Origin of the sequence: Erythrobacter oryzae (assembly GCF_030271515.1) — a bacterium.
In the GTDB taxonomy this organism is placed as follows: Bacteria; Pseudomonadota; Alphaproteobacteria; order Sphingomonadales; family Sphingomonadaceae; genus Erythrobacter; species Erythrobacter oryzae.
This window is the reverse complement of record NZ_JASCXI010000004.1, coordinates 163,228-274,796: the sequence shown is the minus strand read 5'-3', so window position 1 is coordinate 274,796 and position 111,569 is coordinate 163,228. Positions and strand designations below refer to the sequence as shown.

Here is a 111,569-nt window from a genome sequence, read left to right as displayed (position 1 = left end):
GCCGCGGCGCTTGGCTTCCTCGCCGAGGAAATGGATCACGTCGACCGAACCGGTGATCTCGCCCAGCGCCTGCGCGCGCGGCTTGCCCATTTCGGCAGTGACGACGCGGGCGATCTCGGGCGCGCGCTCGCGCAGCAGATCGGCGGCGCGGCGCAGGATGGCGTGACGCTCGGCCCCCGAGGTCGCGCTCCATGCGGGGAAGGCATCGCCTGCGGCCTTCAATGCCGCGTCGAGCTGGGCGGGGCCGGCCTTGGGGCACTGAGCGATTTCCGCGCCGGTCGCGGGGTTGATCACCGCCATCGTCCCGGCGTCGCCCGTCTCGATCCACTCGCCGTTGATGAGGAACTTGAGGGCGGGGTAGGCGGTCATCGGCGTTTCCTTCGGTCGGGGGCGGGGGCCTTTAGGTGGGGTCGGGAGGGATCAGGACAACCCCCTAGATCGCCACCACGTGCTGTTCGATCGCCCCGAAGATCGAGTGGTTGTGATCGTCGCGCATCTCGATCCGCACGGTGTCGCCCGCCTGCATGAACGGCGTCTTGGGCTGGCCGTCGCGGATGGTTTCGATCATGCGGATTTCGGCGATGCAGGAATAGCCCGCGCCGCCCTCGGCCACGGGCGTGCCGGGGCCGCCGTCGGCGCCCTTGTTCGAGACCGTGCCGGTGCCGATGATCGTCCCCGCCGCCAGATTGCGCGTCTTGGCCGCGTGGGCGACCAGCTGCGCGAGGTTGAAGGTCGCGTCGACCCCGGCGTTCGCCCGGCCGAAGGGCTGGCCGTTCAAGTCCACCATCAACGGCAGGTGGATGAGCGCGTCGGCCCAAGCCGCGCCCAGCTCGTCCGGCGTCACCGCGACCGGCGAGAAGGCGCTGGCGGGCTTGGACTGGAAGAAGCCGAAGCCCTTCTCCAGCTCGGCGGGGATCAGACCGCGCAGGGACACATCATTGACCAGCATCAGCAGGCGGATGTGCCCGGCGGCCTCTTCGGGCGTGCAACCCATCGGCACATCGCCGGTGATGCAGGCGATCTCGCCCTCCATGTCGCAGCCCCATGCGGGGTCGCCCAAGGGAATGTCCTGACGCGGGCGCAGGAAGGAGTCCGAGCCGCCCTGATACATCAGCGGGTCGTGATAGAAGCTCTCGGGCACCTTGGCCCCGCGCGCCTGCCGCACGAGTTCGACATGGTTGATATAGGCGCTACCATCGGCCCACTGGTAGGCGCGCGGCAGGGGGGAGTGGGCCTGCCGCTCGTGGAAGCGTTCGCACGGCACGGTCTCATGCTCGACATCGCGGGCGAGCACTTCGAGCTCGGGCGCGACCCGCTCCCAGTTGTCGAGCGCGGCCTGCATCGTCGGCGCGATGTAGCCCGCCGCGCAGCAGCGGGTGAGGTCCTTGCTGACCACCACCAGCATGCCGTCGCGCGTGCCGTTGTCGAGGGTTGCGAGTTTCATTGAAGTGTCCTCCCGAGACGTGTTCTTATTCGGCGTCGATCTGCCTGTCGGGGTGCGCCGCCTGGAAAGCGGGGAGCGCGAGGCAGGCGGCCTCGATGCGGGTCATGTGGGGGCTCGCCGACAGGTCGTAGGCAAAGCGCCGCGCGTTCGCGAGCTGGGGGATCAGCACGATCTCGAACAGTCCCGGCGCATCGCCGTGGAGGAAATCGCCCGCCCCCAGCTGCACCAGCCGCGCCTCCACGGGGTCGAGCGTGCGCTTCAGCCAGGTGCGATACCAGACGTCGATCTCGTCCTGCGTGTGGCCGAGCGGGTCTTTCAGATATTTGAGCACCGGCAGATTGTTGACCGCGTGGATCTCGGTCGCGATCCCGTAGGCTAGCTCGCGCACGGTGTAGCGCGCCTCGATGTCCTTCGGCAGGAAAGGGGCTTGCGGATAGGCCTCGTCGAGCCATTCGAGCAGCGCCATCGACTGCGCCCGGTCACGCCCGTCGGCATCGAGCATGGGCAGCGATCCGAAGGGATTGCGGGCGGTGAAGCTTTCGGCCTTGTTCGCCCCGGTGCGCAGATCGACCGGGATGTTCTCGAAGGCGAGGCCCTTCAGATTGAGGGCGATGCGCAGGCGGTAGGAAGTCGAAGAGCGGAAGTAGCCGTAGAGTTTCATCGTGCTCATGGGCCTGCCATCGCAGGGTTCAGGCAGAGGGGCAAGGGTGCGCGTTCGGGCACGACCGCGCGATCCCCGCTTGTCCCGAAGTCAGCCTTTCACGCCGGCGTCAGCGCCCGGCTTACCGCGCCCAGCAGCTTGGCCGGGGGGCAGGGCTTGACCAGCGTCGTCGCCTTGGGAAAGCGCATCGCCAGCGCGCGTGTGTCTTCGGGTTCGGAGTGGAGGATCACCGGCACGTTCTCGTCGAGGAGCTTCTGCGCCAGCTCGAGGCTCAGCCCGTCGACCAGCTCGATATCGAGCAGCGCGACATCGGGGCGCTCCTTCTGGCAGGCGAGCATCGCGGAGGAAATGCCGGCATGCGGCCCTTCGACCTCATAGCCCGCTTCCTCGAAGGTATCGCACAGATCGAAGGCGGTTATGAACTCGTCTTCGGCCACCAAGATTCGCAAAGCCATCGGCCCTCTCCCGCGTCAACGAATCCCATTTCGGGGACTGTATCACGGTTTGGACGTCAAACTTCCCGGAATCTCATCCGTTATTGCCGAATCTTGCGGTGAAGCCGGTTTCGTCGCCCGCCGCGAGCAATTTCGCCTGTTCGACCCACTGGTCGCGCTCGATCCGGCCGGAGAAGCGGCCGAGCTTGGCGTCGATCCGCTCGATCTCGTCCGGCGTCCAGGCGGCGATCTGGGCGAAGGTGGTGATGCCGAATTCGCCGAGCAGCGCGGCGAGCTTGGGGCCGAGGCCCTTGATGCGGGTGAGATCGTCGGCCGGGCCCGCAGCGGCCGGGGTGGGGGCGGGCTCGGGGGCGGGACCCGCCTCTTCGTCGGTGCCGAGCGGCGCGGCGGCGGTGGCTTGCGTATTGGCCATCGCCGACAGCTCGCCCTGGATGATCTCGACCCCGCGCGGCGCGTCGATCAGCGCCTGGTTGCGCGCGGCGGGCGCGGCGCCTTCCTCGAGCACGTCGCGGAAGATGCCGGGCGCGCCGTCCTCGTCGGTGATCCGCGCGCGGCGGTTGGTGCGGCTGATGATCCACACCAGCACCACGAGGGCGACCAGCGCGATGACGATCAGCGGGAGATAGGCGGTCAGATCGGCGGACATGGGGGCGGAGGCTCCGGGAAGAATCGCTAACAGTGCGGGGCTTTAGCAGCCTGCGGGCGCTTCGCCCATGCACGAGATCAGGGCAGGTCGGTCGCCGGATCGGGGACGACCTGCTTGCGGAACAGCACCTTGTCCTCCTCGCCGAAACCGCGCCGCCAGACGACGAGCGCATAGGTGGCGAGGATCGCGGGGACGCCGACGACGAGCTCGATCCATTCGGGCGCCCAGGTGAAGGCATAGCCCACCACCACCGCGGGCGCTGCCGCATAGACCAGCGCCCAGCGCCAGTTCGAGACGGCTGCGCCCAGCAGGCGCTTCAGCAGCAGCGCCTTGACGAGGCTCGAGACCGCCAGCGCCACCATCAGCGCGCCCGCCGCACCCGCCGCCTGAAAGCCGCGCCCGAGGCCTGCGTCCTGCGCCAGCCTGATGAAGATGATCGTCAGCACCCCTTGCAAGGCAATGATCGCGACCGAGATCGCCAGATTGCGCTTGCGCGCGATGTAGACCAGCACGCTTTCCGAGACGACCGCCATCGAGGCGACCACTTCGGCCGCCAGCAGGAAGGCGAGCGCGGCGGTGCCCGCGACATAGTCCGGCCCCCACAGGCCCATCACCGCCTCGCCCGGCACGCCCAGCATCAGCGCGATGCCGAGCTGAATCGCGATGATCCAGAACCCCACCTGCCGCACCTGCGCCGCGATCGCTTCCATGTTGCCGGTGCGCAGGTTCTTGGTGATGACGGGCGAGAGGATCGGCTCGAAGCTGGTCTTGAGCTTCTGCGGCAGCGAGGCGATCTGCTGCGCGGCGTAGTAGATGCCGACCGCCTGCGGGGGCGCGAACAGGCCGAGCATGAAGATGTCGAGCAGCCGCGTGCCGCGCTCGATCGCGTCGGCCCCCACCAGCGGGAAGGCGCGCGCGGTCATCGCCGCCATCGCCCGCGGGTGCGGCTGCCACCCGCGCGGCAGGCCATAGCTCCTGAGGAACGGCCACAGGGCGGTGAAGAGCCCGGCATAGATCGAGGCGATGAAGGCGAGCGCCAGCCCTCCCTCGCGCGTGGCGGGGATAAGGAAGAACACACCCGCTCCGATCGAGATCGCCCACGGCTCGACCACCGCCCGCGCGCGCACCGTGGTGGCGATGTCGAAGCGGTAGGCCTGCGCGGCCAGCAGGATCTCGGTGACGGCGAAGGCGGGGATGGTCGCGACCAGCCAGATGTCCCATTCCGAGCTCATGCCGTTGGGGAACATCGGCTCGGGGAAGACCAGCAGCACGCCCGCCGCCACTGCCGACCACGCAAGCGCAAGCAGGATGCCGTCGTAGACGAGGTTGGTTTCCGCTCCCCGATCCTCGCCCGCACCTTCGGACAGGCGCTGCGCCAGCCCGCGCTTCTCGCCCAGCGAGCAGACCAGCGCGAGGATCTCGATCAGCACCATCGCCGAGGCGAAGCGCCCCAGCGCCTCGGCGCCGTAGAGGCGGGTGGCGATGACGAGGAAGGGGATGCGCGCGATCAGGCGGATGACGAAGCCCAAGGTGTTCGTCCGCCCCCCCTTGGCGAGCTGGGCGAGATCGTCGGCGTCGTCGGCAGGGGAGGCGGCGGGGGGCGAGGTCAAGCGCGCTGGTCCCGTTCGGCCTTCAGCGGGCGGGCGAGCAAGGCGGCGACCACGGCGCGGGCGTCCTCGCCCTTGAGGATTGCATCGACCGCCGCGACGATCGGCATGGCGATGCCGCGGCTCGCTGCGAGGTCGGCCAGCACGGGGGCGGTGTGCGCGCCCTCGGCGACGGTGCGGCGGTCGGCCATCAGGTTGGCGGAGGACGCGCCCTCTCCCAGCGCCTTGCCGAGGCTGAAGTTGCGGCTCGAGGTCGAGGAACAGGTCAGCACCAGGTCGCCGAGGCCGCACAATCCGCTGAGTGTCTCGGCGCGCGCTCCCAGCGCCTCGCCGAAGCGCAGCATCTCGGCATAGCCGCGCGCAATCAGCGCCGCCCGCGCGTTCTGGCCAAGGCCGAGGCCGTCGACCACCCCGCAGGCGATGGCGAGCACGTTCTTGACCGCCCCGCCGATCTCCGCGCCGATCACGTCGTCGGAGTAGTACGGGCGAAAAGTCGGGCGGGCGAGGGCGGGGGCGAGCCGCTCCCATTGTTCGAGGCCGCCATCGCAGGCGAGGGTGACAGCGGTCGGCAACCCCGCGGCGACTTCATGCGCGAAGGTGGGGCCGGACAGGACGGCAATCTCGCTGTCTGGCGCGGCCTCGGCGGCGACATCGAACATCATCCGCCCGGTCCCCGCCTCGATCCCCTTGGAGCACAGCACCAGATCGCGCGGGCAGGCGGGGAGGCCCGACAGCACGCGGCCCAGCACCTGCGCCGGGGTGACGACCAGCACGATGTCGAGGCTGGCAAGGTCGGACAGATCACCGGTCGCGCGGATTGTCGGGGCGAGGCTGGCCGAGGGGAGGTAAAGCGGATTGCGATGCTCGGCATTGATCGCGGCGACCACCTCGGGCTCGTAGGCCCACAGGATGACGTCGCGCCCGTCGCTCGCGAGCATCTGCGCGAGCGCGGTGCCCCATGCGCCTGCGCCGATGACGCCGATGGTTTGCTTGTCCGTCATGCCTTATACCCCGCTCCGCGCACAGCCTCGGCTGCCGGATCGAGCGGCCAGCGCGGGCGAGCGACGAAATCGAGCGGGTCGCCTGCGAAGTCCGCACCCTCCTGCGCAAGCCGTTCGAGCCCCGCCCAGGCGATCATTGCGGCGTTATCGGTGCACAGGGCGAGCGGCGGGGCGGTGAAGCGCATCCCGTGCCGGCCCGCGAGCGTTTCGAGCGCGCCGCGCACCGTCTTGTTGGCCGCCACCCCGCCCGCGACCACCAGCGCGGGGAAGGGGCCTGCTGCCTCGAGCGCGCGCTCGAGCCGGTCGATCAGGCACTCGACCGCCGCCTGCTGGAAGCTCGCGGCGATGTCGGCGGGGGCGTGCGCGCCGCTCTCGACCGCGCGCAACACCGCGCTCTTGAGCCCGGCGAAGGAGAAATGCGGCTCGCCCGATCCTTTGAGCGGGCGGGGCAGGGGCACCGCATGGGGATCGCCCTCCAGCGCCAGCCGCTCGACCGCAGGCCCGCCGGGGTAGCCGAGGCGGAGGATCTTGGCGGTCTTGTCGAAGGCCTCGCCCAGTGCATCGTCGATGGTGGTCGCAAGGCGGCGGTATTGCCCGACGCCCTCGACGGCGAGGATCTGGCAATGCCCGCCCGAGACCAGCAGCAGCAGATAGGGGAAGGCGAGTTCGGCATCAGCAAGGCGCGGCGAGAGCGCGTGGCCCTCCAGATGGTTGACCGCCAGCAACGGCTTGCCGCTCGCCATCGCGAGCGCCTTGGCGCTCACCAGCCCGACCATCACCCCGCCGATCAGCCCTGGCCCCGCGGTGGCGGCAATCGCGTCGACCTCGTCGAGGCCGACCCCCGCATCGCCCATCACCTTCGCCAGCATCGGCGCGAGGCGCTCGGCATGGGCGCGGGCGGCGATCTCGGGCACGACCCCGCCATAGGGGGCGTGCTCGGCCTCTTGGCTGGCGATCGCCTGCGCCACGATCGTCCCGTCGCCGCGCACCAGCGCGACCGCGGTCTCGTCGCAGCTCGATTCGATGCCGAGTACCAGGCGCGTGTCCAAGGTGTGTGCTGCTGAACCCATCCGGCTTCCATCTAGTCCTTGTGCGGGCTAGAGCAAGCGCGGCCATGACTGAACCTGAACGAACCGAACCGCGCCTCCGCCTCGGCACCCGCAATTCCCCGCTCGCGATGGCGCAGGCCTTCGAGACCCGCGCGCGCCTGTGCGCCGCCCACGGCTGGGCCGAGGAGGAGGTCGAGCTCGTCCCCGTGCTCGCGAGCGGCGACAAGGTGCTCGACCGCCCGCTCTCGGAGATCGGCGGCAAGGCGCTGTGGACCAAGGAATTGGACCAGTGGCTGGGCGAGGGGCGGATCGACCTCTCGGTGCACTCGGCCAAGGACGTCGAGACGATCCGGCCCGACATCTTCCACTTCCCCGCCTTCCTGCCCCGCGCCGACCGGAGGGACTCGCTGGTGGGCGCAGCCAGCATCGCCGCGATCCCCCACGGCGCGACTGTCGGCACCAGCGCCCCGCGCCGGGCGGCGCAGCTCCTGAACCTGCGGCCCGACTGCAAGGTCGTGACCTTCCGCGGCAATGTCGCCACCCGGCTGCGCAAGCTTGCCGAGGGCGAGGCAGACGTCACCTTCCTTGCCGCGGCGGGTCTCGAGCGGCTCGAGCAGTCCGAGGTGGGCACGCCCCTGTCGTCCGCCCAGTGGATCCCCGCCGCCGCACAAGGCGTGATCGCCATCGAGTGCCGCGCCGACGACGCCGCCACCACGGCGCTCCTCGCCGCCATCGACCACGCCCCCACCCGTGCCGAGCTGGAGGCCGAGCGCGCCTTGCTCGCGGCGCTGGGCGGCACCTGCCACTCGCCCGTCGCGGTGCTTTGCGAAGGCGCGGGCGAGACCCTCGCCATGCGCGCCGCGCTGTTCTCGCCCGACGGGGCCGAGCGGGTCGAGGGCACCGCGACCTTCGCTCCGGGCGACCACGCCGCGGTCGAGGCGCTTGCCGCCGACCTGCTCGCCCGTGCGCCGGAGAGCGTCACCGCTCACTTCCGGGCGGCGGTTTGAGCGTTCACCTCCTCGCCTTGCGCCCCGAGCCGGGGCTGGCCGCGACCCTCGGGAAGGCCCGCGACCTCGGCCTTGCCATCACCGGCCTGCCGCTCTCGGCGATCCGTCCTCTGGCCTGGGACTGCCCCGATCCGGCGGGCGTCGACGGGCTGCTGATCGGCAGCGCCAACGCCATCCTCCACGGCGGCCCCGAGCTTGCCCGCCTCGCCGCCAAGCCCGTCTTCGCCGTCGGCGAGGCGACCGCGGCCGCCGCCCGCGCAGCCGGGTTCACCGTCGCCCTGACCGGCAGCGGCGGCCTGCAAGGCGTGCTCGACGCCATCTCCGCCCCCTGCCACCTGCTGCGTATCGCTGGCGAGGAGCACGTGCCGCTTTCGCCGCCCGCGGGCGTCACCTTCGCCGAGGTGATCGCCTATCGCAGCGAGCCCCTGCCGCTCGACCCTGCCGCGCCGCTGCTGGCCTCGGGCGAAGCGCTGGTCCTGCTCCACTCCGCCGCCACCGCCGCGCATTTCGCTGCCGAGGTGGATCGCCTTGGCCTGCCCCGCGAGACCATCACCCTCGCCGCGCTCGGCCCGCGCATCGCCGCCGCCGCGGGGGAGGGCTGGGCCGCGATCCACACCTCTGCCACCCCCGACGAGCGCACCCTTCTGCAATTGGCATTTGACTTGTGCCGAGAGGCGCGCTCCATTCCCCCCATCCCGCCCCGGCAGCCGTAGCAGCGTGCGCCGGAGCCAGTAGAGCAGGGTCGCAAGAACGGATCGCCATGGCATCGCAGCCAGAACCATCGTTTCACGAACCGCCGCCCGCATCCCGCTCGATGCGCGGTGCGCTGCTGGGCGCCTTCCTCGCCTTCGCGCTCGGCGCGGGGTTGGCGGGCTGGGTGGTGTGGTACAACCTCGCCGGGAGCGGTGCCCAGCGCACCGTCGCCGCCGCCTCGCCTTCGCCCACCGCCGCCGCGCCCACCCCCGCACTCACCGCCAGCGCGACGCCCGCCACCGCTGCCGCCGCCGCCAAGGTCGAGCAGGTTGCCGAGCAGCAGGGCGGCATCGACCAGCGCCTCGCCGCCGCCGAACAGCGCCTCACCCGGCTCGACCTCCAGGCCCAGGCCGCCGCCGGCAATGCCGCGCGCGCCGAGAGCCTGCTGATCGCCTTCGCCACCCGCCGCGCGGTCGAGCGCGGGGCCGAGCTCGGCTACCTCGCCGACCAGCTGCGCATCCGCTTCGGCGACCAGTGGCCCAACGCAGTCAGCACCATCATCGACTTCTCGCGCAACCCGGTGCGGATCGACAGCCTCGTCGCCCGGCTCGAGGGCCTCGGGCCGCAGCTGCAGGAGACCAGCGAGGGCCCCTCGTGGGGCGCCTTCAAGCGCGAGCTCAAGGAGCTCTTCGTGTTCCGCCGCGAGACCACCCCCTCGCCCCAGCCGACCAAGCGCCTCGAACGCGCGCGCTGGGCGCTCGAGCAGGGCCGCTACCAGGCCGCGATCGACGAGGTGCGCGGCATGCCCGGCGCGGCCAAGGGTGCCGCGTGGATCCAGGACGCGGAACGCTACAAGAAGGCGATGGACGCATTGGAAGTGATCGAGACCGCCGCGGTGCTCGACCAGCGCGGGGTGCGCGACGGGGCGGGCAATCCGGTGCGCGGAGTGAGCCCGCTGGTGCTGCCGTAGGGCCGCCCGTCTCCGCGCGTGTTGGAGACACATGAGACACTGTCCAGAACGGGAAAACCTGCCCTCCGCGCAGGCGTGCTTGAACGGGACAGGGAAGGGGCGCGACGCGGGTCATGGGCGCGAGTGTGTCAGCGCCGGGTCGTGTAGGAAAGCACTGATTTACCTACAGTCCCTCCCCGTTGTGTAGCAATGGGGAGGTGGCAGCCCGCAGGGCTGACGGAGGGGTAATCCTCCCGCGCCGCGTATTACCCCTCCGTCACCGCTACGCGGTGCCACCTCCCCATCCCTTCGGGACGGGGAGGGACGTTTTTGCTCGCCTATCGCTGCGCTGCTTGAGGCGGAGGGCGCGTCACCCCCGCAACAACTCCGGCAAGTCCCCCGAAACCCCGCGCGCCTCGTCCATGAAGAACTGCTTGAGCATCGGCGTCCTCTGCACCGCCGCCATGCCGAGCCGCCGCACCGCGCTCGCCGCGGCGCCGGGGACGCCGAACAGCCGGGTCAGGCCGTCGGTCGCCAGCGCCACCATGAAGCTGTCGAGCCCGCGCCAGGTCTCGTAGCGCTTGAGGATTTCCGGATCGCCCGGATCGAGCCCCAGCCGCGCGCCATCGGCCAGCACCTCGACCAGCGCGCCCACATCACGCAGGCCAAGGTTCAAACCCTGCCCCGCGATGGGGTGGATCCCGTGCGCCGAGTCGCCGATCAGCGCGAGGCGCTCGGCGGTGATCTTGGCGGTGTGGTGGAAGCCGAGCGGGTAGCTCGAGCGGTGACCCACCGAAAGCACCTTGCCCAGCACGCCGCCCATCCGCTTCTCGACCTCGGCGAGGAAGGCGCGGTCGCCGAGCTTGGTGACGCCCGCCGCATCGCTCTCCGACACGGTCCACACCAGCGAGCAGCGGTGGGTGCCGTCGGCATCGTCGTTCAGGGGCAGCAGCGCGAAGGGCCCGGCGGGGTAGAAAATCTCCCAAGCGACATTGCCGTGCGGCTTTTCATGGGTGAGCCCGCAGATGATCGCGCGGTGCTTGTAGTCCCACTTGGCGATCGAAATGCCCGCCGCGTCGCGGGTGGGCGACTGGCGGCCCTCGGCGGCGACCATCAACCGCCCCTTGAACTTGCGTCCGTCGGAAAGCACCGCGGCAACGCCATATTCGGAGCGCTGGCGCTCGACCACCGTGGCGAGCGGGGTCCATTCGATCAGCGGCTCCTTCGCCGCCGCCTCGAACAAGGCGAGGCGCAGGCGGCGATTGGGGAACATGCGGCCCAAGGTGCCGTCGCCCTCGCCGGGGACGAAATCGAGGCGGCCGGGCTTCTGCTGGTCGGTCACGGCGATGCTGGCGATGTCGCAGGCGAACTGCTCGAGGCCTTCCGCGATCCCGATATTCTCGAACAGGTGCCAGCTCGCGGTCGAGATCGCGGTGGCGCGGTCGTCGAAGCCTTCGGCGGTGAGCTCGGCCGGATCGGCGCGGTCGATCACGTGGCTGGAGAGGCCCTTCTTCGCCGCCGCCAGCGCCAGCGTCATGCCCACGAGGCCGCCGCCGAGGATGACGAGGTCGCGGGTATTGTCTGATCTTGCTGTCACCTTGGCGGCTCCGATTGCGAATAGGGCCTGCCAAGCCTAGAGGGTTGCCCGTGCACCGCGCAAGAATCTTCCCCACCGTCACCCGACAATTCGCTGCATGGGTGCTTGCGCTTGTCGCAAGCGTGCTGCTTGCCGTGCCAGCGCTGGCGCAAAGGAGCGCGCCGCCGCCGCCCGCTGCGCCCGCGGGGCAGGGCCTGCTGATCGGGTCGGACGAGATCCCGGTGACGCTCCACGCCGAGGGCCGCCCGGTCGAGGGCAAGGAATGGCTGCTAGCGCTGCATTTCACCCCCAGCGCGCCCGAATGGCACGGATACTGGTCGAACCCCGGCGATGCGGGGGCGGGGATGACCCTCGCGCTCGACCTGCCGCCCGACTGGGAGGTGGGCGAGGCGCGCTATCCGGTGCCGCACCGGCTGGTGCTCTCGGGGCTGATGAACCACATCTACGAGGGGCCCTACACGATCCTCGTGCCGGTAATCCCGGGGCCGAGCGTCAAGGGCTTTGCCGGGCCGGTGAAGGGCTCGGTCGATTACCTCGCCTGTTCGGACGTCTGCGTGCCGCAGCACGCCGATCTGACCGCGGTGCCGGGCGGCGATTTTGCCTCATGGCGCGCCGGGATAGCCCCGCCGCTCGACGCGCGGGCGCGCTTCGCGATCACCGGCAAGACCCTGCGCATCGCGATTCCGCTCCCCGAGAGCATGGCGCTCGCCGATCCTTACGTCTTCGTCGGCAACCAGCGGCTGGTTGCCCATGCCGCCCCGCAGACCTTCCGCCGCAAGGGCGACCTGCTGATCGCCGAGATCCCGCTCGACGATTTCGGCACCCGCAAGGCCGAGGCTTTGTCGGGCATCCTCGCCTTTGGCGACAAGGATGCGGGCGGCTTCGTGTTCAAGGCCGATCTGGGCGAAGTGCCGACCGGGGGCGAGCTGGTGGCGGGGCCGAAGAATGCCACCGCGCCGCCGTGGTGGACGCTGGTGCTGGGGGCGCTGCTGGGGGGGCTCCTCCTCAACATCATGCCCTGCGTCTTCCCGATCCTGAGCCTGAAGGCGATCGCGCTCGCCCGCGCCGGCGAAAGCGAGGCCAAGGCGCGCAGCGAGGGCCTCGCCTATACCGCAGGTGTGGTGCTCGCCTGCATTGGTCTTGGCGCGGGCCTGCTGGCCTTGCGTGCGGCGGGCGAGCAGGTCGGCTGGGCGTTCCAGTTGCAGCAGCCGGGCGTGGTCGTGGGCCTGCTGGTGCTCGCCGCCGCGATCACGGCGAATTTCGCGGGGCTGTTCGAACTGCCCGCGATCAGCGTCAGCATGGGCGGCGAGAAGACCGGTGCCTTCGCGACGGGCTTGCTGGCCGCCTTCGTGGCGACGCCGTGCACCGGGCCCTTCATGGCGGCGGCGCTGGGCGCGGCGCTGCTGCTGCCGGTGCCGCAGGCGCTGCTGCTGTTCGCCTTGCTGGGGCTGGGACTGGCGCTGCCGTTCCTCTTGCTCGGCTTTGTGCCGCCCCTGCGGCGGATGCTCCCCAGGCCCGGCGCGTGGATGGAGCGCTTCCGCCGGATCATGGCGATCCCGATGGGCCTCACCGCGCTGGCGCTGGTGTGGCTGACGGTGCAATTGGGCGGGCGCGGCTTCGGCGTGGTGGCGCTGGTGCTGGTGTTCGGCGTGCTCGTGGCGCTGTTCGTGGTCGGCAAGCTCCAGCGCTCGGGCAAGATGGCGTGGCCCGCCTTCGCGCTGGTCGCCGCGCCCTTCCTCGCCTTTGCCCTGATCGCGCTCCCCAATGTCTACGCGGCCAAGGCACAGAAGGCGCACGAGAGCATCCTTGCGGGCCGCGCCTTCAGCGAACAGGCGCTGGCCGAAGCGCGCGCGTCCGGCAAGCCCGTGTTCCTCTATTTCACCGCCGACTGGTGCGTCACCTGCAAGGTCAACGAGGCGAGTTCCATCGAGCGCGAGAGCACCCGCGCGGCGTTCGAGAAGGCGGGCGTGGTCACCATCGTCGGCGACTGGACGCGGCGCGATGCGGCGATCACGCAGTTCCTGACCGGGCAGGGCGCGGCGGGCGTGCCGCTCTACCTGTGGTATGCGCCGGGAGCTAGCGCGCCGCGTCAGCTGCCGCAGGTATTGACCCCGGATCTGCTGGAGCAAGCGGCGGCGGGGCAGCAGTAGGGCTCGCCCGGCACGCATCGACCAGCGCCATCGGCAGCGGGCTGGGGTTGAGCTTCAGGAGCCCTGCGCCCGGCACCGTCACCGTCGCCTCGCGCTCGGGCTTCAGCGCGTCCCACTCTGGCGTGAGCGCCGCAGCCTCGCCCTTCCACACGCGCTGGCCCTTGCGGCTCGCCGCATCGACCGGAAAGCGCCCGATATAGCCGTTGCCGATCAGCGCAAGGATAGCGCTCGCGCCCGGGTCGGCAGGGGCGTGGCGGGTGATCCTCAACCGCGCCTCGGGGCCCTTGGGATCGAGGCATTCGAGCGCCAGCAGCACCGGCTGCCCCGGAATGCCGTAGACGAGGCGCAGGGGATTGCCGGTGCTCGCCCACACCGCCCCCGTCACATCGGGCGAGGCGATCGGCTCGGACGGCCCCTCGGCCGGCGCGATCAGCGAGACCCGGGCAGCGGCGCTGTCGGTCGGCGGCGGCTTGCACCCCGCCAATACCGCCAGCCCCGCGAGCGCTGCAAGCGCGAGCGGCCCCCTCATCGGTCGCGGATGAAGGCGCGGATGTCGGCGGCGAGCTTCGCGCGGTCCTCGTCGCGGACATACATCATGTGCCCGGCGCCGTAATGTTTCCACGTGATCCGGTCCTGCGGAATGCCCGAGCGCTTGAGCGAATATTCCGCCCCGAAGAATGGCGTGGCGAAGTCGTAATAGCCCTGCGCGTTAAACAGCCGCAGCTGGCTGTTCTGCCGCATCGCCTGCCCGATCAGCGGAGCGATGTTGAGATAGGCCCCGCGCCCGCCGCCGCCCAGCGACCAGTCCCAATTGCGCCCCGGCTCGCGACCGATGGCCTGATACTCGCGGTCTGTCCGGTAGCCCAAAGTCTCGCGCGCCCAGCTGTTGATCGCGGCGGTGTAGCCTGCGTCGATGCCGTAGAAGCTCGGATCGTCGTCGGGCGTCTCGCCGGCATTGTCGTAGTCCGTGCCGGTGTAGCGCGCATCGAGTCTGCCGATGGTCAGCCCCCGGTCGCGCAGAAGCTCCTTGTAGAAGCGCTGGTCGGTGACGCGCAGGTTGGCAGACTCGAGATAGGTTTCGCTGAGGCCGGTGAGCCGCGAGAGTTCCTTCCGCACCGCCGCGCGTTCGTCGGCGGGCAGCTCCTCGCCCTTGAGCAGCGCAGTGGCGAAAGGCCCGATGGCGAACTTGCGCGCCTCGGCGACGATCGCCTCGACCGAAGGGGCCTCGACCTTGCCGTGATAATATGCCGCCGCCGCCATGTTGGGCAGGGTGACGATATAGGCCAGCTCGTTCCCCGGCGTCGGCTCGCGGCCCGCGAAGTCGAGGATGGTCGAGATCAGCACCAGCCCATTGAGGCCGACGTCGTTGTAGGTCGAGCCTTCCAGTTCATCCACCACCATCGCGGTGCGGCTTGTGCCGTAGCTCTCCCCGCCGAGGAACTTGGGGCTCGACCAGCGGCCATTGTCGTTGATCCAGCGCCGGATCACCTGCGCCACAGCGCGCGCGTCCTGCCTGAGGCCGTAGTATTTCTTGGGATCGGTGCCGGGCGTCAGATAGCTGAACCCCGTCCCCGGCGGGTCGATGAACACGAGGTCGGCGACATCGAGCAGGCTGTCGGGATTGTCGAGCAGCGGATAGGGCGGCGCGCCGTCGTCCTTCGCGTCCGAAGGGATCGCAACGCGCTTGGGCCCGAAGGCACCCATCTGGAGCCACACCGAGCCCGAGCCCGGCCCGCCGTTGTAGAGGAAGAAGACAGGCCGGTTGGGGTCGGCCGGGGTCTTCACGTATGACGTGGTGACGATCACCGCCTCGGCCTTGCCCGCCTCATCGGTAAGGACCGTGTCGGCGATGGTCGCCTTGTAGGCGATGCGCTGCCCGCCGAAAGTGCCGGCGAGATCGCGGCTGCGCACCTGTGCCTCGGGCGCGGATTTGGTGGCGGCCTCGGGCTTGGGCGCGTCCTGTGCGATGGCGGGGGCGGCGGTGAGGGCGAGGGCGCTGGCGGCGGCCAGCAAGCCAAGGAATCGGGCGTTCATGGGGCAAGGGGAGTGGCAGGCTTGCGACTCCGGTTCAAGCTTTGCACCGGTCAAGCGGCGTGGACATCCCCGGTCCTGCTGCGGGCCGCAGGTGACGGTGAGGCGGGCGCGGCTCTTGCGCCGCGCCCGCCGCATCTCAAGGCTGGACCTCGGCGACCAGCAGGGCTCCGTCGGCGCGGAGCATGAAGATCGGCGCGATCCCGTTGGTGGCGGTGTTTCCCTGATCCATCGCCACGAAGGACCGCGCCGGGCCAACGTCGGTCAGGCCGAAATCGAGGTTGCGCAGTTCGAAGGGCGCGTCGGCCAAGCGATCCCACGTCCACAGATTGCCGCGATCGTCGGCAAAGATCCACACGCCCCGCCAGCCATCCGCCTGAAAGCTCTCGGCCGCCGCGATCCAGCGTCCGGCATTGTTCAGGCCGATCTCCTGCACCGTGCGCGGCGTTGCGCGCCCGCCGGTCACCGTTCCCGAGAAACCGGGGCCATCGACCAGTCCGTCGCGGATCGGCCATTCGTAGTTGGGAAGGCCGGAGACGGGCGGGAAATTGGGCTGGTTCAGTTCGTTGAAGCGCTCGCCCCGGTCCATCACCCAGTCGCGCACTTCGCGGTCGGGCGAGAAAAGCGGCGCGCGCAGGCCCGTGCCGACTGTCACCGGCGTGACCGTGATGCTCGACGGATCAGCGAAAAGGCCCAGCGTCTGCATGCGGATGACATTGCCACGCAGGTCGGCGGGATTCTGCGCCGCGTTGCGATCCCCGGCATCGCCGATCGCCAGCAGCACGTCCGAGCCGAACATCCCGAGCGAGGCGACCACGTCGGCCGAAAGCGTCGCGCTCCACAGCGTGCGGCGCGCCCCGCTGGCGGCGTCAACATAGAGCAGCGAAAGCAGCGTCCCCTCGCGGGCGAGCACGAAAAACGCGCCGCCCCGGAAAGCGAGGTTGTCTGCGGCGATGTCGAGGACCGTGCCCCCGGCCGCTAGCGGCATCTGCGCGCTTGCGATCTGGGCACCGGTCTGGGCCGAAATCCGCTGGATGTTCCCGCTCGCCGAAACCACCAGCAATTCATTGGTGGAAGGCAAGTGGTTGATCCGGGCGTTGGCGGCGTTGCTCAGCGTGGTGAGCGTGCGGACCACCAGCCCCTCGGACGTGTTGGTGACGGTGATCAGGATCGACTGGGTGGCGCTCGCCCCGGTCGCGCTCGAGGCGCGCACGTCGATCTCGTAGACATTGTTGCGATCCGCATCACGCGGGGTTTCGAAGCTCACCGCATTGTTGAGGATCAGCGAGGCGGGGCGTCCCGTGGCGAGGAAAGAGAAAAGCGCCGAGTCCTTGCCCGGCTCGATCGTGTAGGTGATCCCGGAGCCGCGCGACGAACTGGCGCTGATGTCGAGCAACACGCGGGTTTCGCTGGTGCCGCGGCTTTCGGTGATGGAGAGGGTACGCGGACTGGAGAAGGAGACCGTCTCGTTGGTGCCCCCGCTCCCGCCCCCGCCGCCGGAGCTTCCGCCGCCCCCGCAGGAGGTCAGCATGGCGAGTGCGGAAAACGCAATAAAGTATTTGAAACGTAACATTAATCGACCCCTGTTGCTGCAAGGGTCTTCAATCATTCCTGCCTTCGCGACGCAAGTGGAACGTCAAGTCATCCCACAGATATTCAGGGCTTCCCGCCCATCCGCTTGTAGCGCGTCTTGCCGAAACGCGTCTTGCGCGTCCCTGGCTTGCCCTCGTTCGAGCGCCCCACGATCGGCGCGCGTTTCTGGTTGTCGGGCAACCCAAGCTCGTCCGCCTCGAGCCGCCGGATTTCGTCGCGCAGGCGGCCTGCTTCCTCGAACTCCAGATTGGCCGCCGCGTCGCGCATGCGCTTTTCGAGGTCTTCGATGTAGCTGCGCAAGTTGTGCCCGACGAGGTTGTTGCGCTCCTCGTCGCCGGTTTCGACAAGCACGGAATCCTGCGAGGCCGTATGCGCGACGATGTCGTGGATGTTGCGCTTGATGGTCTGCGGGGTGATGCCGTGCTCTTCGTTATAGGCCTGCTGCTTGGCGCGGCGGCGGTCGGTTTCGGCCAGCGCGCGCTCCATCGAGCCGGTGATGCGGTCGGCATAGAGGATCACGCGGCCATCGACATTGCGTGCGGCGCGGCCGATGGTCTGGATGAGGCTGGTCTCGGAGCGCAGGAAGCCCTCCTTGTCCGCATCGAGGATGCACACCAGCCCGCATTCGGGGATGTCCAGCCCCTCGCGCAGCAGGTTGATGCCGACCAGCACGTCATAGACCCCGAGGCGGAGGTCGCGGATCAGCTCGATGCGCTCCAGCGTCTCGACGTCGGAGTGCATGTAGCGCACCCGAACGCCCGCCTCGTGCATGAATTCGGTGAGGTCCTCGGCCATGCGCTTGGTGAGGGTGGTGACGAGGGTGCGGTAGCCCAGTGCTGCGGTCGCCTTGCACTCGGTGATGCAGTCCTGCACCTGGTCCTCGACCGGGCGGATAGTGACGGGCGGGTCGATGAGGCCGGTGGGGCGGATCACCTGTTCGGCGAAGACCCCGCCGGTCTGCTCCATCTCCCAGCCGCCGGGGGTGGCGCTGACCGCGAAGGTCTGCGGGCGCATCGCGTCCCACTCGTTGAAGCGCAAGGGGCGGTTGTCGATGCAGCTCGGCAGGCGGAAGCCGTATTCGGCGAGCGTCAGCTTGCGGCGGTGGTCCCCGCGCGCCATCGCGCCGATCTGCGGCACGGTCTGGTGGCTTTCGTCGACGAACAGGAGTGCGTTTTCGGGGAGGTATTCGAACAGGGTCGGCGGCGGTTCGCCGGGGAGCCGCCCGGTGAGGAAGCGCGAGTAGTTCTCGATGCCTGCGCAGCTGCCGGTCGCCGCGATCATCTCGAGGTCGAAATTGGTGCGCTGTTCAAGGCGCTGGCGTTCGAGCAACTTGCCCTCGGCTTCCAGCTCCTTGAGCCGTTCCTCCAGCTCGAACTTGATCGCGGCCGCCGCCTGCTTCATCGTCGGGCCGGGCGTCACATAGTGCGAATTGGCGTAGACGCGCACCTTCTCCAGCGCCGCGCCCTTGGTGCCGGTGAGGGGGTCGAATTCGCTGATCGCCTCGATCTCGTCGCCGAAGAAGCTCACCCGCCAGGCCATGTCCTCGTAGTGCGAGGGGAAGATTTCCAGAGAGTCCCCGCGCACCCGGAAACACCCGCGGGTGAAGGCAGCATCGTTCCTCTTGTATTGCAGAGCCACCAGCTTGCGGATTAGCTCGCGCTGGTCGACGACCTCGCCCACCTTGATGTCGAAGATCATCGCCGAATAGGTCTCGACCGAGCCGATACCGTAGAGGCACGAGACCGAGGCCACGATAATCACGTCGTCGCGTTCCAAGAGCGCCCGGGTGGCCGAGTGGCGCATCCGGTCGATCGCCTCGTTCACGCTCGACTCTTTCTCGATATAGGTGTCCGAGCGCGGGACGTAGGCCTCAGGCTGGTAGTAGTCGTAGTAGGAGACGAAATACTCGACCGCGTTCTCGGGGAAGAAGCTCTTGAACTCGCCGTATAATTGCGCGGCGAGGATCTTGTTGGGGGCGAGGATCAGCGCAGGCCGCTGAAGGGTCTCGATCACCTTGGCCATGGTGAAGGTCTTGCCGCTGCCCGTGACGCCGAGCAGCACCTGCGTCTTCTCGCCCGCCAGCGCGCTTTCGGTCAGCTCGGCAATCGCGGTCGGCTGGTCGCCGGCCGGTTCGTAGTCCGAGACCAGCTTGAACGGGATGCCGCCCATCGACTTGTCGGGGCGGGCGGGGCGGTGCGGGACGAAATCGGCGCCCGTTTCGGGCTCGTCCAGTCCGCGGCGGATCACGAGTTCGGCCATGCTCCCTGTATGGGGAACAAAGCGGGGACGCGCAAGGCGGGGCGGGCGGGCTTCGGCGCTTTTCGGGGCACGGTTTGGCGCGCGGGCCGTTGTCGCAGGCAGATACCCCAAGGAGATGCCCCGATGACCCCGCGTAGCCTCACCATCTTCGCCGCCGCGATGCTCGCCGCGGGCTGCTCGGGCGAGAAGGAGAGCGAGGCCCCCAAGGGAGCCCCCGCGACCGTCGCCGAGGCCGCCAAGCAGGCCGAGACGCAGGGGCTGAAGCCGCAGCCGGGGCTCTACAAGACCACCATCACTCTGACCGGGCTCGACATCCCCGGCCTGCCCGAGGGCATGGAGGGGCACGGCGCGGGGCTGGTCCGCACGCTGGAAAGCTGCCTCACCGCGGCCGAGGTCGACAAGGGGTTCGAGACGCTGCTCACCAAGGGGCAGGACGGCGCCTGCTCCTTCGAGACCTTCACGCTCAAGGACGGCGCGTTTCAGGGAATGCTGGTGTGCGAGGCGCAAGGGGTAACCACGCGCACCGCGATGGAAGGCAGCGCGAAACCCACCGGCGCCGAGTTCACCGCCGCCACCAGAAAGGATTTCGGCGGGGTCGAGGGGACGATGAACGTCTCCGTCCAGCACGAGCGGACCGGCGACTGCCCGGCGCCGGGCGCGGCGGAAACACCGGCCCAATGAAATGTGTCGGATTTATTACGCGGGTTACAATTAATTGACGGTTCAGCGGCTGTCTGGCTTGTGGCTTTCCATGGCCACGCGCTTCGCCTTTGACCGTCCTCGCTTGCCCGCCCCGCTGGTCGCAGCGGCTGCGGCTGCGGGCGGGCGCGCGCAGCAGGCCTATGCCGCGACCGATTTTGCCCGCCGGGTCGCACTGGCACGCGAAGCCATCCCCGAGGAGCGCGAGAGCGGCAAACCCCGCCTCGTGCGGCTGCTCGGTGAGACTCAGGTGCTGCTCGAGCCCGTGCGCCGCGTGCGCCGCACGCTCGAGATCGCTCCCAGCGCCAACCCGCAAGTGGTGATGCTGCTCCCCGGCTTCGGCGCGCACCCGATGCGGATGCGCTACCTTGCGCGGCAGCTGGAGAGTGCGGGACACATTGCCAAGCGCTGGGGCCTCGGCTTCAACTGGGGGCCGACCGAGGAACGTTTCGATCAGGTCGAACAGCGCCTGCTCGAACTCCACGCGCGCCACGGGCAGAAGGTGGTGCTGATCGGCTGGAGCCTCGGCGGCCTCTATGCGCGCGAGATCGCCAAGCGTCAGCCTGAGAGCGTCGCCAAGGTGATCTCGATGGGCTCGCCCTTCAGCGGCTCCCCCCGCGCCAACAACGTCTGGCGCGCCTACCAGTTCATCACCGGGCACTCGGTCGACGCCCCCCCGATCGCCGCCGAATTGCACGTGAAGCCCCCGGTCGAGACGGTCGCGCTGTGGAGCGCCAACGACGGCGTCATCGCCCCGCGCTGCGCCGCCGGCCGCCCCGGCGAACGCGACCGCGCGGTGGCGCTGCGCTGCACCCACATGGGCTTCACCTATGATCCGCAGGTGATCGCGACGCTGCTGGCGGAGCTGGAGAGCGTCAGGGGGTGAACTTCTATCCGAGCAAGGCTGCCCGAGGCGCGCTTTTCGCCCACGCGATCAGGTCGGTTTGACCAAGCCTTCGACGACCCCGTTAACTGCGGCCGACACCCTGTCATGAACCCCCATCTTCTCGAAGATCCGCCGGGTGTAGGTGTCGACTGACGAAAGACTTACCCCGAGAATCGTGGCGATATCGGTGCTCGATTTGCCCCGTGCGATCCAGGTCAGCACCTCGTTTTCTCGCGGAGAGAGTTCGATGTCGGATCGCTTTTCACCGAAATGGACAACCATGCGGTTATGATGGAACGCGGCAAGGCTTTCCATTTTCTTGAGCATCGCCTTCTCACTCGGATCAATCGTGCTGCCTTTTCCGAATGCAATCACACCATTGACCATGAATGGCCCATACACCGGGATCATGTACTGATCGAAGACACCCATTTCATTTGCGGCAGTCATGATTTCTTCGGTCAAACGCGGCTCTACCGATCGAAATAGCGGCAGCACTTGCGAGAGGATCACGGGCTTGCCCAGGTCAATAATGTAATCATGGCATCGACGCAGAACCTCGGAGTGCTCATCGGGCAATTCGTACCGCGAGAAAGTCTTTCCGGTCTCGAAATGCAGATAGGGCAAGACAGGCTTGAGCGATTGGTGAGACTTCGCGAAATGGTAGGTCATTGAAACGACACCAAGTTCGCGAACCGCCTTCAGAAGGCTGCGGGTAAGGTGGATCGGTCCCTCGTTGGCGGGATGCTGATCGTTGCCCATACTGGTTAGTTCTTTCCCCGATGCCCATGGCGCATGAACAGGGAAAAAACTTCCCCTCGCACAAGTGCCACCCCTCGATCCCCGTCGCAGCCATTAACCCAAACAAGAGCCGCCGTCACGAGGCTACGTGACGTGATTAAACGGTCATTCTCCACTATTCGCTAGCAGGACGGGTTAAAAAGGGGTTTTGCCAGTCGGGAGAATGCCAGTGCAAAAACCAATGTCTCAGTCGCCGTTAAGTATGAATACGTATAAGTCGTTTCGCGCTACGAGCGAGGCGATCGCCGCCGCAATGGGCCAAATCTGCATTCTTAAGCCTGAGGTGACGATTCTGCTGGAGCTTTATGAGGCCGAGCACTCAAGCATCCCGATCAAGACGTCCATCATCGGACTGGCCGCAGGAATTCCGCAAACAACCTCACACCGGTATCTGCGATTCTTGGAGGAGTGCGGGATGGTGTTCCGCTATCCCCATCTCACGGACCAACGCGTTAGCTTCGTTCGGCTCGCCCCAGCATTCGTGGCCAAGTTGGACAGGGTTTTTTTCGGCGACCCATGGCCATCGCTCTCAGATCCGAACCAGAGCTGGAATGTTCCATCGTTGAATACAGCTTGAGCCTCGCGCATCGGCGATTTTGTCGGCAATCTACGTCAAATGCCCCACCCGCTTTCCTTTTGCGAAACGCGGGTTAGAGTGCCGCGACTAAGTCATTCTGCGGGGGTCAATGCAGGCGCGGGGCGGTAATTTCGACGAGATGTTCGACGAGGCAGGCAACACGCGGCCCGCCTATGCCGAATATTGCCGCTGGTTCGCGGAGCAGCCGCCCGAACTGATGCGCCGCAAGAACCGCGAGGCGGATGACACCTTCCGCCGCACCGGCATCACCTTCAACGTCTATGGCGAGAACGAGGCCGAAGAGCGCCTGATCCCTTTCGACATGGTGCCGCGCATCATCACCGCGAGCGAATGGCGCCGTCTCTCGCGCGGGATCGAGCAGCGGGTGCGGGCGCTCAATTCCTTCCTCTACGACCTCTATCACCGGCAGGAGATCGTGCGGGCCGGGCGCCTGCCCGAGCGGCTGCTGCGCGGCAATGACGCGTGGCTCGCCAACATGGTCGGCTTCACCCCGCCGGGCGGGATCTATACCCATATCGTAGGGATCGACCTCGTGCGAACCGGGCCGGACGAGTTCTTCGTGCTCGAGGACAATGCGCGCACCCCCTCGGGCGTGTCCTACATGCTCGAGAACCGCGAGACGATGATGGGGATGTTCCCCGATCTGTTCAGCCGGATCGGGGTGGAGAGCGTGTCGAATTACCCGCGCCGCCTCGCCCGAAGCCTTGCCGCCTGCGTGCCGCCGGCCTTCACCGGGGGCAAGCCGACCGTCGCGGTGCTGACGCCGGGCATCTTCAACTCGGCCTATTTCGAGCACGCCTTCCTCGCCGACCAGATGGGCGCCGAACTGGTCGAAGGCAGCGATCTGCGCGTCACCGAGGGCCGGGTGCAGATGCGCACCACGCGCGGCTACAAGCCGATCGACGTGCTCTATCGCCGGGTCGACGACGAATTCCTCGATCCGCTCACCTTCAATCCCGACAGCGTCTTGGGCGTGCCGGGGATCATGGACGTGTATCGCTCGGGCGGGATCACCATCGCCAATGCGCCGGGGACGGGCGTCGCCGACGACAAGGCAATCTATTCCTTCATGCCCGAGATCGTCGAATTCTACACCGGCGAGCGGCCCTTGCTGCCCAACGTCCAGACGTGGCGGTGCGCGGACAAGGACTCGCTGGCCTACGTGCTCGACAACCTCGCCGAGCTGGTGGTCAAGGAAGTCCACGGCTCGGGCGGCTACGGGATGCTGATCGGGCCCACTTCGAGCAAGCGCGAGATCGCCGCCTTCCGGGAGAAGCTGGTCGCCAAGCCCGAGAATTACATCGCCCAGCCGACGCTCGCGCTGTCGACCTGCCCGATCTACACCGCCAAGGGCCTCGCGCCCCGGCACCTCGATCTCAGGCCCTTCGTGCTGGTCAGCCCTGAAGGCATCGACATCACTCCGGGCGGGCTCACGCGGGTGGCGCTCAAGAAGGGGTCGCTGGTGGTCAATTCCAGTCAGGGAGGCGGCACCAAGGACACCTGGGTGCTGAAGGACTGACATGCTGGGCAGAACCGCAAACGGCCTGTTCTGGATGTTCCGCTATCTCGAGCGGGCCGAGAACACCGCGCGCCTGCTCGAGGCTGCGCTGCGCATGGCGCTGACCCGCGATGTCGTCACCGCCGAGGCCGAATGGCGTTCGGTGATCGCCACCCTCGGCCTCCAGAGCGCCTATCAGGCCGCGCATGACAGCTATGACGGGACCGCGGTCTGGAATTTCGTGCTGCGCGGGCCCTCGAACCCCGGGAATGTCCGCGCCATGTTCGCCGGGGCGCGGTCGAACGCGCGCGAGAGCCGCATCAACATCTCCTCGGACGTGTGGGAAGCGGTCAACGAGAACTGGATGCGCATCGACCGCCTGCTCGCGCGGCCCGTCGGCCAGACCATGGTGGGCGAGGTGCTCGCCGCGATCCGGCGCGCGGGCACGCAGGTCCACGGCGCCTTCGACGGCTCGATCCTGCGCGACGAAGGCTACCACTTCGCCCGCGCGGGCACCTTTATCGAGCGCGCGGATTCGACCGCGCGCATTCTCGACATGAAATACTTCATCCTCCTGCCATCTCTCTCCTATGTCGGCTCGAGCCTCGATACCGGCCAGTGGGAGCAGGTGCTGCGCTCGGTCGCGGGAGCGCGGGTCTATTCCTGGCTCAATGCCGGGCAGATCGAGGCGCGCGGGATCGTAGAATTCGTGGTGCTTGACGACCGCTTCCCGCGGAGCCTCGCCTTCTGCCGCAATGCCCTGCGCGATTGCCTCGGCGCGCTCGCCCGCACCCACGGGGTCGAGGGCAGCGCAGTCGCCCTGATGCGCGAGGCCGACACCAGGATCAGCCATCTCACCGTCGACCAGATCTTCGAGCAGGGGCTGCACGAATTCCTCGTCGATTTCCTCGCCCGCAACAACGCCATCGCCCGCGCGATCGCCGAGGATTACCGGTTCCACGCATGAGCAAATTGAAACTCCAGGTCCGGCACACGACCCATTATGCCTTCAGCGAGCCGGTGGTCCACGCGCTCCAGCGGCTGCGGCTGACCCCCAAGGAGACGCAGGGCCAGCGCATCCTCGAATGGCGGATGACCTTCGCAAACGCCCATGCCGAGCTCCAGTATGACGACCAGCATTTCAACCACGTCACGCTGGTCGGCCTCACCCCCGGCGCGCGCGAGGTGACGGTGACCTGCGAGGGCGTGGTCGAGACCGAGGACAATGCCGGGGTGATCGGTCGCCATTCGGGGCACCTGCCCTTGTGGAGCTTCCTGCGTCAGACCCCGCTCACCCGCCCCGGCGCGCGCCTGCGCGGGCTGCTGCGCGACGTGCCGGCGAGCGATACGAGGAAGCCGCTCGATTTCCTCCACGCGCTCTCCGCGCTGATCCGCGAGCGCATCGCCTACGAGACCGGGCGCACCCATTCGGCCACCACCGCCGAGGAAGCGGTCGGGCATGGGGCGGGGGTGTGCCAGGACCACGCGCATATCTTCATCGGTGCCGCCCGCGCGAGCGGGGTGCCGGCGCGCTATGTCTCGGGCTACCTCCTGATGGACGACCGGATCGAGCAGGAAGCCACCCACGCCTGGGCCGAGGCCCATGTCGAGGGGCTGGGGTGGGTCGGCTTCGATGTGTCGAACGGCATCTCCCCCGATCCGCGCTATGTCCGCGTGGCGACAGGGAGCGACTACCGCGATGCCGCGCCCGTCACCGGCATCAGCATCGGCGCGAGCGATCAGGTGCTCACCGTGGGGGTGGCGGTCGAGGCGCAGCCGGCCCAGAGTCAGAGCCAGTCGCAGAGCCAGTCGAACCAATAGCCCGATAGACCCCGCCGTGCCTTTGCGCTTGGGCCCTTTGCGCTCAGGTCGGCATCGCGCTAGGGCGGTGCGGGCGGCGGAGAGGGAGAGGAAGACTTCATGACCTATTGCGTTGGCATGGTGCTCGACAAGGGCCTCGTCCTGATGAGCGACACGCGCACCAATTCGGGCGTCGACAACATCTCGACCTTCCGCAAGCTGTTCCACTGGAGCGTTCCGGGCGAGCGCATCATCGCGGTGATGACCGCGGGCAACCTCGCCACCACGCAGGCGGTGATCAGCCAGCTCGAGGAGCGCACCAAGGCCCCCTCGGAGCGCGAGAACTGCCTCATCAAGGGGCCGACGATGTTCCAGGTCGCGACCGAGATCGGGCGCCTGCTGCGCAACACCATCGAACAGGCCCAGCGCGACAACGGCCCCGACGGCAAGGGCCGCTTCACCGCCACCATGATCGTCGCCGGGCAGATCGCCGGGATGCAGCCGCGCCTGTTCATGATCTATCCCGAAGGCAATTTCATCGAGGCGAGCTGGGACACGCCCTTCTTCCAGATCGGCGAGACCAAATACGGCCGCCCGATCCTGATCCGCGGCTACGGGAAGGACATGAGCTTCGAGGACGCGGTCAAGCTGATGATGGTTAGCTTCGATTCGACTCTCAAGGCTAACCTCTCGGTCGGCCTGCCGCTCGATCTGCTGGTGATCGGCAAGGATAACTTCAAACCCTTGCATGAACATCGCGTCACCGCCGAAGACGAGTATTTCGACACGATTTCATCGGGTTGGGGTGATGCGCTGCGGTCGGCCTTCCACTCGCTGCCGCCTTACAGCTTCAGCGATGACACCTAGGGGCCAGACCTGATCTGCCTCCGTTACGGAGGTAAATTTCCTCTATAATTCAGATAGATGACGTTTCGGGGAGATGGTAAATCCTCCGGAACGGGGCCGCTCATGCGTGAATCCCATAATGGGTTAGCGCAGACAGGCTCACATGACACGCAAAGCCTCCCTCCACTTCATCGACTCGTGCAGCCGTCAACGCGCCGAATTGGCCCGTGTAGGCTTCGCGCTTGGCCACCACTGCGAGGTCTATGGTGACCTCTCCGAACTCGCGGTCCACCCGCCGAGGGAGGGGATCATCATCGCCCGCGACACGCCCGAGGAAGGCGGGGTGGGGATGATCCTCGACCGGCTCGGTCGGTTGGGGATCTGGCTCCCGCTGATCGCGGTCGACGTCCAGCCCCGCCCGGGCCGCATCGTCGAGGCGATCAAGGCCGGCTCGCTCGATTATCTCGCCCTTCCGCTCGATCCCGAACGTTTCACCCGCTGTCTGCTCCGCATCGAAAAGGAAGCCGAACAGTTCGGCGCCGCCCGCCGCCGCATGATCGAGGCGCGCGACCGTATCTCCACCCTCTCGGCGCGCGAGCGCGAAGTTCTGGACTGGCTGGCCGAAGGCAGCAGCAACAAGGCCATCGCCCGCGAGCTCGATATCAGCCCGCGCACGGTCGAAATCCACCGCGCCAACATGATGACCAAGCTCGGCGCCCGCCACGCGGCCGAGGCGGTGCGGCTGAAACTGGAGGCGAAGCTCGAACCCAGGCTGCGCGCCTGACGTCACGCACCCGCGACTGTCCCGGCCCTTCCCCCCCCTTGAGGGCACCAGCCGCCGGCAGCCTGACGTTCTTACGAGCATTCGTCTTCTTGGCGGCCCCCTTGCCATTCACCCCGGCAAGCGGGGCCGCCTGCTGTTTGGGGCCTGACCCGGTGGCCGTGGGGCCGATGCGCCGCTGGGGCGGCGCGGTGCCTCAGCGGCAGAACTTCGCGCCCGTGCCTTCCAGATGGAAGTGATCCTGATGCGCGGCGTTGTATTCGGGACCCAGCACCGTGCCGAAGCGCTTGCAGGCGCTCTTGTGCACCACCCGCAGGAACTCGCGCGTCGCCGCATCGCCGCCCTGCCAGTCGCGCTTGAGCACGATCCGCCGCCCGTCCGCCAGCACGAAGGCCGACACGTCGATCGCCTCGGCCCGCGCATGGGCCGAGCGCACCTCGGTGCCTGCGACATTGCGGCAATTGTAGGAACCCATTGTCTCGATCCGCGCCACCGGGCTGCCGAGCAGCTGGCGCGCGGCGCGATCGACCCCGAAGCGCGCCCAGTCGCCGAAGGCCTTGGCGACCTGGCACCGCACCGGCCCGAGATTGGCGATGGAGAGCGGCGCGCGGTCCCCGGCCAGCGCCATCAGCTGCACCGTGCCGAGCTGGTTGCACCCCGGCGCGGCATAGGTATCGGGCACGGGATCGAAGCGCGCGCCGGTCTTGCCGAGATCGGCAAGGCAGCCCGCCTCGCTCGCACGCGGCACGTAAGATCGCGGGGCCGAGGCAACCGCAACCGCAGGCCGCGCCGGAGTGCTCGCGGTGGTCCGGGCCGGCCCCTGTCCCGCGCCGGGCGAAGCCACGCCGGGAACGATCGACCCGCAGCCCGCCAGCGCCACCAATGCGCCCGCCAGCAAGCCCGCTCTGGAAAGAAGTGCCAAGTGCTGCATCGCTAGGCACTATTGCGCAGTCATCCTTAATGGTGGCGCAAGAAACTGGGTTAAGAAAACCTTGCCTGGTTACCAGGTATTCCTAACAGGCCGTCACTCAGGGGAGGCGATCCTCCACCTGCTCCCACAGCTCGATCTTCACCCCGTCGGGGTCGAGCAGCCAGGCAAACTTGCCGTAGCCCTCGTCCGCCTCGCCGAGGATGTCGACGCCCTTGGCGCGCAGGCCAGCGACGAAGCCGCCCAGATCGTTGACGCGCAGATTGATCATGAAGCCGCCGGTGCCCGGCTTGATGTAACCATCATCGCCGAAATGGCTGATCAGTGAATAGGGGTGCTGGCACGGCTCGCCCGCCCAGGCAAGCTGCGGGCCGTATTCGCCGTCGATGCCCAGCACCTCGCGATACCACGCGCGGCTCGCGGCCGGGTCCTTCACGATGTAGAAAATGCCGCCGAGCCCGGTGATGCGCGCGCTGCCGTCCGAATGTCCCGTCATGCCCTTTCCTCCCCGCCGGGCATAATGCCTGAAGGTGCGACCGGAGGAAAGGGCGCGAGGCCCGCATCCGTCCGCCGATGGAGGGAGGCAGCGGGCGGAGCGAACCTCGCATCCCCCCGTTCGCCGCGCCGCGCCTTGCGGTTACACGCGCTGCGTCTGCGGAGCAGTGAGGCGGCTCACCACCACGATCGCCGCGAGCGAGGCGAGGAAGCCCGGCACGATCTCGTAAAGCCCCGGCCCGCCGCCGAGGGCTGCGGGCAGGGCCTTGTTCCACCCCAGCGCGATCCACCCCGCGACCACGCCCGCGCCCGTCACCAGCCCCGCAACCGCGCCCGCGCCGGTCATCTTGTCCCATGTCAGCGCCAGCAGGATCAGCGGGCCGAACGCCGCGCCGAACCCCGCCCAGGCATTGGCGACAAGGCCGAGCACCTCGCTCTCGGGATCCGCCGCGATAACCAGCGCTGCCGCCGCGACCAGCGCCACGCACAGCCGCCCGATATTGACCGCCTCGCGCTCCGACGCATTGCGGCGCAGGAACAGGCGGTAGAAATCTTCCGTGAGCGAGGAGGACGACACCAGCAGCTGCGAGGAAATCGTGCTCATGATCGCCGCCAGCAGCGCGGCGTAGAGGAAGCCGGTCACCGCCGGGTGGAACAGGATCTGCGCGAGGATGATGAAAATCGTCTCGGGGTCCTCGACCACCAGCCCGTGGGTATCGGCATAGGCACGCCCCGCAAGCCCCACGGCGACCGCGCCGACCAGCGAGATCACCATCCAGCTCATCCCGATCGCGCGCGCGGTCGGCACGTTTTCGACCCGGTCGATCGCCATGAAGCGCACGATGATATGCGGCTGCCCGAAATAGCCGAGCCCCCAGGTGACCGCGCTGATCACGCCGATCAGGCTCGCCCCGTGGGTGAGGCTGAAGAAGCCCTCGGGCGGGGTCGCGGGGACGGTTCCGGGCGGCGTCGCGAAGAGGATCACCAGCGGCATCACCACCAGCGCGGCCATCATGATCATGCCTTGCACGAAGTCGGTGAGGCTGACCGCGAGGAACCCGCCGATCATGGTGTAGACCAGCACGATCCCCGCCGTGACCAGGATGCCGACCATGTAGTCGGAAAGCCCCGCGACCGGCATCGCGCCCGCGAACGCCGTCTCGAACAGCTTGCCCCCGCCGACCATCCCGGAGGCGGTGTAAACGGTGAAGAAGCCGACGATGATGACGGCGGAGGTGACCCGCAGCAAAGTCCCGGCCTCGGGAAAGCGGTTGGCGAGGAACTGCGGGATGGTCAGCGCATCCCCCAGCCGCTCGGTCTGCTCGCGCAGCCGCGGGGCGACGATGATCCAGTTGAGCCCCGCCCCGATGGTGAGCCCGATGGCGATCCACGCCTCCATCAACCCGCTCGCAAACAGCGCGCCGGGCAGCCCCAGCAAGAGCCAACCCGACATATCCGAAGCCCCCGCCGAAAGCGCGGTCACCGCCGGCCCGAGATTGCGCCCCGCCAGCAGATACCCCGAGGAATCCGCCCGGGTCTTGACCCAGGCATAGACCCCGATGGCGATCATCAGCAGGAAATAGGCGGCAAGGCTGGCGAGGGTGTAGGTGTTCATGAGGGCGTTGGGTAACGGCTGCGCGCGGGGTTGGGAAGCGGGGGGAGGGTGGTTCTACCCGGCAGGAAAGCGCAGCGCCGACGTTGCGCCCTTACTCCGCACCGCCGAGGCGACATACCCGCTTTTCGGTCGGCACCTCGACGCGGCAGGCGTGCGCCCCCTCGACGGCACACAACCAGCCGCCCCCGGTCTGGCGGCATTGTTCCGTGAGTGACCCCAGTTGCGTCGTCCAGTTTTGCCCTTCGAGCCGCTTGGCTAGGCTGCCGCATTGCCGTTGCGCGTCGGCGAGCGCCCAGTCGCGCGCCGCAGCGAGCGCGGCTTCGCGGCTGGCATATCCCTCGCCGACAAGCAGCGGACCAGACACGACCATCGGGGTCGTATCGGGCACCGGCTCGGAGACCATGTCCGGGTTCGCCCGCGCATCGCGCACCGCATCGGCATGGCGTCCGTCGGGATGGGTGTCGAGATAGGCGTCGAACGCCGCGCAATCGGCCTTGGGCGACTGCAAGGCCTCCCACGCGGCCTGTTCCTCGAAATCGAACCAGTGGCCGACCTCATCCCACGGCACGAAATATCCGAAGAGCCCGACGATCGCGCCGAACCCGACGAGGTAGACCCACAGGCGTTCCAGCACCATGCGCCAGCGGGCGGTGGCGGATGGCGGGAAGGTGTTCTGCTGGATCGCGCGGATGGCGGCGGCGATGTCGGAGAGGCACGCCTTGCCAATCAGCTGCGCCATCACGCCCTTGACGAGATAATCGTAGGTCGGCAGCGGCACAGGCGGTTCGGCCCTGGGCTCGAGCCTGACGGCGATAGCGCGCCCGGCGCCCGCTGCCTCGTGCGCCGCGCTTGCCAGCCAGGCGTTGCAGTCCGGCGAACGGGTGATCGCCAGCACCCGGCAAGGCGCATCTGGGATGTCGCCCGCCCCGGCGATCACCAGCTTCACCATCAACCCCGCCGCGCCCAGACCATCGGTCAGCCGCGCGGCGCCGTCGCGGTCAGGCCCGCAGGCGACGATGACGGCATCGAGGCTCATGGTTTCCGGTCACTTCCGGCACGGGCGATCATGGCGATGCCCTTTCGGACAAGCGACTGACCATCTCTCTGGTCATGGTCTCGAGATAGCGAAAGAATGGCACAGACCCCTCATCCACCCCCACGGTCGATAGCTCATTCACGAGATCGGCCACAGGGTATCGTTCCGGAAATTCGGCGGCGAGTGCAATTCTCGACAGGACGTAACCGAAGACCTCACTCTCCGTGTTCTCATCCATATGGTCAGGCAGACGCAGCGCCTGATGCAGTTCGTCATAGACAGCGATGGCTTCTTCCCTGCGCTCCAGATCGAGCAGTGTCTTCGCATACCCTGCGAGCGCAAAATACAGGATCGAGCGCGCGCTTTCGCCGCCCGCAGCAAGTATCGGCTTGCCGAGGGACACGGCCTTGCGCTGGCTTTCCGCCGCTTGCCGATAACGCGACAGCGCAGCGTCCAGATAGTCGGGTCCGACGCCAAGCTCTCCCAGCGACTGGAGCACCTCGGCATGGGTCAGCTTCGCCAACACCGGCGCGCCGGGCATGGCCGAGAGTTCCTCGTGGATCGCAAGCGCCTCGCGAAGCGCTTGCCGCGCGCTGTCCTCCTCACCCGTGTTCAGCCAGAAGTTCGCAGTCTCTGTCAGCGAGCCTGCCAAGTTTACCCGCAGCGGGATCGATTGCGGCAAGGTCTGCGCAAGGCGACGCTCGATATCGAGGGCTTCGATGTATTTTTCCCTGGCCTGGTCAGCTTGTCCCAGCTGCTGGTGCGCTTGTCCTATCCTGCGCAACGTCGATGCCAGATAGGTCTTGCCCTCCACAAAGCCGCCGGGGATGGCGGCAAGGGTGCGTCGGACTTGAAGGACTTCAAGTTCCACTTGAAGGAGCCCGTCCTTGTCGCCCAGATTCTCCAAGAGCAGCGAGATCCGCGATAGATCGATTTCCAGATTCATCAGCTCGCGGACCGAGCCGGGAAACTTCGCGGTCAACTCCCGCGAGATTTCGGCCGCCTCCCGAAACTTCTGAAGACCCTCGGGCAACTTTCCCGCGCCGATCAGTTCCGCTCCGTTCACAACCAGATCATCGTGCCGGACATCAATGTGCATTCCGGGAAGCTCCGAGGGCGCACGCAATTCGGAGGAACCCGTCGGCAGCATCGGCAGGAGGGTGCCGATCCCGGCTCCCGACGGATCGCCGGTCACCAAAGTAAAATCCATGCCGTCCACAGCGGTGGTTCCATCCGTTGCGGACGGGGCGTTTGCGGCATCGGGCGTCGTTCCAGCCGTTTTCAGCTCGTCTTGCCTTGCCGCCTGAAGCCGATCGGCGTCATCCGCAAGGGCCTGTCCCTCGTCACAGCGATACATATTGCACAGTGCGTATGCGAGGCTTCTGAGGTCCAGTGACAGTATACTGTCATTGAACCTGTTCTCGACGCTCCCGGCACGTTTGGCTGCCCGGCGACGTTCGACGACTTCCATTCTGACCATGATTGCATCGGAATAGCGACCCACCGAGTCAAGCAGGCGGCTCTTGTCCGAAAGCACCCAATCGATCTGCGAAGCGTTGTCCGCCAAGGCGAGCGCCTGCTCCAATGCAGCCAGAGCAAGGTCGAAGCGAAGCTCGCCCTCGTAGATGGTGGCAAGGCTCGTCCAGTCGTAGAAATCCGCCTTTCCGGTCGCGATCACCGCCTTCCAGCGCTCGATGACCGTCTCGATCCCGATATCGCCGAATGCGCGGGCCTGCGCGTTCAGCACAGCTTCCGTGCGCAACTCGGCGGCGATCTGGATCGCGCTGCGATCGCGCTCCATGTCGATACGCCGCTGGGTCAGGTCGCGGGCGAGTGCGAGCGAGCGGACGCGGTCGCCGGAGTTGAAGGCTTCGAGGATCGCCAGCCCTTCCGGCGTTTCCGACCAGGTCTCGCCCGCGCTCAGCAGCATTTGCCGCTCGCGCGCGTATTCGTCATCGCGGCGGGCGAGTTCAGCGGTGTAGCGTTCTTTCTCTTCGGCGGCTTCCTGCTTCAGCTTGTCGAGCTCGGCGCCGAGCGTGCGGTTCGTGCCGCCTGCGCTGCGCAGATTGCCTTCGAGCTTGCGGATGCGTTCGTCACGCGCGTCGATGATCTCGCGCAGGCGGATCAGTTCGTTATTGGCCAGCCGCCGTTCCGCCGCGAGGGTTTCGGCGGCGTTCATCGCGAAGGTCTGGGTCTCGTAACTCGCCGCCGCGCCCTTCGCCGAGGCAGCGGAGGCTCCGATCAGTGCCAGAGCGGCGATGATCGCCGCGAATATCCTCCGCATGCCCGCGCCGCCCCCGCGATTCGCCTCACTCTAGAGGGTAACCGGAGCGCGGGGGCAGGCAAGCTGAACTTGAAGGAGCAGGAGGATCAATCCTCCTTCTTGCGCCGCGCCTTCTTCCGCTCATGCGGGCACAGGATCGCCTTCCTCAGGCGGATCGACTGGGGGGTGACTTCGACCATCTCGTCGTCGTCGATATAGGCGATGGCCTGTTCGAGGCTCATGCGGCGCGGGGGGGTGAGGCGGATCGCGTCGTCCTTGCCGCTCGAGCGGATGTTGGTGAGCTGCTTGGCCTTGAGCGGATTGACCTCGAGGTCTTCCGGCTTGGCATTCTCGCCGATCACCATGCCTTCGTAGACCTTCATCTGCGGGCCGATGAACAGGGTGCCGCGTTCCTCCAGCGAGTTCAGCGCATAGGCCACCGCCTCGCCGTCACCGTTCGAGATGAGGACGCCGTTGAGGCGGCCTTCGATCGGGCCCTTGTAGGGGCCATACTTCTCGAACAGGCGGTTCATGATCCCGGTGCCGCGCGTGTCGGACAGGAATTCGCCGTGGTAGCCGATGAGGCCGCGCGAGGGGGCCGAGAAGGTGATGCGGGTCTTGCCCACGCCCGAGGGGCGCATTTCGGAAAGGTCGGCCTTGCGGCGCTGCATCTTCTCGACCACCGTGCCCGAGTGTTCGTCATCGACGTCGATCACGACGGTCTCGTAGGGCTCCATGCGCTTGCCGTCTTCCTCGCGGAACAGGACGCGCGGGCGGCTGATGCCGAGTTCGAAGCCTTCGCGGCGCATGGTCTCGATGAGGACGCCCAATTGGAGTTCGCCGCGCCCGGCGACTTCGAAGCTGTCCTTGTCCTCGGATTCCGTCACGCGGATCGCGACGTTGGTTTCGGCCTCGCGCAGCAGGCGGTCGCGGATCATGCGGCTCGTCACCTTGCTGCCCTCGCGGCCCGCAAGGGGGGAGTCGTTGACCGAGAAGCGCATGGCGAGCGTCGGCGGGTCGATCGGCTGGGCGGCGATGGGCTCGCTCACCGAGGGATCGCAGATAGTGTTGGCGACGGTCGCCTTCTCGAGCCCGGCGAGCGCGATGATGTCGCCCGCGCGCGCGACTTCGACCGGCACGCGCTCGAGCCCGTCAAAGCTCATCAGCTTGGTCGCGCGGCCGGTTTCGATCACCTTGCCGTCCATGTCGATGGCGTGGATCGGATCGTTCACCCGGATCGTTCCCGATTGCACCCGGCCCGTCAGCACGCGGCCCATGAAGTTGTCGCGGTCGAGCAGGGTGGCGAGGAAGCTGAACTTGGCATCCGGGTCGAGGCCGGGGGCGGGGACATGCTCGATGATCTTGGCGAAGAGCGGGGCCAGCGAGCCGCTGCGGGCATCCATGTCCTCGCTCGCATAGCCTTCGCGGCCCGAGGCGTAGAGCACGGGAAAATCGAGCTGCTCGTCATTGGCATCGAGGCTCACGAAGAGGTCGAACACCTCGTCGAGCACTTCCTGCGCGCGGCCATCCGGGCGGTCGATCTTGTTGACGACGACGATGGGCTTGAGGCCCAGCGCGAGCGCCTTGCCGGTGACGAACTTGGTCTGCGGCATCGCGCCTTCCGCGCTGTCGACCAACAGGATCACGCCGTCGACCATGCTGAGGATGCGCTCCACCTCGGCGCCGAAGTCGGCGTGGCCGGGGGTGTCGACGATGTTGATGCGGGTCGTCTCTCCGCCTTGCTCCCACTCGACGCTGGTGCACTTGGCGAGAATGGTGATCCCGCGCTCCTTTTCGAGATCGCCCGAATCCATCGCGCGTTCCTCGACGCGCTGGTTGTCGCGGAAAGTGCCCGATTGGCGGAAGAGCTGGTCGACCAGCGTGGTCTTGCCATGGTCCACGTGCGCGATAATCGCCACGTTGCGAAGAGCTGAAGACATCAGAAACTCGGCTGTGAGAGGGGGCGCCATTGTGCGGCGCAATAAATCTCGCGCGCCACTAGCCGAGACTTGCCATAGGGGCAAGCGATGCGGTTACGAAAATGCCCGGCCTCATGAACCGGCTGTCGGCTGGCGCTCCTGGCGCAAGACTATTCGTCGCGCTGCATCCGCGTTTCGAACCAGGTCCGGTCGCGTGCGAGTGCCTCAGTGGTCACACCTTCGGCCTTGACAGCATCACTGAACTCTCTGTCGCGCGCAAGCTTGTCAAGTTCGTCGGTGTAGCTGATGGCGCTTGCAAGATCGTTGGTGTTCGAGGCTTCGATCTGCTGCTGCTTGATCAGATTTACCTCTAAACGTTCCACCAGGTCAGCGCTCAGCCGAGCGGCAGCGAAACCGTCCTGCCATTCCGGGTCGTGCGCCTTTTCCAACAGTTCCGCCGTCAGCAGCCGCGCCGCGGCCGGGTCGGAGGCATTTGCAAGGTTCCAGGTCAGGCGCAGGTCGGCACCTTGGCCGCGCCCGTTGCAATTCGCCAGCGTGGTTCGTTTGGCCGGACTGTCGGGAAGTTGGCGGAAGCGGACCGCCGCGTCACGGTGGATTTCGAAGATCGGCGGCGTGTCGCCCGCAAGCGAGCAACTCGCTTCATAGTACTTGCGCACCAGTTTGGGCACGACACTTTCGACCGTGCCGCACAGTTGAATCAGGCGACGGGCCTCGGCCATGAGGTTCAGGCGTTCGTTGATGGAGCCCGTGACCGCAGCCCCGCTGACCCGTCGGACGTCGGCGTCAGCACAACTCGTGAACCGGGGTCGCGCGACGGCGAATGCGAGGTTGCCCGATCGCCGGGGACTGATGATGAGCCTGAGGGGAAGATCGAAGCCATTGAAATCGATGGAAATATCCTTGGCAACTGATCCTTCTGCCGTGGACACCGTCGTCGAATGCGTGAAGTCCTGTCGACTGAACGCGTCGCTGCCATCGAACCATACTGCGCGCGCTCCGGGGTCGGGGGTTTCGACGATGATCGTCTTCTTGGCTTCCTGCGCGAAGACAGGCGATACCGCAGCTGCTGTCAGCCCGGTAGCAAACATGATTGCCCTCATCCACCGCATGTCCAGCCCTTTCATTTGCGCATGAGGCGCTCTCATTCGCATGGTCAGCCCTGCACGAGCTTGCGCAAGACACCCTCCTTGTCGGCGAGGCTCACGCCGAGCACCGAGGCCATGAAACTCGCAAACCAGCCGATCATGCCGCCGAAGAAAAAGTTGATCTGCGTCGAAGCGCCAGCATAAGGCGTCTCCTTGAAAAGGTAGAAGTCCATCGCTTTCTCGGTCACGGCGCTGCTGACCTCGACCATCGCCGATGCCGATGCCGCAATGCCAACGAGGCACAGCACCACAATGGCAGAGACCTCGACTATTCGCGTGTAGATTTCGGTCACCTTGCTGATCGCGAAGCTGACGATGGCCATGAAGGTTGCGAAAATGCCGGTAACCACGGCTCCGTTGCGCATCATGAACGCGGCATAGCGCCAAGCGGGGGTCAGTTCCTGGTCTTCGGCGATACCTGTGGGCTGAAGCATGGCCTCGGCAGAGGCGGTGAATGCCAGCAAAAGGGAATAGGCGGTCGCACTTGCGAGCAGGAAAATTGCGACCCACGCCAAGATACGCTTTTGAACGTCCGACATTCTTCACCCCCGCGAATGGTCTAACACACGGCTCCGGTGAGGCAATCCGGTTTTCACGACTGGTATCCGGAGCCTTCGTTTCCGTAGCGTCATTCGGCCAGACCCGGTTGGAGCAGGGCTCTAGAGCGTGAAACTCCAGTCTGTTGCGACTGTGACTCTTGCGCAACAATCCTGTCGCTTGCCCCTCAAAACCGTTAGGCTGGCGCTTGTGACGCGTGCGGTGCTGGCGTATCACGCATGCCACACGACCTCGGGAGAGAGCGCACTGGGACGGTGCGTGCCCGAAAAAGGGCGCCGGGGTCGCGGGATTTTTTGGAGAGGAACTTCCATGCGTTCAACCTTCACCGGCGCTGCCGGCGCATATCGATTCACCCTGCTGGCAGGCGCGGCCTGTGCGCTCGCGATGCCGACCATGGCCTTCGCGCAGGACGCCGAGACCGAGGCTGCCGAGCCCGAGGTCGGCAACGAGATCATCGTCACCGCGTCCAAGCGCGAGCAGACCCTTCAGGAAACTCCGATCGCGGTGTCGGTGACCAGCGGCGAGACCATCGAGCGTGCCCAGATCCGCGACGTGCTCGACCTCCAGACCGTGGTGCCCTCGCTGCGCGTCAGCCAGCTCCAGACCTCCTCGGCCACCACCTTCATCATCCGCGGCTTCGGCAACGGCGACAACAACTTCGGGATCGAGCCCTCGGTCGGCGTGTTCATCGACGGCGTGTTCCGCTCGCGCTCGGCCTCGGCGATTTCCGACCTCAACATGATCCAGCGCGTCGAAGTGCTGAATGGGCCGCAATCGACCCTGTTCGGCAAGAACGCGTCCGCGGGCGTGATCTCGATCGTCACCAAGGAACCGCAGTACGAATTCGGCGGCCAGGTCGAAGCGGTCTACGGCAACTACAACCAGGTGTTCCTCAAGGGCGAAGTGACCGGCCCGATCACCGACAACATCGCCTGGTCGCTCGACGGGACCTACCAGCAGCGCGACGGCTTCGGGCGGATCGTGAACCTCGATTCCGAGATCAACGACCGCGATCGCTGGTCGGTGCGCGGCCAGCTGCTGATCGAGCCCACCGCCGACATCAAGATCCGCCTGATCGGTGACTACGGCAAGATCGACGAAATCTGCTGCCAGACCAGCAACCTCGTGGTCGGCCCGCTGACGGCCGGTGCCGTGGCGGCCGTTGGCGGCCAGTTCCCGAGCGATTTCTTCAGCTTCGACAATTTCCTCAATGTGGTGCCGTTCAACGAGAACGAGAACTACGGGATTTCGGGCCAGGTCGACTGGAGCTTCGGCAACCTTACCCTGACCTCGATCACCGCCTACCGCGAACTGCGCAATGCCTTCATCCAGGACGTGGACTTCACCAGTGCGGACCTGACGGCTGAAGGACGCAACCAGGGCGTCGACACCTTCACGCAGGAACTGCGGCTGACCTCGGACTTCGACGGGCCGATCAACTTCCTGCTCGGCGGTTACTACTTCGACGAGTCGATCTCGCAGGACAGCTTCCTGACCGTAGGCGAAGACCTGCGTGATTTCGCCGCTTTCCAGGCGGGTTCGCCGCTGCTTCCTGCCAACGCGCCGGGCGCGCAGCGTATCGCCGTCGGAAACCAGGTTCTGGCCGGCGCCGAAGCCGGCCTCGGCCTCACGCCCGGCAGCATCTTCGGCGGTGATTTCCTCTCCACCGAGCGCTTCGCGGTGGACAACACCTCGTGGTCGGTGTTCGGGACAGTGGACTTCGAGCCGGTCGATGGGCTCGTCTTTACCGGCGGGTTCAACTACACCGACGACAAGAAAGACTTCCTGATCGATTTCAACGCGCTCGATCCGCTGGCCAACATCAACCTTGTCGACCGCTTCATCACCCTTGCCTCGGGCGGGGCGGTTACCAACCGGGCGCAGTTCCAGGCGCTGCCGGCGGCCAACCAGCAGGCGCTGCTCGGCCTCGCCACGACCGCATGCCCCCCGGGCGTGAGTGTCGGCTGCAACCCGTTCCTCGGGCTGGCGCCGCTGCAGTTCCAGACCCCGTTCCCCGATGTGCCCAACATCGTCGAACCGGGCCGGACCCGCGACGACAAGCTCACCTACCTGCTGCGCGTCGCCTACGAGGTCTCGCCCGAGATCAACGTCTACGCAAGCTACGCGACCGGCTTCAAGGCGAGCTCGATCAACCTCTCGCGTGACAGCCGTCCGCTCGTGAGCGACTACACCCCCGGCCCCGGCGGCGTCCTTGGTGCGACGGCGCGTTCGCCCGGTTCGACCTTTGCGGCGCCCGCATCGCCTATCATCAACGCCGGTCTTGCCACGCCGAACCTGTCGACCGGCACCCGCTTTGCCGGCCCTGAGAACGCCGAAGTCTACGAAGTCGGCATGAAGGCGCAGTGGGACGGCTTCGGCTTCAACCTCGCGCTGTTCGACCAGACCATCAAGGGCTTCCAGAGCTTCGCCTTCACCGGGCTCGGCTTTGCGCTCCAGAATGCCGGTCAGCAGTCGGTGAAGGGCTTCGAGTTCGACGCCACGATCCAGCCCGATCCCTCGCTGGTGTTCACCTTCGCGGCGACCTACCTCGATCCGGTCTTCGACAGCTTCCCGGGCAGCGTGCTCGGCGATCTGTCCGGCCAGCGCGTCGGCGGCATCGCGGAGTGGAGCCTGCGCACCTCGGCGACGCACACGCTCGAAATCGGCGATGACGGCACCACGCTCGTTACCCGCGTCGACTATGCGCACGACAGCAGCACGCCGATCAATAACGGCCTGCCGACCTTCAACCGTGCGCTGGGCAACACCCAGATCTTCGAGCGCGAGGTGAACCTCGTCAACGCGTCGATGACCCTGGCGCTCAGCAACGGGGTCGAGATCGGGGCCTTCGCGCGCAACCTGCTCAACGACCTGTACATCCTCACCAACTTCGACGGTGTGGCACAGGCCGGCACGGTCTCGGGCTATCCGAGCCAGCCGCGCACCTATGGCGGTGTCGTGCGCTTCAAGTTCTAAGTCGCCTCACAACAAGGCAACGGGGAGGGGCCTCGCACTTCGGTGCGGGGCCCCTTTGCTTTGTGAAAGGGGCTCTTGCGGGGCTTGCGCGGGGGCGCGCGGCGGGGGATGAAGCGGCCATGCTGGCAGCGCTCACCCATTCGCTCACCGATCCGATCCTGCGCAGCTTCGACATCCGCGGGCGGGCGCGGCGGGGCGAGTACTGGGGCTTCATCCTGTGGCAGCTCGGCTTTCTTGCGGTCGCGCTCAACCTTGCCTCGCTGCTGCCCGAGGGGGAGCCGCGCGAGAACGTGGTGCTCGCGATCTTCGGGATCTGGGTGCTCGCCTTTGGCCTGCCGACGCTCGCCTTGCAGATCCGACGGGTGCACGATCACGGCACCAGCGGCTGGATGCTGACGGTCATGTTCCTGCCCTATATCGGAGTGGGCTGGATGCTGTGGCTGATGTGCGCCGCAGGCACGGCCGGCCCCAACCGTTATGGCGACGATCCGCGCGCGATCGAATTCGACGAGGCGCTGTTCGAGTAGGGGGTGGGGACAGGGGCTCTTTTCCGTTTGCATCAGGCTTTTACCCTGTGCATCCTGAACCTCGCGGCAAGGGGATGACCGCAAGGGGACTTTCATGATCGATATCGGACGCGTGTTTGCGACCAGCTGGGCGATGTTTCGCCAGCGGTTCTGGCTGCTGCTCGGGATGTTCGCGGTGTTCTTCGCGATCCAGATAGTGGGGTCGTTCGTGCTCGGCATCGTGATGGCGCTGATGGGCGCGGCGGGCGCGGTGGGCATCGGCGCGGGGCTCGACGATCCGGCCGCTCTCACGGGGATGAGCATTGTTTTCTTCCTCGTCATGATCCTGTTCTACGGCGCCTACGCAGTGCTGGCGCTGGTCCAGCAGGCGGCGATGGTGACCATCGCCTCGCCGCTCGAGGAGCCCTCCTTCGGCACGGCGATGGTGCGCGGGTTCAAGAGCGTGCTGCCCTTTATCGTCATCTCGCTGATCCTCGGGGCCGGCTATCTCGCGCTGGGGGCGGCGGTGTTCGCGGTGGCGGGGGTCGCGGGGCTCGGCGGCGGGACGGCCGGGGGCATCGTCGGCATCGTGCTGATTTTGCTGTTCATGCCGGTGATCATCTATCTCGCCTGCCGGTTCTCGGTGCTGATCGGGGTGGTGGCGGTCGACCAGGTCTTCAATCCGATCGCCGCGATCCGGCGCAGCTGGGCGGTGACCGAGGGGCGGGTGCTCGGCATCTTCCTTGCGACCCTCGTCTTCGTGGTGCTGTCGCTGGTGATCATCGGCCTGCCCTTCCTGCTGATCTTCGGCAGCCTGCTGGGAAGCGACGGCGATCCGGGCGCGGCTGCGGTCGGGGCAATCCTGCTCGGCTTTCTGGTCTTCGTTCCGCTGATGGTGCTCTATGCGATGTTCGCGGCGGCCTATGGCGCGGCGCTGCACAGCGAGCTGACCGGCGGCGGCGCGGAGCGGCTGGAAGAGGTCTTCGCCTAGAGCTCGCGCAGCGCGCGCGCCGGTTTCGCCCGCAGCAGCGGCAGCGAACCGGCGAGCGCGAAGCCCAGCACCAGCGCGGTGCCGAGAGCCAGCACGCCCAGCACCTCGCCCCAGTCGGGCAGCCAGTCGAATTCGAACAACTGGGTGATCACAACCCAGGCGAGCCCCCCGCCGAGCCCCAGCGCGACCAGCGCGAGGAGGCCGGCGAGGAGGCCATATTCAGCGAACTGCAACAGCAGGATCTGCCGCCGGCTCGCCCCCAGCACGCGCAACATCACCGTGTCATAGGTGCGCGCCGCGCGCGCGGCGGCAATCGCGCCCATCAGCACCGCGAGCCCCGCCAGCACCGTCACGGCAGCAGCGGCGAGGGTCGCGAGGCTCACCTGTTCGAGCAGCTTCCGCGCCTCGACCAGAATCCCGCCCACCTCGATCACCGAGGAGGAGGGCATTTCCTTGACCAGCGCCCGCAGCAACCGGCCGCGCGCGGCGGGGTCTGCGCCGTCGGGCAGGTCGATCGTGGCCGAGAGGTTGTGGGGTGCGTCGCTGATCGCATTGCGGCTGAATACCAGCGCGAAGTTGAAGCCCATGCTCTCCCAGTCGATCTCGCGGATATTGGCGATGCGCGCGGTGCGCTCGGTCCCGAGAATGCCGATGGTGAGATAGTCGCCGACCTTGAGGCCCACCGCCTTGGCGAAATCGGCGTCGATCGAGACCAGCGGCTCGCCCTTGTGGAACGGGCTCCACCATTGGCCTTCGATGAGGCGGTTGCCCTGCGGGATGGTGTCGGCATAGGTGAGCCCGCGCTCGCCGCGCAGGGCCCAGGCGCCCTCGGGGATTTCCTTCAGATCGGCGACGCGGATCAGCTTGTCCTTGGGGCCATAGGCGAGCACCGCGCCGCGCATCGTCGGCACGGTGCGGATGCCGGCCTTGGGGAATTCCTGCTGTATCAACTTGAAGAAGCGCGGCTCCTTGGCCGGGGGCACGTCGAGGACGAAGTAATCGGGCGCCTCCATCGGCACGCGCCGCGCGATGTTGCCGTCGATCGCGCTCTGGACGGCGGCGAGCAGGACGAAGGCGGCAAGGCCGAAGCCCAGTGCGGTGACGAGCGCTCCGGTGGGCGCGCCCGGGCGGTGGATGTTGGCGATGGCGCTCCGCAAGAGCGGGTTCTTCGGGCGCGGCAGACGGCGGGCGAGGGTCTGGATCAGCCACCCGATCCCCGCCAGCAGCGCTAGCGCGCCGCCCGCGCCGAGCAGAAACCCGCCCGAGAGCATCGGCTGCGCGGTGGTGAGCAGCGCCAGCGCGCAGACGCCGGCAATGCCGATGGCCGTCGCGATCAGCGCGCGCTTGTCACGCGCCAGCGGCACGATGCCGGAGCGCATAAGCGCCATCGCCGGGAAGGTGCGGGCGCGCAGCAAGGGCGCGGCGGCGAAGGCGAAGGCGACCAGCAGGCCGTAACTCGCGGCAAGCAGCAGCGCGGGGGGCGAAATGATGAAACCGCTCTCGACCGGCAGCAGGCCTTGCAAGGCGCTCGCCAGCAGCGGGGTGACGAGCACCCCCGCCGCAAGCCCCGCAAGGCTCCCTGCGAGCGCCGCCACGCCGATCTGCATCGCATAGATGCGCACGATATCCGCCGAGGTCGCGCCCAGCACCTTGAGGGTCGCGATGCTCGCGCGGCGCTGGTCGAGATAGGACGACACGCCCCCCGCAATCCCGATCCCAGCGATCACCAGCGCGGCAAGGCCCACCAGCGTCAGGAAATCGCTCATCTGCCGCACGAAGCGATCCGCGCCGGGCGAGGCACGGTCGCGGGTGCGGATGTCGAAGCCGGCGGTGGGGAACTGCTTGGTGAGCGTCTCCTCCACCGCGGAAGGATCGCGCGCGGGGTTGGCAAAAGCGATGCGGTGCTTGCTCTGGTAGAGCGCGCCGGGGGCGAGCAATCCGGCCTCGGCAGGCACGCCTTCGGCCACGATGATCGTCGGGCCGAGCTGGAAGCCTTCGGAGAGGCGGTCGGGCTCGTCCGCAATCACGCCCGCCGCGCGCAGGGTGACGGTGCCGACCTTGAAATTTTCGCCGACGCGGATGCCGAGCCGTTCGAGCGCCGTCGCTGCGACCCATGCGTCCTTGCCCACAGGCGCGCCGACCGTGCGGCCATCGGCGAGGAGCAGCTTGCCGAACATCGGCCACTTGGCATCGACCGCCTTCAATTCGATCGGCGCGGCGGCTTCGGGCGTGCTCGCCATCGCCTGCATCCGGTAGCCGCTCGAAATGGTGCCATAGGCGGCGAGCGCCTTCACTTCCTCGGGCCGCAGGCCGCGCTGCCAGACCTCGACCTCGAGATCGCCGCCGAGCAGTTCCTGCCCGGATGAGGCCAGCTCATTCTCGATCGCCGCCGTCAGCGTGCCAATCGCGGCAAGCGCGGCGGTGCCGAGGAAGATGCACACCAAGAGCAGGCGCAGGCCCCGGAAGCGCGCGTTGAGATCGCGCCGGGCGATGCGCCATGCGGTGCCGAGCGGCAGGCTCATGCCGCAGCCGTGTCCGAGACGATCACCCCGTCCGCCATGGTCAGCACCCGCTCGCAGCGCGCCGCGAGGCTCGCATCGTGGGTGATGATCAGCAGCGTCGCCCCGGTCTCGGCGCGGCGGGCCAGCAAGAGCTTGATGATCTCCTCGCCGGTCGCGGCGTCGAGGTTGCCGGTGGGCTCGTCCGCGAAGATCAGGCCGGGGCGCGGGGCGGTGGCGCGGGCGATGGCGACGCGCTGCTGCTCGCCGCCCGAAAGCTGGGTGGGGTAGTGCCCGGTGCGATGGCCGAGGCCGACCGCCTCAAGCTCGGCGAGCGCGCGGGGGCTCGCATCGACCATGCCCGCAAGCTCCATCGGGGTCGCGACATTCTCTGCCGCGGTCATGGTGGGGAGCAGGTGGAAGGCCTGAAGCACGATCCCGATCCGGCCCCGGCGCGCGGCGGCCAGCCCGTCCTCGTCGAGCGCCGCGAAATCCGCGCCCGCGACCATCAGGCTCCCCCCGCTCGCGCGCTCGAGGCCCGAGAGCACCGCCATCAGCGAGCTCTTGCCCGACCCCGAAGGCCCGAGCAGCGCCACGACCTGACCCTGTGGCACATCGAGATCGATCCCGCGCAGGATCGTCACCGGCGCATCGCTGCTGCCGAGGGTGAGGGTCAGGTTGCGGGCGCTGATTGCGAGAGAGGGACTTGTCACGCGGTTCCGATGGCATAGGTGAGGGGAGGCAACAAGCTACAGGTATGGAAGGCTCGCGGATGCACAAGCGCACTTGGTCGAAAATCGCCCTCGCAGGCGCCGCGTCGCTAGCGCTCGCGGCGTGCAGCGATTCCGCCGACGAGGCCGCGAACGCGCCCGAGGTGGCCGAGGACGGGAGCCCCGCGCTCCCCGCAATCCCCGTGATGGGGCCCGAGCGCAAGGTGATCGCTTTCGGCGACAGCCTGTTTGCCGGCTACGGCCTCGACCCGCGCGATTCCTACCCCGAGAAGCTGGAAAACGCCCTGCGCGCCAAGGGGATCAACGCCGATGTGATCAACGCGGGCGTCTCGGGCGATACCACCGCGGCGGGGCTCCAGCGGCTCGAATTCACCCTCGCCGCGCAGGAGACGCCTCCCGCGCTGTTCATCCTCGAGCTCGGCGGCAACGACCTGCTGCGCGGGCTGAAGCCGGAGGAGACGAAGGAGAACCTCGGCAAGATGCTGGCGATCCTGAAGAAGGAGAAGGTGCCGGTGCTGCTGATGGGGATGCGCTCGCCGCCCAATCTCGGGCCGGAATATCAGGCGCAGTTCGATGCGATCTATGCCGATCTGGCCAAGGAATATGGCGCGAAGCTGATCCCCTTCTGGCTGGAGAGCATCTATCGCGAGCCGGAGCTGTTCCAGGCGGACCGCATCCACCCGACCGCCGACGGCGTCGAGAAGCTGGTGGCCGCGACGCTCGGACAGGTCGAGGGCGCGCTGCCGCCCGTGGAGAAGTAACCCTCGTCATTGCGAGGAGCCGAAGGCGACGCGGCAACCCATGGACTGCTGTGGCGGCCGGGCGAAGCCGGGCCATGGGTTGGTTGGCCTTTGGCCAGCTGCGCTTCCGCCTTCGGCTCGCAACGACGAGGGCAGGGCTGGTTTTCGGGTTCGCTATATCCGCTCCACCCCGCCGCCCGACACGCGCCACACCGCCGCCTCGGCGCGGATGTCGCCAAAGGGGGCGAGTTCGGTTCCGGTCATCCACACCTGCGCGCGGCCTTCCCTGAGCCGCCTGAACAGCTCGGCGCGGCGGACGGGATCGAGGTGGGCGGCGACCTCGTCGAGCAGCAGCACGCTCGGGCGGCCCGCGGCGGCGAGGATGCCGTGGGCGAGGGAAATGGCGATCAACATCGCCTTCTGTTCGCCAGTCGAGCAGGCGGCGGCGGGGTGGCCGGTGGAGGCCATGCGCACTTCGAGCTCGTCGCGCTGCGGGCCCGAGAGTGCCCGGCCCGCTGCGCGGTCACGGGTCCGGGATTTGGCGAGTTCGGCGCGCAGGGCCGTCTCGTCCGTGGGGCCGCCGGGGCGGTAGGCGAGGGCGGGCCGCGCGAAGGGCTCGGGCGGCAGGGCGGAAAGCTCGTCGGCAAGGCGCAGGACCAGTTCGGCCCGCGCGAGGGTGACGGCGGCGCCGTGATCGGCGGCCTGGGCCTCGACCGCGTCGAGCCAGCGCGGGTCTCCGCCACTGTCGAGCAGCTTGCCGCGTTCGCGCAAGGCGCTCTCCAGTGCATTCACCCGCCGCGCGTGATCGGGCGCGAGGGCCAATGCCATGCGGTCCATGAACCGCCGCCGCGCCCCCGCGCTGTCGGTGAACAGGCCGTCCATCGCCGGGGTGAGCCATGACAGAGCGAGCCACTCGGCAAGGCTCGCCGCGGTCGCGGGGGCGCCGTTGACCCGCACCAACCGCCGCTGCGGCGCACCGTCCTCGGTATAGGTGCCGAGCCGCGCCGAGACCGTGCCCGCCTCGGTCAGGCTCGCGCCGATGGCGAAGGGTAGGGGGGGGCTACCTGGCGACGTGCGCCGCGCGAGATCGCCGAGGTTCGCGCGCCGCAGCCCGCGCCCCGGGCCGAGCAGCGACAGGGCTTCCAGCAAGTTGGTCTTCCCCGCCCCGTTCTCGCCCACCAGCAGGTTGAAATGCGCCGTCTCCGCAAGGCTGGTCGCGGGGTGGTTGCGGAAGTTTTCGAGGCTGATGCGGCTGAGGCCCATGGCAGGCGCGGGGGTAGCGGGAGGGGGGCGGTTTGGCCAGTGTGCCCCGCGGAAAATCGCCGATCCCAATGCTTGGTGAAATTTCCCAAGCTTTCGTTTTGCTTAACGCTGCGTTTGCGGGGCGAAAGGTGGGAAACGGCGGAATTCCGCCATTTTTCGAGTTTGGCACGGCTGATGCATTGTACTTGGCATCCCCGGGACAGCCCGGAAACACTGCAACAGGAGACCAGATATGTACGCCAACGAAGCCTCGAACCGCCTCTTCGCCGCCGCTTTCTCGGTCGTGATCTCGGCAGCCTTCTTCGCCTACGCGATCATCCCCGCCAGCCCCTCGCTGACCGCCTGATCGCCCGCATCACCCTCTCTGACCAAAGGACCAGACCCATGTTCGGCAATGACCACACCGCCCGCTTTGCTTCCGCCGCTTTCGCTGTCATCCTGACGGTTGCCAGCTTCGCCTATGCGATCGTCCCCGCCAGCCCGTCGCTGATGGCCTGATCGACCCACGCTTTCACAGGAGTTCGACTGACATGAACGACATCCGCAATTCGGGCGGCACCCCGCCGAGCCGCAGCTTCCGCCTCGACAAGAACAATGCCAAGCTCGCCGGCGTGTGCTCGGGGATCGGCAATTACTTCGGCGTCGATCCGCTGCTGGTGCGCATCGCCTTCGTGATCGCGCTGCTGCTGGGCTTCGGTGCCCCGGTGCTGATCTACATCGCGATCGCGCTGATCGCAGACTGAGTGCAGCGACTGAAAAGCGGATCCCGGTTTTCGGGCCGCTGCACCTGATCTGACGAAACCGGGAGGGGCCTTGCGGGGCCCCTCTCTCTTTTACATCGCCGAAATACCGCCATCGAGCTTGAGCTCGGCGCCGGTCATGAAGCGGCTCTCGTCGCTTGCGAGATAGAGCACCGCGTTGGCGATGTCGTTGGGCTCGCCGACGAACTTGAGCGGAATCTGCCGCGCCAGCTTCTCCATCAGCACATCCTTGTCGAGCGCGTGCGCCTTCGCGGTGCCGTCCAGAATCGGCGTGTCGACAAAGGTCGGGTGGACCGAGTTGCAGCGGATCTGCATCCCCTTCTTCGCGCAGTGGAGCGCAATCGACTTCGACAGCATCCACACCGCCGCCTTGCTGGCGTTGTAGGCGGGCATGGTGTCGCTCGCGATCAGGCCCGCGATGGACGAGATGTTGATGATCGAGCCCGGCGCATGCTCGCGCATCAGGGGGAGCGCCTTCTGGCAGCCGTGGAAGATCGAATTGACGTTGATGTCGAAGCAGCGCTGCCAGTCGCCGAAATCGCAGGCCTCGATATTGCCCGGAACGCCGATCCCGGCATTGTTGACGAGCACGTTGAGACCGCCGAGTTTCTCGCGCGCGGCATCGACGGCGGCTTCCCACTGGTCGGGCTTGGTCACGTCATGCGCCATGCCGAAGGCCGTGCCTTCGCCGAGCTCGGCATTGATGATCGCGGCGGTTTCCTCCGCGCCCGCACCGTTGATGTCGGTCGCCAGCACCCGCGCGCCTTCTTGCGCCAAGCGAATGCAATGCGCGCGGCCGAGGCCCTGCGCGCCGCCCGTTACCAGGGCCATCTTGCCCGCTACCCGTCCTGCCATATCTCTTATCCCTCTCCCAGAAATCCCGGCGTCAAAAGCATCGCGATCCGCACGTCGACCGCGTGCCCGGCGCGCCGCCACTCGGCCACAAAGCGCGAAAGATCGCGCAAGGCAACCCGGTGGACGATGATGTTCTCGCCTTCCGTCCCGCCGCCTTCGCTCACCCGCTCGAGGCCGGTCGCCTTCAAGAGCGTGAAGCTTTCCGAGACCATGCCGGGGCTTGAGTAGAACTCGCCCAGCACTTCCATCCGCGCGGCGCGGTAGCCGGTTTCTTCCTCGAGCTCGCGCGCGGCGGCAGCGGCGGCGTCCTCGCCCTCGGCCCCGGCATCGTCACCCACGAGGCCCGCCGGAATCTCGAGGCTGAAGCGCCCGAGCGGCACGCGGTACTGGCTGACGAGGATCACGTGGCGGGTGCCGTCGGGGTCATCGTCCAGCGCGATGATCGCGGCGGCGCGGATGCCGCGCGCGCGGCCGACATATTCCCAGCGCCCCCGCGTCTTGGCGGTGATGAACTTGCCTTCCCATTGCACCTGTTCGGGCAGATCGGCGTCGCGGTCTTTGATCACGGGGAGGCTCCGTCGGAAGGGGGTAGCTTGCGCGCCCTTCGACAGACTCAACCCCGCAAGGTCAAGCGCTAAACCTCGATCAGCCGGTCGGGCAGCTCGTTGACGTCTTCTTCGCCCCGCGGGAAATGCTCGGCGAGGATGAAGCCCACGTCACGGATGCCGACCGCGAGCCCCTCGGCGACGCGGCCGTGGCGGATGTGGGCGAGCATGTCGCCCATCGCCTCGCCCCACACCTCGGGCGGGACTTTCGCCGCGATGCTCTCGTCGGCGACGATCTCCGCGCGGCGTTCGCGCATCGAGAGATAGATGAGAACGCCCGTGCGCCCGGTAGTGCGCCGTTCAGCGCCGACCTTGAACTGCCGCAAGGCCTGCCCCCGCACCCGCGCCGCCTTGACCGGGCCGGGCACCAGCAGCCACTTCAGCGGCTGCCATTGCTGCACCAGCCACACCCCGAGGAACTTCACGAGGCCGAGCGCGATCACCATGCTGGCAAGCTCTCCGGACGTCCATTCGTGGCCCCATCCGGCAAACCACGCGTCCCAGCGGTCGAGAAAGGGCTCGGGAAAAGCCGCGAAGACGCTCATCGCAGTGAAGGCCGTGCCCGCCGCCCACAGCAGCGCGACATCGGTGTAGCCGTCCGACGCCTCGGCGAGCACGGTGACGATCTCGCCCGAGGTCGCGCCTTCCGCCTCGGTCACCGCTGCGCTGACGAGCGCGCGTCCGGCATCATCCATCATCGCCATCGCTCACCACCCTCCCGAAGCGCCGCCGCCCCCGGAGGAGCCGCCGCCAAAGCCGCCGAACCCGCCGCCGCCTCCGCCGAAGCCGCCGCCCCCGAAGCCGCCACCGCCGCCGCGACCGCTGTTGTTGATGATCCCCCGCGCGATCGCGCTGCCGACTTCCCACAGGATCACATCGCGCGCCGTGTCGCCAAGGCCCCGGCTGCCCCACGGGCCATTGCCCTTGGAGCGATATTTGCGCCGCCGCCCGAGGCTGGAGAGGATCGGCAGGACGAAGAAGAAGAACATGAAGGCGAGCCAGATCAGCACGCCGAAGGGAAAGCCCCCGTCGCTGCGGCTCTTCTGCGCCGCGGCGGCTTGCGCGGCTTCCTCGATCGCGACAGCATCCTCGGGCGCCTTGGCCAAGTGGGCGAGGATCGCCGCGACCCCATCGGTGACGCCAGCGTCGAAATTGCCCTCCTTGAAGCGCGGCGCAATCACGTCGTTGATGACGCGCCCGGCCATGATCCCGCCGAACCAGCCGTGGAGGCCATAGCCGACCTCGATCCGCATCTTGCGCTCGGCAGGCGCGATCAGCAGCAGCAGGCCCGCATCGCGATCCTTGCCGCCGATCCCCCACTTGTCGGTGTAGAGCGTGGTCGCATAGGTCTCGATCGAAGCGCCCCCGAGGCTCGGCACGGTGGCGACGATGATCGCGCGGCCGGTGTCCTTGTTGTAGGCGCGCAGCTCCCCGTCGAGCTTGGCCTCGGTTTCGGGCGAGAGGATGTTCGCCCCGTCATAGACCGGGCCGTCGGGGCGGGGGGGATAGTCCTGCGCATGGGCTGCCGTGCCGAGCGCGAGCAGCAGCGCGGCAAGCCACAGGGGCAGGAGAGCGAGCAGCCGGTTCATGCGGCGTCCTTCATCATCTGCCGGCAGCGGGCGCTGACCGGCCCGGGGGCGACATTGGCGGTGTCGATCCGGGTGATCAGCGCCTCGACCCCCGCGCTCACACCGTTTTCGAAATCGCCGACTGTGAATTGCGGTTTGATATTCTCACGGATGATCTGCGCAGCCGTCTCGTCGGTGACGACAGTCTCGAGGCCGCATCCGACCGTGATGCGCAGCTTGCGCTCCTTGGGCGCAACCAGCAGCAGCACGCCGCGGCTGGTTCGCGGCGAGCCGATGCCCCAGCCGTTATACATCGCGAGGGCAGTGCTCTCGATCGTCTCGCCCTCCAGGCTTGGCACGGTTGCGACCACGATCGCGGTCTCCTTCTGGTCCGAGTAGCGCCGCAGCCTCGCATCGAGCGCCTGTTCGGCGGCGGGCGACAGGATGTCGGCCGTGTCGACCACCGGCCCGCCCGGCCTTGCAGGCTCTGCCTCCCCGCCGCAAGCGGCCGTCAGCAGCGCAAGACCGAGCAGCGCGGCGCGGGACTTCACCTCACTTCGCCGCCGGGGTTGCCCCGCCGGTGATCGCGCTCATGTCGACCTTGGGGTTGGCCTTGGCCGCCTCGTCTGCCTCGAAATACTGGAGCGCCTCGGCGCCGTGGATGACGTTCGCGCCGATGCTCGAGGGGAAGGTGCGGATCTCGGTGTTGTAGTCGCGCGCGAGGTCGTTGTAGCGCACCCGCTCGGTGTTGATCTGGTTGTTGGCCTCGTCGATCGCCACCATCAGATCGCCAAAGCGGGGCTGGCTGGCGAGCTGCGGGTAGTTCTCGACCACGGTGCGCAGCTGGCCCAGCGCCTGCGTCAGCTGGTTCTGCGCATCGTTGAACTTCTTGAACTCTTCCGGGTTCGAGAGGTCATCGGTGGTGATGTTGATCGCAGTCGCCCGGGCGCGCGCGTCGATCACGCCCTGGAGGATGTCCTTCTCCGAGATCGCGGCGGCCTGCACCACGGCGACGAGGTTGGGGATCTTGTCCGAACGGTTCTGCAATGCGCTCTCGACATTGCCCCACTGCGCCTTGGCGGCTTCCTGCTTGGTCGGCACCGAGTTGATCCCGCAGGCCGCAAGGCTGAGCGCAGCCGCCGCCGCGAGCACGCCGCGCAGCATGGTGGTGAATTTCATCGCGAAGGTCCCTCCTTGTGCGGCGGGCGCGCGGCCTGCCGGAACTCCTGTATTGTGCATATAGCACACCTCGAACCCGGTTCAAGCGGTGGACGGGGCTGCCTGCAAGACTTGGCAGACGGGCGGGCGAGTGCCAGAACATGGTAAACGGCAAAAGACAAAGGGGATCATCATGCTGTCGGAATTCCGGGATTTCATCGCCAAGGGCAATGTCATGGACCTCGCCGTCGGGGTCATTATCGGCGCGGCGTTCGGCAATATCGTCAAGTCGCTGACCGACGAGATCATCATGCCGATCGTCGGCGCGCTGATGGGCAATATCGACTTTTCGGACCGGTATTTCATCCTGTCGGGCGACGTGATCGAGGGTTCTCCGCTCGAAGTCGCGCGCCAGACGGGGGCGAACGTGATCGGCTACGGGGCGTTCTTTTCGGTCATCATCAACTTCCTGATCCTGGCCTTCATCATCTTCATGCTGGTGCGCTACGTGAACAAGGTGACCGCGAAGCTCGCCAAGCCCGAAGAGCCCGCTGCGCCCGCCGGTCCGACCGAGATCGAGCTGCTCGCGGAAATTCGCGACGCGCTGAAGAAGTAAAGCGCTTGTCTCCCCTCCCGCTTGCGGGAGGGGTCGGGGGAGGGCCTGAGCGACCGCTCGCAGGCCCACCCCGCTGTGACTAGGCCCCGGATCAAGTCCGGGGCAAGTCTCGCTCCCCTCCCGCAGGCGGGAGGGGCGGATACACTTCACATTCAGGATTTCAGCGCTATATCGCGAGGTGCCGGTTTCGACCGGCTATGGCGATAAACTGCTGCGTGCAATAGATGCAACGGACCCGGGGGCAGTACCCGGCGGCTCCACCACTTGGGCCGAACCACTGGGTCGACACGCGTGAAGCGTGCCGACCTAGCGGCTCAGCTGATGGGGCCGAACCAGGATCGACGTGTGTTGAAAGACGTAGTTTTTGCCCGGGCTGAGTAACCCGCATAAGGCTCAAAACCAATAAGTGCCAACGACAACGAAGCACTTGCTCTCGCCGCGTAATGTGACGGCCTAACGGCCTGAATTTACCAAGCTAAGAGCACGGTTCGGACCGAACCGGGTAACAGAATCGGAAACCGGGCGCCCGGGGGAGCGTAGCAACAGAATCCCCCACCATTCTCGGAGATTTTTTGCTTACAATTGCAACCATCCGCTGACCTTCTGACGGGTCAGCATCTGCACCAACCCACGCCGGCGCACAGCCGCTTGGCGGCAGGGTCCTCGCAAGCAAAATCTACCGAAAGACTACACTTATGACACATATTGCCATCCGCCCGCTCGCGCGCGGCGATCTGCCCTGCGTTGCCCATCTGGTCGACGCCAATGCCATGTTCCCCTCCGAGATGCTGGCGGACATGACTGCCGGCTATTTCGCGGGCGATCCCTCGCAGCGCTGGATCGTCGCCGGGCGGGGCGGGGCGGTCGAAGGCGTCGCCTACACCGTCCCCGAACCGCTGACCGAGGGAACGTGGAACACGCTGTGCATCTGCGTCGATCCCGCAGCCCACGGGCAGGGCATCGGCGCCGCGCTGATGCGGCATATCGAGGATGAACTGCGCAAGCAGGGCGCGCGCGTGCTGCTGGTCGAGACTTCGGGCACCCCCGCGTTCGAACGCACGCGCGGGTTCTACGACATGCTCGGCTACGAGCGCGAGGCGCGGATCCGCGACTACTACAGCGCGGGCGACGACAAGATCGTCTTCCGCAAGGCGCTGGTCTGAAGGGCGGGGCGGGTCGGCACCAAGGTGCCGGCTCGCCCTATTCGCGCGGCAGGGCCTGCGCGCGCAATTCGCCCACTTCGGCCTCGAGCTTCAGGCAATCGAGGATCTTCGCCCCCGCCAGAAACACCGCGCCGGTGGTGGCGAGGAACAGGAGCTTGCCGCCGAACCCGGGGTATTCATGGAGATAGACCATGCCCCGCGCGCTCGACCCCAGGGCGAGGGCGTAGATGATCAGGAACGCCTCGATGCGCGTCTTGATCACGAACAGCCGTCCCAGCTTGCGAAGCATAGGTATCCTCGACCCTTGCGCGGCCCGGCGGAGTGCTGAGTCGCCTTAACAGTGTCGTAACCTTACGCCCGCTGCGGGGCCCCGTGCAAATGCGTTAACCAAGCTGTGCCAGATCGAGCGCCTCGAGCAGGGCAAGCCTTGCGGCGATCACGCTGTCCGCGAGGGTCTGCGTCCCGATATCGGACGGGTCGATCTGCAAAGGCCAATGCGCGGCGATCACACGCTCCAGCAGATCGGCCTTGGCCTCGTCGAGCAGGAAGCGCGGGTCGACCGTGGCGGGGTCGCACACCACCCTGAGGCGCAGGCAGGCCGGGCCGCCGCCGTTCGCCATCGACTGCTTCACGTCGACCGGGATCACCTGCCGGATCGGGCCGTTGCCGGCGAGCATCTGCTCGACCCAGCCCCACACCGCGGGGCTCTCGCGGCATTCCTCGGGCACGATCAGCGCCATCTCGCCGCTCGGCAGCGTCAGAAGCTGCGCGTTGAACAGATAGGTGCGGATCGCCTCTTCCAGCGACACGGCGGAGGAAGGCACCTCGACCACCTCGAGCGCGGGGAAGGCGGCGCGAATCGCATCATAGGCCCCCTGCTGGTCGGCGAAGGCCTCGGCATGGGTGAACAGCACGCGGCCATTCGCCACTGACACCACATCATTGTGGAACGCCCCTGCCGCGATCGCCTCGGGGTTCTGCTCGATGAACACAGTGCGCGCCGGATCGAGCCCGTGGGTGCGGGCGACGAGGCGGCTGGCCTGCTCGTGCTGGCGCGCGGGGAAGCGGCCTCCCGGCTTGCCGTAGACGAACACCTCGACTCCCGGCGCGCCATGCTCTTCGCACAGCCGCATGTGGTTGGCCGCGCCCTCGTCGCCGAAGGTCGGGGGCACCGCGTCGTGGATTGCGAAGTGCCGCGTGTCGCCGAAAGCGATGCGGAGCTGCGCCTGCGTGTCGGGCCACTCCTGCGCGCGGTGGAGCATGGTGACGAGGTTCGCGGGCGTCAGGTGGCAGCGCCCGTCGGCGGTGTCGGGGGCGGGGGAGACGGTCGCGGCGTTGGCGGTCCACATCGAGGAGGCCGACCACGGCGCGGCGCGCAGCTGCGGCGGCTCGGTGCCGTCCAATGCCAGCGCGCTCTGCAAGGCCCCGTTGGGGCGCGGCAGCGGCAGCAGGAAGCCCTGCACGCCCAATCGCGCGAGGTTGCCGCGCATCTTCGCCACCCCCTGAAGGGCCGCCGCGCGCGGGTAGGACGGATCGCCCGCATGGCTCGCGCTGGCGATGTTCCCGAGGCTCAGCCCCGCATAATTATGCGAGGGGCCGACGATCCCGTCGAAGTTGATTTCGGTGAGAGGTGTGCCGCTTTGCTCCATGGGCGGTTTCCTTAGACGACATGGGCCCCGTGTCCAATGTAGCCGTGGCGCCCATGGATATCCGCACCAGAGCATGCACCGCGATCGCGCGCCGGCTGATGAAGCCGCCCGAAGCGCGGATGGCCGACATCGGCACCTATGCGCAGTGGCGCGATGCCGCGCTTACTTCGAGCTGGCGGCATTTTTCCGACGAGGAGCTGCGCGGGCGCGATGTGCTCGATTTCGGCTGCGGGGCGGGGCAACTGGCGTTCCTGTTCGCCTCCAAGGGCCTCGCGCGCTCGATCACCGGGGTGGATATCGACACCGCCGCGCTGGGCCGCGCCGAGGCCGAACTCGCGGCTCATCCCGAATGGCAGAGCAGCTTGCGCTTCATCGAGGGCGATGTCGCCGGCCTGCCGCTGGCCGATGCCAGCGTCGACCTGATCACCGCCTTCGATTGCATGGAGCACGTGATGGAGCCCGGTGCGATCCTCGCCGATTGGGCGCGGGTGCTGCGGCCGGGCGGGCGGGTGCTGCTCGAATGGTTTCCCTTCAAGGGCCCGTGGGGCCCGCATATGGAAGCGCTGATCCCGGTGCCGTGGAGCCATGTGCTGTTCGGCGAGAAGGCGATGTTCCGCGCGGCGGCCGCGATCTACGACGACCCCGCCTTCGTGCCGCGCCACTGGGATCTCGGCCCTGATGGCGCCAAGAAGCCGAACAAGTGGACGCAGTGGGAGAGCTTTGCCGAGCAGGCCTATGTCAACCAGCTCGACACCGCCACCTTCCGCAAGCTGGCCGAGGCGGCGGGCTTACAGATCGTGCGGTTCGACCGGTCGGGCTTCGGGCGTTCGGGCCCGAAGAAGCTGGTGGGCGACGCGCTGATGGCGGTGCCCGGGCTGGGCGAATATGCCACCAGCTACACGGTGATCGCGCTGGAGAAGCCGCTCTAAAGCGCGATGACAAAAAGTGGGAACCGGTTTTTGTCAGAAATCGCGCGACCACAAAAAACCTAGCGCGCCACGCTCCACACCTTGTCGCCCTCGCAAACGTCGAGCAGGTCGGCGCTGGCGGAGTCGATCGCGATCCCGCCCTCGCCGTCGAGCACCCGCGCGCCGAAGCAGGCGCGGAACGTGCCGAGGTGGCCGGTCGCAAGGATCGCGCGCTCGCCCTCGCTCGCGGTGAGCGAGGTGATTGTCGTCTGGGCCGCGTTCTTCACGCTGGCGACATTGTCGGTCCAGGCGGTCATCGTCGGCCCGCCGTCGAAGATGTCGACATAACCATCGTGGCGGAAGCCTTCGCCCTCGAGCATCCGCATCGCCGCGCGGCCCGTGGGGTGGGGGACGCCGATCACCGAGCGCGCGTCCTCGCTCAGCATGGCGATATAGACCGGGTGCTTGGGCATCAGGTCGGCGATGAACTGGTTGCCGTTGATCGCGTTGAAATAGTCCGCGTCCTGGAAGCTCATCCCGAAGAAGCGGCCCGCGACCCCGTCCCAGAAGGGCGATCCGCCGCGCTCGTCGATGATGCCGCGCAATTCGGCGAGGATGCGGTCGGCAAAGCGCGCGCGGTGCATCGCGACGAAGAGGTAGCGCGAGCGGGCGAGCAGCAGGCCGAAGCCCCCGGCGCGCTCGCCCGGGTGGAGGAACAGGCCGCCGACCTCGCTCGATCCTTCGAGATCGGTGACGAGGCTGAGCAGCTCGGCGCGCACGGTGCGGTCCAATTCCTGCGAATACTGGGTGAGCGTGTTGAGACGGTAGGAATAGAACGGCCAGCGCTGGCCCACCTGCGTCATCAGCTGGCAGGTGCCGCGCACCGCCCCGGTGCGGGTGTTCTCGAGCACCAGCACGAACTGTTCGTCGGCGAGCGTGTCGTCCTCGCGCGCGAAGGCGGTGGCGGCGCGTTCGAGCTTGCCTTTTAGCGCGGCGCGGTCGGGCGGCAGGTTGGTGAAGCCGCCGCCGGTGAGCTTGGCCATTTCGTAGAGCGCTTCGAGATCGGCGGGGCGCGCGGCGCGCAGACGGAAGGTCACTGGAGGGCTCCCTGAGCTAGACGCTCGATGACGCGGGCGCTGAGGGCCGCGCGTTCGGAAAGTGAGGGGACGATGAGATATTCGTCCGGCGAATGGATCGCGCCGCCGCGCACCCCCATGGTGTCGACCACGGGCACCCCGCAGGCGGCGATGTTGTTGCCGTCGCACACCCCGCCGGTGGATTGCCAGCGGATCGTCTGCCCGAGCTCGGCGCCGCATTGGCGGACGAGGTCGAAGAGTTGTTGCGCGCGGGCGTCGACCTTCTTGGGCGGGCGGGTGACGCCGCCGTGGCGATGGGTGGCGACTTGGTGTGCGGTCTCAATGTCGACCAGCAAGTGGCTGAGTGCATGGTCGAAGGCGGCGCCGGCCTCGACCGTCCGGGGGCGGACGTTGAAGCGCAACACGGCATGATCGGGCACGACGTTGTTGGCCGACCCGCCCTCGAGCTTGGCGGGGTTGATGGTGATTTCGGCGGTTTCGAGCGCCTTCAGCCTGAGGATCAGATCAGCCGCCGCGACGATGGCGTTGCGCCCCTCGTGCGGGTTGCGGCCCGCGTGGGCGCTCTTGCCGGTGAAGGTGATCGAATAGTTGCCGGTGCCCCCCCGTTCATGTGCCAGCGTGCCATCGGGGAGGGCGGCGGGCTCGTAGGTGAGGGCTGCGAGCTTGCCCGCCGCCAGCTCTGCGATCAGCGCCGCGCTGGCGAGCGAGCCGGTCTCCTCGTCGGAGTTGATCAGCACATCATAGCCGAGGCTTGAGGCGGCGGCGCTCTCTTCGAAGGCCAGCAGCGCGTGGAGCATCACCGCGATCCCGCCCTTCATGTCAGCAACGCCGGGTCCGTTCAATGTCTCGCCGTCGAGCCATGTCTGGCGCTGGAAGGGGTGATCGACCGGAAACACCGTGTCCATGTGGCCGGTGAGCAGGATCCGCCGGTTCGCCTGCGGGCGCACGCGCACCACCAGATGCTGGCCGTGGGGCTTGGCGAAGGCAGAGCCGTCGGCGGCGATCGCGGTCACCGGGGCCGGGTCGACGAGCTCCACCGTCCCGGGGAGCGCCGCGAAGGCCTCGGCCAGCATCGCCGCCTGCTGCGCCAGCCCAGCGAGATTCGCGGTGCCGGTGTTGACCGCGCTCCACGCCTGCACCTGCGCCAGCATCGCGGCGGTATCGAATGTGCCCGAGGTCCCGTCCATCCCCACCCTCTAGCCGTGCAAGGGCGCGGGGCCAAGGCGTTGCAATCGCCTCTCCCCTTTGCCATAGGCGCTCGCGTCCTCTCCTCCCCGGGTTTGTTCAACCGACGAGGACACCGATGACTGACATGACCCCCCGCGCCGGACTTGCCGTGGACGCCGCCCTCGCGGGCTTCCTCGAGCGCGAGGTGCTTGGCCCCCTCGGCCGCGATGTGGACGCCTTCTGGCAGGGCTTCGCTGCACTCCTCGCCGAGTTCGCCCCACGTAACCGCGCGCTGCTCGCCATGCGCGAGAGCCTTCAGGCGCAGATCGACGCGTGGCATACCGAGCGCGCGGGCAAACCCCACGATACCGCTGCCTACAAAGCGTTCCTCACCGAGATCGGTTACCTCGTCCCCGAGCCCGCTGACTTCCGGATCGGCACGCAGAACGTCGATCCCGAGATCGCGACCATGGCCGGGCCGCAGCTGGTGGTGCCGATCCTCAACGCCCGCTTCCTGCTCAACGCGGCGAATGCGCGCTGGGGGAGCCTCTATGACGCGCTTTACGGCACCGACGCGCTCGATGCGGCCCCCGCCAGGCCCGGCGGCTATGACGAGGCGCGCGGCGCGGCGGTGATCGCGCGCGGGCGGCAGTTCCTCGACGCGACCTTCCCGCTGGCGAGCGGAAGCTGGGTCGACCTTGCGGGCCGCGACACCATCGCGCTGGCCGATTCGGCGCAACAGGTCGGCACCACCGACATGGGCGTTCTGCTGAAGAACAACGGCTTGCACGTCGAAGTTGTCTTCGATTCGAGCACGCCGGTGGGCGCCACCGACACAGCCGGCATCGCCGACATCATCGTCGAGGCCGCGCTCACCACCATTGCCGACTGCGAGGATTCGGTCGCGGCGGTCGATGCCGAGGACAAGCTGCTCGCCTACACCAACTGGCTCGGCATCATTCGCGGCGACCTGTCGGAGAGCTTCGAGAAGGGCGGCCGCACGCTCACCCGCACCCTCGCGGGCGACAAGACCTACACCGACGTGGGCGGCGCCACGCAGACCCTCAAAGGCCGCAGCCTGATGTTCGTGCGCAATGTCGGCCACCTGATGACCAACCCTGCGATCCGCCTGCCCGATGGCAGCGAAGTGCCCGAGGGCATCATGGACGCGGTCTTCACCAGCGCGATCTCCACGCTGGATGTCGAAGGCCACGGCAAGTTCGGCAATTCGCGCTGCGGTTCGATCTACATCGTCAAGCCCAAGATGCACGGGCCCGAGGAATGCGCCTTCACCAACGACCTGTTCGATGCGGTGGAGGACCTGCTCGGCCTGCCGCGCCACACGATCAAGGTCGGGGTGATGGACGAGGAGCGCCGCACCTCGGCCAACCTTGCCGCCTGCATCCACGCGGTGAAGGACCGGATCGTCTTCATCAACACCGGCTTCCTCGACCGCACCGGGGACGAAATCCACACCTCGATGCGCGCAGGCCCCATGCTGCGGAAGGGCGCGATGAAGAGCAGCGCGTGGCTCAAGTCCTACGAGGCGCGCAACGTCGCCATCGGCCTTCGCCACGGCCTTTCGGGCAAGGCGCAGATCGGCAAGGGCATGTGGGCCGCGCCCGACCTGATGGGCCAGATGATGGTCGAGAAGGTCGGCCACTTGAAGGCGGGCGCGAACACCGCATGGGTCCCGTCGCCCACTGCCGCGACGCTCCATGCGCTCCACTACCACCAGATCGACGTGTTCGACGTCCAGAAGCACCTTCCCGAACCTGCGGGCCTCGACGACCTGCTGGCGATCCCGCTGGCGGAAGGTGCGAACTGGTCGGAGGAGGAAATCCGCGAGGAGCTCGACAACAACTGCCAGGGCCTGCTCGGTTACGTGGTGCGCTGGATCGATCAGGGCGTGGGCTGCTCCAAGGTGCCCGACATCAACGACGTGGGCCTGATGGAAGACCGCGCGACGCTGCGCATTTCCTCGCAGCACATCGCCAACTGGCTGCTGCACGGGGTCATCACGCAAGGCCAGGTGCTGGACAGCCTCGTCCGCATGGCCGCCAAGGTCGACGCGCAGAACGCGGGCGATCCGCTCTATGTGCCGCTCACCGGCAACGAGACCGGCGCGGCCTTCAGCGCGGCTAAGGACCTGATCTTCAAGGGGGTGGAGCAGCCGAGCGGCTATACCGAGCCGCTACTCCATGCTTGGAGATTGAAGAAGAAGACGGGCTAAGGGTGCACCTACCCTGCTGCTTAGAACCACGGTAGCTGCTCGGCAAAGCCTGCAACCGGCGAGCAGCGTCTGTCCGGATTAAGTTGGTCGGTTGAATTAAATGGCGAAGGATCGTTTACAAATTTTCCGCGCATGTAGGACCAGTGCGCCGAGCGTCCCGCGCCAAAGACTAGATAGGCATGTCGATTGATCCCGTTAGCATGGCCATCGTTTGCGCGCATGATCAGAGGCGATAGGTCCCAACGGCTTGTGGCAAGCCGCTCACTTTTCTCGCCATCCGCCACAAGGATGCAGTACGGTCGCCCGCCTGCGAATGTCCTTGCGCTCTCGCTTACTGTGGAAGGCCAAACCGTTATAAGCACTAGGCTGACCGAGAGCATGATCGCAACCGTTCGAGCCCACCGGCGATGAATCGTGCCAAGTCGCGAAACCGTGGCAAGTAGGCCGCTTCCCACAACCAGCGCCAGCAAAAGTGCCAGCGTTGCGCTCGCGCCGACCTGATGTGCCAGTACTGGGCCGAGTTCTAGGACTATGGCGCACGCGGTCGTTGCAACGACGCTTGTCCAGGCAGGCGCCCAATTCAATCTGTTCGACGGCTCCCTTCGTCTTCGGGCGAAAGCGGCAACGAGATTACGGAGGACAGCCGCGACGAGCGTTGCGAAGAGACCGAGCGCCGTAAGCCCTCGCCCCAAGAATGACCAATTGTCGCTCGATGGAACGGGACGGGTCATGAGCCACCAAATCGCGCACCAAACCGGCAAAAGGATAGCCACGAGCCAGGGAAACCACTCACGCGGGCACAGCAGCACGAACAGCCAGCTCGTCATGAAAAAGAGCAGAAGCAGCTGGGCAGGCAGCATCGTCTGGATGATTTCGCCGAGTGTCATTGTCACGGCTTCTACACGAAAAGCATTTACTGGCGGTTAAGTGGTTGAATTTTAGCGTTCAATCTAGCTCAGCGCCTTCGCCACCGCGACGAATTCCGCGACGCTGACGGTCTCGGCGCGGCGGGTCTCATCGATGCCGAGGCTGGCGAGGGCTTCCAGAGCGCCCGGCACGCCCTTGAGGCTCTGGCGCAGCATCTTGCGGCGCTGGCCGAAGGCGGCTTCGGTGAGGCGTTCGAGCATCCGCGCGCTGACGCCTTCGGGCATGGCCGCGGGGGTCACGTGGACGATGGCGCTCATCACCTTGGGGGGCGGGGTGAAAGCGCTGCGGTGGACCTTCATCGCGAGCTTGGCCTCGGCGCGCCACTGGGCGAGCACGGCGAGGCGGCCATATGCGTCCTCGCCTGCGGAAGCGACGATGCGGTCGGCGACCTCGCGCTGGAACATGAGGGTGAGGGACTGCCACAGGGGCGGCCATGCCTCGCCGCCGAGCCAGCGCACGAACAGCCCGGTGCCGACGTTGTACGGTAGGTTGGAGAGGACGTGGAAGGGCGCGCCGCCCATCAGCTCCGCGTGGTCGAGCTTGAGCGCGTCGCCCTCGATGACAGTGAGTTGGCCGGGGAAGGCGTCCCCCAACTCGGCGAGCGCGGGGAGGCAGCGGCGGTCCATCTCGATCGCGGTGACCCTCGCGCCCGCTCTGAGGAGGGCGCGGGTGAGGCCGCCGGGGCCGGGACCGACTTCGAGCACCGCCTGGCCGTTGAGGTCACCGGGAAGCGCGGCGATGCGGGCGAGGAGCTGCTCGTCGAGCAGGAAGTTCTGCCCCAGCGCCTTGGAGGCGGCAAGGTTGTGGCGCTGGATGACCTCGCGGATGGGGGGGAGGGTGGTCACGTGTCCACCCCCAACCCCTCCCGCAAGCGGGAGGGGAGCGAGACTTGGCGGCTCTGCCGCCTAGTCGCAGCGGGGTGGGCGGGTGCGTCAGCCACGCTGTTGCGCCATCTCCGCCGCCATGGTGATCGCGGCGGCCATTGCGCCGGGGTCGGCCTTGCCTTGCCCTGCGATGTCGTAGGCGGTGCCGTGGTCGGGCGAGGTGCGGATGATCGGCAGGCCGAGGGTGACGTTGACGCCCTCGTCGAACTCCAATGCCTTGATCGGGATGAGCGCCTGATCGTGGTACATGCACAGCGCCGCGTCATAGGTCTGGCGGGCGCGGGGGGTGAAGAGGGCGTCGCCGGGGACGGGGCCGGTGGCGGCGATCCCCTCGGCCTGGAGGGCGGCGATGGCGGGGGCGATCAGCCGCGCTTCCTCGTCGCCGAACTGGCCGCCTTCGCCCGCGTGGGGGTTCAAGGCGGCGATCGCGAGGCGGGGGCGGGCGATGCCGAAGTCGCGGGCAAGGCCGGCCGCGACAATGCGGGCCTTGTGGATGATGAGGTCGGGGGAGAGCAGCGCGGGCACCTCGGCCAGCGCTACGTGGACGGTGAGCGGGACGGTGCGCAAGCTCGGCCCGGCGAGCATCATCACCGCGTCGCGATAGGGCCGGGCGCAGGCGTCGGCGAGGAACTCGGTCTGGCCGGGGTAGTCCCAGCCGATGCTCGCGAGCGCGCCCTTGGAGACCGGCGCGGTGACCAGCCCGCTGGCAACGCCCGCCAGCGCGCACTTCGCCGCCAGCTGGAGCGAGGTCAGCGCCAGCCGCGCGCCCTCGGGCGAGGGGCGGGCGGGGTGCCACGGGCCGTCGAGGAGCGCGAGCACCGGCAGGCCGACAGCGCTGGCGAAGAGCGCCTCGCCAGGGTCGGCGATGGGGACGATCGGGCAGTCGATCCCGAGGCCCTCGGCGCAGGCCCGCAGGAGCTCCGGCCCGCCGACCACGAAGGCGGGCGGGGCACGGCGCTCGGCCCTGAGGCGGGCCCAGGCGCCGAGGATCACCTCGGGGCCGATGCCCGCCGGGTCACCGAGCGATATGGCGAGGGGTGCAGACGGTGAGGTCAATTGTACTCGATATAGGCGTCGTTGCGCAGGTCGCGCAGCAGGCGCTGGGCCTGCTTGTTGACGCGCTCGTCCTCGATCTGCTTCTGCACCGCGGCGAAGGTCGGCGCGCCTGCATCGACCGGATCGTCGCGCCCGCACAGCATCAGCACGCGCACGCCTTCCTGAATGCCGCCGAAGGGCGGGGTGGCCTGCCCGATCTGGAGCTGGAGCACCACATCGCGCAGCTGCGCGGGCAGGTTGGCGGCCTTGATCTGGTCGTTCGAGATCACCTCGGCCCCGATCTTGGCCGCCCCTGCTTCGACATCGGAGCAGCCGCGCAAGGCGCTCAGATACTTGCCGAATTCATCGACCTTGGCTTCGGCCTGCGCCTGGGTCACGCCGGGGGCGAAGGCGATCGAGATCTGCTTCAGGCTCAGGACCGCCTCGGCCGGGTCGGCCATCAGCACCTGGCGCTTGTTGATGAGATAGACGATCGAGAAGCCGCCGGGGATCTCGATCGGGCCGTTGAGCTGGCCGGGCTGCATGCTGCGCACCGCTGCGGCGAGCTGCGGGGGCAATTGGCCGATGCGCACCCAGCCGAGATCGCCGCCGACGACCTGCGTGCTCGCCTCGGAATATTGCCGCGCATAGGCGACGAAGCTGCCGCCCTGCTGCAGTTGCTGCATGATCGCCTGCGCGTTCTGGAGCACCGCCGCGCGGTTCTCGGTGGTGGCCGAGAGGTAGATCTCGCCCAGCCGGTATTCGTCGGTGCCCTTGGCCTCGTTCATCCGCTTGATGACTTCGTTGACCTCTTCGGCCGAGACATTGACGCGCGGCATGACATTGCGGCGCAGCAGGTTCTCCCACGCCACTTCGCCCTCGATCTGGCGCTTGAGCGAAGCGGGCGAGGAGCCGATCGACGCCAGATAGGCGTCCATCTTCTTGGGATCGCTGCCGAAATTCTGCGCGGCGAGCTGCTGGTAGGTCTCCTCGATCTCCTCGCGCTTGGCGGCGAGCTCGTCAGCCTCGGCGGCCTGGATCTTGAGCGTCTCGTCGATGAGGTTGCGCAGCACCTGAACGCGCAGGCGCAGCATCTCCTCTTCGGGGATGGGCGATTCGGACGCCGCCGTCACCAGCGCGACGCGCTCGTCGATGTCGGTGCCGGTGATGACATAGCCGTTGACGATCGCAGTCGCGGTGCGCTTGTCGGGGTCGGCCTTGCCGAAGGGGGTGATGTCGGCGGGCAGGCCGAAAGGGTTGTCGGCGGTGGGCACGGCGACGGTCTGCGCGCCCGCGGCCATGGGCGCTGCGGCAAGGCCCAGCATTGCCGCTCCCGCAAGCGCGGTTCCGGCCCTGGCAAAGAGCGTCTTCGAAAACAGCTTCACACTCACTCGTTCATTCCCGCCTTGTGGCCAATGCTGCGTGCAAAGTCGCACGCTCGCCGCTGCCGATGCCCCGCACCGGCTGAATGGAAGCTGAGTCCCCCGCGATCCCGCACGGGCGGCCCAGCTTGCCGCGCCGCGCTCCTTAACGCGATTTGCGCGCCCTGCCAATTCTTGCAGGCGTTTGATCGGGGGTCAGCGGAAACCGAGATTCTGCGCCCCCAGTTTAGCGGAATCCAAGATTCCGCAGAGCGAAGAAGATCTGGAACGCGTTGCCGCGCCGCGCGTCGCCCGCGTCGATGAAGTCGCGCCGCCAGGTCGCGCCGAACTCGATGCAGTCGTCCGAATAGGCGACGCCCAGCCGCGTGCGGATCGGCTCGAAACCGTCGGGCTGGAACACCGGGTCCTCGTCGGGGTCGGTGAGGTTGAACACCCCCGAGCCGAACACCGACCACTTGCGCCCGATCGCCACGCGCGCGGCGGCGCGCAGCTCCTCGCGGTCGCGCAGGTCTTCCACCGTGGCGATGTCGCGGTTGAGGCGCAGGTAGCCGACCTCGACATAGGTGCGGCGCGAGCCGATGGTCGCGTCGATCTCGTTGCGGCGGATCGCGAGGTTGTCCTTGTCGAGCCGGAAGCGGTGGGTGAACTGGACGAGGTTGCGGAAGCGCACCTCGGTGCGGCCGACGAAGTCGGTGACGCGTTCGGAGAGGCCCGTGCCTTCGGGGAACAGCCCGTCGCGCGGCGCTTCGAGGCGGAAGGACTGGCCGATGGTGGTCTTCACCCGCCAGCCGGGGCGCTGCAGCTCCCAGTCGACGCCCCAGGTGACGCGGGTGCCGTCCTCCACCCGGTCGTAACCGGGGAAGCGATTGAGGGCGAAGAGGTTCGAATCCTCGAGATCGATCGCGCGCGCGTCCTCGTTGGGGACGGCAAGGTTGCGGATGCGCGGGGAGGCGACGACCTGCAGGCGCGGCTTGAACACCTGCGTGCCGCCGAAGGCCTCGCCGACGAAGGGCCATTCGATGTCGAGCGCGGCGGTGGCGATGCCGCGCGTGGTCCAGCCCTCGGTCCCGCGATAGGCGAGTGTGGTGGTCGCGAGACTGTTGTTGGTGTTGTAGACATCGCCCCGCACCAGCGCGGTGAGGGTCACGACCTGCCCCATCGGGGTGAGCCGCGTCAGATCCCACTGCGCGCCGGCGAAGGCCCGCTGGGTGTCCTGCCCGTCATTGCGCAGCAGCGCGAGGCTGTTCGCCTGCACCATCAGCTTGCCGCCCAGCACGGTGTCGCCGATCTTCTGGCGGTAGTCGATCGCGGGCAGGGCGAGCGGCACCTGGCCCTGATCGGCATTCAGCCGCAGCGTCTGCGTCGCCCAGCCGGCGATCGAGAGGTAGGAGCGGTCGGTGATGCGTTCCAGATTGATAGTCGAGCGCAGCCGGTCGTCGCGGCTGATGTCGTAGCGCCTGAGGAAGGTGCGGTCGCTGGCGACGCGGATCGATCCGGTCAGGCTCCAGTCGGGCGAGAACTGGAAGCGGCCATTTGCATCGAGATAGCCGCGCGGATCGTTCTGGAGGCTCTGCCCGCCGACAAAGTCCGTCGCGCGGTCGGAGAAGGTGGCGTAGCCGCTGACCTGATAGGCACCCTTTTCGGTGAGGTGCCGCCACTTGGCGCTCGCCATCGGGGCGACGTTGGAGAAGACATAGGCGCCCAGCGTCAGATCGGCATTGTCGGCCATGCGCCAGTAATATTCGCCCGACAGCTCGAGCCCGTTGACCTGCGTGATGCGGACATCGGGGACGAGGAAGCCGCTCTCGGCCTTGCCGTCGGTGCGGATCGCGAGGCCGGGCATGGGCAGGATCGGCTGGCCGAACAGCTCGAGCATCGCGCCCTCGAAGCGCACGCGGGCGGCCTTCTGGTCATAGACCACGCGGCGCGCGGTGACGCGCCAGCTGGGGTTCTGCGGGCAGCCCTCGGCATCGGTCACCGCGCAGGCGGTGTAGGCGGCATCGGTGAGCACCGCGACGCCGTTCTCCCCGCGCATCGCCGAGCGCGCCGCCAGCCGCCCGCCCGCGCGCAGGGCAATCAGCAGCTCGCTCATCGCGCCGGTGTCGAATTCCTCGGTGAGCTCGACCTGGTCGGTGAACAGCTGGTTGCCGGCCTCGTCGACAAGGCGGATGTTGCCGGTGGCGATGATCTTGCCGGAGTTGCGATCCCACACGACCTCGTCGGCGCGCACCGAGCGGTCTTCCGAGCGCAGGATCACATCGCCGCGCGCGGTGACGGTGTCGGTCTGGTCGTTATAGGCGAGCTCGCTTGCCTCGAAGTCGATCTGGCGGGGGGCCTCGGTGGCGGCGGGTGCCGGAGCGGCTTCCTGTGCGGCGAGCGGGGCGGCGGCCAGCGCCAGCGCCAGCCCGAGCGCCACGCGCGACGCCGCACGCTGCGCCGGGAAGCGCAGGGCAGGGCGCGCTGGGCAGCGCGGTGCGTCTTGCAAGCCTCCCGACATGGCCTTGCCTATTGCACCGCTCGCGCTTAATCGCAATCGCCATTGCGCCCCCCTTCGCGCGCGGCCTGCCGCAGCCTCGGGGCGCCCTGACATTACCCCCGCTTCCCGTGTCTTTCGGAGTACCCATGCAGATCCATCTCACCGCCGCCCCGCCCGCCGACATCCGCCTCCATGCGCGGGTGGTGAACCAGGGTCAGGCGCTGGCCGGGCTCGATACCGCGCTGGTCGAGGGCGCGGCGGCGAGCCGTTTCTCGGGCCGCGCGGGCCAGCTGTTCGAGGGCTTCGCGAGCGTCGATGGCGGCGTGAAGCGCATCGCCATCGCCGGGCTGGGCGAGACCGGATCGGCCGAGCGCCGCGCCAATTGCGAGCGCGCCGGAGCCGCGCTGACCGCCAAGTATCTCGTCTCGGGCGAGAGCGCCATGGTGCTCGACCTCGGCGGCGCGGGGCTTTCGGCCGAGGATGCCGCCGCCGTGCTGCTCGCGCTGCGCCTGCGCGCGTGGCGTCATGACGCCTATCGCACGCGCCTTCCCGCCGACAAGCGCCCCTCGCTGACCGCGGTCCACGTCGTGAATGCGCCCGAGGGCACCGCCGCCGCGTGGGAGCGCGAGGCGGCGCTCGCCAAGGGGGTGGAGTTCACCCGCGGCCTCGTCACCGAGCCTGCCAACATCATCTACCCCGAAACCTTCGTCGCCGCCTGCCGCGAGGCTTTCGCGGGCACCGGGGTCGAGATCACCGTGCTTGGCGAGGCGGAGATGAAGGCGCTCGGCATGGGCGCGCTGATCGGCGTCGGGCAGGGCTCGGCGCGCGAATCGCAGCTGCTCGCGATCCGCTGGAACGGCGGCGCGGCGGGCGAGAAGCCGACCGTCTTCGTCGGCAAGGGCGTGACCTTCGATACCGGCGGCATCTCGCTGAAGCCGCCGCCGGGGATGGAGGACATGAAGTGGGACATGGGCGGCGCGGGGGCCGTCGCAGGCGCGATGCTGGCGCTCGCGAGCCGAAAGGCCAAGGCCAACGTCATCGGCGTCATGGGCCTCGTCGAGAACATGCCCGATGCCGCCGCGCAGCGCCCGGGCGACGTTGTCACCACCATGAGCGGCCAGACGGTCGAGGTCCTGAACACCGACGCGGAAGGCCGACTGGTGCTGTGCGACGCGCTCCACTGGGCGCAGGAGCAATATAGCCCGGCGCGGATCGTCGACCTCGCCACGCTGACCGGCGCGATGATCATCAGCCTCGGCAACGAATATGGCGGGATGTTCGCCAATGACGACACGCTCGCCGCGCAGCTTTCGGCGGCGGGCCTCACCAGCGGCGACAAGCTGTGGCGGATGCCGCTGGGCCCCAACTACGACAAGCTGATCGATTCGCCGATCGCCGACATCAAGAACGTCGGCCCGCGCGAGGCCGGCTCGATCACCGCCGCGCAGTTCCTCCAGCGCTTCATCAAGGACGGCACCCCCTGGGCGCACCTCGACATCGCCGGGATGGTCTGGTCGCAGAAGCCCGGCCACACCTGGGAGAAGGGCGCGACCGGATATGGCGTGCGCCTGCTCGACCAGTTCGTGCGGGATGTGGTCGAAGGGTAAAGGGAGTTCTCCGCCATCCCCAAGATGCGGAAAAAGAGTGACCTGCCGACCAAGACCTGCCTCGCCTGCGGGTTGCCCTTCGCGTGGCGCAAGAAGTGGGAGCGGGACTGGGACAATGTGAAATATTGTTCCGACCGCTGCCGCAGTGGCAAGGGGGGGACCCGGTGAAGCTCGATTTCTGGCAGGTGACGGACGATCCGGTCGAAAAGGTCGTCGCCCTCATCGCCAAGCGCGTGCTGGGCGAGGGCGAGCGGGTGCTGGTGGTCGCCGCCGATCCTGAACAACGCGCCGCGATCAGCCGCACGCTGTGGGAAGCGGGGCCGGAGAGCTTCATCGCCAACGGCGAGGCCGATGGCCCCGGCGCGGATCGCCAGCCGGTGCTGCTCGCCCCCGAGCCGGTCGCGGCCAACGGCGCGAGCCACGTGATCCTCGCCGACGGCACCTTCCGCGAGACCGAGGGCTTTGCGCGCGTCTTCCTGCTGTTCCCCCCCGAGCTTGCCCCGCAGGCGCGGCAGGCCTGGCGCGCGGTCGACGGGCGCGAGGGGCTGGAGCGCGCCTATTTCGCGCAGGAAGCCGGGCGTTGGGTCAAGAAAGGCTGAGGGCTTGCACCCGCGCCCGCGATAAGGGATGTTCCCGCTCGTGGTGACGAGGGGGACAAGGCAATGAAACTGAGAGCAATCGTTCTGGCTGGCGGCGCGGCGCTGATGCTGGCGGCGTGCGGATCGGAGACCTCGGGCGAGCTCGAGACCGCCGACGGCAAGAACGCCGAATACACCATCGACAAGGAAACCGGCGAGACCAGCATGACCATCGACGGCAAGGATGGCGAGTCCACCTTGCGCGCGGGTGCCAATGTCCCGGTGAGCCTGCCCGAGGGGTTCAGCCTCTATCCCGGATCGAACGTCGTCAACAACGCGGTGGTCAACCAGCCCGACGCGCAGGGCACGATGGTCGCCTTCGAGGTCGATGCGCCCGCCGACAAGGTCGTCGCGCACTACCGCGACGCTGCCAAGGCCGCCGGTTTCGATATCCAGGTCGAGGTCAACACCAACGGCACGCAGCTGGTCGCAGGCGAGCGCAAGAGCGATGGCTCGGGGCTATCGGTCACGGCCACAACCGGCGATGACGGCAAGACCACCGGCCAGATCACCATCGGCACCAAGAAGGGCGGCTGACCGCCCTCAGCTTTCGGCGAGCACGATGTCCCAGCGGTAGCGGTCGGCCTCGGCCTGCTGTTGCGCCATCGCGGTCACCGCATCCGCGCCAAGCTGGTTGTAGAGCACGTCCTGCGAATTGCTCTCGTGATCCTCGGTGAAATACATCTGGGTGATGAGCCGGACCTGCCGGCCCTTGATGTCGAAGTGGATATGCGGCGTGCGATGGCCGATCGGGCTGTCATAGCCCGAGGGCTTGATGGTGCGGATGCGCCACTCGCCGCTTGGCCCGGTCACGAGCTTCGCGAAGCCCTGGAAATTGGGATCGAGCGGGGCGGTCGCGATATCGCCCGGATGGGCATAGCGCCCCGCCGCATTGCACTGCCACAGCTCGAGCGCGGCGCCGCGCACCGGATTGCCCTTGCGGTCGAGCACGCGCCCCGTCACCTCGATCACGCGGCCCAGCGCCCGTCCCTTGCGGCCCTTGATATGGGTCATGTCGAAATCGTCGTCGCCCGGACGGGTGACGGGATAGAACGGCCCGATCGGCCCTCCTTCGGTCAGCGCGGGCGCGGCCGCGCGTGCCATGCCGCCGCCCAGCATCAGGCCTGCGGCTCCCAGCGCCGCCCCGGCAAAGTGACGCCGCGACAATCCGTGTTCGTGATCCATGCTCTTCCCCCCCTCAAGCGCCCTGCGGTCGAGGATACCACGCCGCGCGACCAAGGGGAACTGCGGCACGGCAATCCCGATTGCGCGCACGCTTGCCATTTTGCAGCGCAGCAACTAGGGGGCGCGGCCAAAGATCCCCCACAACGAAAAGACGTTCACAGGAGCATATCATGGCGGTCACCCGCACCTTCTCGATCATCAAGCCCGACGCCACCCGCCGCAACCTCACCGGTGCGGTCACCAAGATGCTCGAGGAAGCCGGCCTGCGCGTCGTCGCCTCCAAGCGCATCCACATGACCCGCGAGCAGGCCGAAGGCTTCTACGCGGTCCACAAGGAGCGTCCCTTCTTCGGCGAACTCGTCGAATTCATGATGAGCGAGCCGGTGGTGGTGCAGGTGCTCGAGGGCGAGGACGCCGTCACCCGCAACCGCGACATCATGGGCGCGACCAACCCCGCCGACGCCGCGCCGGGCACGATCCGCAAGGAACTGGCGCTCTCGATCGGCGAGAACACCGTCCACGGTTCGGACTCGGAAGAAAACGCCGCGATCGAAATCGCCTTCTTCTTCAAGCCGGAAGAAATCGTCGGCTGATCGCCCCGCGCTTTCGCCGCCCGGCATGACCGGCATCCCCGGTGGCCGTTTGTGTCTCTGCCGGCCGCTTGCTTGCCGCAGTTGGGGCGCGGTGGTAACCTGCGGCCTTCAGCACTGTCTGGGGGGACGGCATGGCGGGGTCAGCATCCGACACGATTGCCAGTGGCAAGGGTGAAGGCGATTGGGCGACCAGCGTCGACCGCTGGATTTTCGTGGTCATGGCGGCGCTGTTCTTCGTGACCGCGCTGGCGGGGTTCATCCCCGACTCGGTCAGGAAGATCGACATGGTCGCCGCCAGCGCGCGCCCGGCCTTCCCGCTGATCCTGCATGTCCACGCCCTCTTGATGGGGGCATGGCTCAGCCTGCTGCTGGTGCAGTCCGCGCTGATGGCGAGCGGCAATCGCAGGCTGCACATGACGCTCGGAGCCTCGGCGCTGGTCCTCGCGCCTGCGATCGTGATCACGGGCGCCATTCTGGTGCCGACAATCTACGGCCAGTACTGGGATGCGGCAGCGCTCGCCACCGGTGCCGAGCGTCAGGGTCTGGAGGCCGAGCTCGTCCGCAAGGGCAACATCACATTGCGCAATCTGGTGGCGGCTGTGGTGTTTCCCCTGTGCGTCGTTCTCGCCCTGCGTGCGCGCCTGAGCGATCCCGGCTTCCACAAGCGGATGATCTTCCTTGCGACGGTGGTGCCGCTGCCCGCAGCCATCGCGCGGCTGACATGGCTGCCCTCGACCATGCCCGCCAGCCCGCTCTCGCTCGACCTTTTCACGCTTGTGTGGATCGCGCCGATGTTCGCGTGGGATGTCCTGCGCCACCGCCACATTCACCGCGCCTATGGGGTGTGGCTTGCCTGCTGGGCGCCGCCGACATTGCTCGTCTATGTCCTGTGGGGCAGCGACTGGTGGCTGTCGCGGGTGCCGGCGCTGATGGGCGTCGGCTGACCGGTCAGGCTGCGCCGGAAAACCGCGCCAGCTGCTCGGCATGGGCGTGGTGGTGCCCATCCTCGCTCGCGGCCATGACCTTGCGCATCGCCGCACTCGCTTCGGGAGTGAGCGCGAGGCCGAGATCGGTGTAGATCCCGGCGATGGCGCTCTCCCAGTCGTCGTTCAGCGCATCAAAGCAGGCGCGCGCCGTCGGCCCGTGCCAGCCCTCAAGCGCCTCGGCCATCCGCGCCTCGCGCAGGGCGATCTTGTGCCGCCAGCGGGCCTCGATCCGCTCGAGGCAGCAATCGTCCGACTGCATCGCCATCTGGTTGGCCGCGAGGCTGATCGCGCTCTTGAGCACCGCGTCGTGCTCGCGCTCGGCCAGCACCAGCCGCGCGTCGGGGAACAGGGCGAGGATCGTCGATAGGTCCTCGGCAAAGGCGGGGACTTTCAGCACACGGGGCTTGTCGGCGAGGCCACGGTGCGCGGCGTCGGTCTGGAGGATGCGCCGGAATTCGCGATAGATCGGCAGGGGCGCGCGCGCCTCGCTCCACGCCGAATAGGCCGGGATGTGCCACTGGCTCTCGTAGATCGAATGGTGGAGCGCGGCGGAAATCCACGCCAGCTCCTCCTCCACCGCCGCCGGGGCCATCGGGTGGATCGATTGCAACCACGGGTTGAGCAGGCCGAGCATCGCCAGCTCCATCGCCGCCTTCACCCGGCCCAAGCCGAGGCGCGAGGGCACCGGGTGATAGGCGTCGCAATAGCGCGTGTGCGAGTGCGCCGGATCGGCGGCGAGCAGCGTGTGGATGCGGGTGGTGCCACTGCGCATATGGCCGATGATGATGATCGGCGGGGCGAGGGGCGTTTCGAGCAGCTCGGGCCGTTCCAGCCACAAGGCGCCGAGCGCGAGCCGGTTCTTCACCACCCGCGCCAGCTGCCCCCATGCCAGCGCGCGCCCCAGCGGGTTGAGCGCCGCCTCGCCTTCGACCGAGGCGAGCATCCGCGCCAGCCGCTCGCGGAAGTCGGCGACGTCCTCCTCCGAGCGGCCCCCGTGCTCCGCCGCTTCGGCGCGCGCGCCATAGGGCTTGGCGGCGAGCGCCCACAGTTCGTCGGGGCCGAGCTCCGGCGGAGGCAACCAGCCGCGCTCCCATGCCTTGCCGAGGAAGTCGTTGGCCTTCTCCGCCAGCGGCCCGCGGGCCAGCAGGTGATCGCGGGTGGGGCGGGGCATCAGAACTCGTCCGCAATGTCGATGAGCCGCGTCAGCCGCTTGGGCGCGGCACCGCGCCAGCTGCGCTCCAGCCATGCGCCGACCGCGTCCCAATCGACGCCCGGACGGTTGAGGATGATCCCCACCCACCCGCTCGCGCCGTAATAGGCGGGCTTGAAATAGACCTCGGGCTGATCCTCGACCAGCGCGAGCAGCTCGTCCATCGATCCGGTGCGCACCAGCAGCGCGATATGCGGGGTGCCGTGGTGCTGGTCGGCGAAATAGGCGAAATACTTGCCGGACTTCTCGCCGCCGACGCGGAAGCCGGGACTGCCGTGGCTCTCGCGCTCGTCGGTTTCGGGGAGGGCTAGGGCGAGTGCGCGGACGCGGGCCAGCAGGGCGGCAGGGTCACGCCAGCGGCTGACGTAGTGAGCCACGGCGCGCGGGTAGAGCTGGTGCTCGGCGAGCTTGACGCGGGCGGCGAGGCCTTCGGCAGTGTCGGAGGGCGTGATCGGCACCGCGATCTGCGCGAGCACCTCGCCCGAGTCGAGTTCGGGCGTCACCAGATGGACGCTTGCACCGCCGTGGCTGTCACCCGCTGCGATGGCGCGCTCGTGGGTGCCGGTGCCCTTGTAGAGCGGCAGCAGCGAGGGGTGGATATTGAGCATCCGCCCCGCCCAGCGGCTGGCGAACCCGTCCGAGAGGATGCGCATGTAGCCCGCGAGCACGATGTAATCCGCGCCTGCTTCAAGGACTGCGGCCTCCATCGCGGCGTCATGCGCCTCGCGGGTCAGGCCCTTGTGGGGGAGGGCGAAGGTCGCGATCCCCTCGGCCTGCGCGAGCGCCAGCCCTTCGGCATCGGGATTGTTGGAGGCGACCAGCACCACCTCGTAGGGGCTCTCCGGCATCCGGCTGGCATAGACCAGCGCGGCCATATTGGTGCCCGCGCCGGAGATGAGGACGGCGATCCGGGCTTTCTCAGCCAAGGTGCGTCGCGCTCCAGTCGCTCTTGGCGGACCACGTTTCGACAGAGCCGCGCACGGTGCAACCCTTTGCGCCCGCTTCGATGCGGCCGACCGTGACGACCGTCTCGCCCGCGGCTTCGAGCTTGGCGGTGACCTCGGCAACATTACCTTCGCTGACGGCGAGCACCATGCCGACGCCGCAGTTGAAGGTGCGGGCCATTTCCTCGGGCTCGATATTGCCCTGCGCCTGGAGGAAGGCCATCAGGCGCGGCTGGGGCCACAGGTCGGCATCGACATGGGCGTGGGCGCCGTCCGGAAGGATGCGCGGGATGTTCTCGAGCAGCCCGCCCCCGGTGATGTGGGCGAGGGCATTGACCAGCCCGGCGCGGATCAGCGGCAGCAGGCTTGCGACATAGATGCGCGTGGGGGCGATCAGAGCGTCGATCAGCAGCACGTCCTGATCGAACAGGGCGGGGCGGTTCAGCTTCCAGCCCTTGTCCGCCGCCAGCCTGCGGACCAGCGAATAGCCGTTGGAATGCACCCCGCTCGACGCAAGCCCCAGCAGCACGTCGCTGGGCGCAACCTTGTCGCCGGTGAGCTGCTCGCCGCGCTCCACCGCGCCGACGCAGAAGCCCGCGAGGTCGTAGTCGCCTGCCGCATACATCCCCGGCATCTCCGCCGTCTCGCCGCCGATGAGGGCACAGCCGGCGATCTTGCAGCCCTCCGCAATCCCCGCGATCACCCGCTCGGCGACCCCGTTCTCGAGCTTGCCGGTGGCGAAATAGTCGAGGAAGAACAGCGGCTCGGCGCCCTGCACGATGAGATCGTTGACGCACATCGCGACGAGGTCGATGCCGACCGTGTCGTGCCGGTCATGCTCGATCGCGAGCTTGAGCTTGGTGCCCACGCCATCATTCGCGGCGACCAGCAGGGGGTCTTTATAGCCCGCCGCCTTGGGGTCGAAGAATCCGCCGAACCCGCCCAGCTCGCTCGTCGCACCGGGCCGCGCGGTGGCTTTCGCCAAGGGCGCGATGGCCTTCACCAGCGCATTGCCCGCCGCGATCGAAACGCCCGCGTCGGCATAGGTGTAGCCCGAGCCTTGCGGCTTGCTCTCTTCTGTCCCCGAAGTCATGCCCAGCGCCATAGCGGTTCGCGCTTGGAATTCCACCCGCCTTTGGGCAAAGGGGCAGGGCTTTCCCCATGCGTGCGACGCTTTCCCTTCCCGGCCCGGCAGCGGCACCCTCCCAAGCGCTGCGGCGCTGGCTCGCGGGCGTGCTGCTGATGCTGGCCCTGCTCGGCGGCGGATACGCCGTGATCGCGCAGGTCGCGGGCGAGCGCGGGATCGCACCCACCGCCGCCAGCGCCGACATCGAGGTCAAGGGCATCAGCGTCGACGTGCAGGGCAAGAGCGCCGAGGAGGCGCGCACCAATGGCTGGCGCGAGGCGCAGCGCAAGGCGTGGGAGAAGCTGAAGGGCCCCAAGCTCTCCGACAGCCAGCTCGAAGGCCTCGTCTCGGCAATCGTGATCGAGAAGGAACGCCTCGGCCCCCGGCGCTACATCGCCACATTGGGCGTGGTGTTCGACCGCCAGCGCGCGGGCGCCTATCTCGGCGGGGCGGCGCAGGCCTCGCGTTCGGCGCCATTGCTGCTGATCCCGGTGCAGGAGAGCGGCGGGGCCTATATCACCTACGAACAGAGGAATCCCTGGCAGCGCGCCTGGGCCGAGTTCAACCCGGGCGCGAGCCGGATCGACTACGTCCGCCTCAGCGGCGCGGGGGGCGATTCGCTGCTGGTCAATTTCGGCCAGACCGGGCGGCACAGCCGCGGCTGGTGGCGCTCGACGCTCGACCAGTATGGCGCGACCGACGTGCTGATGGCTTTCGCCCGGCTCGACCACCAGTTCCCCGGCGGGCCGGTCACCGGCACCTTCACCGCGCGCTATGGCCCCGACAGCCGCCCGCTCGACACCTTCACCCTGAAGGCCGACAACCCGGACGGCGTGCCGCAGATGCTGGCGCAGGCGGTCGAGCGGATGGACCAGATTTTCACCGGCGCGCTCGCCTCGGGCAAGCTGCGGCCCGACCCGAGCCTGAGGCTGGGCGCGGGCGGCGCGATTGATCCGGCGATCATGCGCCTGATCGAGATCGGCCGCGCCGCGCAGGCGCGCAAATCCGCCGCGGCGGCAGCAGCGGCGGGCGAAGTGCCGCGGATCGAGGCGCAGCCCGTCACCGGGGTCGAACCCGGCGAGGCCCCGGTGCGCAACATCACCGTCCAGTTCGCGACGCCCGATGCGGGGGCCTATGACGCGGCGCTCGGCGCGGTGCGCACCACCGGCGGGGTGCGCGGGATCGGCGTCACCAGCACCGCGATCGGCGGCACATCGGTGATGAGCGTGAGCTTTGCCGGATCGCTCGACGAACTGGCCGCCGCTCTCGAAGCGCGCGGGTTCAACGTGCGGCGCGGGGCGAACGCGCTCGCCATCAGCCGCTAAAGACAAGCGCCGCGATGGGAGAGCCGTCCCAGATAGCCCTGCCCCTGTCCGCCCGCGGCACCGTGCAGCGGATCGTGGTGGGCGAGGCCAATGCCGCGGTGATCGAGGCCTTGCAGCACCCGGAGCGCTGGCCGTTCCACGTCGCCGTCCTCACCGGCCCGCAACGCTCGGGCAAGAGCCTGCTCGCGCGCTGGGCGGCCGGGCTGCATGGCGAGAGCCTCGAGGTGATCGACGACGCGCAAGCGATGGACGAGACCGCGCTGTTCCACCGCTGGAATGCGGTCCAGCAGGGCGGCACGAGAGAGGGCGGGGCGCTGCTGCTGGTCGCTGCCGCCGGGCCGCAGGGCTGGCAGATCGCGCTCCCCGACCTTGCCTCGCGCATCGGCGGATCCTTGCAGCTGGAAATCGGCGCGCCCGACGACGAGATGGCTGGCGAGCTGATCCTCGCCCATGCCGAGGCGCGCGGGCTCTCCCTGCCCGAGGGCGCGGCGGATTATCTGGTGCCGCGCACCACCCGCAGCTTCGCCGCGATCGAGGCGCTGGTGGCGACAATCGACCGCATCTCCCTTGAACGCCAGAGCCCCGCCACCATGTCTGTGTGGCGCGCCGCGCTCGAGGCCCTGCACGGGCCCGAGCAGCAGCGCCTGCTCTAGGTCAGCGCGCTGCCGATTGCATCGGGCGCGCTTTGGTGGGAAAAGCGAGGGGCGATGTTCGAGCAACTGGTCAATTATCTGGACTCCGTGCGCGCCCGCGATCCCGCGCCGCGCTCGCGCTGGGAGATCCTGCTTTATCCCGGCGTGCTGGCATTGGGCTTCCACCGCATCGCGCACTGGCTGTTCGAGGCGCGGATGTTCTTCCTTGCGCGCTTGGTGAACCATCTCTCGCGGCTGCTGACCGCGATCGACATCCATCCGGGTGCCAAGATCGGGAAGAACTTCTTCATCGACCACGGCTTTACCGTGATCGGCGAGACCGCCGAGATCGGCGATAATGTCACGATTTACCAATGCGTTACGCTCGGCGGCACCAATCCCGCCAACGGCAAGGGCGGCAAGCGCCACCCGACATTGCAGGACAATGTCATCATCGGATCGGGCGCGCAGATCATCGGCCCGATTGTGGTGGGCGAGCGCGCGCGGGTGGGCGCGAATGCGGTCGTCACCGACGATGTGCCCGCCGGGGCGACGATGGTCGGCATCAAGGCCCGCTCGACGCTGGTTCCGGCCGAGGAATGGCTCCGCGAATTCACCCCTTACGGCACGCCTTGCGACGATCCCCCTTGCGACGAGCAGGGCCGCCCGCGCCGCGACTGCGTCGAGAAGCTCGAGGCCGAGGTCGCTTCCATGCGCGAGGAAATGGCGCTGCTCAAAGCGATGCTGGCCGACCGTCAAGATGCGCCCGCGTCCGATCCCCTGACCCACCCGCTCGGCCCCAATGTCGAGCCGGCGGTGCGCCTGCGCAAGCGGGCGACCAAGGACTGACCCCGGGGATGGCCGCACCACAAGCGCCCGGGGGTGTGCCCGGACAGGTGGTTCCCTTCCCCGGCCGCGGCGCGGATCAGGTCGGGTTCGAGCGGCCCGAGCTGATGCGCATTCTCGACCTTTACGGCCGCATGGTCGCCGCCGGAGAATGGCGCGACTACGCGATGGACTTCACCCGCCACGCCGCCACTTTCGCCGCCTTCCGCCGCACCGCCGAACGCCCCCAGGCCCGCCTGGAAAAGCGCCCCGCCTTGCGCGGCAAGCAGGGGATGTGGACGCTGTTCGGCGAGCACGGGCAGGTGCTCAAGCGCGGGCACGACCTCGCCAACGTCCTCGCCCCGATGGAGCGGCGGCTGCTGAAGGCGGTCGAGGAGTAGGCCGCTACTCGAACATCCCGAGGTCGACCGCGCCGCTCAGCTGATTGGCGGTCACCTGCCGCAATATCTTGATCAGAAACCACGCCGCGCCGGCAAACAGCAGCTGGCCGAACAGCGTCAGCGCGAGCACCGCCCAGGTCGGCGTGGTCACCCAGATGCCCGGCAGCGCATCGACGAAGACTGTCAGCAGCACCATCGTTATCACGATCGCCGAGACCACCCAGCAGCTCCACCAGCTCGAGACATCGTCGACCGAGGAGCCGGCGAATTCCTCAGGTTCGCCCGCGCTGCGGTTGGCGAGCTCGCGCATCGCGACGAAGGGTACGAAGAAGTTGGCGACCGGCACGAAGAAGCTGAAGGTCGCCCAGCCGGGGGAGTGATTGAGGCCCCGCATTCCCGCCGCGCGCAGGTTGGCGTGGGCGGTGTAGATCCACAGCAGGACCGGGATGACCGATCCGAGGAAAGTCAGATTGAGAGCGATGCCGATCAGCGCCAGCACTGCGGGCAGCGGGGCGAGTTCGTTGCCGGGATCGCGGAAAACGACCGAGAGCCCGGTCACCACCACACTCAGCAGCGAGAGCGCGAAGACCATCCACGCGCCGATTGTCGCCAGCAGCGCGAAGGTGCGCAGGTTTCCGGTCTGCATGTGCTTGCCCCCTTGGCGGACCCGCGCGACCCATGCGCAGCGCCCCCGCGCATTTCTGCACGGGGGCGCCAGCTTTTCAAGTCTTTTGAGGGGCCTGCGGGGCTTCAGCCGCGCGCCGAGGTCGGCCCGGTGCCGGTGACCTTCTGCATCGCGCGCAGGATGTTGCCCGACTGCTCGCTGCCCGACTGCGGGGCGATGAGGTTGGTGAAGGAGTTGATCTCCTCCCACCGCGCGGCGAAGCCTTCGAGGGTGCGCTCGCCTTCGGGCAGCCACACGGCATCGTTCATCACCGTCCACGAGGAGTGGTAGCCGCCCGCGCCCGCGCCGACGATGGCGTTGGTCGGCGCGTCCTCGCTGACGAGGAACAGCGCGGCGGGGACCACGTTCTCAGGGGCGAAGAGCTTGAAGGCTTCCTCGGGGAAGAGGTCTTCGGTCATGCGGGTGCCCGCGACCGGCGAGAGCGTGTTGACGCGCACGTTGTACTTCGCGCCTTCCAGCGCCAGCGTCTTGGTGAGACCGGCAAGGCCGAGCTTGGCCGCGCCGTAGTTCGCCTGACCGAAATTGCCGAACAGGCCGGTCGAGGAGGCGGTCATCAGGATGCGGCCATAGCCCTGCTCGCGGAAAGTCTCCCAGCAGGCCTTGGTGGCAAACGCGCTGCCGGTGAGGTGGACCTTGACGACGAATTCGAAGTCGGCGGGCTCCATCTTGGCGAAAGTCTTGTCGCGCAGCACGCCGGCGTTGTTGATGAGGACGTGGACGCCGCCCCACTTTTCCTTGGCCTGGGCGACCATCGCTTCCATCTGGTCGAACTCGGTCACCGAGTGGCCGTTGGCGATGGCTTCGCCGCCTGCCGCGAGGATTTCCTCGACCACCTGCTGCGCGGCGTCCGAGGTGCCGGTGCCGTCACGCGAGCCGCCGAGGTCGTTGACGACGACCTTCGCGCCGCGACGGGCGAGTTCGAGCGCATAGGCCTTGCCGAGCCCGCCGCCCGCACCGGTGACGATGGCAACCTTGTCCTTGAAGCTGATGGTCATGGGTGTTCTCTCCTGCCTGTGTGAGAGGGCGGAGCGCTGTTGCGCTTTACGCCCGCGTAAACCGATATGCGGCGCGCTGCGTGGCACTTTCACGCGGCCCATGCAACAGCGGAAAAGGCAGGGGGCTATGCCGTAGGGTCAGGCAGCATGCGCGAGGCCCTCGAGCGCCGGAATCAGCCCCTCGAACGAATCGATCACCGCATCCGCGCCGAGCTCGTGCGGGGGGCGGTCGCAATAGCCATAGGCCGCCGCGATCACCGGCACGCCCGCCGCCTTGGCCGCGCGCACGTCATAGGTCGAATCGCCGAGGAACACGAAGCTGCCGCCGCCCAGCACTTCGCGGGCCTTGAGGACGGGGGCAGGGTGGGGCTTGGCGAGAAACTGGCCGTCGGGCCCCTTGCCCATCGAATCCCCGCCGATGACGGTCTCGAAGGCATCGATCAGGTCGAGCTGGGTCAGCACGCTGCGGGCGAAGGCTTCGAACTTGTTGGTGACCACCGCCATGCGCACGCCCTTGTCGGCCAGCTCCGCCAGCACCTCGCGCACGCCGGGGTAGGGGACGGTGTGAACCGCATTGTTCGCCTCGTAATAGCCGAGCATCGCCTTGTAGAGCCGCTTGAACTCGTCCTCGGGCAGGCCCCCCTGCGCTTCGACCGCACGGGCGAGCATGATCTTCGCGCCCCCGCCGATCAGGTCCTTGCTTGTCTCGACCGACACCTCGGCAAAGCCGCCGAGAACCAGCGCATGGTTCACCGCCGCGCCAAGGTCGCGGAAGGTGTCGAGCAGGGTGCCGTCGAGGTCGAAGCCGATCGCGCCGAAGGGGATGTCCGTCATGGGGATTCGGTGGCGCAAGCTACTTCAATCTGCAAGCATTTGCTGGCAAGCGCGCCTTTCCCTAAGGACAGGCGCATGACCACGACGACGACCCACCCTTTCGCCGCCATCATCCTTGCCGCGGGCAAGGGCACCCGGATGAAGAGCGACACGCACAAGGTGCTGCACGCCATCGCGGGCAAGCCGATGCTGCTGCACCTGCTCGACAGCCTCGCCGAGGCTGACCTCGCGCGCACCGTTGTGGTCGCGGGCGACCGGCACGAGCAGCTCGCCAAGGCGCTGGCGGGACGCGAGGTGACGGTGGCCTTGCAGGAGCCGCAGCTCGGCACCGCCCACGCCGCGCTTCAGGCCAAGGCGGCGCTCGCCGATTTCTCGGGTCTGGTGCTGGTGTGCTTCGGCGATTGCCCGATGGTTCAGGCGGACACCGTGCGCCGCCTGTTCGCCGCGCTCGAGGGCGGGGCGAAGGTCGCGGTGCTCGGCTTCCGCCCGGCCGATCCGCTCGCCTATGGCCGGATCATCGCCGATGCCGACGGGACGGTGAGGAAAATGGTCGAGTTCAAGGACGCCTCGCCCGAAGAGCGTGGGGTGGGCCTGTGCAACTCGGGCCTGATCGTGGCGCACTCGGACGACATGTGGCCGCTGGTCGAAAGCGTCGGCAACGACAATGCCCAAGGCGAATACTACCTCCCCGACGTCGCCACCAATGCCATCGCGCGCGGCGATAGGGTGGTGGTGATCGAGACGGGGGCGGACGAGGTCGCCGGGATCAACAGCCGCGCTGAACTGGCGCAGGCCGAGGCCCGCTGGCAGGCCGCCCGCCGCCTGCGCGCGATGGACGAGGGCGCAACGCTGATCGCGCCCGAGACGGTGTTCTTCGCCCACGACACGCAGCTCGGCCGCGATGTCACGATCGAGCCCAATGTCTTCTTCGGCCCCGGTGTTCGCGTCGCCGACAAGGTGCTGATCCGCGCCAATTCCCATATCGAGGGCGCGTCGCTTGCGAGCGGCGTCAAGGTCGGCCCCTTCGCGCGTCTGCGCCCCGGCGCGGTGCTTGAGGAGGACAGTTTTGTGGGGAACTTCGTCGAGGTGAAGAACGCCGTGCTCCACCAGGGCGCCAAGGCGAGCCACCTCACCTATCTGGGGGACGCCACCATCGGCGCAGGCGCGAATATCGGGGCGGGGACGATCACCTGCAACTACGACGGCTATTTCAAATACAAGACCGTGATCGGCGAGCGCGCCTTCATCGGCTCCAACTCCGCATTGGTCGCGCCCGTCACCATCGGCGCGGACGCGATTGTCGCGGCGGGCTCGACCGTCAGCCGCGATGTCGCCCCGGGCGAACTCCGGATGGTGCGCGCCGAGCAGCTGGTGAAAGACGGTTGGGCCGACCGTTTTCATGATACGATGAAGAAGAAGAAGGCGGCGGAGAAGAAGGGGTAAGGGGATAATGGCAGGTTTCGGAAAGACGCTGCTCGCGCTGGCGGCGGCGGCCGGATTGCTCGGCGTGGCGGCAGCGCAAACGGCGACACCGCCCCAGACCCTCGCCGAGGCGCGGGCGGGCAAGACGCCCAATCTCGGCACCAAGGCGCGCCAGCGGGACAAGCCGGAAACCCCGCCCGTCAGCTGGATGAAGCTCGTCAGCTATCCGGGCCCGCTTGGCCCCATGGCCGCTTATCTCGCCGGTGTGCCCGAGACCGAGGAACGGCGCCCGGCGATTCTCTGGATCAGCGGCGGCAATACGGCGATCGGCGATTTCTGGTCGCCCCAGCCGCGCGCCAATGACCAGTCCGCCGCCGCCTTCCGCGAGGCGGGGATGGTGGTGTTCTATCCGGCGGTTCGCGGCCTGAACGGCAATCCCGGCCAGATCGAAAGCTATTTCGGCGAGCTCGACGATCTGGTCGCCGCGACGCGCTGGCTCAAGGCGCAGCCTTTCGTCGACCCCGACAAGGTCTATCTCGGCGGACACAGCAGCGGCGGGACGATGGCGCTGCTGGCCTCGGAATATGCCTCGGAATGGGCGGGCGTCGTCGCTTTCGGCCCCGTGACCGATCCGCAGTTCTACGGCGAAGGCCTGTGGGGCGTGCAGCCGGTCGCGGCGAAGGATGCGGCGGGCCAGCGCCTACGCGCGCCGATCAACTGGCTGAGTTCGATCACCGCTCCGACGCTGGTGATTGAGGGCCGCCAGGGCAATGCGGGCGAGATTGCCGCCTTCACCAAGGCCAACGGCAACCCCAAGGCGCGCTTCCATGTGGTCGAGGGCTGCTCGCATTTCTCGATCCTGCGCCCCGCCAGCGAGCTGGTTGCCGCCGCGATCAGGGATGCCAGCTTCGCCGATCTCTTGAAGCGCGATGGCTTCGAGCTGATCTGTGGCTGAGGGCGAGGACCTCACCTGCTGGCTGTGCAAGCGTCCGCTGGGCGACATCGTCCAGTGGCATCACCCGGTCCCCAAGGCCAAGAAGGGCAAGGTCAAGGTGCCGATCCACCCGATCTGCCACAAGACGATCCACGCCAACTTCACCAACAACGAACTCGCGCGCATCGGCGAGGATGCCGAGAAGATCCGCGAGAACCCCGCGATCGCCAAATTCGTCTCCTGGATTGCCAACAAACCCGCCGATTTCGACGCGCCGACGCGCTAGTTCGACGAACGCCGGAACGTTGAAGCGCTCTGTAACGTAGATAGGGCAGAACCCTCGCGAAGGAGACTGCCGATGAAAACCGCCCGCTGGATCGCCGCAGGCGCCGGCCTGGCCGCCGTGGGCGCGGCGGCCGCCTATGCCCAGTATCGTCAGACCGAGCAGCCCGACTACACGCTGGTCCGCGCAGACGAGGACTTCGAGCTGCGCGACTACCCCGCGCTGGTGGTCGCCGAGGTCAGCAATGCCGGCACCCGCGAAAGCGCCAGCGGGGCGAGCTTCCGCCGCCTAGCCGCCTATATCTTCGCGAACGACCGGCCCGAGGGCGGCGAGAAGATCGCCATGACCGCGCCGGTGTTGCAGGACGAGCCCCGGCCCGGCCAGTGGCGGATGCGCTTCGTCATGCCGTCGAAATATACCCTCGACACCCTCCCGCCCGCGCCCGACGACATCACTCTCAAGCAGACCCCTGCGCGGCGGATGGCGGCGGTGCGCTTCTCGGGCAACGCCTCCGGCCGCGATCTCGCCCTGATGGAGGCGCGCCTGCGCGAATGGATGCGCGAGGCGCGGCTGATGCCCGCGGGCGAGGCCGAGTTCGCCTTCTACGACGCCCCGATGATCCCCGGCCCGCTGCGCCGCAACGAGGTTCTGATCCCGGTCGCCGCGAATTAGGCGTCCTGCCTGCGCGCCTCTTCGCCGCCGGTGGCGAGGTAATCCGCCTCCCACTGGTCGAACTCGGCGCGGCTCAGCAGATAGCGCTCGCGCGCCTCGTGGAAGCTGATCGCGCGCTCGCGCACGGCCCGCACGACCTCGTCCTTTCTGGCCTTGGACCAGTGGACACGGTGGTGCTTGGGCAGCTGGTTGTAGCTCTTGATCGCATCGGCGATCGAGATATTCCGGTCATAGGCCATCGGTGATGCTCCTCGTCGCTAAGTCATCGCCCCCGATGGCTTGAGTGTTGACGCGGAGCCCTAACCAGACCTTGCCGGAGATGGTTACCAGAGCGTTGATGCAACGCTCCGTGCCCTGCGCAGGACGAACCGAGTGCGCGGTGTCGGGCCTCTTTACAGGCAGCCAAGTTGCCTTCCGGCGTTAACGCGAAAAGGGCGACTCCACCCGGGTGGAGCCGCCCCTCTTTCGGCTTCGAACCGGCGCCTACTTGGCCGGCCGCTCGTCCATCAGGCGCTTCATCAGGTAGATGAACTGGAGCGCCTGGAGCTTGGCGCGCTGGTCGTTGTCGACCCCGCCCGAGTGGCCTCCGGTGGTGTCCTCGAAGTAGTAATAGGGCTGGCCCAGCGCCTTCAGCTTGGCCGCCCCCTTGCGCGCATGCGCCGGGTGGGTGCGGTCGTCGGCGGTGGAGGCCCAGAGGAAGGGCTCGGGGTACTCGACGCCCGCGACGATCTTCTGATAGGGCGAATAGCCCTCGATCCAGGCGCGCTGTTCGGGGATGCGCGGATCACCATATTCGCCGATCCACGAGGCCCCGCGCCCGATCACGTGATAGCGCAGCATGTCGAACAGCGGGATCTGCACGATCGCCGCGCCGAACAGGTCGGGGCGCTGGGTGAAGGCGGTGCCGACCAGCAGGCCGCCCTGCGAGCCGCCCTGGATGCCGAGGTGCTGCGGGCTGGTGAAGCCGCGCGCCACCAGATCCTCGCCCACTGCGATGAAATCGTCCCAGGTGCGCTGCTTGTTCTCGCGGATCGCGGTCTGGTGCCACTGCGGCCCGAACTCCCCGCCGCCGCGCAGGTTGGCGAGCACATAGGCGCCGCCCTTCTCGACCCACAGCTTGCCCGTGGAGCCGAGATAGGCCGGCAGGCGCGGCACCTGGAAGCCGCCGTAGCCGGTCAGGAGGGTAGCGGTCGAGCCGTCGGCCTTCATCCCCTTGGGCTTGACGATGAAGTAGGGGATCTTGGTCCCGTCCTTGCTCGTTGCCTCATATTGCTCGACCGTCGCGCCTGCGGGGTCGAAATAGGACGGCGAGGTCTTGAGCACCACAGGCGCGGTCTTGCCGTCGGTGTAGTAGAGCGTCGTCGGCTCGAGGAAGCCGCTCACCGTGTACATGATCTCGTCGGTATCGTCCGAGGATGCGGCGATGCCGATCGTCGCATTGTCGGGCAGATCGATCTGCGAGCTCGCCCACTTGCCGCCCGTGAAGTTGAACTTCAGCACCTTGCCCACGACATTGTCGAGCAGCGCGACGTAGAGCCCGCCCGCAGTGACGGTGCTGCCCTGCTTGGTCTGGCGGTAGCCCGGGGCCCACACCAGCGCCTTCTTCGCGCCGTTGGGGTTCTTCTTCCACTCCTCGAGATCAGCCGCGACGAGGCTGTCGGCGGGGAAGGTCTGGCCGTCCACCGTCCAGTCGACATCGGGCGAGAACAGCATGTGGCCGTCGACGATACCGACCGGATTGGCCTTGGTGGGAATGTCGAGCTGGAGCCACTGGCCGTCTTTCCAGACATACCACAGCCGCTCGTGGAAGCTGATCCCGCGATAGGCGATGCGGGCGTGGATCACGTCCTTGTTGTCGCGCAGCAGCGCCGCGCCCGAGGAGACGTCCTTGGCATCGCCGCGGAAGATCTCGGGCGCGTCCTCGATCCGCGTGCCGCGCTTCCATTCGCGGGTGGTGAAGGGGTAGTTGCTCTCGGTGAGCGTGCCTTCGCCGAAGTTGCGGCCCACCAGCAGCGTGTTCTCGTCAACCCATTCGACCCCGCCCTGGCTCTTCTCGGCCAGCACGAAGCCGCCTTCGACGAACTGCTTGGTCTTGGTGTCGAACTCGCGCAGGATCGTGGCGTCCTCGCCGCCGTCGGACAGCGCGATCATGCAGCGATTGAGTGCGGGCGGCAGGCAGGTCGAGCCCTGATAGACCCACTCCTTGCCCTCGGCCTTGGCGAGCGCATCGACATCGAGGATGATCTCCCACTCCGGCTTGTCGGTGCGGTAGCTTTCGAGCGTCGTGCGGCGCAGCACGCCCTTGGGGTTCGCCTTGTCCTGCCAGAAATTGTAGAGGCCATCGGGGCGGAAAGACACGAAGGGGATGCGGTCGGTGCTGTCGAAGATCGCCAGCGCTTCGGCCTTCAGCTGCGCATAGCGCGGATCGGCCTCGAAGGCGGCCAGCGTGCGGGCGTTTTCCTTGGCGACCCAGTCCAGCGCCTCGGGGCTGCGCGCCTCCTCGAGGAAGATGTAGGGATCCTGCTCGGGCCCGGGGATGCCGTCATCGGCAAGGGCAATGGTCGATGTGCTCATGGCAAGTGCCATGGCCAGCGATGAAGCGAGTTTCAAGTGGGTCTCTCCCTGTAACGGATGCTGCGGCGGCGCTTTTGGCGGCCGCGCGAAGCACCAGAATTGCAGGGAGTTGGCGCGCATGCAAGCGCGCGCGTGGTCAGGGTTGCTTGCGCTCCCAAGCGAAGATGTAGCGATGGTGCAGCTCTTCCTTCGCCAGCAGGCGATAGTCGCGCGCTATCGCCGCATCGATCTGGTCCTTGGCCGCGAAATTCTGCGGGGTCAGCGGCAGGTCGGCGGTGACAATCACCGGCGGGCGGGTCGCAAGAATGCGCCGCACCTCGTCCTCCTGCCGCATCTCCAGAGCATTCATCTCGAGCGCGTTGTTGAGGTGATCGGGGTAGATCAGCTTGGTCGGCAGGCAGCTGTCGGTGAGACCGTAGAGCGAGGTCGGCCCGTCGAAGACCAGCAGGCACTGGCCCGCCTTTGCGTCGAGGTGCGGGGCGATCGCCTCGGCCAGCCGGAAGGTCGCCGACCGGTTCTCGTGGCTCACCCAGTACTGGTAGGGCACGATCAGCAGGAACACCGCGACCGGCAGCAGCGCGGCGCGGTTGATCTTCTCGCTGGGCTCGCGGTGGAACAGCGGGAGAGCGAGCAGCGCGGTCGCCGGGATCAGCGCGGCGAGGTAGTGGCGGTAGACCGTGGCGGGGAGGTAGGCGGTCGCCACCGCCGCGACCAGCCACAGGATGACGAAGACGTAGTGGCGCGGCAGCCCCTCGGGCCAGATGCGCCGCGCGGCGCGGATGCCGAGCCAGCTCAGCGACAATTGCAGGCCGAGATAGGCGAGCATCAGCGGGTGGACTCGGCCGGTACTCGCGGGCAGGCGGTCGAAGAAGGAGACGAAATTGGCGAACACATATTCGTCCCAATGCCCCGCCGCCCAATAGCCCGCGCTGACGAGCGCGGTCGGCAGCACGCCGAGCACGCCGAATACCGCCGCAAGCGCCGTCAGCTGCCACAGCTTCATGCCCCGCTGCCACTGGCCCCACAGCGCCCAGAGGCCGAAGAACAGGCACAGCGGGATCACGGTGTATTTGATCTGGAGCGCGATGCCGCCGAGCAACATGGCGACAAGCGCACGGCCCACGGCGCGCGGATGCTCGGTCTCGCGCACCAGCACCGCCATCGCGATCATCAGCGGGATGAAGAACACCTCCGAATTGCCCGAATGCGCGTCGTTGATCGTGCACAGCACCACGTAGAGCGCGGCCCCCGCGGCGGCTGTCATCCGGTCGGCCTGCGCGCGGGCGAGGTGGAAGATCATCACCGCGCCCACCAGCGTGAACAATACGCCCGCGACCTGATAGGCTGCGGAGCTCGGGCCCCCGACGGCGTGGAAGGCGGCGAACAGCGCGAACAGCCCCCAGGGCTTGCGGTCCCACAGGTCGACGAAGGGCACCGCGCCGTGGAGCATCTGGTTGCCGATCAGCGAATAGAGCTGCTCGTCCACATCCGCATTGGGATCGCCGATCCAAGCGCCGCGCACGAAAAAGGTGAGCAGCGCGAGCGCCAGCACGATTCCGAGGTCGCTGCGCGCCAGCAGCGAAGGGGCAGCGGCAGGGCGGATATCCGAAGACATGAACATGACCGCCGCCTTGCCACGGACATGGTTAATTTTCCGCGAGGGTCGCGGCAATTTCCGTCGGCGGTCAGCCGAGCGTGCGGGTGAGGTAGCGCACGGTCTTGCCGGGCGCGGGGCTTGCCGAGCCGGCCTCGGCGAAGCCCATCGCTGCGTGGAAGGCGTCGGAACCCGGGTTGGGCGGCTGCGAATTGACCTCGCAGGCGATCAGATCATGCCCCGCCGCGTGGGCGAGATCGAACAGCTGCTCATAGAGCTTGCGCGCCAGCCCGAGGCCGCGCGCTGCCTCGTCGACCACGATCCGGTCGATATAGACGAACCGCGCGAAGCGGTCCCGGAACCACAGGAAGTTGGGGCTGTCGTAATCGGCGCTCTGGTCGAAGGTGATGAGGAGCGCCCTGACGTCCGGCACGTGGAGCGCCGCGAAGGCGCCTGCCACCATATGTTCGAACCGCTCCGGCTCCAGTAAGGAGGTTTCGACCGCGCTGCGGTTGTTCAGCGCCACCAAGCCCTTGCGCAGGGCAGGGTCGCTATCGAGCGCCGCGCGGTCGAGCCGCAGCCCGGTCACGCCTCCCGCTTACGCTTCGACGTGTTCGGCGAGGACCGTCAGGCCCTTCTCGCCCACTTCGGCAAAGCCGCCGCGCACCTGGATGATCTCGGGGGCCGCGCCTTCCTTGGCGAAGACCTGCACCGCGCCGTCGCGGATCGTGCTCATGAAGGGCGCGTGGCCCTCGAGCACGCCGAATTCGCCCTCGGTGCCGGGGACGACCACCATGTAGACCTCTTCCGAGCGGACAAGCTTGGCAGGGGTGACGAGTTCGAAGTGGAGGGGCATTGTCTCTTCCTAACCCCCCTCCCGCTTGCGGGAGGGGCTGGGGGTGGGAATGGGCCGGCGGAGGCCCACCCCGCTGCGACTAGGCCCGGAACAGGTCCGGGCCAAGTCTCGCTCCCCTCCCGCAGGCGGGAGGGGGAAGCGGATTACGCCTCTTCGGCCAGCTTCTTGGCCTTCTCGACCGCCTGATCGATCCCGCCGACCATGTAGAAGGCGCTTTCGGGCAGGTGGTCGTATTCGCCGTCGACCACCGCCTTGAAGCTCTTCACGGTATCTTCGAGCTGCACGAAGACGCCCGGGATGTTGGTGAAGACTTCCGCGACGTGGAAGGGCTGCGAAAGGAACTTCTGGATCTTGCGCGCACGGGCGACGGTCAGCTTGTCCTCTTCCGACAGCTCGTCCATCCCGAGGATCGCGATGATGTCCTGCAGGCTCTTGTACTTCTGCAGCACTTCCTGGACGCGGCGGGCGGTGTCGTAGTGCTCCTGGCCGACGACGCGCGGTTCGAGCACGCGCGAGGTCGAGTCGAGCGGGTCGACCGCGGGGTAGATGCCGAGCTCCGAGATCGCGCGCGACAGGGTGGTGGTCGCGTCAAGGTGCGCGAAGGAGGTCGCAGGCGCCGGGTCGGTCAAGTCGTCCGCGGGCACGTAGATCGCCTGCACCGAGGTGATCGAGCCCTTGGTGGTCGAGGTGATGCGCTCCTGCAGCTTGCCCATGTCGGTCGCGAGGGTCGGCTGGTAGCCCACCGCCGAGGGAATGCGGCCGAGCAGCGCCGACACTTCCGAACCGGCTTGCGTGAAGCGGAAGATGTTGTCGACGAAGAACAGCACGTCCTGGCCTTCGACGTCGCGGAAGTACTCCGCCATGGTCAGACCCGAGAGGGCGACGCGCGCGCGGGCGCCCGGGGGCTCGTTCATCTGGCCGAACACCAGCGCCACCTTGGAGCCTTCCGAGGTCGCATTGCCTTCCGCGTCCTTGGCGATGACGCCCGCGTCGAGGAATTCGTGGTAGAGGTCGTTGCCCTCGCGGGTGCGCTCACCCACGCCGGCGAACACCGACACGCCGCCGTGGCCCTTGGCGATGTTGTTGATGAGTTCCTGGATCAGCACGGTCTTGCCGACGCCCGCGCCGCCGAACAGGCCGATCTTGCCGCCCTTGGCGTAAGGCGCGAGGAGGTCGATCACCTTGATGCCGGTGACAAGGATCGCGGCTTCGGTCGACTGGTCGATGAAGGCCGGGGCCTCGGCGTGGATGGGGGCGGTCGATTCCGCGCCGATCGGGCCGCGCTCGTCGATCGCTTCGCCGACGACGTTCATGATGCGGCCGAGCACCTTGGGGCCGACCGGCACCGAGATCTGCGCGCCGGTGTTCACGACTTCGCTGCCGCGGGTCAGGCCCTCGGTCGCGTCCATCGCGATGGTGCGCACGGTGTTCTCGCCAAGGTGCTGGGCGACTTCGAGCACCAGCGTCTTGTCGCCGTTCTTGGTTTCGAGCGCGGTCAGGATCGCGGGCAGTTCACCGGGGAACTGCACGTCGACGACGGCGCCGATGACCTGCGAAATCGTGCCGTTGGTGGTCTGGTTGAGAGCGGCGGTGGCCATGATTGTTTCCTTGGCTTTCGATTACAGCGCTTCGGCGCCGGCGATAATTTCGATCAGTTCGGTGGTGATCGCGGCCTGGCGGCTGCGGTTGTACTGGATGGTCAGCTTCTGGATCAGCTCGCCCGCGTTGCGCGTGGCGTTGTCCATCGCGGTCATCGAGGCGCCCTGTTCCGAGGCCTCGCGCTCGAGCAGCGCGCCGAACAGCTGGGTACGCACGTAGCGCGGCAGCAGTTCCTCGAGGATTTCTTCCTCGCCCGGCTCATACTGCACCACGGCGTCGGCCACGGGGGCTTCGGCGGGGGCGGGGACGGGGATCAGCTGGGTGACGGTCGGGTCCTGCGCCAGCGCCGACTTGAAGGTCGGGTAGATCAGGTGCGCGACATCGAACTTGCCCGCGTCGAACAGCGCGATCAGCTCGTTGGCGATAGCCTCGGCCTCGGTGAAGCCCGGGGTCTTGACCGTGCTGGTGTCAAACCCGCCGCCGATCAGCGAGGGGAAGTCGCGCTTGAGCGGCGCGCGGCCCTTCTTGCCGACGAGGTAGAATTCGACCTGCTTGCCCTCTGCCAGCAATTCGCGCGCCTTGGCCTTGGCGGCCTTGACGAGGTTCGAGTTGAGACCGCCGCACAGTCCTTTGTCGGTGTTGACCACCACGAGGAGGTTGCGCTGATCGCTCCCGGTGCCCGCCAGCAGCTTGGGCGCGGCAGAGCCCGAGACCTTGCTCGCGAGGCTGGCCATCACAGCGGAAAGCCGCGTGGCATAGGGCCGCCCGGCCTCGGCCGCAGCCTGGGCACGGCGCAGCTTGGCCGCCGCGACCATCTGCTTGGCCTTGGTGATCTTCTGGGTCGACTTGACCGAGTTGATCCGGCCCTTGAGTTCCTTGAGCGATGGCACGTCAGGGCGTCCTTACGCGAACTGCTTGCCGAAGGCTTCAAGCGCGGCCTTGGTCTTGTCCGCGACTTCGCCTTCGAACTTCTTCGAGGTGCGGATCTCGGTCAGCACCGAGGCGTGTTCGCGGCGCATGTAGTCGAGCATCTGCGCTTCGTACTCGTTCACGCGGTTCACCGGGATCCCGTCGAGGAAGCCGTTGGTGCCGGCATAGATCGACACGGTCTGCTCTTCGAACGGCATCGGCGAGAACTGCTTCTGCTTCAGCAGCTCGGTCAGGCGCGCGCCGCGGTTGAGCAGCTTCTGCGTCGCGGCGTCGAGGTCCGAGCCGAACTGCGCGAAGGCCGCCATTTCACGGTACTGCGCGAGGTCGAGCTTCATCGAGCCCGAAACCTTCTTCATCGCCTTGGTCTGCGCGGCACCGCCGACGCGGCTCACGGAGAGACCGACGTTGATTGCCGGACGGATGCCCTGATAGAACAGGCCGGTTTCGAGGAAGATCTGGCCGTCGGTGATCGAGATAACGTTGGTCGGAATATAGGCCGACACGTCGCCTGCCTGCGTTTCGATGATCGGCAGCGCGGTCAGCGAGCCGTGGCCGTTTTCCTCGTTCATCTTCGCCGCGCGCTCAAGCAGGCGGCTGTGGAGGTAGAACACGTCGCCGGGGTAGGCTTCGCGGCCCGGCGGGCGGCGCAGCAGCAGCGACATCTGGCGATAGGCGACGGCCTGCTTCGAAAGGTCGTCATAGACGATCACGGCGTGCATGCCGTTGTCGCGGAAGAACTCGCCCATCGCGCAGCCGGTGTAGGGAGCGAGGTACTGGAGCGGAGCGGGCTCCGAAGCGGTCGCGGCGACGACGATGGAATACTCCATCGCGCCGTTTTCTTCGAGCTGCTTGACGATCTGCGCGACGGTCGAACGCTTCTGGCCGACCGCGACATAGACGCAGTAAAGCTTCTTGCTCTCGTCGTCGCCCTGGTTGGCTTCCTTCTGGTTGATGAAGGTGTCGATCGCGACGGCGGTCTTGCCGGTCTGGCGGTCACCGATGATCAGCTCGCGCTGGCCGCGGCCCACGGGGACGAGCGCGTCGATCGCCTTGAGGCCGGTCTGGACGGGTTCGGAAACGGATTCGCGCGGGATGATCCCCGGCGCCTTCACTTCGACGCGGCTGCGCTTTTCAGCGACGATCGGGCCCTTGCCGTCGATCGGGTTGCCGAGCGCGTCGACCACGCGGCCGAGCAGGCCCTTGCCGACCGGCACGTCGACGATGGTGCCGGTGCGCTTGACGATATCGCCTTCCTTGATCTCGCTGTCCGAGCCAAAGATCACGACGCCGACGTTATCGGCTTCGAGGTTGAGGGCCATGCCCTGCACCCCGTTCGAGAATTCCACCATCTCGCCGGCCTGCACCTTGTCGAGGCCGTGGATGCGGGCGATCCCGTCACCCACCGACAGCACGGTGCCGGTTTCGCTGACTTCGGCCTCGGTGCCGAAATTGGCGATCTGGTCCTTGATGACCTTCGAGATTTCTGCGGCGCGGATTTCCATTGATCTGTCCTTTAAGCCTGCATGGCCTTGGCGAGCGAGTTGAGACGGGTGCGGATCGAGGCATCGATGCGCTGCGATCCGATGGTGACGACGAGGCCGCCGAGGAGGTCGGGGTCGACCGCGGCGGTGAGCATGACGGTGCGGCCTTCGCGCGCGGTCAGCTTGGTCTTGAGGGCGGCGAGTTGGTCGTCGCTCAGCGGGTGGGCGCTGGTGACGGTCGCGGTGACTTCACCGCGCTGGGCGGCGGCAATCGCCTTGAAGGCGCTGACGATCGCAGGCAGCTTGCCCAGACGACGGTTGGCGGCGAGCACGCCGAGGAAATTGGTGGTCAGCGGCGAAAGCTTCAGCTTCTTGGCCACCGCCGCCATCGCCTTGCCCTGCACGTCGCGGGCAAGCTCGGGGTTGGTGGTCAGCGCGGCGAGATCGGCCGAATCGCGCAGGGCAGCGCCCAGCGTCTCGAGATCCTTCTCGACCGCGGTCACCTTGCCATTCTCGGCAGCCAGATCGAACAGGGCCGAGGCATAGCGTCCAGCCAGGCTAGCCTTGATACCGGCGGAAATATCCACGCGCGTGCAATCCTCTTGCGAAGCTTCAAAGGAAGTATGCTTGGGCCCTGATGGTGGGGCACGCACAAGGGCGCCCCGCAAGGTTGGCGCGCGCCTAGCAATTGATTCCGGTTCCTGCAAGCGGGCTGGGGGAGGAATTGTGCAAGTGCGAAGCGGTGCGTCAGTTGCGGCGCCCGTCAGAGGCTCACTTGTCCGCAGGCTCGGGGTCTGGCGGGCAGGGGACACCCTCTTCCGAGCATTGCGCTTCGTAGGCTGCGAGGATCGAGCGGTTGAGGCGGTTCGACCACTCGTTGCGGCGCAGCGAATAGATGCCTTTCAGATAGGCGCGGTCGAAATCGGTCATTTCGGCCGGCGACTGCTTCGGCCCGTCGCGGAACAGGGTCAGCAGCGAGGACGTTGCCATCGCATCGTAATCGATGTTCCGGCGCGGCCAGCCGAGCAGGTAGAGCGAAGCGAAATCGGCCAGCTGGATGGCTTCGACATCGACCAGCTGCTTCATGTCGAGCACCACCACCGATACGTCCTTGGCGCGGAAGATGTTCGAGCGCAGGCGCGAGGCGAAGGGGGTCTGGATAACCGGCAGGCCTTCCCCGAACCCGTTGCCCGCCACGGGAATCGCGCTGCCGTCGAGCACGGTCGGGCCGTCATTGTTGCGCACCGTGATCTGGTTCCAGGCGACCACCGGCTTGCCCGCCTTCAGATCGGCGCGGATCGTGTTGAGGGTCTGGTCGCGGATATCGCGCGGGCCGAGCAGGCCGAAGCGCTTGTTCATCACCTTCTCGAACATCTCGGGCGGCTGTTCGAGGATCAGGACGATGGCGTTGGGCGAGCAGTTTTCCTTGGGCTTGGGCAGTTCGACATAGTCGGCCACGGCGCTGATGCGGGCCTCGATCAGCCGGGCAATCTTGGCGTCGACCCCGACGACCTTGGGACAGACGGCATCGTGAAAGCGCGGCACAACCTCCTGGAAGCGCAGCGGCGTGCCGACGGTGCGGGCCGTTTCGCGCAGTTCCTCGGTCTCGACCCGGCGGTCGGCGCGCACCTCGATCTCGTTCGGGGGCGGCGGGGGCGGCGGGGGCGATCCGGCTTCCTGCGCGGCAAGGGCGCCCGTCGAGGCCAGCACCAATCCTGCCAAGCAGGCCCGCGTTACGGAGCGTCGCATCATCCACCTGTTATCATTGCCCGAAGAGGCAGGTTACGTCGTATCATCGCGGTGAACGCGGCATGAACCGCATCACCAATACCGCCGCGTTTACCCGCCCTTGTCGAGGTCGCACTGCCCGTCGGGCAGAGCGCATTCCTCGCGATAGACCTCCACCACCCGGTCGCCGATCCGGTCGCTCATGGTGTTGCGGCCTTGCACCAGAATGCCCCTGAGATAGGCGCGGTCGAACTCGGTGAGCCCTTCCGGCGCATTTTCCGGGCCGGCCTCGAACATGCGCAGCATCGTCGGCGCGGTGACCCCGGTGAAGTCGAGGTTCCGGCGCGGCAGCCCGATCAGATAGAGCGAGGAGACATCGGCGATCTGGTCGAGGTCGAAACCGCCGAGCTGGTTCTTGTCCAGCACCACCACCGCGATGTTCTTCATGATCCAGGGCGTGTAGAGCGCGCGCCCGGCGGTCTCCCCGCGGAAGTTGAAGCCGGGAGCGGCGCTGATCGAGAAGTCGGGCGTGGCGGAGTCGATCCCGGGCCAGCCGATGCCGATCTGGTTCCACGACACGAGCGGCTTGCCCGCCTTGATATCGTCGCGGACCGAGCGGATCGTCCGGTCATTCCACAGCAGGTTCCCGAACAGGCCCGGGCGCCGGTTGCGCAGGCGATCGAACATTTCCAGCGGCTCTTCGAGCACGATGACAAAGGCGTTGAGGCGGCAGTGTTCCGGCTCGGTGAAGAGCCCGGCGGCCTTGGCGTTGGCGCGGATGCGGTCTTCCAGCACCGCGGCGGTCTTGCGATCGACCCCGGCAACGCGCGGGCAGAAGGGCGAATAGAAGCGCGGCAGGATGCGCGAGCCGCGGTCGGGCGCGGTCAGCTTGCGCAGGCTGTAGAGAATCTCGTCCGGCTCCAGCCAGCGCTCCCCGCGCACTTCGATCCCCGGGATCTCCCAGAATTCGTCAACGGCGGCGGCCTGCGCGGCGAGGGGCTCGGCGGCGGGTGCCTGCGCGGTTTCCTGTGCCGAGGAGACGCCCGGCCACGTGGCTGTCAGCGATGCTGCAAGAACGAAACGAAGCAAGCCTCTCCGCATGGGTCCACCATCCCTGATCGAGTCTAACTCCCTGCAATAACGCCTTTTCTGGATGAACGCCCGATGAATTGTCGGGGCACCTAGGGCTTTTGCGAGCAGGAATAGACAAGCCGCTCATTGGGGCGCTCGGGCAGGCCGGCGATCAGCGTCGATTGCTGCTCGCCCAGAGTCCGCGCCGCATCGCTCACCCCGCAGGCGGGCGGGGTGTAGGCCGCGCGCGCGGCGCGGGCGGCGGCGAGAGCCTCTTGCCCGAGCAGATAGCGGTCGGTGCGCAAGGTGCGGGTCGCCGGGTCATAGGTGTTGACCGCGACCGCCGCGTCATCCTCGGCGGCGAAGACGCGTTGCCATTCGCCCCCTTGCGCAAGGCCATATTGGGTGCGCCGGTTGACGCAGCCGTCTGCCGACCATTCGAAGGCGACGTCATCGGTGCGCGCGGCGGTGACGCGGCTGCGCTCGGGAACGAGGGTGCAGATCAGCGCGCCCTCGGCGGCATCCGAGGTCTTGGCCGGGGTGTCGGGCTTGCCATCGCCGCCCTGCGCCTTCTCGACCGCCGCGGCGACCCGGTCCTCGATCTCCGAGAGACCCGGACGGGTGAACCACAGCAGCAAGGCCACCGCCAGCCCCGCCGCCGACACCGCGCCCGCGATCCGCATCTGCGAGCGCCGCTCTTCCTCGCCGCGCCACACGAAAGCGGCATAGCCCGCGCCGATGCAGGCCAGCAGAGCGATCAGCGCCAGCGCCATGCGGTTCTCGCGCGCTTCGAGCACCTCCATCTGCGCGGTGAGGCGGGCGCTCTCGCGCACCTCGCGCAGGGATTCGCTGCGCTGCTCGAGCGCCGCACGCGCCTGGCTCTGCTCGGCCTCGAGCCGCTGGCGTTCCTCGGCGTTCAATTCCTCGATCGAGCGGCAGGGCAGGGCATTGACCACCGGCTCGACCTTGTTGCTGCGCAGGAAGGGCAGCAATTCGCGCAAGGAGACGGCGAAGTAGAACTCGGCGTCACCGCTCTCGGCATCGGCGCTGAAGGAGTTGACCCCGATCACGCGCCCGCACGGATCGAGCAGCGGCCCGCCCGAATTGCCGCGCGCGATGGGGGCGGTGTGGAGGATCGTGTCGAACTGGCGGCTCGGCCGCTCGCCCGAAAGGAAGCCGCGCGACTTGACCGGCGGCTGGGCGCGGAAGATGTCCGCCATATCAAGCCCTTGGGCCAGATCGACATTCATCGGATAGCCCACCGCCGAAACCTCGCCGAGATTGCCGGTGTCACCCCCCGCCAGCGCCAGCGGCGGCAGGCGCAGGGAGCCCTTCGCGATCTCGAGCAGGGCGAGGTCGTTCTTCGGCGAGACCGCCACCACCCGCGCAAAGGCGCCGCCCGTGCCTTCGGAAGGGACAATCCCGATCCTGAGCGTATCGTCCTGCACCGCCTCGGCCACCACATGGGCATTGGTGACGATCCGCGTCGGCGAGACGGCGAAGCCGGTGCCGTGGCTGACGGGGACGGGCTCGTCCCCCTCCTCGCCGATGATCACCACCCGCACCACGCCGCGCGAGGCCGCATCGACATCGCCCGGATCGGCGGCAAGCGGCCCCGCACGCAGCACGCCGAACAGCGCCGCAAGCGCGCACAGCAGCACCGCGATCAGCCGGAGGCGGGGGAGGGTCCGCAGGCGGGCAGGGTCAATCACCAGAAAATCCTTGAACTGGCAGGAATAGCTGCAATGACGCTCGTGAGAGACATGATCTAGCCAATGGATACGGGGGCAGCAATGATCGGCATGCGTTATGTGACACTGGCCTTGGCGGCCCTGGCGCTTGCGGCGGCGCCCGGCGGGGCGGCGGCCCAGACCAGGGAGGTGCACCGCTTCACCGTCGGCGGCAAGGCCTTCACCGTGCCGGTGCCCAATGGCTACTGCCTGCCATCGGGCCCCACGGTCGAGCTTGCCCAGGGTGTCGCCGCGCTCGATACGATGAACTTCACCCACGCCAATCTCGACCGCTGCGGCACCTTCGGCGAGGATTACGTCCACATCAAGTCGCCGCGCCAGTCGCAATCCGTGCCGATCCCGCGCGCGGATTTCATCGCGCTGATCGCCCGCGAAGTGCAGACCGCGAGCGGCCAGCAGCTGGTCGAGGACGCGATCGAGAAGGCCGGGCGCGACGTGGCGGCAGGCACCGACAACGAAATCCAGCTCGACAACACCGTGCCGCGCTTCTTCGGGCAGGACGACGTGTGCGCCTATATGGCGATGACCGGCGACGTGGTGACCGCAGGGGGCACAGCCAAGATCCGCGGCGTGATCTGCATGACGCTGGTCAACAGCGAGTTCATGAACGTCAACGTCTACGCGCTCGAGGGCAAGGGCATCACCGACGCCCAGCTCAAGGCGCGCGCGCGCACCATCGCCGCCTCGATCGCCGCAGGCTGAGCGCGGCTGCGACATTGAGCGCAAGCCTGCCGGCTGCGGCGCGCCGGTGGATGGTGCACAAGCTCCCCTGACAGACATGGCAAGGGAGCCGCACGATGACCTACCGGATCAGGGGTTTGGACCCCGCACTTTTCGCCGAACACTTCGCGCTCGATGACGCCAGCCTCGCCCGCCGCCGGGCGCGGCGCGAGGTTGCGGGCGAGGGACGCTTCCCCTGCCGCGTGAGCCTCGAGGACGCGCAGCCCGGCGAGGCGCTGCTGCTGACCCACTACGCCAACCACGCGGTCGAAAGCCCTTACCGGAACGCTTTCGCGATCTATGTCCGCGCCGCCGCACGCGAGGCAGCCGACTATCTCGACAGCCTCCCTCCGGTGCTGCGCGGCAGGCCCATCGCGCTGCGGGGCTATACGGGCGAGGGCGACCTCCACAGCGCCGCACTGGCGCTTGCCGATGATGTCGACGCGCAGCTGCGGGCGTTGCTCGATGATCCGGCGGTCGCCTATATCGATGCGCACAATGCCATGCATGGCTGCTTTGCCGCGCGGATCGAGCGGCATTGATCGCGGGAGTGTTTCACGTGAAACATTTGGGGAACATCACGGACGACGACCGCTGGCAGGCGATGCTCGCCAAGGACCGGCGGTTCGACGGGGCCTTCGTCACCGGCGTCCATTCGACCGGCATCTATTGCCGCCCGAGCTGCCCCGCGCGCGCCCCGCATAGAAAGAACGTGCGCTTCTACGCTAGCCCCGCCGACGCCGAGGCAGCGGGCCTCAGGGCGTGCAAGCGCTGCTCGCCGAACACGCAGAGCGCCGAGGAGGCCTGCGTCCTCGCCGCCATCGCCGCGATCCGCGAGCAGGGGGCGCTGACGCTCGACCAGCTCGCCGACCTCACCGGCTACACCCCCACCCACTTCCAGCGCCTGTTCAAGCGCACCGTCGGCCTCTCCCCCGCCGCCTTCGCGCGCGCCTTGCGCGAGGAGCGGGTGAGAGAGGCGCTGGGGCGCGGCCTTGGCGTCACCGAGGCGCTGGCCGAGGCAGGCTTCAGCGGGCCGGAGCAATTCTACACCGAAACGAAAGGCAGACTGGGGATGCGCCCGAGCGACTGGACAAGAGGCGGCGCGGGCCGCGTGATCCACTGGGCGGTGCTGCCGACCTCGCTCGGCCCCATGCTGGTCGCCGCGACCGAGGTGGGGGTGTGCTGCCTTGCCTTCGGGGAGGGCGAGGCGGAGTTGCGCGCGCGCTTCCCGCGGGCCGAACTGCTGCCCGCCGGCGAGGCCTTCCGCGAGCTCTTCGCGAAGGTCGTGGCGGCAGTCGAGCAACCCGGCCCCGGCAGCGCCGCGATTCCGCTCGACGTCCACGGCACCGCCTTCCAGCAGAGGGTCTGGGAAGAACTGCGCCGCATCCCCCACGGCGAGACGCGCTCCTATGGCGAGCTGGCCGCCGCCCTCGGCAACCCGAAAGCCAGCCGCGCGGTCGGCGGCGCGAACGGGGCGAACAATATCGCGGTGCTGATCCCCTGCCACCGCGTGATCGCCAGCGACGGGACGCTGGGCGGCTATGCCTATGGGCTGGAGATCAAGGCGGAGTTGCTAAGGAGGGAGGGCCGGTAGGCCCACCCCCGGCCCCTCCCGCGAGCGGGAGGGGAGCGTCAGCGCTTCCCGTCCCCCTCCCGCTTGCGGGAGGGGTTAGGGGTGGGCCTGCGCCAACCTCAATCCAGCTTCGGCGGCATCCCCGGTTCGCACTTGGCCATCGCGCGCTGGTAGGCCGGGCGCTCGCCGATGCGCGCGAGGTAGGCCTTGAGGTTGGGCAGGTGGTCGATCGCCATCCCGCTCATCGCGCGGCTGGTGGTGAGCTGGAAGCCCATCATGATGTCCGCGGTGGTCAGCTGCGCGCCCCCGAAATAGTCCGCCTCGCCGAGACGCTGCTCGACGATCTTCCAGCCTTTCGCCACGCGGTCGGCGACGAAGGCGGGCAGTTCGGTCGCGCCCATGAACTGTGCCACCAGCGCCATCATGCCGTTGGTCATGAAGGTCGCGTTGGCCCAGTGGTAGTAGAACAGGTGGTCGGCGAAATCGGGGTGATCCGCGCCCGGCACCAGCGGCGTATCGGGCGCATACTTCGCGACGATGTAGTCCATGATCGCCCCGCTCTCGCCCAGCACGAAGTCGCCGTCGGTGATGACCGGGGCAATGCCCATCGGGTGGAGCGCCTTGTATTCGTCGGGCGCGAGGCGGTTGTCGGTGCGGCGGTTGTAGAGCTTGAGGTCGTATTCGATCCCCAGCTCCTCGGCGAGCCAGACGATGCGTTCGGATTGCGACAGGCGCAGGTGGTGGATGGTCAGCATGGCATCGGCTCTCCGTCGATTATTGTGCGACGAGACCTAGCCAAGCCTGCGCGCTCGCGCCATCCCTTGAGACACACAAAACAACGGGGCAACTCCGATCATGGACACTGTAACTGCCGCTCAGCCGCCGCTGTGGAAGCGCATCTGGAACTTCCCGCTGGTGGCGATGCTTGCCGCGATTGCGGTTACGGCTGCCGTTCTGGCGGTGATGAACCTCGTCGGCGGGATGCTGCGCGGCGTGCTCGACCGCGATGTCCGCGGCGCGCTGATGGTGCTGGCGACGATTGCGGCGCTGATCGCGGCGCAGAAGCTGGTGCTGCGGCGGCTGGGGGAGAGGAAGCACGACGACCTACCGCTGGCCGGAGCGGTGCAAGGGCTGGCGCTGGGCACCTTCGGGGCCTTCGTGCTGTTCAGCGTCATCGTGGGGATCGCGGCGCTCGCGGGGGCCTATTTCATCGTCGGCTGGGGCGGGATGAGCAACTGGCTGATGCTGCTGTTCACCGCCGGAATCAGCGCAGGCTTCGTCGAGGAGTTCATCTTCCGCGGCATCTTGCTGCGCTGGATCGAGGAATTCGCCGGGAGCTATGCCGCGCTGTTCATCACCTCGGCGCTGTTCGGCCTGGCGCATATAGGCAACGACAATGCGACATGGTTTTCCTCTTTCACCATCGCGGTCGAGGCGGGGCTGATGCTGGGCGGAGCCTATATGCTCACGCGCAGCTTGTGGGTGCCGATCGGCCTGCATTTCGGCTGGAACATGACGCAGGGGCTGATCTGGGACGTGCCGGTCTCGGGCAACGACGTCGACGGGCTGGTCGACGCGCGGCTGGCAGGCGATCCGCTGATCTCGGGCGGGGCCTTCGGGCTCGAGGCTTCGGTGATCGCGCTGGTGGTGGCGGGCGGGTTCGGGGTGTGGCTGATCTGGCGCGCGGCGCGGCAGGGCGAGGTTATGGCCCCCTGGTGGGCGCGCCGCCGCCTCGCTGCCGAAGCCTAGACTGACCGCGCCCAGCCGGGGCTTGCTGGCACCAGCGCATCGAGGAACCGCTCCGCGCTCTCGAGATATTCGCGCTGCTTGGCCTCGCCCATCTTGTCCCAGGTCGCGTAGATGCGCCCGATGCGGTGGTTGCTTTCGAGCCGGTCGCGGTTGCGGTCCATGAAGTGCCAGTAGAGCGGATTGAAGGGGCAGGCTTTCGGCCCGGTCTTCTCGGCGACCTTGTAGCGGCAGCCCCCGCAGTAATTGCTCATCTTGTTGATGTAGTTGCCGCTCGCCGCATAGGGCTTGGTCGCGAGCCTGCCGCCATCGGCATAGAGCACCATGCCCGCGACATTCGGCAGCTCGACCCATTCGAAGGCGTCGGCATAGACCGCGAGATACCAGTCGCCGACTTGGGCCGGGTCGATCCCCGCGATCAGGCAGAAATTGCCGAGCACCATCAGCCGCTGGATGTGGTGCGCGTGGGCGTCCTCGCGCGTGGTGCGGATGCAATCGGCAAGGCAGCGCATGTCGGTTGCGCCGGTCCAGAAGAACTCGGGCAGCGGCCTATACGCGCCCAATTCATTGGCAGCGGCGAGGCCGGGCATCTGGTGCCAGTAGAACCCGCGCACATATTCGCGCCACCCGATGATCTGGCGGATGAAGCCCTCTACGGAATTGAGCGGAGCCCTGCCTGATTTATAGGCAGCCTCGGCCGCGCGACACAGTTCGAGGGGATCGAGCAGCCCGATATTGATGCTGGTCGAGAGCATCGAGTGGTAGAGGTCGTCTTGCCCCTCCACCATCGCGTCCTGGTAGGGTCCGAACAGGCTGAGGCGGCGCGCGAAGAAGGCCTCGGCGGCTTCCAGAGCCTCGGCGCGGGTGACGGGCCAGCCGAAGGGTTCGAGGTCGCCGAAGTGGTCGGCGAAGCGCGCGCCGACGAGGGCGATGACCTCCTGCGTAATGGCGTCGGGGGCGAACTTGGGGGCGGGGGGCGCCTTCAGGCCTTCCTTGGGCGGCTCGCGGTTTTCGGCGTCGAGGTTCCAGACGCCGCCGACCGGCTTGTCGCCCTCCATCAGCAGCCCGGTCTTGCGCCGCATCTCGCGGTAGAAATACTCCATCGTGAGGTGCTTGCGCCCTTCCGCAAAGGCGCGGAACTCGGCGTGGGTGGCGATGAATCGCGTGTCGGGGAGGATCGAGACGGGGCAGGGGAAGCGGCCTTCCCATTCGAGCATGGCTTCATGCACCCGCCACTCGCCGCTTTCGGTGACGCGGATCTCGGAGGGCGCATGGCGTTCCACCGCGCGCGCTACCTCGCCGGTGAAGCTGCCGGTGTTCTCCGGATCGTCGAGGCGAATGTAATCGACCTGCCAGCCCTCGGCGCGCAGCTCCTCGGCAAAGTGTCGCATTGCCGAAAAAATGAGCACGATCTTCTGCTTGTGGTGCTTCACATAGGTCGCCTCATCCCACACCTCCATCATCAGGATGCGGGTTTCGGCGGGGGAGAGGCCTTCGAGGCTGGAGAGATTGCGCGACAGCTGGTCGCCGAGGATCGGCACGAGAACGGGGCGGGTCATGGGTGGGGATACGCCCCGGATGCGCTTTTGGTTTCGTCAGACGAAGGAGTAGGGGTCGATATCGATCCCCACGCGCACCCCGGGCGCGAATTGCACCCCCCCGATCCAGTCCCGCAGCATCGCTTGCAGATTGGCGCTGCGCCGCGCGTTCACGAGAAAACGGTAACGGTAGCGCCCGCGCAGCAGCGACAGGGGGGCAGGCGCGGGGCCGAGGATCTGGACGTCGGCATGGCGCGGGCGGACATCGCCGAGGCGCTGGGCGGCCTCGCGGGCTTCCTTTTCGTCTTCGCTCGACAGAATGATCGCTGCCCACCTGCCGAAGGGCGGAGCGCCTGCGTCGCGGCGGCCTTGGGTTTCGGCTTCGTAAAAGGCGTCGCGGTCGCCGTTCGCGAGGGCCGCGATCACGGGCGCGTCCGGGTGGCGGGTCTGGATCAGCACCTCGCCCGGCTTGGCCCCGCGTCCCGCGCGCCCGGCGACCTGTGCGATCTGCGAGAAAGTGCGCTCGCCCGCGCGCAGGTCGCCGCCTTCGAGGCCGAGGTCGGCGTCGACCACCCCCACCAGCGTCAGGTCGGGGAAGTGGAAGCCCTTGGTGACGAGCTGTGTGCCGATGATGATGTCGATCGCCTTGCCCTCGGCCTGCGCGATGAACTCGGCTGCCTTGTCAGGCGTATTGAGCGTGTCGGAGGTCGCCACCGCGAGGCGCGCCTCGGGGAACAGGTCGGCGACCTCGGCTGCGATCCGCTCCACCCCCGGCCCGCAGGCGACAAGGCAGTCGCTCTCGCCGCATTCGGGGCAGGCCTCGGGCACGCGCGTCTCGAACCCGCAATGGTGGCAGGCGAGGCGCGACGAGAGGCGGTGCTCGACCAGCCACGCGCTGCACGAGGGGCATTTGAACCGGTGTCCGCAATTGCGGCATAGCGTCAACGGCGCATAGCCGCGGCGGTTGAGGAACAGGAGCGACTGCTCGCCCTTGGCCAGCCGATCGCGCAGCGCCTCGATCAGCGGCCCCGCGAGCCAGCGCTGGCTGCCGGGTTTTTCTTCGGTGAGGTTGACGAGGCGCACTTTCGGCAGGCTCGCGCCGCCGAAGCGCGCGGGGAGGTCGAGCTTGGTGTAGATGCCCTGCGCGGCCATGTGCAGGCTCTCGAGCGCCGGGGTGGCGCTGGCGAGGATCACCGGCAGGCCCTCGAACCGCGCGCGCATCACCGCCACGTCGCGGGCGTTGTAGCGCACCCCGTCATCCTGCTTGAAGCTGATCTCGTGCGCCTCGTCGACGACGATGAGGCCGAGGTTCGCATAGGGCAGGAACAGCGCCGACCGCGCGCCGACCACCACTTGCGCCGTGCCGTCCGCAATCGCGCGCCATGCCCGCCGCCGTTCGGTGGACTTGAGCGAGGAATGCCACAGCACCGGCTTGGCCCCGAACCGCGCCTCGAACCGCGCGAGGAAGTTCTCGGTGAGCGCAATCTCGGGCAGCAGCACCAGCACCTGACGCCCCTGCCGGATCGCCTCGGCGACGGGCTCGAAATAGGTCTCGGTCTTCCCCGATCCCGTCACCCCGTCGATGAGGAAGGGAGCGAATTTCTGCGCACGCACCGCAGCGACCAGTGTGCCCGCGACCGCAGCCTGCGCCTCCGACAGCGCGGGCTGGTGGAAATCGGGATCGGCGGGCGGGTAGGGGCGGTCGATATTGACCACCACCGGCTCGATCACCCCCTGATTGACGAGGCCCCGCAGCACGCCTTCCGAAACCCCCGCGATCCCCGCCAGCTCGCGCATCGTGCCCTGTTCGCCCTCCAGCGCCTCGATCGCGGCGAGGCGCTGCGCGGTCATGCGTTCGGGGAGGCCGCCCGACAGCCGGTATTCGGTCATCGTCGCCGGGCCGCCCAGCGCGCCGCCGCTCGCCAGCGCCATGCGCGCGGTGCTCGCGAGCGGGGCGCAGTAGTAATCGGCGGTCCACTCGATCAGCCGCCTGAGCGCCTGCGGCAAGGGCGGGACGGGCAGCACCTCGAGAATCGGACGCAGCCGCTCGAAGGCGATTTCCTCGCCCGGCAACCGCCCCTCGTCCCACACGATCCCCATCACCTTGCGCGGCCCCAAGGGCGCGACCACCACGCTCCCCGCAGGCGCGGCGACGCCCTCGGGCAGCCGGTAGTCCAGCGGGCCGAGCGCGGCGTTCAAAACAAGCAGGCGAATTCGGTTCATCGCGCAGTTATATGGAGATCGGCATAGGCCAAGGGCAAGCTTGGAGACTGGACCAATGACCGCAATTGTCGCGAACCGTGCCACCACCCGCCGCAGCCTGCTCGCCGGAGCCGCAGGGGCAGGCGCGCTGCTGCTGCTTCCGGGCTGCGCTAGCACCGGGGGCGGGTTCAGCCTCGTGGAAGCGGTGCGCCGCCTGCTGCTGCTCGCCTCCGAGAACGCCTTCGCTCGCCTCACCGCTCCGGGCGGCTTCTGGGACGAGCAGGTCGCGCGGATCGGGCTCACCGACCTCATGGGCACGCGCGGGGACGTGCTGGGGCGGATTCTCACCTCGCAGGCCTTCAAGGACCGGCTCGAGGAGCGTTTCGCCACCTTCGCGATCGATGCGAGCTTCCGCGCCGCGCCGGTGGTGACCCATGCGATCGAGGTGATCGGCTTCGAGAACGCCCTCGCGCTGGTGCGGGGCGGGCCCGATGCGGCGAGCCTCTATCTGCGGCAGGAAGTCGGCACCGCGCTGCTCGATGCGGTGGTGCCGGAGCTGGGCGAGGCGCTGCGCATCAGCCGCGACCCGCTGCTCGGCCAGGCGCTCGGCGCGCTCACCGGGGTGGATGTCGCCGGGGTCGCCGACCGCTTCGGCCGCCGGATCGACGATGCCATCTGGGGCGAAATCGGCCGCGAAGAAGCCGCGATCCGCGCCAACCCCGAAAGCACCCGCGATCCGGTGCTGATTGGCGTGTTCGGGCTCGGCAGCCGGATCTAGAAGCGGTAGTTGAGGGTCAGCTGCGGGATGTGGCTGATCCCGTCGGTGCGTCCCTCGCGCCGCGAATACCACAGGACGTAGCCGGGCTGGACTTCCAGTCCCTTGGCGACATCGACCGCCACGGCGGCGACGAAGCGCACCTGCTCGGTCCCGTCCTGCCGCGCGGCGCTGCGGGCCTGAAAGACCGTGAACCATTCGGCCGATCCGATCAGGTCGACTGTCTTGCTCAGGCGCTCGGTGTATTGCACGCGCTGGCGAAAGCGCAGCTCGGTCCGGTCTGCGCCCGGGAACATGCGCTGTTCGAAACGGGTGCGGAAATCCCAGCCGCCGCTCACGATGCGCAGTTGCTGGTGCGGACGGAACTCGGTCTGGCCATCGGTCTCGAACACCGCCGCCCCGCCGCCGATGCGGATGCCGTCCGCCACTTCCTTTTCGACCGTGACGCGGATCGTCTGCTGGTCGGGCCCGATCTGCGGCTCGCGGATGCGCAGCGAGGCATCGACCGTCAGGAAGAAATCGTCGCCAAGGTCGCTGCGCACGAAGCCCACCAGCCAGAATTGCGTATCTTCATCCGCCGCCGACGCACTCGACGGTTGCCAAGCGCACGCGAGGGCGGCAAGCAGCATCGCAATCCGTGTGGGCGCGCGTTTCATGCGCCTGCCCTAGGGCGGCGGCGGCCCGCTGCCTATCGCAAAAAACCTTGGAGTGACCCCATGAAATTCTTCGTCGACACCGCCGAGATCGAGGCGATCCGCGAGCTTGCCGCCACCGGCCTGCTCGACGGGGTGACCACCAACCCCTCGCTGATCGCCAAGTCGGGCCGCGATTTCAAGGAAGTCACCAAGGAGATCTGCGGCATCGTCGACGGGCCGGTGAGCGCCGAGGTGGTCGCGCTCGACCATGCGACGATGATGAAGGAGGCCGAGGTTCTCCGGAAGATCGCCGACAATGTCTGCATCAAGGTGCCGCTGACGGTTGACGGCCTCAAGACCTGCAAGGCGCTCTCGTCCGAGGGCACGATGGTCAATGTCACGCTGTGCTTCTCGGCCAACCAGGCGCTGCTGGCGGCCAAGGCGGGGGCGAGCTTCATCTCGCCCTTCGTGGGGCGGCATGACGACAACGGCTTTGACGGCATGGACCTGATCGAGGACATTCGCCTGATCTACGACAACTACAACTTCGCCACCGAGATTCTGGTCGCGAGCGTGCGCCACACCACCCACGTGCTTCAGGCCGCCAAGATAGGTGCGGATGTGATGACCGCGCCGCCGGCGGTGATCCACGCCCTCTTCAAGCACGTGCTGACCGACAAGGGGATCGAGGGCTTCATGGCCGACTGGGCCAAGACCGGGCAGTCGATCCTCTGAAGGCCTCGCCTTTTTGCCACTTCCGCGCGCCAGATTAGTTGCTAAAGAAAACGGATAATGGCTGACCAGTCCCCGCTCGATCTGTTCAAGCAGGCGCTCACCGGCGCGTCGCGGGCGATTGCGCGCGATGCGGAGGTCGAGGTCGCGTGGAGCGCGGATGTGCCCGGCAGCGCGGGCAACCGCTTCCGAGTGCCCCTGCCGGGCCGCGACCTGCCCGCCGATCAGGTGCGCGAGGCGCGCGGCTTTGCCGATAGCTTCGCGCTCAAGCTGCGCCACCACGACGCCGCGCTCCACGCAAGATCCGCGCCGCCCGAGCCCATCGCGCGCGCCTGCTACGACGCGATCGAGCAGGTGCGTTACGAGGCGCTGGGCGCGAACCGTTTCGGCGGTATCCGCGCCAATCTCGACGCCGCGACCGAGCTGCGCACCGCGGGCGACAAGATTGTGCGCGCGCAGAATTCCTCCGAAGTCCCCTTGCAGACCGCACTCGCGCTGCTGGTGCGCGAGGCGCTGACCGGCGAGGCCGTGCCGCAAAAGGCGCAGGGCGGGATCGAGCTGGTGCGCGACTTCCTCGAGGAGAAGGTCGGCGGCGATTTTGCCGGGCTGGCCGAGAAGATCGGCGATCAGGAGGCCTTCCAGAAGCTCGCGCTCGACATGCTGCGCGAGCTCGATCTGACCCGCCCGACCGAAGCCCCCGACGAAAGCGACTCCGACGACGCGGATGACGACGACGCCCCGAGCGACGACGATCAGGGCGACGACGACAATCAGGGTGAGGGCGACCCGCAGTCCGCCGAAATGGCCGGCGACATGGCCGAAGGCGAGGGCGAGGGGGAGGAATCCACCGACACCGAAACCGACAGCGACATGGCCGAGGGCGAGCCTAGCGACGACAGCGACGCCGCCAATGCTCCGGTGCGCCCCAACCGCCCGCAGGCCGAGGTGCCCGCCAGCGTCGACTACAAGGCCTTCACCACCCGCTTCGACGAGGAAGTCGCCGCCCCCGACCTGTGCGATTCCGAGGAACTGGATCGCCTGCGCGCCTATCTCGATAGCCAGCTAACCGGCCTGCAGGGCGTGGTGACGCGCCTCGCCAACCGCTTGCAGCGCCGCCTGATGGCGCAGCAGAACCGCAGCTGGGACTTCGATCAGGAAGAGGGCGTGCTCGACGCTGCGCGTCTCGCACGGGTGATTATCTCGCCCGGCACCGCGCTGTCCTACAAGGTCGAGCGCGACGTCGAGTTTAAGGACACGATCGTCACGCTCTTGATCGACAATTCGGGCTCGATGAGGGGCCGTCCGATCTCCATCGCCGCGATCAGCGCCGACATTCTGGCGCGCACGCTCGAGCGCTGCGGGGTCAAGACCGAGATCCTCGGCTTCACCACCCGCGCGTGGAAGGGCGGCCAGAGCCGCGAGGCGTGGCTCGCCGATGGCAAGCCGCAGAACCCCGGGCGCCTCAACGACCTCAGGCACATCATCTACAAGCAGGCCGACGAGCCCTGGCGCCGCGCGCGCCGCAATCTCGGGCTGATGATGCGCGAGGGGCTGCTCAAGGAAAACATCGACGGCGAGGCGCTGATCTGGGCGCACAGCCGCCTGCTCTACCGCCCCGAGGAACGCCGCATCCTGATGGTGATCTCCGACGGCGCGCCGGTGGACGATTCGACCCTGTCGGTGAACTCGGCGGGCTATCTGGAAGCACACCTGCGCGGCGTGATCGAGTGGATCGAGAAGGTTTCGCCCGTCCAGCTGGTCGCCATCGGCATCGGCCACGATGTCACGCGCTATTATCGCCGCGCGGTGACGATCATGGACGTGGAGCAGCTCGGCGGCACGATCATGGAGCAGCTCGCCGAACTGTTCGAGGATGAGAAGGGGCCCAAAAGAAAATGAACGTCACCGAAGCCGTCACCACCCGCCGCTCGATCCGTGCTTTTCTCGACAAGCCGGTCGATCTCGCAACGCTTACCCGCGTGATGGACAAGGCGCGCTGGGCGGCCTCGGGATGCAATTACCAGCCGTGGGAAGCGAGCATCGTCACCGGCCAGCCATTGAAGGACCTGCAGGCCAAGATGATGGCCGAGGGGCCCAAGGCGGCCGAGTATGACTGGGCTGCTCCGGGCACCGAGGAAGCCTACAAGAAGCGGCTCGACGCGGTCTCGGCCGGGATGTTCGGCGCGATGGGGATCGCCCGCGATGACGGCGCGGGGCGCATGGCGGCGATGGGCCGCAATACCACCAGCTTCGATGCGCCCGCGGTGCTGTTCGTCTATTTCCCGCGCCTGATGAAGGAGCCGCAGTGGTCGGATGTGGGGATGTGGCTCCAGACCGTCGCGCTGCTGCTGCGCGAGGAGGGGCTCGACAGCTGCTTCCAGGAATACATGGCGATCTTCGCGCACACGATCCGCGAGTTCCTCGGCCTCGATCACGAGCGCTACATGTTCTTTTGCGGCATGGCGATCGGCTACCGCGACCCCGAGGCGCCGGTGAACAATTTCGCCCGCGAGCGCGTGCCGCTGGAAGAGCATGTGAAGTTTATCGGGTTCGACTGAGAGAATTGACGGACGCACCGCCTCTGGCCAAAGCGCGCCCATGACCGACGCGCCTTTGAAGCTGTTCAACTCGCTCACCCGCTCGCTCGAGGTGTTCGAGCCCGTCCACCCGGGCGAGGCGCGCGTCTATACTTGCGGGCCGACGGTCTACAACTACCCGCATATCGGCAACATGCGCGCCTATGTGTTTGCCGATGTGCTGGGCCGCACGCTGAGCTGGAAGGGGCTTAAGCTCACCCACGTCATCAACATCACCGATGTCGGCCACCTGACCGACGATGCAGATGACGGCGAGGACAAGATGGAGAAGATGGCGGCGGCGCAGGCGCAATCCATCTGGGACATCGCCGAGCACTACAAGCAGGCCTATTGGGCCGATGTGCGCAGCCTTAACATCCGCCAGCCGGCGCAGTGGACGGTCGCGACCGACTACGTCCCGCAGATGATCGAATTCGCCAAGGGCATCGCGGACAAGCACTGCTACGAGCTGGAGAGCGGGCTCTATTTCGACGTCTCGACCGTCGCGGACTACGGCCGGCTGGCGCGCGCGCAGACCGAGGAAGGCGAGGGCCGGATCGAGGCGGTCGAGGGCAAGCGCAACGCCGCCGACTTTGCGATCTGGCGCAAGACGCCTCCCGGTGAGACGCGGCAGATGGAATGGGATTCGCCGTGGGGGCGGGGCGCTCCGGGCTGGCATCTCGAATGCTCGGTGATGAGCGGAGAAGTGCTGGGCTTTCCCTTCGACATCCACACCGGCGGGATCGACCACCGCGAGATCCATCATCCGAACGAAATCGCGCAGAACCAGGCGCATTGCTGCACCAATGGGCTGGACGACCCGAGGAATTCGGGCGCCAAGATCTGGATGCACAACAACTTCCTCGTGGAACGCTCGGGCAAGATGTCGAAGTCCTCGGGCGAGTTCCTGCGGCTGCAATTGCTGATCGACCGGGGCTACCACCCGCTGGCGTACCGGCTGATGTGCTTGC

The 111,569-nt window shown here is 67.6% G+C and carries 109 protein-coding genes and 1 other RNA gene (2 of these 110 only partly in view); 47 read left to right on the top strand and 63 right to left on the bottom strand.

The features are described from left to right. The 8 genes from PFX90_RS13925 to tsaD form a co-directional block, all read right to left on the bottom strand. Positions 1-369, bottom strand: the 5' portion of a protein-coding gene (locus PFX90_RS13925; protein WP_285713165.1) for an NAD-dependent succinate-semialdehyde dehydrogenase. It extends 1,083 nt beyond the left edge of the window; the window shows 369 of its 1,452 coding nt (coding positions 1-369); the start codon lies at positions 367-369; the stop codon falls past the left edge of the window. 64 nt (positions 370-433) lie between these two features. Further along, positions 434-1,444 (bottom strand): fumarylacetoacetate hydrolase family protein, encoded by a 1,011-nt coding sequence (locus tag PFX90_RS13920; protein WP_285713164.1) that lies wholly within the window; start codon positions 1,442-1,444, stop codon positions 434-436. A gap of 25 nt (positions 1,445-1,469) precedes the next feature. After that, positions 1,470-2,105, bottom strand: a complete 636-nt coding sequence (maiA, locus tag PFX90_RS13915; protein WP_285713596.1) for a maleylacetoacetate isomerase — start codon at positions 2,103-2,105, stop codon at positions 1,470-1,472. Between the two features lie 98 nt (positions 2,106-2,203). Next, on the bottom strand, positions 2,204-2,560 hold the full coding sequence (locus PFX90_RS13910; protein WP_285713163.1) for a response regulator: 357 nt from the start codon (positions 2,558-2,560) through the stop codon (positions 2,204-2,206). Positions 2,561-2,633: 73 nt separating this feature from the next. Further along, on the bottom strand, positions 2,634-3,206 hold the full coding sequence (locus PFX90_RS13905; protein WP_285713162.1) for a helix-hairpin-helix domain-containing protein: 573 nt from the start codon (positions 3,204-3,206) through the stop codon (positions 2,634-2,636). A gap of 77 nt (positions 3,207-3,283) precedes the next feature. After that, positions 3,284-4,816, bottom strand: a complete 1,533-nt coding sequence (locus tag PFX90_RS13900) for a lipopolysaccharide biosynthesis protein (protein ID WP_285713161.1) — start codon at positions 4,814-4,816, stop codon at positions 3,284-3,286. Further along, positions 4,813-5,814 carry an NAD(P)H-dependent glycerol-3-phosphate dehydrogenase gene (locus tag PFX90_RS13895; RefSeq protein ID WP_285713160.1) on the bottom strand — a complete coding sequence of 334 codons (1,002 nt, stop codon included), beginning with the start codon at positions 5,812-5,814 and terminating at the stop codon, positions 4,813-4,815. The genes PFX90_RS13900 and PFX90_RS13895 overlap by 4 nt, the downstream gene beginning before the upstream one ends. Beyond that, complete coding sequence (gene tsaD / locus PFX90_RS13890) at positions 5,811-6,884, bottom strand: tRNA (adenosine(37)-N6)-threonylcarbamoyltransferase complex transferase subunit TsaD (RefSeq protein WP_285713158.1); 1,074 nt, start codon at positions 6,882-6,884, stop codon at positions 5,811-5,813. The genes PFX90_RS13895 and tsaD overlap by 4 nt, the downstream gene beginning before the upstream one ends. 44 nt (positions 6,885-6,928) lie before the next feature. Here tsaD and hemC point away from each other — a divergent pair, with 44 nt between their 5' ends. From hemC to PFX90_RS13875, 3 genes are read left to right on the top strand one after another with little or no spacing between them, the layout of a single operon-like run. Next, positions 6,929-7,870: a hydroxymethylbilane synthase gene (gene hemC, locus PFX90_RS13885; protein WP_285713157.1), complete on the top strand. Its 942-nt coding sequence runs from the start codon at positions 6,929-6,931 to the stop codon at positions 7,868-7,870. Beyond that, entirely contained in the window at positions 7,867-8,583 is a 717-nt protein-coding gene (locus PFX90_RS13880; RefSeq protein ID WP_285713155.1) for a uroporphyrinogen-III synthase, read from the top strand. The genes hemC and PFX90_RS13880 overlap by 4 nt, the downstream gene beginning before the upstream one ends. A gap of 47 nt (positions 8,584-8,630) precedes the next feature. After that, positions 8,631-9,533 (top strand): hypothetical protein, encoded by a 903-nt coding sequence (locus tag PFX90_RS13875; RefSeq protein ID WP_285713154.1) that lies wholly within the window; start codon positions 8,631-8,633, stop codon positions 9,531-9,533. A gap of 349 nt (positions 9,534-9,882) precedes the next feature. Here PFX90_RS13875 and PFX90_RS13870 read toward each other — a convergent pair whose 3' ends face one another. Continuing rightward, complete coding sequence (locus tag PFX90_RS13870) at positions 9,883-11,109, bottom strand: UbiH/UbiF/VisC/COQ6 family ubiquinone biosynthesis hydroxylase (protein ID WP_285713153.1); 1,227 nt, start codon at positions 11,107-11,109, stop codon at positions 9,883-9,885. A gap of 50 nt (positions 11,110-11,159) precedes the next feature. On the opposite strand from PFX90_RS13870, the gene PFX90_RS13865 reads away from it, so the two are divergent. Continuing rightward, positions 11,160-13,259, top strand: coding sequence for a protein-disulfide reductase DsbD family protein (locus PFX90_RS13865; RefSeq protein ID WP_285713152.1), 2,100 nt, complete (start codon positions 11,160-11,162; stop codon positions 13,257-13,259). On the opposite strand, the gene PFX90_RS13860 is transcribed toward PFX90_RS13865, so the two are convergent. The 4 genes from PFX90_RS13860 to uvrB form a co-directional block, all read right to left on the bottom strand. Then, a complete protein-coding gene (locus PFX90_RS13860) occupies positions 13,186-13,788 on the bottom strand; it encodes a hypothetical protein (protein WP_285713150.1) in 603 nt (200 codons plus the stop codon). The genes PFX90_RS13865 and PFX90_RS13860 overlap by 74 nt on opposite strands. After that, positions 13,785-15,293: a S10 family peptidase gene (locus PFX90_RS13855; protein ID WP_285713148.1), complete on the bottom strand. Its 1,509-nt coding sequence runs from the start codon at positions 15,291-15,293 to the stop codon at positions 13,785-13,787. The genes PFX90_RS13860 and PFX90_RS13855 overlap by 4 nt, the downstream gene beginning before the upstream one ends. 136 nt (positions 15,294-15,429) lie before the next feature. Next, positions 15,430-16,863, bottom strand: a complete 1,434-nt coding sequence (locus tag PFX90_RS13850) for a PQQ-dependent sugar dehydrogenase family protein (RefSeq protein ID WP_285713146.1) — start codon at positions 16,861-16,863, stop codon at positions 15,430-15,432. Positions 16,864-16,946: 83 nt separating this feature from the next. Next, a complete protein-coding gene (gene uvrB, locus PFX90_RS13845; protein ID WP_285713144.1) occupies positions 16,947-19,142 on the bottom strand; it encodes an excinuclease ABC subunit UvrB in 2,196 nt (731 codons plus the stop codon). Positions 19,143-19,265: 123 nt separating this feature from the next. Here uvrB and PFX90_RS13840 point away from each other — a divergent pair, with 123 nt between their 5' ends. After that, the gene (locus PFX90_RS13840) at positions 19,266-19,823 is read left to right on the top strand and encodes a DUF3617 domain-containing protein (RefSeq protein WP_285713142.1); all 558 of its coding nucleotides are present in this window, start codon (positions 19,266-19,268) and stop codon (positions 19,821-19,823) included. 70 nt (positions 19,824-19,893) lie between these two features. Then, positions 19,894-20,727 (top strand): esterase/lipase family protein, encoded by an 834-nt coding sequence (locus PFX90_RS13835; protein WP_285713140.1) that lies wholly within the window; start codon positions 19,894-19,896, stop codon positions 20,725-20,727. Positions 20,728-20,775: 48 nt separating this feature from the next. Here the strand turns inward: PFX90_RS13835 and PFX90_RS13830 are convergent, their stop codons facing one another. Beyond that, entirely contained in the window at positions 20,776-21,489 is a 714-nt protein-coding gene (locus PFX90_RS13830; protein ID WP_285713138.1) for a helix-turn-helix domain-containing protein, read from the bottom strand. A 292-nt stretch (positions 21,490-21,781) separates the two neighbouring features. Here PFX90_RS13830 and PFX90_RS13825 point away from each other — a divergent pair, with 292 nt between their 5' ends. The 6 genes from PFX90_RS13825 (at position 21,782) to PFX90_RS13800 (ending at position 27,054) form a co-directional block, all read left to right on the top strand. Beyond that, positions 21,782-22,105, top strand: a complete 324-nt coding sequence (locus PFX90_RS13825) for a MarR family winged helix-turn-helix transcriptional regulator (protein WP_285713136.1) — start codon at positions 21,782-21,784, stop codon at positions 22,103-22,105. 109 nt (positions 22,106-22,214) lie between these two features. Then, positions 22,215-23,645, top strand: coding sequence for a circularly permuted type 2 ATP-grasp protein (locus tag PFX90_RS13820; protein ID WP_285713133.1), 1,431 nt, complete (start codon positions 22,215-22,217; stop codon positions 23,643-23,645). A gap of 1 nt (position 23,646) precedes the next feature. Then, positions 23,647-24,591 (top strand): alpha-E domain-containing protein, encoded by a 945-nt coding sequence (locus PFX90_RS13815; protein WP_285713132.1) that lies wholly within the window; start codon positions 23,647-23,649, stop codon positions 24,589-24,591. Between the two features lie 5 nt (positions 24,592-24,596). Next, on the top strand, positions 24,597-25,445 hold the full coding sequence (locus PFX90_RS13810) for a transglutaminase family protein (RefSeq protein ID WP_419180111.1): 849 nt from the start codon (positions 24,597-24,599) through the stop codon (positions 25,443-25,445). Positions 25,446-25,544: 99 nt separating this feature from the next. Then, positions 25,545-26,291 carry a proteasome-type protease gene (locus tag PFX90_RS13805; protein WP_285713129.1) on the top strand — a complete coding sequence of 249 codons (747 nt, stop codon included), beginning with the start codon at positions 25,545-25,547 and terminating at the stop codon, positions 26,289-26,291. A gap of 142 nt (positions 26,292-26,433) precedes the next feature. Next, positions 26,434-27,054, top strand: coding sequence for a response regulator transcription factor (locus tag PFX90_RS13800; RefSeq protein ID WP_285713128.1), 621 nt, complete (start codon positions 26,434-26,436; stop codon positions 27,052-27,054). Positions 27,055-27,247: 193 nt separating this feature from the next. On the opposite strand, the gene PFX90_RS13795 is transcribed toward PFX90_RS13800, so the two are convergent. The 8 genes from PFX90_RS13795 to PFX90_RS13760 all read right to left on the bottom strand — a co-directional run bounded on the left by PFX90_RS13795 (position 27,248) and on the right by PFX90_RS13760 (position 37,012). After that, positions 27,248-27,982, bottom strand: coding sequence for an extensin family protein (locus PFX90_RS13795; protein ID WP_419180103.1), 735 nt, complete (start codon positions 27,980-27,982; stop codon positions 27,248-27,250). Between the two features lie 97 nt (positions 27,983-28,079). Continuing rightward, a complete protein-coding gene (locus PFX90_RS13790; protein WP_285713127.1) occupies positions 28,080-28,475 on the bottom strand; it encodes a VOC family protein in 396 nt (131 codons plus the stop codon). Positions 28,476-28,616: 141 nt separating this feature from the next. Beyond that, the gene (putP, locus tag PFX90_RS13785; RefSeq protein WP_285713126.1) at positions 28,617-30,089 is read right to left on the bottom strand and encodes a sodium/proline symporter PutP; all 1,473 of its coding nucleotides are present in this window, start codon (positions 30,087-30,089) and stop codon (positions 28,617-28,619) included. A gap of 91 nt (positions 30,090-30,180) precedes the next feature. Beyond that, on the bottom strand, positions 30,181-31,125 hold the full coding sequence (locus PFX90_RS13780) for a hypothetical protein (RefSeq protein ID WP_285713125.1): 945 nt from the start codon (positions 31,123-31,125) through the stop codon (positions 30,181-30,183). A 28-nt stretch (positions 31,126-31,153) separates the two neighbouring features. After that, positions 31,154-33,409, bottom strand: a complete 2,256-nt coding sequence (locus PFX90_RS13775) for a hypothetical protein (protein WP_285713124.1) — start codon at positions 33,407-33,409, stop codon at positions 31,154-31,156. An 86-nt stretch (positions 33,410-33,495) separates the two neighbouring features. Further along, positions 33,496-35,328: a translational GTPase TypA gene (gene typA, locus PFX90_RS13770; RefSeq protein ID WP_285713123.1), complete on the bottom strand. Its 1,833-nt coding sequence runs from the start codon at positions 35,326-35,328 to the stop codon at positions 33,496-33,498. Between the two features lie 149 nt (positions 35,329-35,477). After that, entirely contained in the window at positions 35,478-36,452 is a 975-nt protein-coding gene (locus PFX90_RS13765; RefSeq protein WP_285713122.1) for a hypothetical protein, read from the bottom strand. Positions 36,453-36,481: 29 nt separating this feature from the next. Next, on the bottom strand, positions 36,482-37,012 hold the full coding sequence (locus tag PFX90_RS13760; RefSeq protein WP_285713121.1) for a hypothetical protein: 531 nt from the start codon (positions 37,010-37,012) through the stop codon (positions 36,482-36,484). Between the two features lie 328 nt (positions 37,013-37,340). On the opposite strand from PFX90_RS13760, the gene PFX90_RS13755 reads away from it, so the two are divergent. The 3 genes from PFX90_RS13755 (at position 37,341) to PFX90_RS13745 (ending at position 41,504) form a co-directional block, all read left to right on the top strand. Then, on the top strand, positions 37,341-40,007 hold the full coding sequence (locus PFX90_RS13755; RefSeq protein WP_285713120.1) for a TonB-dependent receptor: 2,667 nt from the start codon (positions 37,341-37,343) through the stop codon (positions 40,005-40,007). A 119-nt stretch (positions 40,008-40,126) separates the two neighbouring features. Next, on the top strand, positions 40,127-40,534 hold the full coding sequence (locus PFX90_RS13750) for a DUF805 domain-containing protein (protein WP_285713119.1): 408 nt from the start codon (positions 40,127-40,129) through the stop codon (positions 40,532-40,534). 94 nt (positions 40,535-40,628) lie between these two features. Continuing rightward, positions 40,629-41,504 carry a hypothetical protein gene (locus tag PFX90_RS13745; protein WP_285713118.1) on the top strand — a complete coding sequence of 292 codons (876 nt, stop codon included), beginning with the start codon at positions 40,629-40,631 and terminating at the stop codon, positions 41,502-41,504. On the opposite strand, the gene PFX90_RS13740 is transcribed toward PFX90_RS13745, so the two are convergent. Further along, a complete protein-coding gene (locus PFX90_RS13740) occupies positions 41,501-44,026 on the bottom strand; it encodes an ABC transporter permease (RefSeq protein WP_285713117.1) in 2,526 nt (841 codons plus the stop codon). The two genes, PFX90_RS13745 and PFX90_RS13740, sit on opposite strands and share 4 nt — an antisense overlap. After that, a complete protein-coding gene (locus PFX90_RS13735) occupies positions 44,023-44,715 on the bottom strand; it encodes an ABC transporter ATP-binding protein (RefSeq protein WP_285713116.1) in 693 nt (230 codons plus the stop codon). Before PFX90_RS13735 ends, PFX90_RS13740 begins: the two co-directional genes overlap by 4 nt. Positions 44,716-44,774: 59 nt before the next feature. Here PFX90_RS13735 and PFX90_RS13730 point away from each other — a divergent pair, with 59 nt between their 5' ends. After that, positions 44,775-45,494, top strand: coding sequence for an arylesterase (locus tag PFX90_RS13730; protein ID WP_285713115.1), 720 nt, complete (start codon positions 44,775-44,777; stop codon positions 45,492-45,494). A 153-nt stretch (positions 45,495-45,647) separates the two neighbouring features. On the opposite strand, the gene recF is transcribed toward PFX90_RS13730, so the two are convergent. Next, entirely contained in the window at positions 45,648-46,736 is a 1,089-nt protein-coding gene (recF, locus tag PFX90_RS13725; RefSeq protein WP_285713114.1) for a DNA replication/repair protein RecF, read from the bottom strand. A gap of 232 nt (positions 46,737-46,968) precedes the next feature. Here recF and PFX90_RS13720 point away from each other — a divergent pair, with 232 nt between their 5' ends. From PFX90_RS13720 to PFX90_RS13710, 3 genes are read left to right on the top strand one after another with little or no spacing between them, the layout of a single operon-like run. Continuing rightward, the gene (locus tag PFX90_RS13720) at positions 46,969-47,082 is read left to right on the top strand and encodes an enoyl-CoA hydratase (protein ID WP_285713113.1); all 114 of its coding nucleotides are present in this window, start codon (positions 46,969-46,971) and stop codon (positions 47,080-47,082) included. Between the two features lie 38 nt (positions 47,083-47,120). Continuing rightward, positions 47,121-47,234, top strand: coding sequence for an enoyl-CoA hydratase (locus PFX90_RS13715; RefSeq protein WP_285713112.1), 114 nt, complete (start codon positions 47,121-47,123; stop codon positions 47,232-47,234). A 32-nt stretch (positions 47,235-47,266) separates the two neighbouring features. Further along, positions 47,267-47,479: a PspC domain-containing protein gene (locus PFX90_RS13710; protein ID WP_285713111.1), complete on the top strand. Its 213-nt coding sequence runs from the start codon at positions 47,267-47,269 to the stop codon at positions 47,477-47,479. A 90-nt stretch (positions 47,480-47,569) separates the two neighbouring features. Here the strand turns inward: PFX90_RS13710 and PFX90_RS13705 are convergent, their stop codons facing one another. From PFX90_RS13705 to PFX90_RS13680, 6 genes are all read right to left on the bottom strand, one after another. Then, positions 47,570-48,352, bottom strand: a complete 783-nt coding sequence (locus PFX90_RS13705) for an SDR family oxidoreductase (protein ID WP_285713110.1) — start codon at positions 48,350-48,352, stop codon at positions 47,570-47,572. Positions 48,353-48,357: 5 nt separating this feature from the next. Continuing rightward, positions 48,358-48,915 (bottom strand): NUDIX hydrolase, encoded by a 558-nt coding sequence (locus tag PFX90_RS13700; RefSeq protein WP_419180110.1) that lies wholly within the window; start codon positions 48,913-48,915, stop codon positions 48,358-48,360. A gap of 71 nt (positions 48,916-48,986) precedes the next feature. Beyond that, positions 48,987-49,661, bottom strand: a complete 675-nt coding sequence (locus PFX90_RS13695; protein WP_285713107.1) for a TPM domain-containing protein — start codon at positions 49,659-49,661, stop codon at positions 48,987-48,989. Between the two features lie 3 nt (positions 49,662-49,664). Beyond that, positions 49,665-50,546, bottom strand: coding sequence for a TPM domain-containing protein (locus tag PFX90_RS13690; RefSeq protein ID WP_285713105.1), 882 nt, complete (start codon positions 50,544-50,546; stop codon positions 49,665-49,667). Then, on the bottom strand, positions 50,543-51,076 hold the full coding sequence (locus PFX90_RS13685; RefSeq protein WP_285713104.1) for a TPM domain-containing protein: 534 nt from the start codon (positions 51,074-51,076) through the stop codon (positions 50,543-50,545). Before PFX90_RS13685 ends, PFX90_RS13690 begins: the two co-directional genes overlap by 4 nt. Before the next feature lies 1 nt (position 51,077). Beyond that, the gene (locus PFX90_RS13680; RefSeq protein ID WP_285713103.1) at positions 51,078-51,704 is read right to left on the bottom strand and encodes a LemA family protein; all 627 of its coding nucleotides are present in this window, start codon (positions 51,702-51,704) and stop codon (positions 51,078-51,080) included. A 172-nt stretch (positions 51,705-51,876) separates the two neighbouring features. Between PFX90_RS13680 and mscL the strand changes: the two genes are divergently transcribed. The 3 genes from mscL (at position 51,877) to PFX90_RS13665 (ending at position 53,462) form a co-directional block, all read left to right on the top strand. Continuing rightward, entirely contained in the window at positions 51,877-52,299 is a 423-nt protein-coding gene (gene mscL, locus PFX90_RS13675) for a large conductance mechanosensitive channel protein MscL (protein WP_285713102.1), read from the top strand. A gap of 141 nt (positions 52,300-52,440) precedes the next feature. Beyond that, positions 52,441-52,819: a transfer-messenger RNA gene (ssrA, locus tag PFX90_RS13670) on the top strand. A gap of 175 nt (positions 52,820-52,994) precedes the next feature. Next, complete coding sequence (locus PFX90_RS13665) at positions 52,995-53,462, top strand: GNAT family N-acetyltransferase (RefSeq protein ID WP_285713101.1); 468 nt, start codon at positions 52,995-52,997, stop codon at positions 53,460-53,462. Positions 53,463-53,499: 37 nt separating this feature from the next. Here PFX90_RS13665 and PFX90_RS13660 read toward each other — a convergent pair whose 3' ends face one another. After that, a complete protein-coding gene (locus PFX90_RS13660) occupies positions 53,500-53,751 on the bottom strand; it encodes a hypothetical protein (RefSeq protein ID WP_285713100.1) in 252 nt (83 codons plus the stop codon). A gap of 94 nt (positions 53,752-53,845) precedes the next feature. Continuing rightward, positions 53,846-55,111, bottom strand: a complete 1,266-nt coding sequence (locus tag PFX90_RS13655; RefSeq protein WP_285713098.1) for an N-succinylarginine dihydrolase — start codon at positions 55,109-55,111, stop codon at positions 53,846-53,848. 98 nt (positions 55,112-55,209) lie between these two features. Between PFX90_RS13655 and PFX90_RS13650 the strand changes: the two genes are divergently transcribed. Beyond that, entirely contained in the window at positions 55,210-56,040 is an 831-nt protein-coding gene (locus PFX90_RS13650; protein ID WP_285713096.1) for a class I SAM-dependent methyltransferase, read from the top strand. A 59-nt stretch (positions 56,041-56,099) separates the two neighbouring features. Here the strand turns inward: PFX90_RS13650 and PFX90_RS13645 are convergent, their stop codons facing one another. Beyond that, positions 56,100-57,116, bottom strand: coding sequence for an arginine N-succinyltransferase (locus tag PFX90_RS13645; protein ID WP_285713095.1), 1,017 nt, complete (start codon positions 57,114-57,116; stop codon positions 56,100-56,102). After that, the gene (locus PFX90_RS13640; RefSeq protein ID WP_285713094.1) at positions 57,113-58,303 is read right to left on the bottom strand and encodes a hydrolase; all 1,191 of its coding nucleotides are present in this window, start codon (positions 58,301-58,303) and stop codon (positions 57,113-57,115) included. The genes PFX90_RS13645 and PFX90_RS13640 overlap by 4 nt, the downstream gene beginning before the upstream one ends. 116 nt (positions 58,304-58,419) lie before the next feature. On the opposite strand from PFX90_RS13640, the gene PFX90_RS13635 reads away from it, so the two are divergent. After that, a complete protein-coding gene (locus PFX90_RS13635; RefSeq protein ID WP_285713092.1) occupies positions 58,420-60,516 on the top strand; it encodes a malate synthase G in 2,097 nt (698 codons plus the stop codon). A gap of 20 nt (positions 60,517-60,536) precedes the next feature. Here the strand turns inward: PFX90_RS13635 and PFX90_RS13630 are convergent, their stop codons facing one another. From PFX90_RS13630 to PFX90_RS13610, 5 genes are all read right to left on the bottom strand, one after another. Next, positions 60,537-61,403, bottom strand: coding sequence for a hypothetical protein (locus tag PFX90_RS13630; RefSeq protein ID WP_285713091.1), 867 nt, complete (start codon positions 61,401-61,403; stop codon positions 60,537-60,539). Positions 61,404-61,466: 63 nt separating this feature from the next. Beyond that, positions 61,467-62,288: a 16S rRNA (adenine(1518)-N(6)/adenine(1519)-N(6))-dimethyltransferase RsmA gene (rsmA, locus tag PFX90_RS13625; RefSeq protein ID WP_285713090.1), complete on the bottom strand. Its 822-nt coding sequence runs from the start codon at positions 62,286-62,288 to the stop codon at positions 61,467-61,469. Between the two features lie 87 nt (positions 62,289-62,375). Beyond that, positions 62,376-63,383, bottom strand: a complete 1,008-nt coding sequence (gene pdxA / locus PFX90_RS13620; protein WP_285713089.1) for a 4-hydroxythreonine-4-phosphate dehydrogenase PdxA — start codon at positions 63,381-63,383, stop codon at positions 62,376-62,378. Continuing rightward, on the bottom strand, positions 63,380-64,747 hold the full coding sequence (locus tag PFX90_RS13615; RefSeq protein ID WP_285713088.1) for a peptidylprolyl isomerase: 1,368 nt from the start codon (positions 64,745-64,747) through the stop codon (positions 63,380-63,382). The genes pdxA and PFX90_RS13615 overlap by 4 nt, the downstream gene beginning before the upstream one ends. A gap of 223 nt (positions 64,748-64,970) precedes the next feature. Continuing rightward, positions 64,971-67,241 carry an LPS-assembly protein LptD gene (locus PFX90_RS13610; RefSeq protein ID WP_285713087.1) on the bottom strand — a complete coding sequence of 757 codons (2,271 nt, stop codon included), beginning with the start codon at positions 67,239-67,241 and terminating at the stop codon, positions 64,971-64,973. A gap of 125 nt (positions 67,242-67,366) precedes the next feature. Between PFX90_RS13610 and PFX90_RS13605 the strand changes: the two genes are divergently transcribed. From PFX90_RS13605 to PFX90_RS13590, 4 genes are all read left to right on the top strand, one after another. Next, positions 67,367-68,827 carry a leucyl aminopeptidase gene (locus PFX90_RS13605; RefSeq protein WP_285713086.1) on the top strand — a complete coding sequence of 487 codons (1,461 nt, stop codon included), beginning with the start codon at positions 67,367-67,369 and terminating at the stop codon, positions 68,825-68,827. Positions 68,828-68,851: 24 nt separating this feature from the next. Further along, positions 68,852-68,995 carry a DUF2256 domain-containing protein gene (locus PFX90_RS13600; protein ID WP_419180102.1) on the top strand — a complete coding sequence of 48 codons (144 nt, stop codon included), beginning with the start codon at positions 68,852-68,854 and terminating at the stop codon, positions 68,993-68,995. Beyond that, positions 68,992-69,426, top strand: coding sequence for a DNA polymerase III subunit chi (locus PFX90_RS13595; protein WP_285713085.1), 435 nt, complete (start codon positions 68,992-68,994; stop codon positions 69,424-69,426). Before PFX90_RS13600 ends, PFX90_RS13595 begins: the two co-directional genes overlap by 4 nt. Before the next feature lie 63 nt (positions 69,427-69,489). After that, on the top strand, positions 69,490-70,002 hold the full coding sequence (locus PFX90_RS13590) for a hypothetical protein (RefSeq protein WP_285713084.1): 513 nt from the start codon (positions 69,490-69,492) through the stop codon (positions 70,000-70,002). 6 nt (positions 70,003-70,008) lie between these two features. Here the strand turns inward: PFX90_RS13590 and PFX90_RS13585 are convergent, their stop codons facing one another. Beyond that, positions 70,009-70,650: a dioxygenase family protein gene (locus PFX90_RS13585; RefSeq protein ID WP_285713083.1), complete on the bottom strand. Its 642-nt coding sequence runs from the start codon at positions 70,648-70,650 to the stop codon at positions 70,009-70,011. A 170-nt stretch (positions 70,651-70,820) separates the two neighbouring features. Between PFX90_RS13585 and ndk the strand changes: the two genes are divergently transcribed. Further along, a complete protein-coding gene (gene ndk, locus PFX90_RS13580) occupies positions 70,821-71,243 on the top strand; it encodes a nucleoside-diphosphate kinase (protein ID WP_273984638.1) in 423 nt (140 codons plus the stop codon). Between the two features lie 131 nt (positions 71,244-71,374). Continuing rightward, on the top strand, positions 71,375-72,187 hold the full coding sequence (locus PFX90_RS13575; protein ID WP_285713082.1) for a hypothetical protein: 813 nt from the start codon (positions 71,375-71,377) through the stop codon (positions 72,185-72,187). A gap of 4 nt (positions 72,188-72,191) precedes the next feature. Here the strand turns inward: PFX90_RS13575 and PFX90_RS13570 are convergent, their stop codons facing one another. Genes PFX90_RS13570 through purM form a run of 3 tightly spaced genes read right to left on the bottom strand, consistent with a single transcriptional unit; the run spans position 72,192 to position 75,476 of the window. After that, positions 72,192-73,400, bottom strand: coding sequence for a sulfotransferase family protein (locus PFX90_RS13570; RefSeq protein ID WP_285713081.1), 1,209 nt, complete (start codon positions 73,398-73,400; stop codon positions 72,192-72,194). Continuing rightward, positions 73,400-74,365 (bottom strand): phosphoribosylglycinamide formyltransferase, encoded by a 966-nt coding sequence (purN, locus tag PFX90_RS13565; RefSeq protein WP_285713080.1) that lies wholly within the window; start codon positions 74,363-74,365, stop codon positions 73,400-73,402. The genes PFX90_RS13570 and purN overlap by 1 nt, the downstream gene beginning before the upstream one ends. Then, entirely contained in the window at positions 74,358-75,476 is a 1,119-nt protein-coding gene (gene purM, locus PFX90_RS13560) for a phosphoribosylformylglycinamidine cyclo-ligase (protein ID WP_285713079.1), read from the bottom strand. The genes purN and purM overlap by 8 nt, the downstream gene beginning before the upstream one ends. Positions 75,477-75,544: 68 nt before the next feature. On the opposite strand from purM, the gene PFX90_RS13555 reads away from it, so the two are divergent. The 4 genes from PFX90_RS13555 to PFX90_RS13540 are packed head-to-tail and all read left to right on the top strand — an operon-like array spanning position 75,545 to position 78,692. Continuing rightward, a complete protein-coding gene (locus PFX90_RS13555) occupies positions 75,545-76,834 on the top strand; it encodes a heavy-metal-associated domain-containing protein (RefSeq protein WP_285713078.1) in 1,290 nt (429 codons plus the stop codon). Positions 76,835-76,848: 14 nt separating this feature from the next. Continuing rightward, on the top strand, positions 76,849-77,487 hold the full coding sequence (locus PFX90_RS13550; protein WP_285713077.1) for an HdaA/DnaA family protein: 639 nt from the start codon (positions 76,849-76,851) through the stop codon (positions 77,485-77,487). Positions 77,488-77,541: 54 nt separating this feature from the next. Continuing rightward, the gene (gene epsC, locus PFX90_RS13545) at positions 77,542-78,315 is read left to right on the top strand and encodes a serine O-acetyltransferase EpsC (RefSeq protein WP_285713075.1); all 774 of its coding nucleotides are present in this window, start codon (positions 77,542-77,544) and stop codon (positions 78,313-78,315) included. A gap of 8 nt (positions 78,316-78,323) precedes the next feature. Beyond that, the gene (locus PFX90_RS13540; protein ID WP_285713074.1) at positions 78,324-78,692 is read left to right on the top strand and encodes a DUF2794 domain-containing protein; all 369 of its coding nucleotides are present in this window, start codon (positions 78,324-78,326) and stop codon (positions 78,690-78,692) included. Between the two features lie 4 nt (positions 78,693-78,696). Here PFX90_RS13540 and PFX90_RS13535 read toward each other — a convergent pair whose 3' ends face one another. The 3 genes from PFX90_RS13535 to PFX90_RS13525 all read right to left on the bottom strand — a co-directional run bounded on the left by PFX90_RS13535 (position 78,697) and on the right by PFX90_RS13525 (position 81,206). Next, a complete protein-coding gene (locus PFX90_RS13535) occupies positions 78,697-79,338 on the bottom strand; it encodes a DUF4328 domain-containing protein (protein ID WP_285713073.1) in 642 nt (213 codons plus the stop codon). 104 nt (positions 79,339-79,442) lie between these two features. Beyond that, the gene (locus PFX90_RS13530) at positions 79,443-80,372 is read right to left on the bottom strand and encodes an SDR family NAD(P)-dependent oxidoreductase (RefSeq protein ID WP_086736229.1); all 930 of its coding nucleotides are present in this window, start codon (positions 80,370-80,372) and stop codon (positions 79,443-79,445) included. A 138-nt stretch (positions 80,373-80,510) separates the two neighbouring features. Beyond that, positions 80,511-81,206, bottom strand: a complete 696-nt coding sequence (locus PFX90_RS13525; RefSeq protein ID WP_285713071.1) for an HAD-IA family hydrolase — start codon at positions 81,204-81,206, stop codon at positions 80,511-80,513. 75 nt (positions 81,207-81,281) lie between these two features. On the opposite strand from PFX90_RS13525, the gene glmU reads away from it, so the two are divergent. The 4 genes from glmU to PFX90_RS13505 all read left to right on the top strand — a co-directional run bounded on the left by glmU (position 81,282) and on the right by PFX90_RS13505 (position 84,517). After that, positions 81,282-82,649, top strand: coding sequence for a bifunctional UDP-N-acetylglucosamine diphosphorylase/glucosamine-1-phosphate N-acetyltransferase GlmU (gene glmU / locus PFX90_RS13520; RefSeq protein WP_285713069.1), 1,368 nt, complete (start codon positions 81,282-81,284; stop codon positions 82,647-82,649). A gap of 7 nt (positions 82,650-82,656) precedes the next feature. Beyond that, positions 82,657-83,583, top strand: coding sequence for an alpha/beta hydrolase family protein (locus PFX90_RS13515; protein ID WP_285713068.1), 927 nt, complete (start codon positions 82,657-82,659; stop codon positions 83,581-83,583). Continuing rightward, complete coding sequence (locus PFX90_RS13510; RefSeq protein WP_285713067.1) at positions 83,576-83,848, top strand: HNH endonuclease; 273 nt, start codon at positions 83,576-83,578, stop codon at positions 83,846-83,848. The genes PFX90_RS13515 and PFX90_RS13510 overlap by 8 nt, the downstream gene beginning before the upstream one ends. Before the next feature lie 72 nt (positions 83,849-83,920). Further along, positions 83,921-84,517, top strand: coding sequence for an SOUL family heme-binding protein (locus PFX90_RS13505; protein WP_285713066.1), 597 nt, complete (start codon positions 83,921-83,923; stop codon positions 84,515-84,517). On the opposite strand, the gene PFX90_RS13500 is transcribed toward PFX90_RS13505, so the two are convergent. The 12 genes from PFX90_RS13500 to PFX90_RS13445 all read right to left on the bottom strand — a co-directional run bounded on the left by PFX90_RS13500 (position 84,514) and on the right by PFX90_RS13445 (position 98,062). Next, complete coding sequence (locus PFX90_RS13500; protein ID WP_285713065.1) at positions 84,514-84,756, bottom strand: DUF1153 domain-containing protein; 243 nt, start codon at positions 84,754-84,756, stop codon at positions 84,514-84,516. The two genes, PFX90_RS13505 and PFX90_RS13500, sit on opposite strands and share 4 nt — an antisense overlap. A 244-nt stretch (positions 84,757-85,000) precedes the next feature. After that, complete coding sequence (locus tag PFX90_RS13495; protein WP_285713064.1) at positions 85,001-87,091, bottom strand: prolyl oligopeptidase family serine peptidase; 2,091 nt, start codon at positions 87,089-87,091, stop codon at positions 85,001-85,003. A 136-nt stretch (positions 87,092-87,227) separates the two neighbouring features. After that, a complete protein-coding gene (locus PFX90_RS13490; RefSeq protein ID WP_285713063.1) occupies positions 87,228-88,712 on the bottom strand; it encodes an ArnT family glycosyltransferase in 1,485 nt (494 codons plus the stop codon). Between the two features lie 64 nt (positions 88,713-88,776). Then, positions 88,777-89,274: a GNAT family N-acetyltransferase gene (locus PFX90_RS13485; protein WP_285713062.1), complete on the bottom strand. Its 498-nt coding sequence runs from the start codon at positions 89,272-89,274 to the stop codon at positions 88,777-88,779. A gap of 9 nt (positions 89,275-89,283) precedes the next feature. Further along, positions 89,284-89,541: an ATP synthase F1 subunit epsilon gene (locus PFX90_RS13480; RefSeq protein WP_285713061.1), complete on the bottom strand. Its 258-nt coding sequence runs from the start codon at positions 89,539-89,541 to the stop codon at positions 89,284-89,286. A 143-nt stretch (positions 89,542-89,684) separates the two neighbouring features. Continuing rightward, positions 89,685-91,139, bottom strand: a complete 1,455-nt coding sequence (atpD, locus tag PFX90_RS13475) for a F0F1 ATP synthase subunit beta (RefSeq protein WP_285713059.1) — start codon at positions 91,137-91,139, stop codon at positions 89,685-89,687. Positions 91,140-91,160: 21 nt separating this feature from the next. After that, entirely contained in the window at positions 91,161-92,030 is an 870-nt protein-coding gene (locus tag PFX90_RS13470; RefSeq protein ID WP_285713057.1) for a F0F1 ATP synthase subunit gamma, read from the bottom strand. Between the two features lie 12 nt (positions 92,031-92,042). After that, positions 92,043-93,572, bottom strand: a complete 1,530-nt coding sequence (gene atpA, locus PFX90_RS13465; protein ID WP_285713056.1) for a F0F1 ATP synthase subunit alpha — start codon at positions 93,570-93,572, stop codon at positions 92,043-92,045. Positions 93,573-93,583: 11 nt separating this feature from the next. Then, positions 93,584-94,138: a F0F1 ATP synthase subunit delta gene (locus PFX90_RS13460; RefSeq protein WP_285713054.1), complete on the bottom strand. Its 555-nt coding sequence runs from the start codon at positions 94,136-94,138 to the stop codon at positions 93,584-93,586. A gap of 184 nt (positions 94,139-94,322) precedes the next feature. Continuing rightward, positions 94,323-95,273 carry a hypothetical protein gene (locus PFX90_RS13455; protein ID WP_285713053.1) on the bottom strand — a complete coding sequence of 317 codons (951 nt, stop codon included), beginning with the start codon at positions 95,271-95,273 and terminating at the stop codon, positions 94,323-94,325. 117 nt (positions 95,274-95,390) lie between these two features. After that, positions 95,391-96,368: a hypothetical protein gene (locus PFX90_RS13450; RefSeq protein WP_285713052.1), complete on the bottom strand. Its 978-nt coding sequence runs from the start codon at positions 96,366-96,368 to the stop codon at positions 95,391-95,393. Positions 96,369-96,460: 92 nt separating this feature from the next. Further along, entirely contained in the window at positions 96,461-98,062 is a 1,602-nt protein-coding gene (locus PFX90_RS13445) for a S1 family peptidase (protein ID WP_285713051.1), read from the bottom strand. A gap of 81 nt (positions 98,063-98,143) precedes the next feature. Between PFX90_RS13445 and PFX90_RS13440 the strand changes: the two genes are divergently transcribed. From PFX90_RS13440 to PFX90_RS13430, 3 genes are all read left to right on the top strand, one after another. Beyond that, the gene (locus tag PFX90_RS13440) at positions 98,144-98,803 is read left to right on the top strand and encodes a hypothetical protein (RefSeq protein ID WP_285713049.1); all 660 of its coding nucleotides are present in this window, start codon (positions 98,144-98,146) and stop codon (positions 98,801-98,803) included. A 95-nt stretch (positions 98,804-98,898) separates the two neighbouring features. Beyond that, complete coding sequence (locus PFX90_RS13435; RefSeq protein ID WP_285713048.1) at positions 98,899-99,363, top strand: DUF1203 domain-containing protein; 465 nt, start codon at positions 98,899-98,901, stop codon at positions 99,361-99,363. A gap of 62 nt (positions 99,364-99,425) precedes the next feature. After that, the gene (locus tag PFX90_RS13430; protein ID WP_285713593.1) at positions 99,426-100,415 is read left to right on the top strand and encodes a bifunctional transcriptional activator/DNA repair enzyme AdaA; all 990 of its coding nucleotides are present in this window, start codon (positions 99,426-99,428) and stop codon (positions 100,413-100,415) included. A 98-nt stretch (positions 100,416-100,513) separates the two neighbouring features. Here PFX90_RS13430 and PFX90_RS13425 read toward each other — a convergent pair whose 3' ends face one another. Beyond that, entirely contained in the window at positions 100,514-101,149 is a 636-nt protein-coding gene (locus PFX90_RS13425) for a glutathione S-transferase family protein (RefSeq protein ID WP_285713047.1), read from the bottom strand. Positions 101,150-101,249: 100 nt separating this feature from the next. On the opposite strand from PFX90_RS13425, the gene PFX90_RS13420 reads away from it, so the two are divergent. Further along, positions 101,250-102,143 carry a CPBP family intramembrane glutamic endopeptidase gene (locus PFX90_RS13420; protein WP_285713046.1) on the top strand — a complete coding sequence of 298 codons (894 nt, stop codon included), beginning with the start codon at positions 101,250-101,252 and terminating at the stop codon, positions 102,141-102,143. On the opposite strand, the gene PFX90_RS13415 is transcribed toward PFX90_RS13420, so the two are convergent. Next, the gene (locus PFX90_RS13415; RefSeq protein ID WP_285713045.1) at positions 102,140-103,699 is read right to left on the bottom strand and encodes a cryptochrome/photolyase family protein; all 1,560 of its coding nucleotides are present in this window, start codon (positions 103,697-103,699) and stop codon (positions 102,140-102,142) included. The genes PFX90_RS13420 and PFX90_RS13415 overlap by 4 nt on opposite strands. Positions 103,700-103,735: 36 nt before the next feature. Further along, the gene (locus tag PFX90_RS13410; RefSeq protein ID WP_285713044.1) at positions 103,736-105,901 is read right to left on the bottom strand and encodes a primosomal protein N'; all 2,166 of its coding nucleotides are present in this window, start codon (positions 105,899-105,901) and stop codon (positions 103,736-103,738) included. 55 nt (positions 105,902-105,956) lie between these two features. Here PFX90_RS13410 and PFX90_RS13405 point away from each other — a divergent pair, with 55 nt between their 5' ends. Continuing rightward, positions 105,957-106,658: a DUF4197 domain-containing protein gene (locus PFX90_RS13405; RefSeq protein WP_285713043.1), complete on the top strand. Its 702-nt coding sequence runs from the start codon at positions 105,957-105,959 to the stop codon at positions 106,656-106,658. On the opposite strand, the gene PFX90_RS13400 is transcribed toward PFX90_RS13405, so the two are convergent. Continuing rightward, positions 106,655-107,311, bottom strand: a complete 657-nt coding sequence (locus PFX90_RS13400; RefSeq protein WP_285713042.1) for a DUF2490 domain-containing protein — start codon at positions 107,309-107,311, stop codon at positions 106,655-106,657. The two genes, PFX90_RS13405 and PFX90_RS13400, sit on opposite strands and share 4 nt — an antisense overlap. Before the next feature lie 60 nt (positions 107,312-107,371). Here PFX90_RS13400 and fsa point away from each other — a divergent pair, with 60 nt between their 5' ends. The 4 genes in view from fsa to cysS are tightly spaced (at most 57 nt apart) and all read left to right on the top strand, a layout consistent with a single transcriptional unit that may run on beyond the window. Next, complete coding sequence (gene fsa, locus PFX90_RS13395) at positions 107,372-108,025, top strand: fructose-6-phosphate aldolase (RefSeq protein ID WP_066528512.1); 654 nt, start codon at positions 107,372-107,374, stop codon at positions 108,023-108,025. Between the two features lie 57 nt (positions 108,026-108,082). Continuing rightward, entirely contained in the window at positions 108,083-109,921 is a 1,839-nt protein-coding gene (gene cobT / locus PFX90_RS13390) for a cobaltochelatase subunit CobT (protein ID WP_285713041.1), read from the top strand. Further along, positions 109,918-110,580, top strand: coding sequence for a nitroreductase (locus PFX90_RS13385; RefSeq protein ID WP_285713040.1), 663 nt, complete (start codon positions 109,918-109,920; stop codon positions 110,578-110,580). Before cobT ends, PFX90_RS13385 begins: the two co-directional genes overlap by 4 nt. A gap of 40 nt (positions 110,581-110,620) precedes the next feature. After that, positions 110,621-111,569, top strand: the 5' portion of a protein-coding gene (gene cysS / locus PFX90_RS13380) for a cysteine--tRNA ligase (RefSeq protein ID WP_285713039.1). It continues 569 nt past the right edge of the window; the window shows 949 of its 1,518 coding nt (coding positions 1-949); its start codon is at positions 110,621-110,623; the stop codon falls past the right edge of the window.

Coding starts and splice junctions, on each gene's coding strand:
- PFX90_RS13920 (WP_285713164.1), bottom strand. CDS start 1,444: ATGAAACTCGCAACCCTCGACAACGGCACGCGCGACGGCATGCTGGTG.
- maiA (WP_285713596.1), bottom strand. CDS start 2,105: ATGAAACTCTACGGCTACTTCCGCTCTTCGACTTCCTACCGCCTGCGC.
- PFX90_RS13910 (WP_285713163.1), bottom strand. CDS start 2,560: ATGGCTTTGCGAATCTTGGTGGCCGAAGACGAGTTCATAACCGCCTTC.
- PFX90_RS13905 (WP_285713162.1), bottom strand. CDS start 3,206: ATGTCCGCCGATCTGACCGCCTATCTCCCGCTGATCGTCATCGCGCTG.
- PFX90_RS13895 (WP_285713160.1), bottom strand. CDS start 5,814: ATGACGGACAAGCAAACCATCGGCGTCATCGGCGCAGGCGCATGGGGC.
- tsaD (WP_285713158.1), bottom strand. CDS start 6,884: ATGGGTTCAGCAGCACACACCTTGGACACGCGCCTGGTACTCGGCATC.
- hemC (WP_285713157.1), top strand. CDS start 6,929: ATGACTGAACCTGAACGAACCGAACCGCGCCTCCGCCTCGGCACCCGC.
- PFX90_RS13875 (WP_285713154.1), top strand. CDS start 8,631: ATGGCATCGCAGCCAGAACCATCGTTTCACGAACCGCCGCCCGCATCC.
- PFX90_RS13860 (WP_285713150.1), bottom strand. CDS start 13,788: ATGAGGGGGCCGCTCGCGCTTGCAGCGCTCGCGGGGCTGGCGGTATTG.
- PFX90_RS13855 (WP_285713148.1), bottom strand. CDS start 15,293: ATGAACGCCCGATTCCTTGGCTTGCTGGCCGCCGCCAGCGCCCTCGCC.
- PFX90_RS13850 (WP_285713146.1), bottom strand. CDS start 16,863: ATGTTACGTTTCAAATACTTTATTGCGTTTTCCGCACTCGCCATGCTG.
- uvrB (WP_285713144.1), bottom strand. CDS start 19,142: ATGGCCGAACTCGTGATCCGCCGCGGACTGGACGAGCCCGAAACGGGC.
- PFX90_RS13840 (WP_285713142.1), top strand. CDS start 19,266: ATGACCCCGCGTAGCCTCACCATCTTCGCCGCCGCGATGCTCGCCGCG.
- PFX90_RS13835 (WP_285713140.1), top strand. CDS start 19,894: ATGGCCACGCGCTTCGCCTTTGACCGTCCTCGCTTGCCCGCCCCGCTG.
- PFX90_RS13830 (WP_285713138.1), bottom strand. CDS start 21,489: ATGGGCAACGATCAGCATCCCGCCAACGAGGGACCGATCCACCTTACC.
- PFX90_RS13825 (WP_285713136.1), top strand. CDS start 21,782: ATGGGCCAAATCTGCATTCTTAAGCCTGAGGTGACGATTCTGCTGGAG.
- PFX90_RS13820 (WP_285713133.1), top strand. CDS start 22,215: ATGCAGGCGCGGGGCGGTAATTTCGACGAGATGTTCGACGAGGCAGGC.
- PFX90_RS13815 (WP_285713132.1), top strand. CDS start 23,647: ATGCTGGGCAGAACCGCAAACGGCCTGTTCTGGATGTTCCGCTATCTC.
- PFX90_RS13805 (WP_285713129.1), top strand. CDS start 25,545: ATGACCTATTGCGTTGGCATGGTGCTCGACAAGGGCCTCGTCCTGATG.
- PFX90_RS13800 (WP_285713128.1), top strand. CDS start 26,434: ATGACACGCAAAGCCTCCCTCCACTTCATCGACTCGTGCAGCCGTCAA.
- PFX90_RS13795 (WP_419180103.1), bottom strand. CDS start 27,982: ATGCAGCACTTGGCACTTCTTTCCAGAGCGGGCTTGCTGGCGGGCGCA.
- PFX90_RS13790 (WP_285713127.1), bottom strand. CDS start 28,475: ATGACGGGACATTCGGACGGCAGCGCGCGCATCACCGGGCTCGGCGGC.
- putP (WP_285713126.1), bottom strand. CDS start 30,089: ATGAACACCTACACCCTCGCCAGCCTTGCCGCCTATTTCCTGCTGATG.
- PFX90_RS13780 (WP_285713125.1), bottom strand. CDS start 31,125: ATGAGCCTCGATGCCGTCATCGTCGCCTGCGGGCCTGACCGCGACGGC.
- PFX90_RS13775 (WP_285713124.1), bottom strand. CDS start 33,409: ATGCGGAGGATATTCGCGGCGATCATCGCCGCTCTGGCACTGATCGGA.
- typA (WP_285713123.1), bottom strand. CDS start 35,328: ATGTCTTCAGCTCTTCGCAACGTGGCGATTATCGCGCACGTGGACCAT.
- PFX90_RS13765 (WP_285713122.1), bottom strand. CDS start 36,452: ATGAAAGGGCTGGACATGCGGTGGATGAGGGCAATCATGTTTGCTACC.
- PFX90_RS13760 (WP_285713121.1), bottom strand. CDS start 37,012: ATGTCGGACGTTCAAAAGCGTATCTTGGCGTGGGTCGCAATTTTCCTG.
- PFX90_RS13755 (WP_285713120.1), top strand. CDS start 37,341: ATGCGTTCAACCTTCACCGGCGCTGCCGGCGCATATCGATTCACCCTG.
- PFX90_RS13750 (WP_285713119.1), top strand. CDS start 40,127: ATGCTGGCAGCGCTCACCCATTCGCTCACCGATCCGATCCTGCGCAGC.
- PFX90_RS13745 (WP_285713118.1), top strand. CDS start 40,629: ATGATCGATATCGGACGCGTGTTTGCGACCAGCTGGGCGATGTTTCGC.
- PFX90_RS13740 (WP_285713117.1), bottom strand. CDS start 44,026: ATGAGCCTGCCGCTCGGCACCGCATGGCGCATCGCCCGGCGCGATCTC.
- PFX90_RS13730 (WP_285713115.1), top strand. CDS start 44,775: ATGCACAAGCGCACTTGGTCGAAAATCGCCCTCGCAGGCGCCGCGTCG.
- recF (WP_285713114.1), bottom strand. CDS start 46,736: ATGGGCCTCAGCCGCATCAGCCTCGAAAACTTCCGCAACCACCCCGCG.
- PFX90_RS13720 (WP_285713113.1), top strand. CDS start 46,969: ATGTACGCCAACGAAGCCTCGAACCGCCTCTTCGCCGCCGCTTTCTCG.
- PFX90_RS13715 (WP_285713112.1), top strand. CDS start 47,121: ATGTTCGGCAATGACCACACCGCCCGCTTTGCTTCCGCCGCTTTCGCT.
- PFX90_RS13710 (WP_285713111.1), top strand. CDS start 47,267: ATGAACGACATCCGCAATTCGGGCGGCACCCCGCCGAGCCGCAGCTTC.
- PFX90_RS13705 (WP_285713110.1), bottom strand. CDS start 48,352: ATGGCAGGACGGGTAGCGGGCAAGATGGCCCTGGTAACGGGCGGCGCG.
- PFX90_RS13695 (WP_285713107.1), bottom strand. CDS start 49,661: ATGGCGATGATGGATGATGCCGGACGCGCGCTCGTCAGCGCAGCGGTG.
- PFX90_RS13690 (WP_285713105.1), bottom strand. CDS start 50,546: ATGAACCGGCTGCTCGCTCTCCTGCCCCTGTGGCTTGCCGCGCTGCTG.
- PFX90_RS13680 (WP_285713103.1), bottom strand. CDS start 51,704: ATGAAATTCACCACCATGCTGCGCGGCGTGCTCGCGGCGGCGGCTGCG.
- mscL (WP_285713102.1), top strand. CDS start 51,877: ATGCTGTCGGAATTCCGGGATTTCATCGCCAAGGGCAATGTCATGGAC.
- PFX90_RS13665 (WP_285713101.1), top strand. CDS start 52,995: ATGACACATATTGCCATCCGCCCGCTCGCGCGCGGCGATCTGCCCTGC.
- PFX90_RS13660 (WP_285713100.1), bottom strand. CDS start 53,751: ATGCTTCGCAAGCTGGGACGGCTGTTCGTGATCAAGACGCGCATCGAG.
- PFX90_RS13655 (WP_285713098.1), bottom strand. CDS start 55,111: ATGGAGCAAAGCGGCACACCTCTCACCGAAATCAACTTCGACGGGATC.
- PFX90_RS13650 (WP_285713096.1), top strand. CDS start 55,210: ATGAAGCCGCCCGAAGCGCGGATGGCCGACATCGGCACCTATGCGCAG.
- PFX90_RS13640 (WP_285713094.1), bottom strand. CDS start 58,303: ATGGACGGGACCTCGGGCACATTCGATACCGCCGCGATGCTGGCGCAG.
- PFX90_RS13635 (WP_285713092.1), top strand. CDS start 58,420: ATGACTGACATGACCCCCCGCGCCGGACTTGCCGTGGACGCCGCCCTC.
- PFX90_RS13630 (WP_285713091.1), bottom strand. CDS start 61,403: ATGACACTCGGCGAAATCATCCAGACGATGCTGCCTGCCCAGCTGCTT.
- PFX90_RS13610 (WP_285713087.1), bottom strand. CDS start 67,241: ATGTCGGGAGGCTTGCAAGACGCACCGCGCTGCCCAGCGCGCCCTGCC.
- PFX90_RS13605 (WP_285713086.1), top strand. CDS start 67,367: ATGCAGATCCATCTCACCGCCGCCCCGCCCGCCGACATCCGCCTCCAT.
- PFX90_RS13600 (WP_419180102.1), top strand. CDS start 68,852: ATGCGGAAAAAGAGTGACCTGCCGACCAAGACCTGCCTCGCCTGCGGG.
- PFX90_RS13590 (WP_285713084.1), top strand. CDS start 69,490: ATGAAACTGAGAGCAATCGTTCTGGCTGGCGGCGCGGCGCTGATGCTG.
- PFX90_RS13585 (WP_285713083.1), bottom strand. CDS start 70,650: ATGGATCACGAACACGGATTGTCGCGGCGTCACTTTGCCGGGGCGGCG.
- ndk (WP_273984638.1), top strand. CDS start 70,821: ATGGCGGTCACCCGCACCTTCTCGATCATCAAGCCCGACGCCACCCGC.
- PFX90_RS13575 (WP_285713082.1), top strand. CDS start 71,375: ATGGCGGGGTCAGCATCCGACACGATTGCCAGTGGCAAGGGTGAAGGC.
- PFX90_RS13570 (WP_285713081.1), bottom strand. CDS start 73,400: ATGCCCCGCCCCACCCGCGATCACCTGCTGGCCCGCGGGCCGCTGGCG.
- purM (WP_285713079.1), bottom strand. CDS start 75,476: ATGACTTCGGGGACAGAAGAGAGCAAGCCGCAAGGCTCGGGCTACACC.
- PFX90_RS13555 (WP_285713078.1), top strand. CDS start 75,545: ATGCGTGCGACGCTTTCCCTTCCCGGCCCGGCAGCGGCACCCTCCCAA.
- PFX90_RS13550 (WP_285713077.1), top strand. CDS start 76,849: ATGGGAGAGCCGTCCCAGATAGCCCTGCCCCTGTCCGCCCGCGGCACC.
- epsC (WP_285713075.1), top strand. CDS start 77,542: ATGTTCGAGCAACTGGTCAATTATCTGGACTCCGTGCGCGCCCGCGAT.
- PFX90_RS13540 (WP_285713074.1), top strand. CDS start 78,324: ATGGCCGCACCACAAGCGCCCGGGGGTGTGCCCGGACAGGTGGTTCCC.
- PFX90_RS13535 (WP_285713073.1), bottom strand. CDS start 79,338: ATGCAGACCGGAAACCTGCGCACCTTCGCGCTGCTGGCGACAATCGGC.
- PFX90_RS13530 (WP_086736229.1), bottom strand. CDS start 80,372: ATGACCATCAGCTTCAAGGACAAGGTTGCCATCGTCACCGGTGCGGGC.
- PFX90_RS13525 (WP_285713071.1), bottom strand. CDS start 81,206: ATGACGGACATCCCCTTCGGCGCGATCGGCTTCGACCTCGACGGCACC.
- glmU (WP_285713069.1), top strand. CDS start 81,282: ATGACCACGACGACGACCCACCCTTTCGCCGCCATCATCCTTGCCGCG.
- PFX90_RS13515 (WP_285713068.1), top strand. CDS start 82,657: ATGGCAGGTTTCGGAAAGACGCTGCTCGCGCTGGCGGCGGCGGCCGGA.
- PFX90_RS13505 (WP_285713066.1), top strand. CDS start 83,921: ATGAAAACCGCCCGCTGGATCGCCGCAGGCGCCGGCCTGGCCGCCGTG.
- PFX90_RS13500 (WP_285713065.1), bottom strand. CDS start 84,756: ATGGCCTATGACCGGAATATCTCGATCGCCGATGCGATCAAGAGCTAC.
- PFX90_RS13495 (WP_285713064.1), bottom strand. CDS start 87,091: ATGAGCACATCGACCATTGCCCTTGCCGATGACGGCATCCCCGGGCCC.
- PFX90_RS13490 (WP_285713063.1), bottom strand. CDS start 88,712: ATGTTCATGTCTTCGGATATCCGCCCTGCCGCTGCCCCTTCGCTGCTG.
- PFX90_RS13480 (WP_285713061.1), bottom strand. CDS start 89,541: ATGCCCCTCCACTTCGAACTCGTCACCCCTGCCAAGCTTGTCCGCTCG.
- atpD (WP_285713059.1), bottom strand. CDS start 91,139: ATGGCCACCGCCGCTCTCAACCAGACCACCAACGGCACGATTTCGCAG.
- atpA (WP_285713056.1), bottom strand. CDS start 93,572: ATGGAAATCCGCGCCGCAGAAATCTCGAAGGTCATCAAGGACCAGATC.
- PFX90_RS13440 (WP_285713049.1), top strand. CDS start 98,144: ATGATCGGCATGCGTTATGTGACACTGGCCTTGGCGGCCCTGGCGCTT.
- PFX90_RS13435 (WP_285713048.1), top strand. CDS start 98,899: ATGACCTACCGGATCAGGGGTTTGGACCCCGCACTTTTCGCCGAACAC.
- PFX90_RS13430 (WP_285713593.1), top strand. CDS start 99,426: ATGCTCGCCAAGGACCGGCGGTTCGACGGGGCCTTCGTCACCGGCGTC.
- PFX90_RS13425 (WP_285713047.1), bottom strand. CDS start 101,149: ATGCTGACCATCCACCACCTGCGCCTGTCGCAATCCGAACGCATCGTC.
- PFX90_RS13420 (WP_285713046.1), top strand. CDS start 101,250: ATGGACACTGTAACTGCCGCTCAGCCGCCGCTGTGGAAGCGCATCTGG.
- PFX90_RS13415 (WP_285713045.1), bottom strand. CDS start 103,699: ATGACCCGCCCCGTTCTCGTGCCGATCCTCGGCGACCAGCTGTCGCGC.
- PFX90_RS13410 (WP_285713044.1), bottom strand. CDS start 105,901: ATGAACCGAATTCGCCTGCTTGTTTTGAACGCCGCGCTCGGCCCGCTG.
- PFX90_RS13405 (WP_285713043.1), top strand. CDS start 105,957: ATGACCGCAATTGTCGCGAACCGTGCCACCACCCGCCGCAGCCTGCTC.
- PFX90_RS13400 (WP_285713042.1), bottom strand. CDS start 107,311: ATGAAACGCGCGCCCACACGGATTGCGATGCTGCTTGCCGCCCTCGCG.
- fsa (WP_066528512.1), top strand. CDS start 107,372: ATGAAATTCTTCGTCGACACCGCCGAGATCGAGGCGATCCGCGAGCTT.
- cobT (WP_285713041.1), top strand. CDS start 108,083: ATGGCTGACCAGTCCCCGCTCGATCTGTTCAAGCAGGCGCTCACCGGC.
- PFX90_RS13385 (WP_285713040.1), top strand. CDS start 109,918: ATGAACGTCACCGAAGCCGTCACCACCCGCCGCTCGATCCGTGCTTTT.